Annotated in this window: 89 protein-coding genes; 45 read left to right on the forward strand and 44 right to left on the reverse strand. The window is 70.2% G+C overall.

All coding sequences use genetic code 11. The features are described 5' to 3' along the window. Positions 1 to 210 precede the first annotated feature (210 nt). The 6 genes from pstB to ABD256_RS36205 form a co-directional block, all read right to left on the reverse strand. Positions 211 to 987: a phosphate ABC transporter ATP-binding protein PstB gene (gene pstB / locus ABD256_RS36180; protein ID WP_344429463.1), complete on the reverse strand. Its 777-nt coding sequence runs from the start codon at positions 985 to 987 to the stop codon at positions 211 to 213. 3 nt (positions 988 to 990) lie between these two features. Continuing rightward, positions 991 to 1,908 carry a phosphate ABC transporter permease PstA gene (gene pstA, locus ABD256_RS36185; RefSeq protein ID WP_344429465.1) on the reverse strand — a complete coding sequence of 306 codons (918 nt, stop codon included), beginning with the start codon at positions 1,906 to 1,908 and terminating at the stop codon, positions 991 to 993. Continuing rightward, complete coding sequence (gene pstC, locus ABD256_RS36190; RefSeq protein ID WP_344429630.1) at positions 1,908 to 2,828, reverse strand: phosphate ABC transporter permease subunit PstC; 921 nt, start codon at positions 2,826 to 2,828, stop codon at positions 1,908 to 1,910. The genes pstA and pstC overlap by 1 nt, the downstream gene beginning before the upstream one ends. Before the next feature lie 164 nt (positions 2,829 to 2,992). Further along, a complete protein-coding gene (gene pstS, locus ABD256_RS36195) occupies positions 2,993 to 4,126 on the reverse strand; it encodes a phosphate ABC transporter substrate-binding protein PstS (protein ID WP_344429467.1) in 1,134 nt (377 codons plus the stop codon). 190 nt (positions 4,127 to 4,316) lie between these two features. Continuing rightward, positions 4,317 to 5,243: a mycothiol synthase gene (gene mshD, locus ABD256_RS36200; RefSeq protein ID WP_344429469.1), complete on the reverse strand. Its 927-nt coding sequence runs from the start codon at positions 5,241 to 5,243 to the stop codon at positions 4,317 to 4,319. A 26-nt stretch (positions 5,244 to 5,269) separates the two neighbouring features. Further along, positions 5,270 to 6,016 carry a winged helix-turn-helix transcriptional regulator gene (locus ABD256_RS36205; RefSeq protein WP_344429471.1) on the reverse strand — a complete coding sequence of 249 codons (747 nt, stop codon included), beginning with the start codon at positions 6,014 to 6,016 and terminating at the stop codon, positions 5,270 to 5,272. A gap of 167 nt (positions 6,017 to 6,183) precedes the next feature. On the opposite strand from ABD256_RS36205, the gene ABD256_RS36210 reads away from it, so the two are divergent. From ABD256_RS36210 to ABD256_RS36230, 5 genes are all read left to right on the forward strand, one after another. Beyond that, the gene (locus ABD256_RS36210) at positions 6,184 to 7,077 is read left to right on the forward strand and encodes an LmeA family phospholipid-binding protein (RefSeq protein WP_344429473.1); all 894 of its coding nucleotides are present in this window, start codon (positions 6,184 to 6,186) and stop codon (positions 7,075 to 7,077) included. Positions 7,078 to 7,083: 6 nt separating this feature from the next. After that, positions 7,084 to 7,530: a TlpA family protein disulfide reductase gene (locus ABD256_RS36215; RefSeq protein WP_344429475.1), complete on the forward strand. Its 447-nt coding sequence runs from the start codon at positions 7,084 to 7,086 to the stop codon at positions 7,528 to 7,530. A 227-nt stretch (positions 7,531 to 7,757) separates the two neighbouring features. After that, positions 7,758 to 8,192, forward strand: coding sequence for a DUF4395 domain-containing protein (locus tag ABD256_RS36220; RefSeq protein ID WP_344429477.1), 435 nt, complete (start codon positions 7,758 to 7,760; stop codon positions 8,190 to 8,192). Positions 8,193 to 8,230: 38 nt separating this feature from the next. Beyond that, on the forward strand, positions 8,231 to 9,067 hold the full coding sequence (locus ABD256_RS36225) for a sulfurtransferase (RefSeq protein ID WP_344429479.1): 837 nt from the start codon (positions 8,231 to 8,233) through the stop codon (positions 9,065 to 9,067). Beyond that, a complete protein-coding gene (locus ABD256_RS36230; RefSeq protein WP_344429481.1) occupies positions 9,067 to 9,378 on the forward strand; it encodes a DUF1416 domain-containing protein in 312 nt (103 codons plus the stop codon). The genes ABD256_RS36225 and ABD256_RS36230 overlap by 1 nt, the downstream gene beginning before the upstream one ends. Positions 9,379 to 9,463: 85 nt before the next feature. On the opposite strand, the gene ABD256_RS36235 is transcribed toward ABD256_RS36230, so the two are convergent. Together ABD256_RS36235 and ABD256_RS36240 are read right to left on the reverse strand one after the other, a co-directional pair. Next, on the reverse strand, positions 9,464 to 10,120 hold the full coding sequence (locus tag ABD256_RS36235; protein WP_344429483.1) for a DUF5753 domain-containing protein: 657 nt from the start codon (positions 10,118 to 10,120) through the stop codon (positions 9,464 to 9,466). 96 nt (positions 10,121 to 10,216) lie between these two features. Continuing rightward, complete coding sequence (locus ABD256_RS36240) at positions 10,217 to 11,092, reverse strand: helix-turn-helix domain-containing protein (protein ID WP_344429485.1); 876 nt, start codon at positions 11,090 to 11,092, stop codon at positions 10,217 to 10,219. 373 nt (positions 11,093 to 11,465) lie between these two features. Here ABD256_RS36240 and ABD256_RS36245 point away from each other — a divergent pair, with 373 nt between their 5' ends. After that, on the forward strand, positions 11,466 to 11,903 hold the full coding sequence (locus ABD256_RS36245; protein WP_344429487.1) for a VOC family protein: 438 nt from the start codon (positions 11,466 to 11,468) through the stop codon (positions 11,901 to 11,903). 7 nt (positions 11,904 to 11,910) lie between these two features. Here ABD256_RS36245 and ABD256_RS36250 read toward each other — a convergent pair whose 3' ends face one another. Further along, positions 11,911 to 12,312, reverse strand: a complete 402-nt coding sequence (locus ABD256_RS36250; protein ID WP_344429489.1) for a MerR family transcriptional regulator — start codon at positions 12,310 to 12,312, stop codon at positions 11,911 to 11,913. 45 nt (positions 12,313 to 12,357) lie between these two features. Between ABD256_RS36250 and ABD256_RS36255 the strand changes: the two genes are divergently transcribed. From ABD256_RS36255 to ABD256_RS36275, 5 genes are all read left to right on the forward strand, one after another. Further along, positions 12,358 to 13,728, forward strand: coding sequence for a DHA2 family efflux MFS transporter permease subunit (locus ABD256_RS36255; protein ID WP_344429491.1), 1,371 nt, complete (start codon positions 12,358 to 12,360; stop codon positions 13,726 to 13,728). A gap of 132 nt (positions 13,729 to 13,860) precedes the next feature. Next, positions 13,861 to 14,475, forward strand: coding sequence for a heme-binding beta-barrel domain-containing protein (locus tag ABD256_RS36260; protein WP_344429493.1), 615 nt, complete (start codon positions 13,861 to 13,863; stop codon positions 14,473 to 14,475). A gap of 5 nt (positions 14,476 to 14,480) precedes the next feature. Then, positions 14,481 to 15,086 (forward strand): 5-oxoprolinase subunit B family protein, encoded by a 606-nt coding sequence (locus ABD256_RS36265; protein WP_344429495.1) that lies wholly within the window; start codon positions 14,481 to 14,483, stop codon positions 15,084 to 15,086. Next, positions 15,083 to 15,958, forward strand: coding sequence for a 5-oxoprolinase subunit C family protein (locus ABD256_RS36270; RefSeq protein ID WP_344429497.1), 876 nt, complete (start codon positions 15,083 to 15,085; stop codon positions 15,956 to 15,958). Before ABD256_RS36265 ends, ABD256_RS36270 begins: the two co-directional genes overlap by 4 nt. Continuing rightward, positions 15,946 to 16,656: a hypothetical protein gene (locus tag ABD256_RS36275; RefSeq protein ID WP_344429499.1), complete on the forward strand. Its 711-nt coding sequence runs from the start codon at positions 15,946 to 15,948 to the stop codon at positions 16,654 to 16,656. The genes ABD256_RS36270 and ABD256_RS36275 overlap by 13 nt, the downstream gene beginning before the upstream one ends. A gap of 538 nt (positions 16,657 to 17,194) precedes the next feature. Here the strand turns inward: ABD256_RS36275 and ABD256_RS36280 are convergent. Then, complete coding sequence (locus tag ABD256_RS36280) at positions 17,195 to 18,043, reverse strand: aminodeoxychorismate lyase (RefSeq protein ID WP_344429501.1); 849 nt, start codon at positions 18,041 to 18,043, stop codon at positions 17,195 to 17,197. 23 nt (positions 18,044 to 18,066) lie between these two features. Here ABD256_RS36280 and ygfZ point away from each other — a divergent pair, with 23 nt between their 5' ends. From ygfZ to ABD256_RS36295, 3 genes are read left to right on the forward strand one after another with little or no spacing between them, the layout of a single operon-like run. Continuing rightward, complete coding sequence (gene ygfZ / locus ABD256_RS36285) at positions 18,067 to 19,191, forward strand: CAF17-like 4Fe-4S cluster assembly/insertion protein YgfZ (RefSeq protein WP_344429503.1); 1,125 nt, start codon at positions 18,067 to 18,069, stop codon at positions 19,189 to 19,191. 38 nt (positions 19,192 to 19,229) lie between these two features. Further along, positions 19,230 to 19,787 carry an RsiG family protein gene (locus ABD256_RS36290; protein ID WP_344429505.1) on the forward strand — a complete coding sequence of 186 codons (558 nt, stop codon included), beginning with the start codon at positions 19,230 to 19,232 and terminating at the stop codon, positions 19,785 to 19,787. Then, positions 19,784 to 20,737, forward strand: coding sequence for an asparaginase (locus ABD256_RS36295; protein ID WP_344429507.1), 954 nt, complete (start codon positions 19,784 to 19,786; stop codon positions 20,735 to 20,737). Before ABD256_RS36290 ends, ABD256_RS36295 begins: the two co-directional genes overlap by 4 nt. Before the next feature lie 11 nt (positions 20,738 to 20,748). Here ABD256_RS36295 and ABD256_RS36300 read toward each other — a convergent pair whose 3' ends face one another. Continuing rightward, positions 20,749 to 21,645 carry a DUF8083 family protein gene (locus ABD256_RS36300; protein WP_344429509.1) on the reverse strand — a complete coding sequence of 299 codons (897 nt, stop codon included), beginning with the start codon at positions 21,643 to 21,645 and terminating at the stop codon, positions 20,749 to 20,751. 251 nt (positions 21,646 to 21,896) lie between these two features. On the opposite strand from ABD256_RS36300, the gene ABD256_RS36305 reads away from it, so the two are divergent. The 6 genes from ABD256_RS36305 to ABD256_RS36330 all read left to right on the forward strand — a co-directional run bounded on the left by ABD256_RS36305 (position 21,897) and on the right by ABD256_RS36330 (position 25,890). Beyond that, entirely contained in the window at positions 21,897 to 22,082 is a 186-nt protein-coding gene (locus ABD256_RS36305; protein ID WP_215549020.1) for a DUF3073 domain-containing protein, read from the forward strand. A 100-nt stretch (positions 22,083 to 22,182) separates the two neighbouring features. Then, positions 22,183 to 23,040 (forward strand): 3-hydroxybutyryl-CoA dehydrogenase, encoded by an 858-nt coding sequence (locus ABD256_RS36310; protein WP_344429514.1) that lies wholly within the window; start codon positions 22,183 to 22,185, stop codon positions 23,038 to 23,040. A gap of 103 nt (positions 23,041 to 23,143) precedes the next feature. Next, a complete protein-coding gene (locus ABD256_RS36315; protein ID WP_344429516.1) occupies positions 23,144 to 24,031 on the forward strand; it encodes a Gfo/Idh/MocA family protein in 888 nt (295 codons plus the stop codon). A 29-nt stretch (positions 24,032 to 24,060) separates the two neighbouring features. Next, positions 24,061 to 24,240, forward strand: a complete 180-nt coding sequence (locus tag ABD256_RS36320) for a hypothetical protein (RefSeq protein ID WP_344429518.1) — start codon at positions 24,061 to 24,063, stop codon at positions 24,238 to 24,240. 125 nt (positions 24,241 to 24,365) lie between these two features. Continuing rightward, the gene (locus ABD256_RS36325; protein ID WP_344429520.1) at positions 24,366 to 25,184 is read left to right on the forward strand and encodes a VanZ family protein; all 819 of its coding nucleotides are present in this window, start codon (positions 24,366 to 24,368) and stop codon (positions 25,182 to 25,184) included. After that, positions 25,123 to 25,890 (forward strand): GNAT family N-acetyltransferase, encoded by a 768-nt coding sequence (locus tag ABD256_RS36330; RefSeq protein WP_344429522.1) that lies wholly within the window; start codon positions 25,123 to 25,125, stop codon positions 25,888 to 25,890. Before ABD256_RS36325 ends, ABD256_RS36330 begins: the two co-directional genes overlap by 62 nt. Positions 25,891 to 26,442: 552 nt before the next feature. On the opposite strand, the gene arfB is transcribed toward ABD256_RS36330, so the two are convergent. From arfB to ABD256_RS36360, 6 genes are all read right to left on the reverse strand, one after another. After that, entirely contained in the window at positions 26,443 to 26,868 is a 426-nt protein-coding gene (arfB, locus tag ABD256_RS36335) for an alternative ribosome rescue aminoacyl-tRNA hydrolase ArfB (RefSeq protein WP_344429523.1), read from the reverse strand. 11 nt (positions 26,869 to 26,879) lie between these two features. Continuing rightward, positions 26,880 to 27,950 (reverse strand): phosphoribosylformylglycinamidine cyclo-ligase, encoded by a 1,071-nt coding sequence (purM, locus tag ABD256_RS36340; protein WP_344429525.1) that lies wholly within the window; start codon positions 27,948 to 27,950, stop codon positions 26,880 to 26,882. Between the two features lie 47 nt (positions 27,951 to 27,997). Further along, entirely contained in the window at positions 27,998 to 29,536 is a 1,539-nt protein-coding gene (gene purF / locus ABD256_RS36345; RefSeq protein ID WP_344429527.1) for an amidophosphoribosyltransferase, read from the reverse strand. A 116-nt stretch (positions 29,537 to 29,652) separates the two neighbouring features. Continuing rightward, complete coding sequence (locus tag ABD256_RS36350; RefSeq protein ID WP_344429529.1) at positions 29,653 to 30,087, reverse strand: hypothetical protein; 435 nt, start codon at positions 30,085 to 30,087, stop codon at positions 29,653 to 29,655. Continuing rightward, positions 30,074 to 30,313 carry a DUF397 domain-containing protein gene (locus ABD256_RS36355; RefSeq protein ID WP_344429531.1) on the reverse strand — a complete coding sequence of 80 codons (240 nt, stop codon included), beginning with the start codon at positions 30,311 to 30,313 and terminating at the stop codon, positions 30,074 to 30,076. The genes ABD256_RS36350 and ABD256_RS36355 overlap by 14 nt, the downstream gene beginning before the upstream one ends. Positions 30,314 to 30,583: 270 nt before the next feature. Beyond that, entirely contained in the window at positions 30,584 to 31,462 is an 879-nt protein-coding gene (locus tag ABD256_RS36360) for a helix-turn-helix domain-containing protein (RefSeq protein ID WP_344429533.1), read from the reverse strand. 222 nt (positions 31,463 to 31,684) lie between these two features. On the opposite strand from ABD256_RS36360, the gene ABD256_RS36365 reads away from it, so the two are divergent. Continuing rightward, complete coding sequence (locus ABD256_RS36365) at positions 31,685 to 32,527, forward strand: SAM-dependent methyltransferase (protein WP_344429535.1); 843 nt, start codon at positions 31,685 to 31,687, stop codon at positions 32,525 to 32,527. 9 nt (positions 32,528 to 32,536) lie between these two features. Here the strand turns inward: ABD256_RS36365 and ABD256_RS36370 are convergent, their stop codons facing one another. Beyond that, on the reverse strand, positions 32,537 to 32,917 hold the full coding sequence (locus ABD256_RS36370; RefSeq protein ID WP_344429536.1) for a sterol carrier family protein: 381 nt from the start codon (positions 32,915 to 32,917) through the stop codon (positions 32,537 to 32,539). 60 nt (positions 32,918 to 32,977) lie between these two features. On the opposite strand from ABD256_RS36370, the gene ABD256_RS36375 reads away from it, so the two are divergent. From ABD256_RS36375 to ABD256_RS36410, 8 genes are all read left to right on the forward strand, one after another. Beyond that, entirely contained in the window at positions 32,978 to 33,607 is a 630-nt protein-coding gene (locus ABD256_RS36375) for a type VII secretion system-associated protein (RefSeq protein ID WP_344429538.1), read from the forward strand. Positions 33,608 to 33,861: 254 nt separating this feature from the next. After that, a complete protein-coding gene (locus ABD256_RS36380; RefSeq protein WP_425546579.1) occupies positions 33,862 to 34,680 on the forward strand; it encodes a GH25 family lysozyme in 819 nt (272 codons plus the stop codon). Between the two features lie 196 nt (positions 34,681 to 34,876). Beyond that, positions 34,877 to 35,758, forward strand: a complete 882-nt coding sequence (locus tag ABD256_RS36385) for a lysozyme (protein WP_344429540.1) — start codon at positions 34,877 to 34,879, stop codon at positions 35,756 to 35,758. 154 nt (positions 35,759 to 35,912) lie between these two features. Further along, positions 35,913 to 36,410, forward strand: coding sequence for a hypothetical protein (locus tag ABD256_RS36390; RefSeq protein ID WP_344429542.1), 498 nt, complete (start codon positions 35,913 to 35,915; stop codon positions 36,408 to 36,410). A 51-nt stretch (positions 36,411 to 36,461) separates the two neighbouring features. After that, on the forward strand, positions 36,462 to 37,067 hold the full coding sequence (locus ABD256_RS36395; RefSeq protein ID WP_344429544.1) for a hypothetical protein: 606 nt from the start codon (positions 36,462 to 36,464) through the stop codon (positions 37,065 to 37,067). Positions 37,068 to 37,096: 29 nt separating this feature from the next. Further along, complete coding sequence (locus ABD256_RS36400; RefSeq protein WP_344429546.1) at positions 37,097 to 37,672, forward strand: hypothetical protein; 576 nt, start codon at positions 37,097 to 37,099, stop codon at positions 37,670 to 37,672. A 13-nt stretch (positions 37,673 to 37,685) separates the two neighbouring features. Beyond that, positions 37,686 to 38,261: a hypothetical protein gene (locus tag ABD256_RS36405; RefSeq protein WP_344429548.1), complete on the forward strand. Its 576-nt coding sequence runs from the start codon at positions 37,686 to 37,688 to the stop codon at positions 38,259 to 38,261. Then, positions 38,258 to 39,307, forward strand: a complete 1,050-nt coding sequence (locus ABD256_RS36410; RefSeq protein WP_344429550.1) for a pentapeptide repeat-containing protein — start codon at positions 38,258 to 38,260, stop codon at positions 39,305 to 39,307. The genes ABD256_RS36405 and ABD256_RS36410 overlap by 4 nt, the downstream gene beginning before the upstream one ends. Here ABD256_RS36410 and purL read toward each other — a convergent pair. Then, complete coding sequence (gene purL / locus ABD256_RS36415) at positions 39,296 to 41,584, reverse strand: phosphoribosylformylglycinamidine synthase subunit PurL (RefSeq protein ID WP_344429552.1); 2,289 nt, start codon at positions 41,582 to 41,584, stop codon at positions 39,296 to 39,298. The two genes, ABD256_RS36410 and purL, sit on opposite strands and share 12 nt — an antisense overlap. 170 nt (positions 41,585 to 41,754) lie before the next feature. Between purL and ABD256_RS36420 the strand changes: the two genes are divergently transcribed. Then, the gene (locus ABD256_RS36420; protein WP_344429633.1) at positions 41,755 to 43,392 is read left to right on the forward strand and encodes an ABC transporter ATP-binding protein; all 1,638 of its coding nucleotides are present in this window, start codon (positions 41,755 to 41,757) and stop codon (positions 43,390 to 43,392) included. Beyond that, positions 43,392 to 45,131, forward strand: a complete 1,740-nt coding sequence (locus ABD256_RS36425) for an ABC transporter ATP-binding protein (protein WP_344429554.1) — start codon at positions 43,392 to 43,394, stop codon at positions 45,129 to 45,131. Before ABD256_RS36420 ends, ABD256_RS36425 begins: the two co-directional genes overlap by 1 nt. 561 nt (positions 45,132 to 45,692) lie before the next feature. Here ABD256_RS36425 and purQ read toward each other — a convergent pair. The 3 genes from purQ to ABD256_RS36440 form a co-directional block, all read right to left on the reverse strand. Then, positions 45,693 to 46,373, reverse strand: coding sequence for a phosphoribosylformylglycinamidine synthase subunit PurQ (purQ, locus tag ABD256_RS36430; RefSeq protein ID WP_344429556.1), 681 nt, complete (start codon positions 46,371 to 46,373; stop codon positions 45,693 to 45,695). Continuing rightward, positions 46,370 to 46,609, reverse strand: coding sequence for a phosphoribosylformylglycinamidine synthase subunit PurS (gene purS, locus ABD256_RS36435; RefSeq protein ID WP_344429558.1), 240 nt, complete (start codon positions 46,607 to 46,609; stop codon positions 46,370 to 46,372). Before purS ends, purQ begins: the two co-directional genes overlap by 4 nt. An 80-nt stretch (positions 46,610 to 46,689) precedes the next feature. After that, a complete protein-coding gene (locus tag ABD256_RS36440) occupies positions 46,690 to 47,133 on the reverse strand; it encodes a L,D-transpeptidase (RefSeq protein WP_344429560.1) in 444 nt (147 codons plus the stop codon). Positions 47,134 to 47,339: 206 nt separating this feature from the next. Here ABD256_RS36440 and ABD256_RS36445 point away from each other — a divergent pair, with 206 nt between their 5' ends. Together ABD256_RS36445 and ABD256_RS36450 are read left to right on the forward strand one after the other, a co-directional pair. Next, entirely contained in the window at positions 47,340 to 48,920 is a 1,581-nt protein-coding gene (locus ABD256_RS36445; protein ID WP_344429562.1) for a GMC family oxidoreductase, read from the forward strand. 133 nt (positions 48,921 to 49,053) lie between these two features. Next, positions 49,054 to 49,188, forward strand: a complete 135-nt coding sequence (locus tag ABD256_RS36450) for a hypothetical protein (protein ID WP_344429564.1) — start codon at positions 49,054 to 49,056, stop codon at positions 49,186 to 49,188. A 56-nt stretch (positions 49,189 to 49,244) separates the two neighbouring features. Here ABD256_RS36450 and ABD256_RS36455 read toward each other — a convergent pair whose 3' ends face one another. Next, a complete protein-coding gene (locus ABD256_RS36455) occupies positions 49,245 to 50,750 on the reverse strand; it encodes an aldehyde dehydrogenase family protein (protein ID WP_344429566.1) in 1,506 nt (501 codons plus the stop codon). A gap of 178 nt (positions 50,751 to 50,928) precedes the next feature. On the opposite strand from ABD256_RS36455, the gene ABD256_RS36460 reads away from it, so the two are divergent. After that, positions 50,929 to 51,564 (forward strand): MBL fold metallo-hydrolase, encoded by a 636-nt coding sequence (locus ABD256_RS36460; RefSeq protein ID WP_344429568.1) that lies wholly within the window; start codon positions 50,929 to 50,931, stop codon positions 51,562 to 51,564. Here the strand turns inward: ABD256_RS36460 and ABD256_RS36465 are convergent. Continuing rightward, complete coding sequence (locus ABD256_RS36465) at positions 51,527 to 52,240, reverse strand: DUF2334 domain-containing protein (protein WP_344429570.1); 714 nt, start codon at positions 52,238 to 52,240, stop codon at positions 51,527 to 51,529. The two genes, ABD256_RS36460 and ABD256_RS36465, sit on opposite strands and share 38 nt — an antisense overlap. 152 nt (positions 52,241 to 52,392) lie before the next feature. Further along, complete coding sequence (locus ABD256_RS36470) at positions 52,393 to 53,304, reverse strand: sulfite exporter TauE/SafE family protein (protein ID WP_344429572.1); 912 nt, start codon at positions 53,302 to 53,304, stop codon at positions 52,393 to 52,395. 100 nt (positions 53,305 to 53,404) lie between these two features. Between ABD256_RS36470 and ABD256_RS36475 the strand changes: the two genes are divergently transcribed. Then, entirely contained in the window at positions 53,405 to 54,199 is a 795-nt protein-coding gene (locus ABD256_RS36475) for an SAM hydrolase/SAM-dependent halogenase family protein (RefSeq protein WP_344429574.1), read from the forward strand. Here the strand turns inward: ABD256_RS36475 and ABD256_RS36480 are convergent. The 9 genes from ABD256_RS36480 to ABD256_RS36520 all read right to left on the reverse strand — a co-directional run bounded on the left by ABD256_RS36480 (position 54,082) and on the right by ABD256_RS36520 (position 61,721). Beyond that, the gene (locus ABD256_RS36480) at positions 54,082 to 54,972 is read right to left on the reverse strand and encodes an MOSC domain-containing protein (protein ID WP_344429576.1); all 891 of its coding nucleotides are present in this window, start codon (positions 54,970 to 54,972) and stop codon (positions 54,082 to 54,084) included. The genes ABD256_RS36475 and ABD256_RS36480 overlap by 118 nt on opposite strands. 20 nt (positions 54,973 to 54,992) lie before the next feature. Continuing rightward, positions 54,993 to 55,739, reverse strand: coding sequence for an amino acid ABC transporter ATP-binding protein (locus ABD256_RS36485; RefSeq protein WP_344429578.1), 747 nt, complete (start codon positions 55,737 to 55,739; stop codon positions 54,993 to 54,995). Beyond that, entirely contained in the window at positions 55,736 to 56,509 is a 774-nt protein-coding gene (locus ABD256_RS36490; protein WP_344429579.1) for an amino acid ABC transporter permease, read from the reverse strand. Before ABD256_RS36490 ends, ABD256_RS36485 begins: the two co-directional genes overlap by 4 nt. Then, entirely contained in the window at positions 56,509 to 57,279 is a 771-nt protein-coding gene (locus tag ABD256_RS36495; RefSeq protein ID WP_344429581.1) for an ABC transporter substrate-binding protein, read from the reverse strand. Before ABD256_RS36495 ends, ABD256_RS36490 begins: the two co-directional genes overlap by 1 nt. Positions 57,280 to 57,300: 21 nt before the next feature. Next, positions 57,301 to 58,134 (reverse strand): substrate-binding periplasmic protein, encoded by an 834-nt coding sequence (locus ABD256_RS36500; protein WP_344429583.1) that lies wholly within the window; start codon positions 58,132 to 58,134, stop codon positions 57,301 to 57,303. Between the two features lie 150 nt (positions 58,135 to 58,284). Further along, a complete protein-coding gene (gene purB / locus ABD256_RS36505; protein ID WP_344429585.1) occupies positions 58,285 to 59,712 on the reverse strand; it encodes an adenylosuccinate lyase in 1,428 nt (475 codons plus the stop codon). 17 nt (positions 59,713 to 59,729) lie between these two features. Then, positions 59,730 to 60,323: a TetR/AcrR family transcriptional regulator gene (locus ABD256_RS36510; RefSeq protein ID WP_344429587.1), complete on the reverse strand. Its 594-nt coding sequence runs from the start codon at positions 60,321 to 60,323 to the stop codon at positions 59,730 to 59,732. A gap of 167 nt (positions 60,324 to 60,490) precedes the next feature. Beyond that, positions 60,491 to 61,222 carry a hypothetical protein gene (locus tag ABD256_RS36515; RefSeq protein ID WP_344429589.1) on the reverse strand — a complete coding sequence of 244 codons (732 nt, stop codon included), beginning with the start codon at positions 61,220 to 61,222 and terminating at the stop codon, positions 60,491 to 60,493. After that, complete coding sequence (locus ABD256_RS36520) at positions 61,215 to 61,721, reverse strand: SigE family RNA polymerase sigma factor (RefSeq protein WP_344429591.1); 507 nt, start codon at positions 61,719 to 61,721, stop codon at positions 61,215 to 61,217. The genes ABD256_RS36515 and ABD256_RS36520 overlap by 8 nt, the downstream gene beginning before the upstream one ends. A gap of 112 nt (positions 61,722 to 61,833) precedes the next feature. On the opposite strand from ABD256_RS36520, the gene ABD256_RS36525 reads away from it, so the two are divergent. From ABD256_RS36525 to ABD256_RS36535, 3 genes are all read left to right on the forward strand, one after another. Further along, on the forward strand, positions 61,834 to 62,880 hold the full coding sequence (locus tag ABD256_RS36525) for a threonine aldolase family protein (RefSeq protein ID WP_425546580.1): 1,047 nt from the start codon (positions 61,834 to 61,836) through the stop codon (positions 62,878 to 62,880). Continuing rightward, positions 62,877 to 63,470 (forward strand): HAD family hydrolase, encoded by a 594-nt coding sequence (locus ABD256_RS36530; protein WP_344429593.1) that lies wholly within the window; start codon positions 62,877 to 62,879, stop codon positions 63,468 to 63,470. The genes ABD256_RS36525 and ABD256_RS36530 overlap by 4 nt, the downstream gene beginning before the upstream one ends. A gap of 90 nt (positions 63,471 to 63,560) precedes the next feature. Further along, entirely contained in the window at positions 63,561 to 64,400 is an 840-nt protein-coding gene (locus tag ABD256_RS36535) for an SAM-dependent methyltransferase (RefSeq protein WP_344429596.1), read from the forward strand. A gap of 2 nt (positions 64,401 to 64,402) precedes the next feature. On the opposite strand, the gene ABD256_RS36540 is transcribed toward ABD256_RS36535, so the two are convergent. Together ABD256_RS36540 and ABD256_RS36545 are read right to left on the reverse strand one after the other, a co-directional pair. After that, positions 64,403 to 64,576, reverse strand: coding sequence for a hypothetical protein (locus tag ABD256_RS36540; RefSeq protein WP_215548974.1), 174 nt, complete (start codon positions 64,574 to 64,576; stop codon positions 64,403 to 64,405). A 150-nt stretch (positions 64,577 to 64,726) separates the two neighbouring features. Then, on the reverse strand, positions 64,727 to 65,836 hold the full coding sequence (locus ABD256_RS36545) for a pyridoxal phosphate-dependent aminotransferase (protein ID WP_425546581.1): 1,110 nt from the start codon (positions 65,834 to 65,836) through the stop codon (positions 64,727 to 64,729). Between the two features lie 171 nt (positions 65,837 to 66,007). Between ABD256_RS36545 and ABD256_RS36550 the strand changes: the two genes are divergently transcribed. After that, positions 66,008 to 66,595, forward strand: a complete 588-nt coding sequence (locus ABD256_RS36550; RefSeq protein WP_344429601.1) for a L,D-transpeptidase — start codon at positions 66,008 to 66,010, stop codon at positions 66,593 to 66,595. A gap of 78 nt (positions 66,596 to 66,673) precedes the next feature. Here the strand turns inward: ABD256_RS36550 and ABD256_RS36555 are convergent, their stop codons facing one another. Then, complete coding sequence (locus ABD256_RS36555; RefSeq protein ID WP_344429603.1) at positions 66,674 to 67,726, reverse strand: transglycosylase SLT domain-containing protein; 1,053 nt, start codon at positions 67,724 to 67,726, stop codon at positions 66,674 to 66,676. A gap of 83 nt (positions 67,727 to 67,809) precedes the next feature. Continuing rightward, positions 67,810 to 68,160, reverse strand: a complete 351-nt coding sequence (locus ABD256_RS36560; protein WP_344429605.1) for a hypothetical protein — start codon at positions 68,158 to 68,160, stop codon at positions 67,810 to 67,812. A gap of 187 nt (positions 68,161 to 68,347) precedes the next feature. Here ABD256_RS36560 and ABD256_RS36565 point away from each other — a divergent pair, with 187 nt between their 5' ends. The 4 genes from ABD256_RS36565 to ABD256_RS36580 are packed head-to-tail and all read left to right on the forward strand — an operon-like array spanning position 68,348 to position 75,826. Then, a complete protein-coding gene (locus ABD256_RS36565) occupies positions 68,348 to 70,216 on the forward strand; it encodes a serine/threonine-protein kinase (protein ID WP_344429607.1) in 1,869 nt (622 codons plus the stop codon). 15 nt (positions 70,217 to 70,231) lie between these two features. After that, positions 70,232 to 72,109 (forward strand): serine/threonine-protein kinase, encoded by a 1,878-nt coding sequence (locus ABD256_RS36570; RefSeq protein ID WP_344429609.1) that lies wholly within the window; start codon positions 70,232 to 70,234, stop codon positions 72,107 to 72,109. Next, complete coding sequence (locus ABD256_RS36575; RefSeq protein WP_344429611.1) at positions 72,106 to 73,959, forward strand: serine/threonine-protein kinase; 1,854 nt, start codon at positions 72,106 to 72,108, stop codon at positions 73,957 to 73,959. Before ABD256_RS36570 ends, ABD256_RS36575 begins: the two co-directional genes overlap by 4 nt. Before the next feature lie 28 nt (positions 73,960 to 73,987). Next, on the forward strand, positions 73,988 to 75,826 hold the full coding sequence (locus tag ABD256_RS36580) for a serine/threonine-protein kinase (RefSeq protein WP_344429613.1): 1,839 nt from the start codon (positions 73,988 to 73,990) through the stop codon (positions 75,824 to 75,826). Positions 75,827 to 76,200: 374 nt separating this feature from the next. On the opposite strand, the gene ABD256_RS36585 is transcribed toward ABD256_RS36580, so the two are convergent. The 6 genes from ABD256_RS36585 to ABD256_RS36610 all read right to left on the reverse strand — a co-directional run bounded on the left by ABD256_RS36585 (position 76,201) and on the right by ABD256_RS36610 (position 81,962). Further along, a complete protein-coding gene (locus ABD256_RS36585; protein ID WP_344429615.1) occupies positions 76,201 to 76,974 on the reverse strand; it encodes an ESX secretion-associated protein EspG in 774 nt (257 codons plus the stop codon). Then, entirely contained in the window at positions 76,971 to 78,593 is a 1,623-nt protein-coding gene (locus ABD256_RS36590; RefSeq protein WP_344429618.1) for a hypothetical protein, read from the reverse strand. Before ABD256_RS36590 ends, ABD256_RS36585 begins: the two co-directional genes overlap by 4 nt. An 11-nt stretch (positions 78,594 to 78,604) precedes the next feature. After that, positions 78,605 to 79,201 (reverse strand): DUF3558 domain-containing protein, encoded by a 597-nt coding sequence (locus tag ABD256_RS36595; RefSeq protein ID WP_344429619.1) that lies wholly within the window; start codon positions 79,199 to 79,201, stop codon positions 78,605 to 78,607. Next, complete coding sequence (locus ABD256_RS36600) at positions 79,185 to 79,577, reverse strand: type VII secretion target (protein ID WP_344429620.1); 393 nt, start codon at positions 79,575 to 79,577, stop codon at positions 79,185 to 79,187. The genes ABD256_RS36595 and ABD256_RS36600 overlap by 17 nt, the downstream gene beginning before the upstream one ends. 82 nt (positions 79,578 to 79,659) lie before the next feature. Continuing rightward, on the reverse strand, positions 79,660 to 80,922 hold the full coding sequence (gene purD / locus ABD256_RS36605; RefSeq protein WP_344429622.1) for a phosphoribosylamine--glycine ligase: 1,263 nt from the start codon (positions 80,920 to 80,922) through the stop codon (positions 79,660 to 79,662). A 59-nt stretch (positions 80,923 to 80,981) separates the two neighbouring features. Beyond that, entirely contained in the window at positions 80,982 to 81,962 is a 981-nt protein-coding gene (locus ABD256_RS36610) for a TAXI family TRAP transporter solute-binding subunit (protein WP_344429624.1), read from the reverse strand. 371 nt (positions 81,963 to 82,333) lie between these two features. Between ABD256_RS36610 and ABD256_RS36615 the strand changes: the two genes are divergently transcribed. Next, complete coding sequence (locus ABD256_RS36615; RefSeq protein WP_344429626.1) at positions 82,334 to 83,464, forward strand: glycerophosphodiester phosphodiesterase; 1,131 nt, start codon at positions 82,334 to 82,336, stop codon at positions 83,462 to 83,464. Between the two features lie 918 nt (positions 83,465 to 84,382). Beyond that, positions 84,383 to 85,918 carry an amino acid permease gene (locus ABD256_RS36620; protein ID WP_344429628.1) on the forward strand — a complete coding sequence of 512 codons (1,536 nt, stop codon included), beginning with the start codon at positions 84,383 to 84,385 and terminating at the stop codon, positions 85,916 to 85,918. Positions 85,919 to 86,056: the final 138 nt, after the last annotated feature.

Genomic DNA, 86,056 nt, shown 5'->3' on the forward strand with positions numbered 1-86,056 from the left:
CCGAAGGCGCGGTCATGCAAAACCCAGCCACCCACCCGGCGACCCGGCGCGCCCCGCGCGCCGGGAGCGTGCAAGTCGGTCGCAGGGCCCCCCGGGCCCTCTGAATTTGCGATGGCAGGGCGCCAACGCACCCAACCGGCGGGTCGACCTGAGAGCCGCGCCCTGGCAGCGCAAATTCTGACGACCGATAAACAACACAGAGCGAAGGCGTCAGCCGAAGCGCCCCGAAATGTAGTCCTCAGTGGCCTTTTCGTCGGGGTTGGAGAAGATCTTCTCGGTGTCGTTCAGTTCGACGAGGCGGCCTGGCTGGCCGACGCCGTGCAGGTTGAAGAACGCGGTCTGGTCGGAGACGCGGGCGGCCTGCTGCATGTTGTGCGTGACGATGACGATCGTGTAGTCCTTCTTCAGCTCGCCGATGAGGTCCTCGATCGCGAGCGTGGAGATGGGGTCGAGCGCGGAGCAGGGCTCGTCCATCAGCAGGACGTCGGGCCGCACGGCGATGGCGCGGGCGATGCAGAGCCGTTGCTGCTGCCCGCCGGAGAGGCCGCCGCCCGGTTTGTTGAGCCGGTCCTTGACCTCGTTCCAGAGGTTCGCGCCGCGCAGCGCGCGCTCGGCGATCGTCTCGAGTTCCTTCTTGTTGTTGCTGCCTGCCAGTTTCAGGCCGGCGACCACGTTGTCCTTGATGGACATCGTGGGGAACGGGTTCGGCCGCTGGAACACCATGCCGATGGTGCGGCGGACCTGTACCGGGTCCACAGTGGACGAATAGATGTCCTCGCCGTCGAGCAGCACTTCACCGTCGACCCGCGCGCCGGGGATCACCTCGTGCATCCGGTTCAGGGTGCGCAGCACGGTGGACTTGCCACAACCCGACGGCCCGATGAACGCGGTGACGTTGCGCGGGGGCACCGACAGCGTCACGCTGTCCACGGCGTGGAACTTGCCGTAGTAGATGTCCACGTCCTTGACGTCGATTCGCTTAGCCATGACTCACTTCTTCTTCGGGGCGACCAGGCGGGAGAGCACCGTGGCGGCGAGGTTGATGATGGCGATGATGAGCACCAGTGTGAGGGCCGCTCCCCAGATCCGGTCGAAGCCGACGCTGCCGGGGACCATCGAGTTGGTGGCGCGCTCGTTGTTCATCAGCAGGGGCAGCGAAGCCTGCGGGCCGCTGAACAGGTTCCAGTTGGTGTACTGCGAATAGCCGACCAGCACGAGCAGCGGGGCCGTCTCGCCCATCACGCGGGCGAGCGCCATCATGATGCCGCCGATGATGCCGGACAGCGCCGTCGGGAGTACGACCTTCACGATCGTCTTCCACTTGGGCACGCCGAGGGCGTACGAGGCTTCGCGCAGGTCGTCCGGCACGATCCGGAGCATCTCCTCCGAGGACCGCACGACCACCGGGACCATCAGCAGCACCAGCGCCAGCGACACCGCGAAACCGTTGCGGGGCAGGCCGAGCGTGGTCACCCACAGCGCGTAGACGAACAGCGCGGCCACGATCGACGGGACACCGGAGAGGATGTCCACCATGAACGTGGTGGCCTTCGCGAGCCTGGTGCCGCGCCCGTACTCGACGAGGTAGATCGCCACGGACAGGCCGAGCGGCACGGCGATGACCGCGCACACCAGGCCCTGTTCCAGGGTGCCGACGATGGCGTGCAGCACGCCGCCGCCGACCTCGTCGGAGAGCACGTTGCCGAAGTCCTGGCCCCACCAGTTGCTGAACGGGATCCGCTTCACCCCGTTGACGATCACGGTGTAGAGCACCCACACCAGTGGCACCACGGCGATCAGGAACGACAGCCACACCAGCCCGGTGGCGATCCCGTTCTTGACCTTGCGGCCGAGGGAGACCTGCTGGAACGCGGGCGTGGTCGCCGGTTCCGTCAAGGTCGACGTCATCACGCCTCCTTTTTGTCGCCGATGATGGCCCGCGCCGCGATGTTGACCAGGAAGGTCAGCAGGAACAGCACGAGACCGGCCGCGATGTAGGCACCGGCCGAGGTCGGGTTGTTGAACTCGGCGTAGTTCGACGCGATCTTCGAGGCGAACGTGGCGCCACCGTCGAAGATGCTCCAGTCGAAGTTCAGGCTGGGCTGCAACAGGATCACCGAAAGCGCGATCGTCTCGCCGAGCGCGCGGCCGAGGCCGAGCATCGACGCGCCGATGTAGCCGGCCTTGCCGAACGGCAGCACCGTGGTGCGGATGACCTCCCAGCGGGTGGCGCCCAGCGCCAGCGCGCCTTCGAGGTGCGGGGTCGGGGTCCGCTGGAACACCTCGCGGGTGAGCGAGGTGATGATCGGCAGCAGCATCACGGCGAGCACGACACCGGCGGTGAAGATGGTGCCCGCGAAGTTCCCGCCGAGGTTGCCGTCGGCGAAGATCGGGATCCAGCCGAACGTTTCGTTGAGCCACCGCGCCACCGGCACGAGTTGCGGGGCGAGCACGAGGATGCCCCACAGGCCGAAGATGATCGACGGCACCGCGGCGAGCAGGTCGATCACGTAGGCGAACGGTCTCGCCAGCTTCGGCGGCGCGTACTGGGTCAGGAACAGCGCGATGCCGAGCGACACCGGCATCGCGATGACGAGCGCGACCAGCGAGGTCGCGATGGTGACCAGCAGCAGATCCAGGATGCCGAACATCAGGTTGTTCGGGTCGCCGGTCGCCCACACCCTGGCGGTGAGGAAGTTCGCCTTGTTCGCCTGCAGCGCGGGGATCGCCTGGATCAGCAGGAAGATGCCGATCAGCCCGATCAGCGCGACGATGAAGACGCCGGCACCGGTGGTCAGGTTCTTGAAGACGCGGTCACCGGGCCGCACCTTCGCCTTCGTCTTGCCCGCGAGCGGCGGGCCTGGTCGGTCCGAAATCGGGCCCTCCGGAGGGTGTTTACCGCACGACGAACGCCCACCGGTGTCGCCGGTGGGCGTTCGTCGTGCGGATTTCACTCATGGACTGTGGGTTGTCCTGCCTGGTCAGCGAAGCGTCAGGCGATCGCCTTGATGGCGGTCAGCACCTTGTCCTGCAGGCTCTGCGGGATCGGCACGTAACCCTTCTCCGACAACGGCTTCTGGCCGTCGGTGGCCGCCACCGTCAGGAACGCCTTGACCGCCTTGGACACCTGCGCGTCGGAGTACTTCGAGCAGACGACCTCGTAGGTGGTCAGCAGCAGCGGGTAGGCGCCGGGCACGTTGCTGGCGTAGATGCCGTCGAGGTCGAGCTGCAGGTCGTTGGTGCCCTGCTTCTTGAACTTCGCCGCGTCGAGCGCCTTCGCGACGTTCTCGGAGCTGAGCTCGACGCCGCCGGAACCGCTGTCGAGCAGCGCGGTCTTCAGGCCGTCCTTGGCGAACGAGGCCTCGACGTAGGTGATGGCGCCGTCGGCGTTCTTCACCGTGGACGCGACACCGTTGGACTTCTCCGCGCCGTTGCCGACACCGCCCTTGAACTGCTTGCCGTCACCCTGGGTCCAGGCGCCCTTGGACGCGGCCTTCAGGTACTTCTGGAAGTTGTCGGTGGTGCCGGACTCGTCGGAGCGGAACACGACCTGGATCGGCTTGTCCGGCAGGGCAAGGCTTTCGTTGCCCTTGACCGCCTTGATCGCCGGGTCGTTCCACTTCTTGAGCTGGCCGTTGAAGATCTTCGCGGTGACCTCGGGGGTCAGGTTCAGCTTGTCGACACCGGCGACGTTGTAGGCGACCGCGACCGGGCCGACCACCAGCGGGAGGTTCCAGGCTTCGCTGCCGCAGCGGGTCTTCGCGGCGTCGGCCTCGGCGCCGTCCTTCAGCGGGGAGTCCGAGCCGGCGAAGTCGACCTGGTTGCCGTTGAACTGCTTGATACCCGCACCGGAACCGCTTGGCTGGTAGGTGAGCTGCTGCCCGGAGCACTTCTGGGAGTACTTCTGCACGAAGATGTCGATCGCGGTCTTCTGCGCGGACGAGCCTTCCGCGTTGAGCGAGGGCTTGCCGCCGCAGTCCACCTGCGCGGTGCCGGTGGCCGCGGGCGCGCCGGAGTTCTGGCCACTGCCGCTGTTGTTCGCGGCGGGGTCGGAGCCACACGCGGCGAGCACGAGAGCGGCGCTCGCCACGATGCCGGCGGGCACGAGAGGCCGCAGAATCTTCACTGGTTTTCCTCCGGGGATAACAGACCATTCGGGTTTCGTCGAACCCGGACAGTAGGGAGCCACGGTGGACGGACGGCCGTCAGAAGGTGAACGAAGGGTGAACAAGGCCGCCATTGTGAGGAGCGCTACGTGTCCGTGTCCTGCCCGTGACCTGCTGATTGGCGCTGGGTGACGGCCAAGTGGCCGAACGTCAGCGCCCGTACTGGACGTCGACTTCGGACCGTGAGAACCCGAGCCGCTCGTACACCGCGACCGCGGCCGCGTTGTCCCCTTCGACGTACAAGATCACCTGACCGAGGCCGCGCGCGGCGAGATGGCGCAGACCGGCCGTGGTCAGCGCCTTGCCGAGCCCGCCGCCCTGCGCGCCGGGAGCCACGCCGACGACGTACACCTCACCGACCGGCTCGCCACCGAACCGGCGCGGGTTCGGCGGATGCACCTTCGTCCAGTGGAAGCCGAGCACGGTGCCTTCGACGTCCTCCGCGAGGAAGAAGCCCGCTGGGTCGAACCAGTCCTCGCCCTCGGTTTCGCGAACCTCGGCGACGGTCAGCGCGCCCTGTTCGGGGTGCCAGTCGAAGGCGCGCGCGTTGACCGCGACCATCGCCTCCTCGTCCTGGCCGGGCACGAACGCGCGCAGGCGGACGCCGTCGGGGAGCACGGGCTCCGGCCAGCCCGCCGACGGCACGTCGACGTGCATCACCAGCAGTTCGCGGGCACGCGCGAACCCGGTGCGCTCCGCCAGCTTCGCCGCGCCGGGATGATCGCCGTGCGACCACACGCGCAGCGTGTCCGGGTTCTCGCGGACGCCCGCGCGCGCCACGACGGCTTCGGTCAGCTCGGCGCCGAGGCCGCGGCGGCGGTGATCGGGGCGCACGATCAGCTCGGCGACCGTGCGCCCGAAGCTGTCGCCACCGAGGTCGAGGTGCGCGTAACCGACGAGATCCGGCTCGCCGTCAACCCGCGCAAGCAGGTGCGCGCCGCCGGTGAACTCGCCGGGCAGCGCCCCGTTCGACGGCAGTTCGGGCCTGCCGTCGACCTCGTTCGCCGCCGTGAGCAGTTCCAGCACCTCGGCCGCTTCGGACCCGGACAGCTCCTCCGACCACACCGCGTTCAGCACCGGTCCAGCCTATCCGGCGCACGGGGTCAGGACCGGGAGAAGGCGTCCAGCGCGGAGGTGTCCGCCGGCAGGTCGGTGAGCGCGGGCTTGCCGCCCTTGACCGGGCGCTCGAACTTGTAGCCGACGTTGCGCACGGTGCCGATCATCTGCTCGTGCTCGGGGCCGAGCTTCGCGCGCAGCCGCCGGACGTGCACGTCGACCGTGCGGGTGCCGCCGAAGAAGTCGTAGCCCCACACCTCCTGCAGCAGCTGGGCGCGCGTGAAAACGCGGCCGGCGTGCTGCGCGAGGTACTTGAGCAGCTCGAACTCCTTGTAGGTCAGTTCGAGCGTGCGCTTGCGCAGGCGCGCGGTGTAGGTCGCCTCGTCGATGACGAGATCGCCGACGCGCAGCTCCGCGTCCGCGTGGCTCTGCGCGCCGTCGCGAGTGGTCGCCAACCGCAGCCGGGCGTCCACCTCGGCGGGCCCCGCGGTGGGCAGCAGGATGTCATCGGTGCGCCATTCCGCGCTCACCGCGACCAGCCCGCCCTCACCGACGACCGCGATGATCGGTGTCGTCGCCTCGTCTTCACCGGTGCCCTTGAGCAGGCGGCAGAGGCTCTTCGCGGAGGCGAGATCGGTGCGCGCGTCGAGAAGGATGACGTCGCGGTGGCCCGCGTCGAGGAGAGCTGTCACTTCGGGAGCGCGGACGCGTACCGTGTGCGGCAACAGGTCGAGCGCGGGCAACACCGAGGTGGCCTCGGGTTCTGGGGTCAGCACCAGCAGGTCCAGGCTCATCGCCACACCGCCTCGTTCCATGGTCGCCTCGGATACGGCCTTCGGTCGGTGCTGAGTGAGAATAGCGGGTGAACCCGCCGAACACCTATCCCTGACGGCCGCATCACAGTCCGGGTACCAGGGTGACGACCAGCGGCAACAGATCGGAAGTGATGGTGAGCAGGCCCGTGACGCAGTACGACCGGCCCCCGAATCAGCCGCAGCAGCCGCGGCGCAGCCGGGGCGGCAGGCGCGCCAAGAAGCTGTTCATCATTCTCGGAATCCTGGTGCTGGTGCTGGTGGGGGCCGATTTCGGGCTCGCGGCCATCGCCGAGCACACGGTGTCGCAGAAAGCGCGGGAACAGCTGAAGCTGCCCGACGACCCGTCGGTCACCATTCACGGCTTCCCGTTCAGCACCCAGGCGATCGGCGGTGACTACGGCCACATCTCCGTGCAGGCCTCCGGGGTGAAGTTCGAGAACAAACTTCGTGACGTCGCGATCAGCGCGGAGTTGCGCGACGTGACCGCGCCGCTGTCGGACCTGATCAACGGCAACACCAACGCGATCAAGATCGGCACGCTCGAGGGCCAGATCAAGATCAAGGGCAGCGATATCGCCAGGATCGACCCGCTGACCCAGATCAAGGACTTCCGGATCGACAAGGCGAGCGAGCAGATGGTGAAGTCCGGCGAGGAGACGAAGCCGGACGAGACGACCACGACGCCGGACAAGTCGACGACGCAGTCCTCGGCCGGGGTGAAGATCTCGGGCAACCTCAACTTCGGTGGCAACAAGTTCGAGCTCACCTGCTACGCGATGATCGAAATCGACGGCACCAAGATCCACATCACCCCGGAGCGCGTCGAACTGGGGAATGACGCGGTGCCCAACATCGTTGGAAAGGCCGTGTCGAAGCTGCTCGTCGGCAGCTTGAAGACGACCGTCGACACCGGCACGCTGCCGTTCCAGGTCAAACCGACCTCGGTGAAGGTCGAAGAAGGCGGCGTGACCCTGACCGGTGAGGCGAAGGGCGTGACCTTCGCGGGAGTGAAGGGCACCGGCGAAACCACGGGAAGGTGATGGCAGGTGGCGGGGCTGTGGGTGGTGCTGGGCGTGCTGGTCGCCGGCTCGGCCGCCGGGCTGCTCCTGCGGCGGCGGGAGGGCCGGGTCAAGACGACCGGAAAGGCCCCCGGAACCGTCCCTGACCTCCCGGCCGCGGTCACCGGGGTGCTCGACCCCGAGCGCGTCACCCTGGTCCAGATCTCGACCACGTTCTGCGCCCCGTGCCGCCACGCCCGCGCCGTGCTCACCACCCTCGCCGACGGCACGGACGGCCTCCGCCACGTCGACCTCGACGTCACGCAGCGTCCCGAGGTGGCGCAGCAGCTCGGCGTGCTCCGCACCCCGACCACGCTCGCGCTCGCACCCGACGGCCGCGAGCTGCTGCGCGTCGGGGGCGTCCCGAAGGCGGGCTCCCTGCTCGACGCCTTGCGCCCGCATCTCCCGAATGCCGGGATGCGTCCCGGAGGGTGAGAGAGGTTCCCACTCTGAGGGACCGTAGGTACCCTGGGCGCTGTGTACGGGCTGCCCCTTGATCGTCCGACGCGGTGCTACCTCACCCAGCGCCGCGCGGTCGACCTGTGCCGTGTTCGCAGCAGCCTCTGTCCGGCCTGACCGGGTCGATCGCGACCCGAACCGCCGGTAGTACCCGGCGCGCCCCCTTTCGGCGCCCCTCCTCCGGATCCCATTCGGGAGTTGACATGTCAGCAGGACCAGCCGTGGACCCCCGCGGCCCGCGTTTCGCGGCCATCCTCACCACGATCGTGCTCGCGGTCGTGCTCGTCACCGGGTGGTGGCCGCTGCTCGCCGCGCAGACGGTGGTGTTCGCGATCGGCGCGTTCATCGGGTTGAAGCCCGCGCCGTACTCCCTGCTCTACCGGTACCTGGTCGCGCCGAGGCTCGGCCAGGCGACCGAACGCGAAGACGCGGCGCCACTGCGGTTCGCCCAGGCCGTCGGATTCGTGTTCGCGCTCGTCGGCACCATCGGCTACGCGACGGAAGTCACCGCGCTCGGTGTGGTGGCGACCGCGTTCGCCTTGTTCGCGGCATTCCTCAACGCGGCGTTCAACTTCTGCCTCGGGTGCGAGATGTACCTCCTGATCCGCCGGTTCACGCCGAGCGGCCAGCCCTCCTGAAGATCCCTTCCCGAACAAAGAAAGCGAGTACCGCCTCCATGAGCCGTGAAGACGTCCTGGTCACCACCCAGTGGGCCGAGGACAACCTGGACACCCCCGGTGTCGTGTTCGCCGAGGTCGACGAGGACACCACCGCCTACGACGGCGGCCACATCCGCGGCGCGGTGAAACTCGACTGGCGCACCGACCTGCAGGACCCGGTCCGCCGCGACTTCGTCGACAAGGCGTCGTTCGAGAAGCTGCTGTCGGACAAGGGCATTTCGAACGGCGACCGCGTGGTCCTCTACGGCGGCAACAACAACTGGTTCGCGGCCTACGCGTACTGGTACTTCAAGCTGTACGGCCACGAGAACGTCCAGCTCCTCGACGGCGGCCGCAAGAAGTGGGAGCTCGACGGCCGCGAGCTGAACGCGGACGAGGTCAAGCGCGAGGCGACCGACTACAAGGCCAAGGAGCCGGACACCTCGATTCGCGCCTTCCGCGACGAGGTCGTCCAGTCCATCGGCAGCAAGAACTACATCGACGTCCGTTCGCCGGACGAGTTCGCCGGCAAGCTGCTCGCGCCCGCGCACCTCCCGCAGGAGGTCGCGCAGGTGCCGGGCCACATCCCCGGCGCGCTGAACGTGCCGTGGGCGAAGGTCGCCAACGAGGACGGCACCTTCAAGTCCTCCGACGAGATCAAGGAGCTCTACGCGGAGGCCGGACTCGACGCGTCGAAGCCGACCATCGCCTACTGCCGCATCGGCGAGCGCTCGTCGATCGCCTGGTTCGCGCTGCACGAGCTGCTCGGCCAGACCGATGTGAAGAACTACGACGGATCGTGGACCGAATACGGCTCGCTGGTCGGCGTGCCGGTGGAACTGGGAGCGAAGTGATGACGGCGAACGACGGGTGCGGCGCACCGGTGCAGACGGCCACCGACACGCGGGAGGACACCAAGGGACAGGTCGTGCTGGCCGGGAAGGTGACCGGTTCCGAGGGCCCGGTCGGCGGCGCGTTCGTGCGGCTGCTCGACTCCGGCGGCGACTTCACCGGCGAGGTCGTCACCTCGCCGGAGGGCGACTTCCGCTTCTACGCGGCACCGGGCACCTGGACGGTGCGCGCGCTGCACCGCACCGGCAACGGTGAAGCCTCGGTCAGCGCGGACGGGCCCGGCGTGCACCAGCTCGCCGTCGCGGTCGCGTAGGCGTTTTCCAGCACTGGAGGCCATCCACGGCTCGTGGATGGCCTCCAGTGCTTTCAGGCGCGTGGGGCGCCCTGTTTTCCGGCGGTCAGGCGTCGGCGAGGCGGGCGAGCAGCGTCCTGGTCACCTCGGGGCTCAGCGCGCGATCGCGCAGCCGCTCCAGCACCTTCCGGTAGAGCGCCACCTGGTGCGGTTCGTCGACGAAGACGCCACCGCTCATGCTCTCGGCGTAGATGGCGGAGGGCTGTGCGGGGTATTCGTAGAGGCTGAAGGAATCCATCACCGCGAACGAGCGGACCGCGCGCGGCACCACCCGCACCACGCACTCGCCGTGCGCGGCGGCGAGGAACAGGTGCATGCTCTGCTCCTGCATCACCCTGCTGTCGCCGACCATGTTGCGCAGGGCCCGTTCGTGCACGAAGAACTCCGCGTGCGGCCGGCCGCTCTTGTGCAGCAGTTCCTGCCGGGAGAGCCGGTAGGCGACCCGCACCTCCTGTTGCTCCGGTGTGAACAGGCTGCAGCGAAACAGTTCGCGCGCATAGGCCGCCGACTGCAGAAGACCAGGTATCACCAGCGGTTCGTAGCTCGATATCGAGCGCGCCGTGGTTTCCGCGGCGACGACGGATCGCGGTGTGGCTGGGCTTCCTGGGACGCCTGCCCGCAGCCAGAAACCCGTATCGGGCTCCGCGGCGAGCGTGCCGGCTCTTTCCCCAGTGGCGGATTCGTACCGTGTTGTTCCGGTCATGCGTGGCACGCTAAACCTCCGAGCGCGTCCAGGGGCAGTATCTCGGAACCGTTTCACCACAAGGAACGAGCGATGGTGCGCACGTGCACCGGCGTTTCAGTGGCCATTCGCGGCGCGTTCGTAGGAACTGGCCAGGTCAAGCAGCCAGGCCCGCGACTCCTCCCGATTCAGCGCGGCGTTCTCGAGCCGTGAGAAATATCCTCGGTACCGCACGATGTCGGCTGGCCGTTCCAGGAACACCCCGGCCGAACTTCCTTCCGTGTAGGCGACCGTCGGGCACTCGTCGAAGTCCATCAACCGGAAACCGCCGCCCAGCGCGCGGAACGGGCCGGCCGAGTTGGGCACCACCCGCACCGGGCACAGCCCCTCGGACGAAGCGAGCACCAGGAACAGGATCTGCTCGTACATGGTCCTGGCGTCGCCGAGTTTCATCCGCAACGCGCTCTCCTGCACGAAGAACGTCCGGTCGGGTCCGCCGCGCGCGTGCAGCATCTCCTGCCGCTGCAGGCCCGCCAGCACCCTCGCCTCCTGTTGGGACGGCGGCAACGGCGTGCTCCAGCCGACGAGCGCCCGCACGTAGTCCTCGGTCTGCAGCGGACCGGGGACGACCAGTGGTTCGTAAGCGGTGACCTCGCGCGCCGCGTTCTCCTGCACGAGCAGGGATCGGAACCGGGCGGGCAGCTCCGGATCGTGCGGGCAGGCCCGGTATCCGGTGTCCGGCTCCTTCGCCATCGAGCGCAACCGTTCGTACTCCTCGGGAATCAACGGCCCGCAGCTCGCCAGCCACGCGGCGACCTCGGCCTCGGTTATCGGCCTCCTCCCGTTCTCGATGAAGGAGAGCTTGCCATGGGGCCACGACAGTTTCTGGCTCAGCGCGCGCCCGGTCAGGTTCGCGCGCTGCCTGGCGAGTTTCAGCGCGTGCCCGAGCTCTCTCGCTCGCACGGAGGAGTCCTGCTGTCCGGTGTCCTTCATACGGCACACGCTAGAGCGACCGGCCCGTCCGAGGAGAGCGCGGCACAACCGTTTCACCGGAACGGGAACCCTGATTCTTTTCCGCAACGCGCGCGAAAGATCACGACAGATCTTTCGCGCTCTTTCGCAGCTGTAGAGCCTTTTCGATCTAGGCGTTCCGCGAAGCGCTTCTCAGCGAAACAACGTCTTATGAAAGGCCCGTGTGGTGCGAACTCGTACCAGCACACCCCCATTCGGCCGAACACCCACACACCCGATAAAGTCCACAAAGGACTTCTTCGGCCACGGGTCGGCGAACCGCGCGGCGGCCGAAGACCGGGAACTGTCGGACCACGGCGGTACGGTCCTCCCACTTCGATCCGAAGGGGAGAGCATGGCCACGAACTGGACGTTGACGGTGGACTGCGCGGAACCCGGGAAGCTGGCGCGGTTCTGGGCACTCGCGCTCGGCTACGTCGAGCGGCCATCGCCCGAGGGGTTCGCGACCTGGGAGCACTGGTTCGCGCACCACGACGTGCCCGAAGCGGAGTGGGACGACGGCGCCTTCCTGTCCGACCCGGACGGTGTCGCGCCCGCGATCTCGTTCCTGAAGGTGCCGGAGGGGAAGGTGGCGAAGAACCGGCTGCACATCGACGTGCGGGCGGGCGGCGGGCGGCAGACGCCGTGGGAGGTCCGGTGGCCGCGTGCGGAGCGGGCCGCCGAACGGCTCGTCGCGGCGGGCGCGACGATCGTGCACCGGTACGAGTCGCGGGGACGGCCGGATCACTTCTGGATGGCCGACCCGGAAGGGAACGAGTTCTGCCTGCTGTGAACCGGCGCTACCCGGCCTCGTCGTCGCGCAGTGCGCGGTCGGTGTAGTCACGCATCCGCGGGCACTGGACGATCGGTTTCTCGCTGGGACAGCGCAGGAAGTGCTCCAGGAACCCCTCGGCGGCGGCGAGGCGCTCCCGCTGCGCCCTGATCTCCGCGAGCCGCGACTTCATCGCGGCCCGCCAGTCACCGCGCGACCGGCCGCCCACGATCGCCGCGATCTCGTCGAGGCTCATCATCCCGGTGTCCTGCAACAGCTTCACCGCGGCGAGGCGGTGCATCTCCTCGTCGCCGTACCAGCGCGCGCCCGCTTTGCGCCCGGCGGGCGCGACCAGCCCGCGTTCGTCCCAGTACCGCAGTGCCGACACCGCGACACCGACCTTCGCGGCCGCCTCCCCGATCTGCCACATGGATCCAGTTGACCTCAAGCCGACTTGAGACCGCAACCTGTACTCGTGACCCAATCGAAAACCGTTACCGAAAAGCGGCGCGAGGTGGCACTGCTGGCCACGCTCTTCCTCGGCACCTTCATGGCGCTGCTCGACGTCAGCATCGTCACCATCGCGCTGCCGAGCATGCAGCGCTCGCTCGGCGCGCCCCTGTCCCAGCTGCAATGGATCGTCGACGGTTACGTCATCGCGCTCGCCGCGAGCATGCTCACCGGGGGCGCGCTCGCCGACCGTCACGGCCGCAAGCGCGTGTTCCTGCTCGGGCTCGTCGTGTTCACGCTGGCCTCGGCCGCCTGCGCGTTCGCGGGCGGCGCCGGCTGGCTGATCGCCGCCAGGGTGGTGCAGGGCGCCGCCGCCTCCGTGATCACACCCGGCGCGATGGCGCTGCTGGCGCTCGCCTACCCCGAACCGGCGCGCCGCGCCCGCGTGTTCGGCCTGTGGAGCACCGTCGCGTCGCTCGCGTTCATCGCCGGGCCGCTCGTCGGCGGCCCGCTCACCGAGTACCTCGGCTGGCAGAGCGTGTTCCTGATCAACCTGCCGCTCGGCGCGGTCGCGATCGCGCTCGGCAGGCGGGCGCTGTCCGAGTCCGCCGATCCGGCGCACGCCTCGGTCGATCCGGCGGGCCAGCTCCTCGCGGTCTGCTGGATCGGCGCCCTCAGCTTCGGGTGCATCGAAGCCGGGCACCTCGGCTGGACGGCTCCGGTGGTGCTGACCGCGCTGACCGCGGCGGTGGTGGCGTTCGGCGCCTTCGTCGCGGTCGAGCTGCGCAGGCCACGGCCGATGCTGCCGATCCGGCTGTTCGCCCGTCCCGAGTTCGGCATGGTCAACCTCAGCTCGTTCGCGATCGGCTTCGGCACGTTCGGCAGCTTCTTCCTGCTCTCGCTCTACCTCCAGACCGCGCGCGGCGCGGGCCCGACCGAGGCCGGGCTCCAGTTCCTGCCGTACGTGCTGGCCAGCAGCCTCTCGGCGAACATCACCGGCAGGGTGGTCGCCAGGCACGGGCCCCGCGTGCCCATGCTCACCGGCTGCGCGGCGCTCGCCGCCACCCTGCTGGCACTGACCGCGCTGGGCCCCGGCACGCCGTACTTCGTGGTGGCGATCCTGTTCGCGGTGCTCGGCGCCGCGCTGATGCTCGCGGGCCTGCCGGTCAACACGATGGCCATGCACGTGGTGCCGAAGGAGCGCAGCGGCATGGCCTCGGCCACCGTCAACGCGACGCGGCAGACCGGCACCGCGCTCGGCGTCGCACTGCTGGGCTCGCTGGTGGCCACCGCGCCCGGCTTCACCACCGGCCTGCACCGAGGGCTGGTCGTGGCCGGGGCGGTGACCGCGGTGGTGACGGCCCTCACCGCGGTGACCCTGCGGAAGGCCAGGTGAGCGACCCGGGACTATCCTCGTGCGGGTGGAGATCCTGTTTACGACACTGCTGGTGCTCGCGGGCATCGCCGTCACCTGGTTCGCGGTCTACGTCGTCTACCGGTTGTACTCCGACCAGCGCTGAGCGAACCGATGACGACGAGCGGCGACGAAGCCATCCAGGCCGCGGAGCGACGTGCCGAGAGCACGCGCGAAAAGAACCTGCCCCAGTTCACGGACCTGCCCATTCCGGCGGACACCGCGAACCTCCGCGAGGGCCCGAACCTGAACGAGGCGTGCCTCGCGCTGCTCCCGCTCGTCGGGGTGTGGCGCGGCGAGGGTGAGATCAACTACCCCACGATCGACGGCCCGCGGAAGTTCGCGCAGCAGCTCACCGTCGCCCACGACGGCAGGCCGTTCCTCTACCACGAGGCGCGGTCGTGGCTGCTCGACGACGACGGCAACGTCATCCGGCCCGCCGCGCGCGAGACCGGGTTCTGGCGGCCGCAGGCGGACGACACGATCGAGCTGCTGCTGGCCCATTCCAGCGGCATCATCGAGCTGTTCTACGGCAAGCCGCAAAGCCAGACCTCGTGGGAGCTCGGCACCGACGCCGTGGTCCGCACCGCGACCGCGAAGGACGTGACGGGCGCGCAGCGCCTCTACGGCCTCGTCAACGGCGACCTCGGCTACGTCGAGGAACGCGCGATGGTCGGCGAACCGATGCAGCCGCACGCCTCGGCGCTGCTGCGTCGCGTCGTGGGCTGAGGCCGTTGCGCTGGCGGCGCTGCGGCGAGCACGGCGTGCTGGCCGAGTGCGCCTCCCTCACCGAGGCGATGGCGGTCCGCGCGACGATCGCGGAGGCCGGGTTGCCCGGTGTCACCGAAATCGTCCCCGGCGCGCGCAGCGTGCTGGTCGTAGCGGAACGAAGTGCGCTGGACCCGGTACGGCGGCTCGTCGAAGCCGCCGACCTCCAGCACCCGCCCGAGGGCTCGCCCCGGGAAATCGTGCTCGACGTGCGCTACGACGGCGAGGACCTCGACCTGGTCGCCCGCACCGCCGGGATCGGCGCCGACGACGTGATCCGCCTGCACACCGGAGCCGAGTACACCGTCGCCTTCACCGGTTTCGCGCCCGGTTTCGGCTATCTCACCGGCCTTCCCGAACCGTTGCGGCAACCCCGGCTGGAGACCCCGCGGACCAGGGTGCCGCCGGGTTCGCTCGGGGTCGCGGGCGAGTTCACCGGGGTGTACCCGCGCTCGTCGCCGGGGGGCTGGCGGCTGATCGGCAACGTCGGCACGACCCTGTTCGACCCGAAGGCCACGCGGCCCGCGCTGCTCGCGCCCGGCGACAAAGTGCGGTTCCGGAGCGTGTCGTGAGAGCCGTCGAGATCCTCGCGACCGGGCCGTCCGCGCTGGTGCAGGACCTCGGCAGGCCGGGGAACGCCCACCTCGGCGTGCCGCCGTCCGGCGCACTGGACGCACCGGCGCTGCGGCTGGCGAACCGGCTGGCCGGCAACCCGGAGCAGGCGGCCGGGATCGAGTCGGTGCTGGGCGGCCTGCGGTTGCGCGCGCTCACGTCGTGCACCGCCGCGGTCACCGGCCCGGCGGTCGCGGTCACCGCGGGCGGGCGCGGGCGCGGCACCCACGTGCCCGTCCACCTCGCCGCCGGTGACGTGCTGGAACTGGGCACGCCCGCCACCGGTCTGCGGTGCTACGTGGCGCTTTCCGGCGGGATACTGGCCGAACCGGAGCTGGGCAGCATGGCCACCGACGTGCTGTCCGGGATCGGCCCGCCGCCGCTTTCCGCGGGCGAAACGCTGCGGCTCGGCGACCCCAGCGGCATCCCCGTCGGCGAAGACGCGCTCTCCCCGTCCACCCCACCGTCCACTTTGGACGTCGAACTGCTGCTCGGCCCGCGTGACGACTGGTTCGGCGAACCCGTGTCGCAGCTCGCGCGCGCCTGGACCGTCACGCCGGAGTCGAACCGCGTCGGCGTCCGCCTCGACGGGCCCCCGCTGCGACGTGCCGAGGGCTTCGCCGACGCCGAGCTGCCGAGCGAAGGGATCGTCACCGGCGCGGTGCAGGTGCCGCCGGACGGCCTGCCGGTGGTGTTCCTCGCCGATCACCCGACCACCGGCGGTTATCCGGTGCTCGGCGTGGTGCGCGCGGCGGCACTTCCCTCACTCGCACAGGCGAGGCCGGGAACCTCGGTGCGCTTCCGCCCGTCAAGCACGGTGTGGAGCGAGTAGCGATCAGCGACGGCACCGGCACGATCGACATCCGTGGCGGGAGCCCGTACGGCTGGGCGGTGGAAAGCCTGCTGTACCTCGGCGGCGTGGCGGCGGTGCTGGACAGCACGGCCTACGAGGGGTCGATCGGCAGGCTGGTCGCCCGCGCGCCGAGCCTGCCGGCGCGGCCGGACCTGGTCGCCTCGCTGCGGATCGCGCTGGCGACCGGTCAGCTCCGGCGCCCGCTGAGCGCGACGCTCGCGCCGCTGCTCGGCCTGCTCGCGAACGGCACCTACGAGCTGACCGGCCCGGAAAAGCTGGCCGAGGCGGACCCCTGGTACGTGCTCGCGCCCGAGCCGGACCAGCCGCACTGGCTGTACGAGGAGCGCGACGACCGGTACCTGGTGCCGACCGAGAGCTGGCCGCCCGCCGACACCGACCGCATCGGCTACTACCGGGCCGCGATCCGCACCGGCCACCGCCCGGCCGCGGTGTTGCTGCACGTCGCGAGCGAACGGCGCTACAGTGGCTACCTGCTCGACGGCCACCACAAGATCGCCGCCTACGAAGCGGAAGAGGTGCTGCCGACCGTGGTGCGGATCGCCAGGGTCGACCCGCCCGCGCTCACCGCGGCCGACCTCCGCGAAGGGTTCTCGCCGCCGGCACGGGAAAACAGGGACTTCCGGCGCCTCGTCGCCACCCTGCCGAACCCGGCCTGACCACCCGCCCGGGGTGCCTGCCTGCGCCCTGGCTTGAAAATAAGCAGCTTCGCCGGGCACAGCGAGATCGCCCCTCCAGCGGAGGCGCGCGCCCCTGTTTTCACCCCTGGCAGGACGTCCCCGCCAGGGGACACAGACGACTGAAGGTGTCCCTCGGGGCATGGGCGCGGAGCCTGCCGAGGCAGATGCCCCGAAGGTGACCTTCGGGGCATCATCAGCGCGGGAGCGGAAAGGAGCGGAGAAGGCGCGCGGGAGCGCAGAAAGCTCGTGAGGGTCGCATTCGCGGCGTTGAGGTCCCTGAAGGTGACCTTCAGGGCCTGCGGCCCGAGCAGAGGCCCGGAGTGCCGTTCCGGCGCCCGGAAATGTCGGTGGCGCACGGTAATGTTGACCATGGGGGTCCCCAAGGCGAACGAAGGGGCATTCTCGTGTTGCCGCGAAGGGCGTGCCGTGGTCGGCGTGCCGTGGTCGAGCCGCGGGTGGCCGTGAGTCCGCGCCCTGGCCGCGGACGGCGAAAGGCGTTCCTCCCGGGGAACCGGGCTCAGGCGTATTCGGCCTCGTAGGCCGCCGCCAGCTCCGCGTGCACCTTCGACGAATCCGGCAGCGCGGTCCCGTCCAGCGTGTGCACCCTGGTGACCTTCCGCACCGACGACGCCAGGAACACGCCGTCGGCGTCCAGCAGGTCCGGCACCCGCAGCGACTCCACCTTGACCGACCAGCCCGCCTTCTCGGCCCCGCGGAACAGCCCCGCCTGCGTGGTGCCCGGCAGGATGCCGATGTTCGCGGGCGGCGTGTACAGCGTGCGGTCCTTCGCGACGACGACCGTCGACGTCGGGCCTTCCAGCACCGAGCCATCGCTGGCGGTGAACACGACGTCGCTGGCGCCACGGCGGCCCGCTTCGCGGATGGCGGCCATGTTGATGCCGTACGAGAGCGACTTCGCGCCGAGCAGCAGCCACGGCGCGCGCTCGGCGAGGGCGGGGTCGATCCCGCGGTCGAGGGTGATCGCGGCGACGCCCTCGGCGCGCGCCTTGATCACCTTCTGGTCGATTTCCAGGCCGAGCGCGAACCCGGTCGGCCCGGCTTCCGGATCGCCTTCGACGCCCCTGGTGCAGACCAGCTTGAGGGCGATCTCGTCACCGCCGTCCCAGTTCTCGAGCACCAGCCCGGCCGCGCGCTCCCAGGCCGCCCGGTCCGGCTCCGGCAGGTCCATCTTGGCCGCGGACCTGGCCAGCCGGTCGAGGTGCGGACCGAACTCGCGGGGCTTGCCACCGACGACGAGGATGGTCTCGAAGATGCCGTCACCCCGCAGCAGGCCCAGATCGTCGACGCGGATGTGGGCCGCGTCGGGGTCGGCGAGGGTTCCGTCCAGGAAAGCGAGCACGCGCATGCGAAAAGGGTACCGTCGGCACCATGTCCTACCAGTCGCCCTTGCTCGAAACGCACGGATCGATCGCGCCGCCGGACGGTCACGCCGAACCCGGGGTGCCGTGGCACTGGGGTGACCCGTTCGCCGAGCAACGGACCGCGGCGCGCACCGTCGCCGTGGTCGACCGCTCGCACCGCGAGGTGCTGACGGTCCGCGGCGACGACCGGCTTTCCTGGCTGCACCTGGTGATCTCGCAGCACATGACCGAACTCCCCGACGAGATGGGCACCGAGGCGCTGGTGCTCGACAGCCACGGCCGCATCGACACCCACATGGTGCTGGCGCACGTCGGCGGCACGGTGTGGCTCGACACCGATCCGGGGCCGGTGGCCACCAGCGCGCTGCCGAAGGGCGGCGAAAAGCAGACGCTGCTCGACTACTTCGAAGCGATGAAGTTCTGGTCCAAAGTAGACATCGCGCGCAGCGAGCACGCCGTGCTCACGGTACTGGGCCCCGAAGCCGACGCGCTGCTCACGAAACTGGACATCCAGCTCGGCACCGAGCCGTACGCGGTCGCCGCGATCCCCGGCGGGGTCGCCAGGCGCATGCCGTGGCCGGGACGGTCCAGTGTGGACTTGCTCGTGCCGAGGGCGGAGCTGGCGGACTGGTGGCAGCGCGTCACCGATGCGGGCGCGCGCCCCGCGGGCACCTGGGCCTTCGACGCCCTGCGCGTGGAGTCGCTCCGGCCGCGGCTCGGCGTCGACACCGACGAGCGCGCGATCCCGCACGAGGTCAACTGGATCGGCTCCGCCGCGCACGTGGCGAAGGGCTGCTACCGCGGCCAGGAGACCGTGGCGAAGGTGCACAACGTGGGCCGCCCGCCCCGGCAGATGGTGCTCCTGCACCTCGACGGGTCACCCGAGATCGCGCCGGAGCCCGGCGAACCGGTGCGGCTCGGCGAGCGCGTGGTCGGCCGCGTCGGCAGCGTCGCCCAGCACCACGAACTCGGACCGGTGGCGCTCGCACTGGTCAAACGGTCCGTCCCGGTGGACGCCGAACTCCTCGCGGGCGAGGAGGACCACGTGGTCCAAGCGGCCATCGACCCGGACTCGATGCCGGCCGAGCACGCCGCCCCCGGGCGCGAAGCCGCCCAGCGGCTGCGCGGCTGAAGCTGGCGTGCGACGGTGACTTACGTAAGGATGTCCGCGTGATCGAAGTCCGGCCCGGTGGGCGCCGACGTATCGACCGGGTACTCGACGGGGAATACGTGCGCGGGCTCGGCGGGCTGACGCTGACCGTGCTGCGCGAGCGTCGAGACGAAGCGGCGCAGGAGGAAACCGACCTTTCCTACCTGCGCAGGCTCCTGCACGCCCGGATCGACATCGTGCGCGCCGAGCAGCAGCGCCGCAGCTCGGGCGGGGAGAGCATCGTCGACCGGCTCGCCAGCATCCTGTCCGATTCCGCGCTCGGCAGCTCCGGCCGCCACCAGCAGCTCGAACCGTCACGCGCGGGCGAGCACCGCCGCCAGGCCGAAGCGCTCGTCGGGAACTCGGACCTCACCGACGTCGGCGCGCTGACCGGGGAAAAGCTCGCCGAGACGTTGCGCACCTACACCGACGAAGAGATGTCGGTGTCGACGCGGCGGCGCGAGGTGCAGGCCGTCGTCGACACGATCAACGCGGAGATCGCGGCGCGCTACGCCGAGGGGAAGGCCTCGGTGGACGAACTGCTGGACACCGAGCGGGGGCGGAAGGCCGCCGAGTGACCAACCCGGTGCTCGTGGAGGTCACCCGCTCGGGCTTCGTCGAAAGCGTGCACCGCGGCGCGGTCGTGGTACTGGACCCGGACGGCCGCCCGATCTTGTCGGCCGGTGACGTGACGAGCCCGATCTACCCGCGTTCGTCGAGCAAGCCGCTGCAGGCGCTGGCGATGCTGCGGCACGGCCTCGGCCTCGACGGCGAGGGCCTGGCGCTGGCCTGCGCGTCGCACAGCGGCGAACCGCGGCACGTGCGCGGAGTGCTGAGCCTGCTGGAGCGGTACGGGCTCGGCGAAGACGACCTGCGCTGCCCCAAGGCCCTCCCGAGGCACCAGCCGAGCATGCTTGCCGCACCGTCGCCGCGGCGCGTGGCGATGAACTGCTCCGGCAAGCACACGGCGATGCTCGTGACCTGCGTCGAAGCTGGCTGGGACCGGCCAGGCTACCTCGATCCGGAGCACGAGCTGCAGCGCGCGATCAAGGCCACGCTCGGCGAGGCGACCGGCGAGCCGATCGGGCGCACCGGCGTCGACGGCTGCGGCGCGCCGCTGTTCGCCTACTCGCTGACCGGGCTGGCGCGGGCGTTCGGACGGCTGGTCACCGGTGACGCCCAGTGCACCCGGATCGCCGGCACCATGCGCGCGCACCCGTGGCTCGTCGCGGGCACCGGCCGGGAGGACACCGCGCTCATGCGCGGCGTCGGCGGGCTGCTCTCCAAGGAAGGCGCCGAGGGCGTGCACGCGGTCGCACTGGCCGACGGCACCTCGATCGCGCTCAAGATCGACGACGGTGCCGCGCGCGCCAGGATGCCGGTGATCGTCGCCGTGCTCGACCGGCTCGGCGCGCTGCCATCGGATCCGGCCGCCGCGGCCGTGCTCACCGGCCTCGCCCGCGGCCCCGTTCTCGGCGGCGGCCTGCCGGTGGGCGAGTTCCGCGTCCCCGGCGCGCTCCTCGGCTGATCCGGCCCTGGTCAGTTGTGGTGTTCCTGGCTCGCCAGGGTCGACCAGTACTCGCGGAGCTTGCCGAACAGGCCACCGAGCCGCTCCACGTTTCCGGTGCGCAGCGCGTCGAGGATGTCGTGCACGTCTTCGGCGGAGTGGTCCGAGGTGAGCGTCTCGTCGTCGAGGAGCTGCACGAGGCCGCCGTAGTCGAGTTCGATCACGGCGTCGTCGTCGAAGTTGTCCAGCCACTGGCCGGTCTCGGCGAGGATCCGCGCCGGGCCGGACTCGCCGAGGGTGTTCTCCACCAGGTCCTGCGCCTCGGCGACCCGGATCACCGCGTCCGACATGGCGACCCGCCACGACAGCTCGCGCGCCGGGTCCTGCCTGCCCGTGCCCAGTACCAGCTTGCGCTCCTCGGGTTCGACGATCGCGAACCACGGAAGCGGCACCGTCCAGGTCGTCGACAGCACGTGGACGGCGGGCCGGAGCAGCTCGCCGAGCGCCGAGGTGGTGCGGCTGCGCACCGTCTCGGCGGTCACGCCGCCCGCCGAGAGGATCGAGGCGCGCAGCGTGGGGTGAGCGTCGCCGAGGAAGTTCACGAGCGCGGCGGCCGACCTCGCCCGCAGCTCCAGCGGGCACACGTACGGCTCGCTCGCCGCGCCGCCGCTGGGCACGTCGGCCGGGTCGAGCACCAGCACGTCGGTGCGGGTGCTCGGCGCGGCCTTGCCGTCGGCCAGCTCGGCCGGGAGCAGGCGCACCGGTGCCGCGGTTTGTGATTTGAGCCACATCTGTTGTTCGCGCTCGCCGACGGTCCCCCTGGTCAGGTTGGCCGCCTTGACCGCGTCGAGCAGCGGCCTGCCGGGGGGTTCACCGAAGGCCGACAGCGGTTCGTAGACCCGCAAGTACGCCACGAAGGGACGGAGCACCCCTGAATCGTGGCACGGAGACCCGGCCGGAACACCACCGACCGGCGCAACGACCGTCACGGACCGTCGCGATGCGAACCGGGGCCGCGCTCGATCCAGCGTCCGGAGAGGACTGTCACGACCGGCACACGGTGCCACGTCGCACGGGACCCCTGCGACACGGTACGGTGTGCACAGGAAATAATTGTCGAGACGATGCGGGGCCGCCGTTTTCCCCCGGCCGCCCCGCCCCTGTGCGAGGGGGTCGAGCCATGGGGCGCGGCCGGGCTAAGGCCAAGCAGACGAAAGTGGCGCGAGAGCTCAAGTACAGCACTCACGACACGGATTTCGATGCTTTGCAGCGCGAGCTGTCCAGTAGTTCCTCTGACGACAGGCACGAGGACGACAAGCGGTATGACGAGGACCCGTACGACGGGTACGACGAATACCGCCGCTGAGGCGAGTTGACCACGAGGGTGGGAACCGGGCACCACGCCCGGACCCACCCTCGTGTCTCGCCCTGTCCTTCTTTCGTCATGACCAAGTAGGGAGCCAGCGATGCCGGGTATCGAACGGGTGGGCGTCGTCGGTGCCGGGCTGATGGGCTCCGGTATCGCCGAGGTGCACGCCAAGGCCGGACTGGACGTCACGGTCACCGAGGTGAGCCAGCCGGCGCTCGACGCCGGCCGCGCACGCATCGAGAAGTCGCTGCAACGCGGCGTGAAGCACAACAAGATCAGCGAGGCCGACGCCTCCGCCGCGCTCGCCAGGCTCACCTTCACCACCGATCTCGAATCCTTCGCCGACCGCGATCTCGTGGTCGAGGCGATCCTCGAGCAGGAGCAGGCCAAGCTCGACGTGTTCGCCAGGCTCGACAAGATCGTCACCAGCGAGCACGCGATCTTCGCGTCGAACACCTCGTCGATCCCGATCATGAAGCTCGGCATGGCCACCCAGCGGCCGGCGCAGGTCGTGGGCATCCACTTCTTCAACCCGGTGCCGGTGCTGCCGCTCGTCGAACTGGTGCCCTCGCTGCTGACCGGCGAGGAGACCATCGCCCGCGCCGACGCGCACGCCACCGGGACGCTGCACAAGACCGTGATCCGCTCGCAGGACCGCGCGGGCTTCATCGTGAACTCGCTGCTGGTGCCGTACCTGCTTTCCGCGATCCGGATGATCGAGTCCGGGTTCGCCTCGGCCGAGGACATCGACCGCGGCATGGAACTGGGCACCGCGCACCCGATGGGCCCGCTGCGCCTGTCCGACCTGATCGGCCTCGACACCGTGAAGGCCATCGCCGACTCGATGTACACCGAGTTCAAGGAGCCCCTGTACTCCTCGCCCCCGCTCCTGCTCCGCATGGTCGACGCCGGCCTGCTGGGCAAGAAGTCGGGTCGCGGCTTCTACTCGTATTGACATCGGTCGTCAAAATCCGCGACCCGGCTTGAACGCGAGTCGCGCTCAGGAGCAGGCGGGCGTGTTGGGTCACCCGTGTTCGGGTGAGGCAGGATGGGGCGCCATGGATGAGCCACTTCGTGTCGGCCTCGTGGGCGCCGGTCCCTGGGCGACCTCGACCCATGCGCCCGGTCTGGCCGATCACCCCGGTACGACGCTGACCACGGTCTGGGCTCGCCGAGAGGAAGCCGCGCGACCGCTCGCCGAGCAGTACGGCGCGAGCGTGGCGGCCGGTTTCGGCGAACTGCTGGACCAGGTCGACGCGGTGGCGTTCGCGGTGCCGCCGTCGGTGCAGGCCGAGCTGGGCGTGCTCGCCGCCGAACGGGGCAAGCACCTGATCCTGGAGAAGCCGATCGCGCCGGACCTCGCCGCGGCCACGCGGCTCGCGGACGCGGTCGACGGCGCCGGGGTGGCCGCGCTCGTGCTGCTCACGCTCCGCTACACGATGGCCGCCCAGGAGTGGCTGGCCGGGCTGGCCACCGCGGGCGGCTGGCGGGGCGGCGCGGCGCGCTGGCTCTCCGGTGCCCTGCTCGGCGACACCTACGGCGGCTCGTCGTGGCGCCACCAGGACGGCGCGCTGGCCGACGTCGGGCCGCACGCGCTGGACTTCCTCGACGCCGCGCTCGGCCCGATCGACCGCGTGCTGGCCGCTAACCGCACTCCGGAGGACCTCTGGCACCTGATGCTCGAGCACGACGGCGGCGCGGTCAGCACGGCGACGCTCACGCTCAACCTCCCCGTGCAGCCGACCGTCGTCGAGGTCGCCGTGTACGGGGAGCACGGGTACCGGTCGCTCGGCCGCAAACCGGGCACGCGCGAGGAGTCCTACACCGCGTTGCTCGACGACTTCGCCGCGATGATCGCGAGCGGCACCACCGGGCACCCGTGCGACGTGCACCGCGGCGTGCACCTGCAGCGCCTCCTCGACGAAGCCCGCGCGCTGGCCCGCTGACCGCGCCGACGACCGCGCAAGAATCCACTGTGGACACCGGCCGCCCGGTGACCACGGGCTGGCGGACCGCGAACCTCGTCCAACGGACGATGCGCGACCACTCGGACGGGTTATCCGCCACCGCATGCGCCATCGAACCGGGCACCGAGGTTCGCCTGCGCTACGACGGTTTCGGGCGGATGAAACCGCAATACCACTGGTGCGACTGACAAAAACCCGCGACACGCGAAACACAGCCAAGATCACCGAAAAGGTACCGCCGCTGACCGCGCCGATTCCGGCGCGCGATGCGAGGGTGATCTTCGGGAGTCGTGTTTTCCGGGGAGGCACCACCATGGATGCTCTGCTGCGCGGATTCGGGGTGATGATCCCGATTTCGCTGACAGCACTGCCACTCGCCATGTTCGCGTGGCCGTTCGTCACCATGCTGCGCAGGCGAAGACATCCCTTGCGCACAGCCAGCCTGACCGCGGCCGCGGACGTGGTGATCGCGCTGGCCGCCGGGCTGGCGCTCGCACTGGTGACGGTGCCCGTCGGGGATTCGCGGCGCAGCGTGCTTCACCTCGTCCCCGGCGCCGACATCCGCGACGCCCTCGGCGGCGGTTCGCTGTGGCAGGTCGCCGGGAACGTGCTGCTGCTCGCACCGATCGGGTTACTGCTCCCGTTGCGCCTGGGACGGGCGCGGTCGCTGCCGCTGGTCGCGGGCTGCGCGCTCCTGCTTTCCGTGCTGGTCGAGTCGCTGCAGTTCCTGATCCACGCCGGTCGCGTGACCTCCGCCGACGACGTGCTGCTCAACACCATCGGGGCGGCGGCGGGCGCGGCCACCAGCAGACCGTGGTGGCGGCCGAGGGCGCGGCACGCCGCCGCGGCCATCCCGCTGCCGCGGCGGCCGATGCCGTCGGCGGTCCCTTGCCCGCCGGTCCGGCCCGTGAGAAGCTGTGCGCGGCCGATCTGGCCACCCACTTCGAGCACGAGGAACGTCCTATGGCTGCCGCCCGCACCGGCGCGGCCCGGTAGTACCGGCTCCGCCGTACGCCGCACCACCACGTACGTACTTTCCTCGTCCGGTGCTCGAAAGGTTTCCGCACACCGTGTCCTTCCCCCAGGCAGCCCTGCAGTCGTCCCTTCGCCGCGCCGCGGCGGCGGGCCGTGACACCGAGCGGATCGGCCCGTTCCTGGCCACCTTCTCACCGCATTCGAACCACCACACGCACAACTACGCGGTGCCCGACGACGGCGCCGTGCCGACACCGTCCGATGTGGACGAACTCACCGCCGCGTACCGGCGGCGGGATCTGCTGCCACGGCTCGAATACCTCACCGCGACGGCCCCGGCAGCGGAAGCCGTGCTCGCCGCGGGCGGGTACTCGGTGGAGCGGCGGATCCCGCTGATGGCCTGCGCCGAGGCGGATGCCGTGCCACCGCGCGCCATCGACGGCATCGCCCTGCGGGTGCCCGGCACCGACGCCGAGTTCGGACAGATGTACGCCGCGCAGAACGAAGCGTTCGGCGGTGCGCGGGAAGCCACCTCCGACGACATCGTCCGGTTGCGGAAACTCTTGGCGGACGGGGGTTTCGCGATACTCGCCGCCGACCGCGAGACCGGCGAGATCGTCGGCGGCGGGCAGGCGAGCGTCCCCGGCGACGGGATGACCGAACTGCTCGGGCTCGCCGTGCGCGAACCGTACCGGCGGCGCGGCATCTGCGTGGCGATGACCGCGGCCCTCACCCGGTTCGCGCTCGACGCCGGTGCGCACACCCCGTTCCTCACGCCGTTCGGGGAACGGGAAGGCCGCATCTACGCCAAGGCCGGCTACCGGCAGCACACCGAAATGCTGCACCTGATCCGCGAAAGCTGACACGGCGCTCACGCTGCCCCAGCGGAAGTTCCGCATGCCCCGAAGGTGACCTTCCGGGCATGCGATGCCGTGAAGGGGCCCTTCAGGGCATGGGCGTCATCGTGTCGTATGCCGCGAGGGGCGAGATCGCGGCGTCAGATTCCCCCAAAGCCACCCTCAGCGCACCTACTAGGATTTCACCCCTCGCGCCCCTTGCCCACGTCCGCGCTCATACCCCGAAAAGGGGCTTCATAGGCGCGAACGCCACGAATGCGGCCTCCGCGGACCCGCTCCGCTCACGCCCCGAAGGCGCCCTTCAGTCATCTGTGTCCCCTCACGGGGACGTCCTGCCAGGGGCGAAAATACGGGCGCGCGCCTCCGCTGGAGGCGCGATCCTGCTGTGCCCGGCGAATCTGCTTGTTTGCGAGCCAGAGCATCAGCATCACCAAGCCGCGAGGGGCGAGATCGCGGCGTCAGATTCCCCCAAAGCCACCCTCGGGTCATGAACAGCCCGGCCGCGCACCCGCGAAAGTGGCGTCAGAGTCCCTGGACCAGCGAACCGGGCCGGAGGCCCTAGTCGTCGGAGGCGGTGCGGCGGGAGCGTTTCACGTCGCCGCGCCGTTTCTTCGCGGCGATCCGGCGTTCCTTCGAGCCGCGCGTCGGCTTGGTGGCGCGACGCGGCGGTGGCGGCGGGGCGATCGCGTCGCGCAGGGTGTTGACCAGGCGCGCCCGCGCCGCTTCCCGGTTCATCAGCTGCGCGCGGTGCTCGCTGGCGACGATCGTCAGCACGCCGTCCACCAGCCTGCCCTCGAGCCGTTCGAGGAGCCGGGCTCGCAGCCGGTCCGGCACGGACGGCGAGTTCGCCACGTCGAACGACAGCTCGACGCGCGAATCCGTGGTGTTCACCCCTTGCCCGCCGGGACCGGACGACCGCGAAAACCGCTCGCGCAACTCGCCGTCCGGCACCCGGAACGACGAGCTCACCACCAGATCGTCCATCGGCTAACGCATCAGAAGCGGGGGTGGTCGCCGGAGAGCGTGGCGCGGGGGCCGTCGACGTCGTCGGCGGGCCGCACATCACCGAGCACCCAGGCGGGCACGTGGCGCGCGGTCAGCACGGCGAGCGCGCGGTCGACGTCCTCCGGCCCGACCACCGCGACCATGCCGACGCCCAGGTTGAACGTCTTCTCCATCTCGGCGCGCTCGACCTTGCCGCGCTGCGCGATCAGGGCGAACACCGGCGCCGGCGTCCAGCTTCCCCGTTCGAGCGCGGCGGTCAGCCCGCGCGGCATCACCCTGGCGAGGTTCGCCGCCAGCCCACCGCCGGTGATGTGCGCGAACGTGCGCACCTCGGCCTCGGCGGCGAGCGCGAGGCAGTCCTTCGCGTAGATCTTGGTCGGTTCGAGCAGTTCCTCGCCGAGCGTGCGGCCGAACTCCTCGACGTGCCCGCCCAGCGGCATCCTGGCGATCTCCAGCAGCACGTGCCTCGCCAGCGAGTAGCCGTTGGAGTGCAGTCCCGACGAGCCGAACCCGATCACCACGTCACCGGGGCGCACGCGTTCCGGCGAGAGCAGGTCCGCCGCCTCGACGACGCCGACCCCGGTGGCCGACACGTCGTAGTCGTGCTCGCCCATCATCCCGGGGTGCTCGGCCGTCTCGCCGCCGAGCAGCGCGCAGCCGGCCTGGACGCAGCCCTCGGCGATCCCGCCGACGATCGACGCGATCTTCTCCGGGTGCACCTTGCCGACCGCGATGTAGTCCTGCAGGAACAGCGGCTCGGCGCCGGTGACCACGAGATCGTCGACCACCATCGCGACCAGGTCGATGCCGATCGTGTCGTGCTTGTCGAGTGCCTGCGCGACCGCGATCTTGGTGCCGACGCCGTCGGTCGACGAGGCGAGCACCGGCTCCTTCCAGCGGTCGAGCTTCAGCGAGAAGAGCCCGGCGAACCCGCCGACCCCACCGAGCACCTCGGGCCTGCTCGCCCGCTGTGCGTGCGGTTTGAGCAGCTCGACGGCTTGGTCACCGGCGTCGATGCTGACCCCGGCGGCGGCGTAGGTGGCGCTCGTGGACTCGCTCACGGCAAGCGCACTCCATCCTGGAAGTTCGAAGGGTTGAGCGGAAGATGCTACGGACGCCGGACGGCGTCTTCGGCACCGTACCCGGCGGGAGTGACCGGCTGGCCCGCCCCGTCGGCCGCCTCCAGGCTCTCCAGCAGGTGCTTTCCGATGAGGGCGTCCTCCGGCAGCGCGATCGGGTACTCACCGCTGAAGCACGCCGTGCACAGCCTCGTGCGCGGCTGCTCCGAGGCGGCGACCAGGCCGTCCAGCGAGACGTACCCGAGCGAGTCGGCCCCGATGGACCGGCGGATCCCGTCCGCGTCCACCCCGTTCGCGACCAGTTCGGCGCGCGAGGCGAAGTCGATGCCGTAGAAGCACGGCCAGCGCACCGGCGGCGACGCGATCCGCACGTGCACCTCCAGCGCGCCCGCCTCGCGAAGCATCCGCACGAGCGCGCGCTGGGTGTTGCCGCGCACGATCGAGTCGTCCACCACGACGAGGCGCTTGCCGCGGATGACCTCGCGCAGCGGGTTGAGCTTGAGCCGGATGCCGAGCTGGCGGATGGTCTGCGACGGCTGGATGAACGTGCGCCCCACGTAGGCGTTCTTCACCAGGCCGGAGCCGTACGGGATGCCGGAGCCCTGCGCGTACCCGATGGCCGCGGGCGTGCCGGATTCCGGCACCGGGATCACCAGGTCGCCGTCGGCGGGGTGCTCGATGGCCAGCCGCCTGCCGATGTCGACGCGGGTGGCGTGCACGCTGCGCCCGGCGATCGTGGTGTCGGGCCGCGCGAGGTAGACGTACTCGAACACGCAGCCCTTCGGCTCCGGGTTCGCGAACCGCGAGGACCGCAGGCCCTCCGCGTCGATCGCGATCAGCTCGCCCGGCTCGACCTCGCGGACGAACGAGGCGCCGACGATGTCGAGCGCGGCGGTTTCGCTCGCGACCACCCAGCCGCGTTCGAGCCTGCCCAGCACGAGCGGGTGCACGCCGTGCGGGTCGCGCGCCGCGTACAGCGTGGACTCGTCGGCGAAGACGAGGCAAAAGGCGCCGCGCAGGGTCGGCAGCAGGTCGAGCGCGGCGGCCTCGATGCCCTTGTCCGCCGCGTTCGCCGCGAGCAGGCCGCAGATGAGGTCCGAGTCGCTCGACGAACCGGTGAGCCCGAGATGCGGCTTGAGCCCGGCTTCGAGCGTGCGCTGGCGCAGTTCGGCGGTGTTGACCAGGTTCCCGTTGTGCGCGAAGGAAAGCCCGCTGCCGGTCTCGGTGGTGCGGAAGATCGGCTGCGCGTTCTCCCAGATGGTGGAGCCGGTGGTCGAGTAGCGGCAGTGGCCGACCGCGATGTGCCCCTGGAGCGACTGCAGGATCTGCTCGTCGAACACCTGGCTGACGAGCCCGAGGTCCTTGAACACGACGATCTGCGAGCCATCGGACACCGAGATGCCCGCGGCCTCCTGCCCGCGGTGCTGAAGCGCGTACAGGCCGTAGTAGGTCAGCTTCGCGACTTCTTCGCCCGGAGCCCAGACGCCGAAGACACCGCACTCCTCGCGGGGCTCGGGGTCGGGCTGGTCGGTGAGGGCAGGTCCAGTGGGTGACTGGTCGGAAAGCACCGAAGAGCTCCTGAGAACGAGGGCTGGCTGCGCCACCAGTGTAAACGGTGACGGTGTGGATCAGGCCCCGTACGCAGTGGCTCTGACCACTCCGTACGGGGCCTACCCCTCAGCATTCAGGACGCCTGAAGCCATTTCGCGCGACCGGGAGAACCCGGGACCCAGCAGCCGGTGACCGGCGCGTCGCTGTCCGCGTCGTAGTCCACGCCGGGGACGTGGTCCTCCGGGAGCGACAGCACCTGCTCCAGGACCGCCTGCACGGACCCGGTCGCCTTCCACAGCACCGTCGTCGGCTCGAGGATGTCCTCACCGGCGGGGATGCGGGTGGCGAGCACCTCGTTCTCGGCGTGCAACCGCACCACGTCGACCACGCCGTCGTGCACCCGGACACCGACGACGGCGAGCACTTCGCCGTTCGCGTCACGGGGGTGCACGAACTGGTAACCGCGTTCGATCAGGTGCTGCAGCCCGGTTTCCAGATCGACTATTTCCGGGCTCGGCACCGGCGCGGGAAAAGCGCTGCGCGGGAAAACGGTACTACTGGAGGACATAGTCGAATTCACCGTCCTTGGCGCCACCGAGGAACGCCTCCATCTCGGCGCGGGTGTAAACCAGCGCGGGCCCTTCCGGGAAACGCGAGTTCCGCACCGCGATCTCTCCGGAGTCCAGTGTCGCCACCTCGACGCAGTTGCCGAGTGCGCCGCTGCGCCTGCTCTTGCGCCAGGTGACCCCGGCGAGCAACTCGGACGACATGCCGTTCGTGAACCGTTCCGCCATGATCCCCACCTTTCCCGACGTGATACCCGGGGGATGCATCTGCACGTGCATTTGCCTGTGATCGAAAAGGTAGCACGCGTACCTGCAGGCGTAAATGCACGTGCACCAAGAATCCGAAAACTTCTCGCACAGTGAGGAATCGCTTGATCGACAATCCACGTACGAGTGAATGCCGGAGAATTCGCGCCGACGAAGACTACGAATAGTGACCAAGAATGGCTACGGTTCGTGAGCGCGGTCGTCGCTGTCCGCAGCGACGATCCTCCGGCGTCAGAGTTCGGCGCGCAGCTTCGACAGCGTCTGGCGGCTGCGTTCCGGCGTCTCGGCGTCCACCGCGAGCCGGTCCAGCGCGCGGCTGTAGATCTCGATCTCGTCCGGTTTCTCCTGGTAGAGCGCGCCGCTCAGGAACTCCAGGTACACGATGTCCGGCAGCTCCTCCTCGAGGAAGCGCAGCAGCGTGAACGCGCCTTCGGCCGAGTAGCCGCTCAGCCGGTAGGGCACCACCTGGAGCGAGATGTTCGGCAGCGTCGTCATCTCCAGGAGCTGCCCGATCTGGGCGCGCATCGCCCTGGTGCCCCCGATCGGCCGGTGCAGCACCGACTCGTCGACCACCGCCCACAGCCGCGGCGCGTTCGGCCTCGCCAGGAGCTTCTGCCGCCGCATCCGCAGCGCGACCCGGCGCTCGACCTCGTCGTCAGCCACGTCGGGGCGGCCGTGGCTGGCGACCGCTCGCGCGTAGTCCTCGGTCTGCAGCAGGCCGGGCACGAACTGAAGCTCGTAGGTCTGGATCCGCGAAGCCGCCTCTTCGAGGCCGACGTAGTCGTCGAACCAGCGCGGCATCAGGTCGTTGTAGCGGTGCCACCAGCCCGGCTGGTTCGACTGCTTCACCAGCTCCAGGAACTGGTCCCGCTCGTCGGAGTCCTCGACGCCGTACATGGTCAGCAGGTCGACCACGTCGCGTTCCTTGAACCCGACGCGACCGAGTTCGAGCCTGCTGATCTTCGACTCCGAGCCGCGGATGTTGTACCCGGCTTCGGCACGGGTGACACCGGCGCGCTCGCGCAGGCGGCGCAGCTGGGTCCCGAGCACCATCCGTCGCGCGGTAGGACCGGTGCCCTGGTCTGCGGCGGGTGGGTTGACCGAGGTCATGGCCGGTTGTTCTCCGTTCGAGGCGTGCTGGCTGGGCTCCCCATGACCCGATCGTAGGCGCGACACGCCACGCCGACCACGAGATTCGGCCCAGTCATCGAACGTACACGCCCCGACCGTGCCGTCAAGGCCACGCCCGCGTTTACGCGGGCGGTCCACACCCCTACCCTACGTGTGGTCCGAGATATTCGACACACTCGAAGTGAACCCTGAGAGGCTGCGATGGCTGCGCCCGAGTCCGAGGCACCCGTCTACATCGACACGACCAAGGCGAGCATCGCGCGCGTGTACGACGCTTTCCTCAACGGCAAGGACAACTACGAGGTCGACCGCGAGGTCCTGCACAAGGTCCAGCAGGCCGCACCGGAGGCGCAGGACCTCGCCACCGAGAACCGCGGCTTCCTGATCCGCGCCTGCCGCTTCCTGGCCGGGCAGACCGGGATCACCCAGTACCTCGACTGCGGGTCCGGGCTGCCGACCGCCGAGAACACCCACCACGTCGTCCAGCGGATCAACCCCGAATCGACCGTGGTCTACGTCGACAACGACCCGGTGGTGCTCGCGCACGGGCGCGCGCTGCTGGAGGAAAACGACCGGACCCACTTCGTCGCGGACGACATCTTCGAGCCCGAGGCGCTGCTGGCGAACGACACCGTCCGCAAGTACCTCGACTTCACCCAGCCGATCGCGCTCCTGCAGCTCGGCACCCTGCACCACTTCAAGGGCCCGCACGAACGGCCTGCCGAGATCATGCGCGAGTTCATCGACAAGCTGCCCGCGGGCTCCTACGTCGCGATCTCGCACTTCCTCGACCCGGAGGACGAGCTGTCCGCGACCGCGCGGCGGATGGAGGACTTCTTCGTGCACAGCCCGATGGGCTCCGGCACGTTCCGCACCACGGCCGAGATCCAGGAGCTGTTCGGGGACCTGGAACTGGTGCCGTCCGGCGGGCACGGCGAGGCGGGCGTCGTCCGCTGCGTCGACTGGTGGCCGGACGGCCCTCGGCTGAAGGAGCTCAACGCGGCGCAGCGCACGATCGCCGGTGGTATCGGCAAGAAGCGGTAGCGCCGCCGGTCACCCGCGCACGATCGGCAGCAGGCGCGTGAGGTCGGCGCGTGTCCCGGACGCGGACACGCGGCCGTCCTCCAGCGCGTCGGCCCACCGCAGGCGGCCGGTCGCGAGCTCGAGCCAGGTCCGCGGGTCCGTCTCGACGACGTTCGGCGGGTTCCCCCTGGTGTGCCGCGGGCCGTCGACGCACTGCACGGCGGCGAACGGCGGGACCCTGACCTCGACGCTGCGGCCCGGCGCGTCGGCGGCGAGCGTCCGCAGGCTCAGCCGGACCGCCTTGGCGAGCTCGGGGCGCGCCGGATCCGGTGCCGCGCGGTCCAGCCAAGGGGAAACGGCCAGTACCGCGGCACGTAACTCAGCGGGGTCGACCGAACGCGGAGACGTCATACCTCAACAGTAGAGTGAGCGCACCTTTCGTTGACACGCAGCGGGAACCGAGGGACGCACATGGCGAAACGGGACGAGGCCGACCGGCTGGTACCCCCATCCCCGAACTCACCACGCCAGGGGAAACCGAAGATCACCGACGAGATGCGCCGCAACGCGCGGGCGAACCCCAACAGCTGGTTGTACGTGATCGACGAAGCCTTCGACCCGAACGGCCCGGTGCCGTCGTGGGCCGTCGTCGGCGCGTACCCGGTGAACTCCGCGGGCGACGTCGTCGAGGACTTCCACCCGAACGACCGGTACCGCCCCTCCCCGAAGGCGCTCGGCTTCCCCGAGCCCGGCAACGACCTGGAGCGCCTGCTGCAGCTCGTCCGCACGAACCACCGGCCGGCCGAGGACCTGCCGAAGGTCATCCTCGACGCCACGCTGTTCGTGTACGCGCTCGCGCCCATGCAGCGCACGGTGATCGGGTTCCACAACACCGACGGCAGGGTCATGGTGCCCGCGTACACGTCGAAGTCGCTGGTGCCGAAGGAGTGGCCGCACGCCCGCGCCGTGCTGGGCAGGGACATGGTCGCCCTGCTCGGCGGGCAGCCGGTGGCGATCAACCCGCACGACCTGGTCACCGCCGTCGTCCCGGCGGAGCACCTGGTCAAGGCCCTTGACGAGGAGAACCGCGAGCAGCGCTAGGCGACACGCCGCCTGCACCAGGGAAGATCACTCCACAGGGTTACACCCGGTTCGCGCATGGGGCTCCATCGAGGCATCGTGACGCACGGAAGACTTGTCTCCGCGCGGAATCGGGAGTCGACGTGAACGAGCCCCAAGAACCGGTTTCCCCCGTCGAGCGTGCGATGCCGAAGGTGATCCCCGCTCGCGAGACCGCTCGCCCTCAAGCGCCCCAGCCGCCACGTGGGCGACACCCGCTCGTGAAGGTGGCCGCCGTGACGGTGGCCGCGGGTGCGCTCGCGGCGGGGCTGGTCGCGCTCGGCGGATCCGGCGGCGAACGGCCGGCCGCAAGCTACCGGCCCGCCGACTACTCGAAGGCGGCCGACACGGGCATGGGCTCGCAGATCGCGGCGCACGAGGGCGTGCACGGCAGCCCGGCCGCGGCGAAGGCGAGGCTCGCGCTGTCCGACCAGACCCTCGGCCACGACGTGAGCGGGCACCAGGGCGCGGTCGACTGGAAGAAGGCGGCCGCGACCGGGGCGAAGTTCGCCTACGTCAAGGCGACCGAGGGCACCGGGTTCATCAGCGGCCAGTACCGCCAGCAGTACGACGGCGCGCACTCCGCCGGGATCATCAGGGGCGCCTACCACTTCGCGCGGCCCGACGTGTCCGGCGGCGCCGCGCAGGCGAACTACTTCATCAACAACGGCGGCGGCTGGCGCAAGGACGGCAAGACGCTGCCCGGCGCGCTCGACGTGGAGTACAACCCCTACGGCGACGCCTGCTACGGCATGAGCCCGGCCGCGATGACCGCGTGGATCAAGGACTTCACGAAGACCTACCTCGCGCGCACCGGGCGCAGCTCGCTGATCTACACCAGCACGAGCTGGTGGCAGCGCTGCACGGGCAACAACGGCGGCTTCGGCAACACCAACCCGCTCTGGCTCGCCAGGTACGCGCCTGCGATCGGGCCGCTGCCCGCGGGCTGGGACAAGCAGAGCATCTGGCAGTTCGCGAACGCGGGCAGCCTGCCCGGCGACCAGAACTACTACAACGGCCCGATCGGACGCGTGGAAGCCCTGGCCAGGGGCTGATTTCGTCCGCAGCGCCCGATATGTCCACTGTGATTAGATCACCGAGAGTGAGCCGTTCGCACCCGTAAATCACCCACTTGCCACGGTTAAATCACGGAATTCAGTGACAGAGGCCACTTTTTTGGATAACAATCAACGCTCGGACGGCCACCTGCTAGGCCGTCCTTCGCGAGGGTATTTGTGAAGGGATTCCGTGATGTCCACTGTTCGAAGAAGCTGGCGGCGCGCTCTCGGCGCTGTCGCGGCCGCTTCGGCCGGCGTGCTCCTGCTCGGCACGCTGACCCCGGCCGGCGCCACTCCCACCCCGCCCGATCAGGCGGCCGGTCTGAACACACCACTCGGTGAAGCGACGCTCGGTTCGCAGATCCGCCGGGTGGAGGGCGGCGACAAGTCGACACCCGAATCGCAACAGCAGGCCATGCGCCCGCAGGGCCTGAACTCCGACGGCTTCGAGGCGCAGGCCACGGTCGCCGGCATCGACGTCGCCAGCCACCAGGGCAACGTCGACTGGAACAACTGGTGGGGCCAGGGCAAGCGGTTCGTCTGGACCAAGGCGACCGAGGGCACCTACTACACCAACCCGTACTTCGCCCAGCAGTACAACGGTTCCTACAACGTCGGCATGATCCGCGGGGCCTACCACTTCGCCACCCCGAACACCACGAGCGGCGCGGCGCAGGCCAACTACTTCGTCGACCACGGCGGCGGCTGGTCGCGTGACGGCAAGACCCTGCCCGGCGCACTGGACATGGAGTACAACCCGTACGGCGCGACCTGCTACGGGCTGAGCCAGGCCGGGATGGGGGCGTGGGTGCGCGACTTCCACGACACCTACCACGCGAGGACCGGCCGCTGGCCGGTCATCTACACGTCGACGAGCTGGTGGAACCAGTGCGTCGGCAGCTCGCAGACGTTCGGGAACACCGTGCCGCTCTGGGTCGCGCGGTACAGCTCGTCGGTCGGCGCGCTGCCGATCGGCTGGGGTTTCCACACCGTCTGGCAGTACAGCTCGTCCCCGATCGACCAGGACTCGTTCAACGGCGCCTACGACCGCCTGCAGGCACTCGCGAACGGCTGAGCACGTAAGAACGCGCCCGGCGCCCTCGTCCGGTTCCCGCCGGCGGGGGCGTCGGCCGCTTCGCCTCCGATCGAAACCAGACCCAAACCCGCATAACGGGCAAAAGGCCCCTAGAATGCCTGAGTAGCGGCTGCTGAACAGGTTGGGGGCGATCGTGGCGAACGGTGAAGCCCCCGCTCTCCGTCAGGGCAGGCTCATGCTGTGGCTCGCCGTCGCCACCGCGCTCGCGGCCGTCGCCGCGCTCGTCGTCACCGGGTTCTTCGTCCCCGGCTTCCTGCTCGCCGACGGCGACTCCGACACCACCCCCGAAACGCTCGCGATGTCGTTCACCAGGGCGTTGAAGGAGCACGACCCGGAGCGCGCCGAGGCGATGCTGTGCGAAAGCGCGGCGACACCCGCGCACCAGACCGTCATCACGCTCGCCGGGCGGACCACCCCGCTGACGCTCGCCGGGGTGCCCCAGCGCCTCGACGACGGCACGTACGTCGCCGCGATCAGCTCGCCGGAGTCCAGCCACGACGCCGTGCTCGCGGACCAGACGCACCGCTGGTGCGTCGCCGACCTGCTGCCGGTGTCCCAGCAGGCGGTACCCGGGTCGGCGACATCGACGGGTACGGGCGCGCGAGAGGACAGTGCGACCGCGCGCAGGTAGGTTCTCCCCGGCGCGAGAGGCGCCGAGACGAACTGGGGAGAGGAACCACTGATGACGTACCCACCTCGCCAGGGACCGCCACCCGGCCCGCCGTACCCTGGCCGGCAGGGCCCGGCGTTCCCCGGGCAGCAGTTCCCCGGCCAGCAGCCGTTTCCCGCGCAGCAGCCCTTTCCTGGCCAGCAGTTCCCCGGTTACCCGCCGGGGCCGCGCAAGAGCAAGAAGGGGCTCGTCATCGGGCTCTCGCTCGCGGTGGTGATCCTGCTCGCCGGCGCGTTCGCGATCACCGCCTGGGTCGCGCCGGGGTTCCTGTTGAACAAGCGCGCGAAGGTCGCGGCGGTACCGGACAACCCCGAAGAGGCCAAGGCGACCGCCGCGAAGTTCTTCGACGCGGTCAGGGCCGGTGACGCGCAGGGCGCGAACACCTTGCTGTGCGCCTCGGCGCAGGCTCAGCTGGAGCGAAACATCAAGGACATGATCGCCAAGTCGGTCGACCTGCGGGTGACCGGCGTGTCCGGAGTGCCGTACGCGCCGATCGTCGACCTGTCCGGCAGGTACGACGGCGGGAAGCCGGGGCAGGCGACCGTCATGATGGCGCACCCGTCCGACGGGCGACCGGGGTACTGCCTGTCCGGCATGACAACCGCCATGATGTTCTGAGCAGTCGCATCGGCTTCAGGGGAGGATCGATGACGTACCCGCCACCGCAGGGCGGACCCGGCCAGTGGGGACCGGGCCAGGGACAGGGCGGCCATGGGCAGTACGGCCCGCCGCCGCAGCAGGGCTATCCGCCGCCAGGGTACGGGCCGCCGCAGTACGGTCCGCCACCGAAGAAGAGCAAGACGGGCCTGGTCGTCGGGCTCGTGCTCGGGATCGTGGTGGTGCTCGGCGGGGTCGTCGCCATCCTCGGCTTCGTCGCACCCGGCTTCTTCCTCAGCAAGGACGTGCCCATCAACGCGCCGAACATCTCCGATCCGGCGGTCGTGGTGGGCACGCTGGCGGACAAGCTCAACCGCAAGGACAGGTCGGCGACCGACCTGATGTGCCAGTCCAGCAGCACGGACGCGCGGGGCAAGGTCACCCAGCTGATGAGCGGCAACGTGAGCGCCGGCCACGACTTCCGGCCCAAGGGCGGCCCGCTCGACAACGCGGACACGGTCACCGCGCACCTGCTGTACAAGGACAAGTTCCCCGGCGACCACGTCGCGTCGGTGCAGCTGCGCAAGGGGCCCGACGGGTTCTGCGTGTTCAGCGTGGTCAAGTGAGAAGGCGGTCGAAATGAGCTATCCGCCGCAGGGCGGCCCGTACCCGCAGCAGCCAGGGTTCACGCCCCAGCAACCGGGCTTCCCGCAGCCGGGTTTCCCACCGCAGCAACAGTTTCCGCCGCAGTTCCCGCAGGGGCCTGCCGGGCCGAAGCCGCGCAAGGAGCGGAAGCGGGCGATGTTCGGGATCGTGTTCGGCGTGCTCGTGCTCGTCGCGGGGCTGGTGGTGCTGTTCGGTTTCGTCGGGCCGGGCTACTTCCTGGACAAGGACTACCCGAAGGGCGCGCCGCACACCCTGAGCGCCGACGACCTGATGTCGCAGTTCCTGCAGAAGCTCGACGCGCACGACCAGGAGGGGGCGGCGGCCTTCGCGTGCCAGTCGAGCCCGGAGGTGGTGCCGTCGATCAAGAAGTTCGCGGAGGACCCCACCCGGACCGCGAACAAGCTCGGCCGCTTCGAGGGCGCCGACAAGCTCCACGTCAACTGGACGTACACCCAGCTCGGCTCGCCGGGTACCGAAGGGCACGGCGCCGCGATCTTGCGCAAGGGCGGCGAAGGCGGTTACTGCCTCTTCTCGATCTACGGCGCATGAGGCTCCGTTCGCCGCTGGTGCCCGTGATCGCGCTGGCCGCGGTGCTGCTGGCCGCGGTCACGCTCTGGCTGCTGACCGATCCGTCGACGAGCCGTGCCGACGCGCTGAAGACCGGCGGGCTCGCCGCGGGTTCGGTGGTCGCGCTGTACGCGCTGTGGCTCAACGACCGGCGCCGCCGCGTCGAGGAAAGCCGCCACGCGCTGGACACGAAGCGGTACGACCGCGACAAGGAGCGGGTGTCGGACGAGCGGTTCGCGAAGGCCGTCGAACTGCTCGGCAGCGATGCCGACCAGGTGCGCGTCGGCGCGCTGCACGTGCTCGTCGGCCTGGCCCGTGCCCGCCCGGACTACACGCAGACCGTGCTCGACGTCCTGTGCTCCTACCTGCGCATGCCCTTCGACCACCCGGAACTGCCCGGTTACGAAGGCACCGCGGAGGACCTCTTCGGCGCCGAGCGGGAGCTTCAGGTGCGGCGCTCGGTGGAACGGCAGCTCCGGCTGCTGCTGCCGAAGGCGGCGGACACCGAGGCGCCGAACTACGACCTGCACCTCACCGGAGCGACCCTGGACCGGCTGAACCTCGACGACCGCAAGGTGGAGTGGCTCGGGCTGAACCGGGCGCGGCTGCTCTACGACGTGAAGCTGAACCGGCTCGTCGTCCACGGCCACCTGGGGTTCACCGGCGCGCGGGTGCTCGGCAACCTGCTGCTCTCCGGCGTGGAGGTGCACGGCAACGCCGAGTTCCGGCGGATCGAGGTCACCGGCACCACGAACTGGCGCGGCGCGCTCTTTCACGGCCGCGTCACCGCCGAGCACGCGGTGTTCCACGACAGCGCGAGTCTTGAGGGCGCGCGCTTCACGAAGTCGCTGGACCTCCGCTGGGCCCGCTTCGAAAGCTCCGCCGACCTGCGGTTCGCGGCGACACCGGAACTCGTGTCGCTTGAGGACACCCGCGTCGACCCCGCCGTGGAGACGCACCTGCCGAAGCCCTGGCAGGTGGCGCATTCCGCCGACGGGCAGGCCCGGATCGCCGTACTAGCCGAATAGTGCCGGGAGCGTGCTTTCCCACGCCTCGCGGAGTTCTTCGCTGCCGAAGGTGGCCACGCCCTGGATCTCCAGGCCGGGTGACTCCGGGTCCACCACGCCCGCCTTGCGCCACGGCAGGCCGCGCGCGGTGCACATCTCGGTGAACCGCAGCTCCTCGGTCCTCGGCACCGCGACCAGCACCCGGCCCGCGGACTCGGAGAACAGCTGCACGAACGGGTCCTGCTCGTCGTCGAGGATCGCCCGCGCGCCGCACTGTCCGATGAGGACGGTCTCGACGAGCGCCTGCGCGAGCCCGCCGTCGGAAAGGTCGTGCGCCGCGGAGATCATGCCGTCCCGCGAACCCGCCACGAGGATCTCGCCCAGCAGGCGCTCGCGTTCGAGGTCGACCGCGGGCGGGCGGCCGCCGAGGTGCCCGTGCACGAGGTGCGCCCAGGTCGAGCCGCCGAACTCGTCCTTGGTCTCGCCGAGCAGCAGCAGCGTCTCGCCCGCTTCCGCGCCGATGCCGGTGGGGATGCGGCGGCGGACGTCGTCGATGACGCCGAGCACCGCGATCACCGGCGTCGGCAGGATCGCGGTGTCGCCGGTCTGGTTGAAGAAGCTGACGTTGCCGCCGGTGACCGGGATGCCGAGCTGCGCGCAGCCGTCGGCGAGGCCGTGCACCGCGCGCTCGAACTGCCACATCACGCCGGGATCGGTCGGGGCGCCGAAGTTGAGGCAGTTGCTGACCGCGATCGGGGTGGCGCCGCTCGTCGCGACGTTGCGGTACGCCTCGGCGAGGGCGAGCTGCGCGCCCTGGTACGGGTCGAGGTAGACGAACCGGCTGTTGCAGTCGGTCGACACGGCGACACCGCGCCCCGTCGACTCGTCGATCCGGATCACCCCGGAGTCCGACGGCTGCGCGAGCACCGTGTTGCCCCGCACGTACCGGTCGTACTGGCTGGTCACCCACTCCTTCGACGCCAGGTCCGGCGACGAGATCAGCTTCAGCAGGGTCTCCCGCAGCTCGTCCGGTGTGGACGGACGGCGCAGGGTGTCCGGCAGGTCGGCCTCGACGGCGTCCTGAGTGGACGGACGGGCGAGCGGCCGGTCGTAGACCGGCCCCTGGTGCGCCACGGTGCGCGGCGGCACGTCGACCACGGTCTCACCGTGCCAGGTGATCACGAGGTGCTCGCCGTCGGTGACCTCGCCGATGTCGGTGGCGATCACGTCCCACTTCGCGCACACCGCCATGAAGGCGTCCACATTGGACGGCTCGACGACGGCGCACATCCGCTCCTGCGACTCGCTGGAGAGGATCTCGGCCGGGGTCATTCCCTTGGCGCGCAACGGGACCCGGTCCAGCTCGATGTGCATGCCGCCGTCACCGGCCGCGGCCAGCTCGGAGGTCGCGCAGGACAGCCCGGCACCGCCGAGGTCTTGGATGCCGACCACCAGGTCCTGCTGGAACAGGTCGAGGCAGCACTCGATGAGCACCTTCTCGGTGAACGGGTCGCCGACCTGGACGCTCGGCAGCTTCTTGCGGCCGGTGCCCTCGTTGAAGCTGTCGCTGGCCAGCACGGAAACGCCGCCGATGCCGTCGAGGCCGGTGCGCGCGCCGAACAGGATGATCTTGTTGCCGGTGCCGGAGGCGAACGCGAGGTGCAGGTCCTCCACCCGCATCGCGCCCACGCACAGGGCGTTCACCAGCGGGTTGCCCGCGTAGCTGGCGTCGAACACCAGCTCGCCGCCGACGTTCGGCAGGCCGAGGCAGTTGCCGTAGCCCGCGACGCCCGCGACCACGCCGGGCAGCACCCGGCGGGTGTCCGGCGCGTCGGCGGGGCCGAAGCGCAGCGCGTCGGCGACGGCCAGCGGGCGCGCGCCCATCGCCATGATGTCGCGCACGATGCCGCCGACGCCGGTCGCCGCGCCCTGGTAGGGCTCCACATAGGACGGATGGTTGTGGCTCTCGACCTTGAACGTGACCGCCCAGCCGTCGCCGACGTCGACCACGCCCGCGTTCTCACCGATGCCGGCGAGCAGCTTCTCGCGCATCTGGTCGGTGGTGGTCTCGCCGAAGTACCGCAGGTGCTTCTTCGACGACTTGTACGAGCAGTGCTCGCTCCACATCACCGAGTACATGGCCAGTTCGGCGTCGGTGGGGCGCCTGCCGAGGATCTCGCGGATGCGCGCGTACTCGTCCTCGGCGAGGCCGAGTTCGAGGTAGGGCTGCGCGGTGCCGGGGGTTTCCCCGGCACGGGCGGTGGTGTCGGTGACGGTGGTTACGTCTGAGGTCGGCACGGCTAGAAGGGTAACCGGGCTGGTGAGCGGGGTCGCGGGGCGGGCGGTGCGAGCGGCGCTTCGCGGCGGCGGAAATTCGTTCGCGTGCGGACAGTGACCGCGCCTACCGTTGCGGTATGAGCACTCGACCCGATTATTGACTCCTGTCTTCGCGACGCCGCGAAGGCGGCCTGCGCCCCTACCCGGTACCGGAAGTCCGGCTGCCGGCCGAGCTCACCCCGATCCGCCTGCTGCTCGCGATCCTGCGGGCGCGGCCGTGGTTGGCCGCGGGCGCCGCGGTGCTCGGCGCCCTGTGGCTGGTGCCCTCGGCGCTGCTCCCGTTCGTGGTCGGCAGGGCCATCGACGCCGGGATCGCCGGTGCCGACACCGCCGCGCTGATCGCGTACGCGTCGGTGATCGTCGCGATCGGCGTCGCGCAGATGGTGTGCGGCGGGCTGCTCGACTACCTGACCCACGGCATGTGGATGCACGCCGCGTCGGCGCTGCAGCGCACGGTCGTCAACCACACCACCAGGCTGGGCGCGTCGCTGCGGTCGCAGGCGGGCACGGGTGAGGTGATGGCGGTGACCTCGTCGGACCTGAACCACGTCGGCAACGCGTTCGAGGTGTTCGGCAGGCTGGCCGGTGCGGTGGTGGCGTTCCTCACCGTCGGCATCGTGCTGCTGGGCTCGTCGCCGCTGCTCGGCACGGTGGCGCTGATCGGCGTGCCGCTCGCGGTGGCCGGTCTCGGGCCGCTGCTGGCGCCGCTGCAACGGCGGAAGGACGCCCAGCGCGACCAGCTTTCCGAGGTCAACGCACTCGGCGCGGATATCGTGTCCGGCCTGCGGATCCTGCGCGGTGTCGGCGGGGAGCGGCAGTTCCACCGCCGGTTCCGCGCGGCGAGCCAGCGCGTCCGGCGCGCCGGTGTCGAGGTCGCGCGCAGCGAGTCGTGGCTCGCCGCGGCCGAGATCCTGCTGCCGGGGCTGGTGACCATCGTGATCACCTGGCTCGGCGCCAGGCTCGCCGTCGGCGGCGAGCTGAGCGTCGGCGAGCTGGTCGCGTTCTACGGCGCTTCGGCGTTCCTGATCATCCCGGTGACCACGGCCACCGAGGCGGCGGACGGGTTCGCGGGCGCGGTCGTGTCCGCGAAGAAGGCGTGCGGGCTGCTGAAGCTCCGCCAGGAGCTGGACGACCCCGCGTCGCCGGTGCCGCTGCCCGAAGGTGCGCTCGAACTGCACGACACAGCGACCGGGTTCACCGCGGTCGCCGGGAAGCTCACGGTCGTCGACGCCGGGCGGAACGCGGAGGCGCTCGCGTCCCGGCTCGCGCGGTTCACCGACGCGGGCGACGGGCAGCGCGTGCTCGTCGCCGGGGTGCCCGCCGCCCAGGTCGCGCTGGCCGACCTGCGCAGCCGCGTCGTCTACGCGCACAACCAGGACGTCTGGTTCTCGGGGATCCTGCGCGACCAGGTGGCCTCGTCGCGCGAAGGGCGTGTCGGCGTCGAGGAGGCGCTGCGCGCCGCGGACGCCGACGACATCGTGGCCGCGCTGCCGAACGGGCTCGACGAGCTGATCGGCGAGCGGGGCCGCGAGGTCTCCGGCGGGCAGCGGCAGCGGCTCAGCCTGGCCAGGGCGCTGGCCGTCGACGCCGACGTGCTGTTGCTCGACGAGCCGACGTCCGCGGTCGACGCGCACACCGAGGCCCGCATCACCGAGCGGGTCACCGAGCTGCGCCGCGGCCGCACCACCGTGGTGTTCAGCCAGAGTCCACTGTGGAAGGTCGTGGCGGACGAGGTCGTGCGGTACCCGAACCGGCAGGAGGTGTTGTGATGCAACGGAAACTGCCATTGGCGACCCCCGCGGAGGCCAGGCGGTGGGCGCGCGGGATGCTGCGCGCCCACCGCGGCACCTTCCTGCTGGTGCTCGGGCTGTTCGTCGCGGCGAGCGTGGCGGGGCTGGCCGGGCCGCAGATCCTCGGCGCGCTCGTCGACGGCGTCACCGGCGGCATCACGACCGGCGGGATCGACCTGCTGGCGCTGGCGTTCGTCGCCATGCTGATCGTGCAGGGCGGGCTGAAGCGGTTCGCGCGGCTGCGCATGGGCATGCTCGGCGAGAAGGTGCTCGCCGAGAACCGGGAGCGGCTCGTCGGCGAGTCGCTGGCGCTGCCGCTCAGCACCGTGGAGGCGGCCGGAACCGGTGAGCTGCTGAGCCGGGCGACCTCGGACGTGGACCGGATCGACTTCGCCACCCGGCACGCGGTGCCGGAGATCCTGGTGGCCGCGCTGACCGTGGTGCTCACGATCGGCGCGATGGTGGTCACCTCGCCGCTGCTGTCGCTGGCGCTGCTGGTCGCGGTGCCGGTGCTGTGGATCTCGACGCGGTGGATCTGGCGGCGGGTCGGCGCGGCGATGGAGCGCATGCTCGACGGCTGGGCCGTGCTGCAGTCGGCCACGCACGAGACCGCGGAAGGCGCGCGCACGATCGAAGCGCTCAGCCTCACCGAACGCCGCGTCGCGCACGGCGACCGCGGTCTCGCGGCGGCGCTCGACGGCGAGCGCGGCCTGCGGTCGCTGCACGTGCGCTGGGTGCCGTGGCTGGAGCTGTCGCACGCGCTACCGGTCGCGGCGATGGTGCTGATCGGCGGCTGGGCGTACTTCGCCGGGCACGCCGACCTCGGCACGATCACCACGATGGTGCTGTACGCGCAGGCGCTGGCCGCGCCGATGGACGAGTCGCTGTGGTGGGTCGAGGACCTGCTGGTCAGCGGCACCGCGTTGCGGCGCGTGCTGGGCGTGCGCGGCACTACCGACGACGGCGTGCCGACCGCACCCGTCGACCAGGACATCGAGGTCGCGGACGTGCGGTTCGGCTACTCGGCGGGTCGCACCGTGCTGCACGGCATCGACCTGCGGGTGCCGCCGGGTGAACGGCTCGCGATCGTCGGGCCGTCCGGTGCGGGCAAGTCGACACTGGGCAGGCTGCTCGCCGGGATCGCGGCGCCGTCCGCGGGCTCGGTGCGGATCGGCGGCCAGGAGGTCTCGGCGCTGGCCGACGACGTGCTGCGCGGCGAGGTGCTGCTGCTGACCCAGGAGCACCACGTCTTCGCGGGCACGCTGCGGGAGAACCTGACGCTGCCGACCCGTCCCGGCGGCGGCGACTGGCCGGACGCCGAACTGCTGGCGGCGCTGGACGCGGTCGGCGCCAAGGAATGGGTGCTCGACCTGCCGGACGGCCTCGGCACGAAGGTCGGTTCGGGCGCGCGGACCGTGCCCGCCGCGGTGGCGCAGCAGCTCGCGCTGGCGCGGGTGGTGCTGGCCGACCCGCACACCGTGGTGCTCGACGAGGCGACCTCGCTGCTGGACACGTCCTCGGCGCGCGACCTCGAACGCTCGCTGAACGGCGTGCTCGAAGGCCGCACGGTGATCGCGATCGCGCACCGGCTGCACACCGCGGCCGCGGCCGACCGGGTCGCCGTGCTCGAAGACGGCCGGATCACCGAGCTGGGCAGCCACGAAAAGCTGCTCGCCGCGGGTGGCCCGTACGCCCGCCTCGTGGCGGCGGCGAGCTGAACCTCGCGGGTGGTCCCGGAATGCCGGGGCCGCCCGCGGAGTTGGCTCTTGCCGCGTGGGCCCCTGAAGGGGTCCTTCGGGGCATGTGACGCCGCGATCTCGCCCTTCGCGGTGCGGAGTGGGGTGATGCTGATGCCGTGAAGGCCCCCATCGCGGCACCAGATTCCCTCAAGGGCCCCATCAGGGCATGCGCGCGAGTTCAAGAATCCGCGCGGGTTCAGGGAATGCGCCGAGTTCAGGGCACCCGGGTTCGGGGAATCGGCGCGAGTTCAAGACAGGTGCGCGGATTCGGGGAATCGGCGCGAGTTCAAGACAGGTGCGCGGATTCGGGGAATCGGCGCGGGTTCAAGACAGGTGCGCGGGTTCAGGGCAGGTACCCGGGAGCGGAGAAGCCTCGCAAGGGCCGCATCCGCGGCGTTCACGCCCCTGAAGGGGCCCTTCAGGGAATCTGACGCCGCGAACTCGCCCTTCGCAAGGTGGCGGCTCCACCCGCAGATGCCCTGAAGGTGCCCTTCGGGGCATCTGAGTCCCCCAAGGGCGCCTTCAGGGCGCCAACGCGGGTCAGACGGCGAGCTTCAGGGCGTCCACGGCGCTGTAGAACATGCCGAGGCCGTCGTCGGAGGGGCCGGTGAGCGCGTCGATGGCGTGCTCCGGGTGCGGCATCAGGCCGACCACCCTGCCGTCGGCGCTGCGGATCCCCGCGATGTCGTTGCGCGAGCCGTTGGGGTTCCCGCCGACGTAGCGGAACACGACCCTGCCCTCGGCCTCCAGTTCGTCCAAAGTGGACTTCTCGGCGACGAAGCAGCCGTCGATGTTCTTCATCGGGATGAGGATTTCGGCGCCCTGCTCGTACCGCGTGGTCCACGCGGTCTCCGTGTTCTCCACGCGGAGCCACTGGTCGCGGCAGAGGAAGTGCAGGCCCTCGTTGCGGATCATCGCGCCGGGCAGCAGGCCCGCCTCGCACAGGATCTGGAACCCGTTGCAGATGCCGAGCACCGGCATGCCGCCGTGCGCGGCCTTGATCACCGACTCCATCACCGGCGCGAAGCGCGCGATCACGCCGGCGCGCAGGTAGTCGCCGTAGGAGAACCCGCCCGGCACGACCACCGCGTCGACGCCGTGCAGGTCGTCGTCGGCGTGCCACAGCGCCACGGACTCGGCGCCGGCGTAGGTGACCGCACGGGCCGCGTCACCGTCGTCGAGGGTGCCGGGGAAGGTGATTACCCCGATGCGCGCGCTCACTTCTCCACCCGCCGGATGGTCCACTCCTCGATCACCGGGTTCGCGAGGAAGCCCTCGGCGATCTTCCCGAGCGTCTCGTCGTCGACGGAGTCGTCGACCTCGAGCTCGAAGTGCTTGCCCTGGCGGACCTCGGTCACGCCGGTGAAGCCGAGGCGGGACAGCGCCCCGGCCGCGGCCTGTCCTTGCGGGTCCAGGATCTCGGGCTTGGGCATGACGTCGACGACGACTCGGGCCACGGCTGGCTGCTCCCTCGTTTACGCAGGTCGGCGGTACCGAGAAAGCGTAACCGAGCCGTGCCCCGGGCCTGGCGGGCGCCTCACTTCACGACTTGGACGACGTCACCGGGCTGCAGCGTCTCGAAGTACTTCACCGCCGCCGCGTGCGAAAGGTGGATGCAGCCGTGCGACTGCACCTTGAGGCTGCCCTGGTGGAAGGCGATGCCGTTCGTGGTGAAGAAGACCGAGTAGGGCATCGGGCCGTTGAACTGCTTCGAGTAGTGGTCGATGTCCTTGTACTGGACCTGGAAGGTGCCGGTCGGCGTGCGGTGCCCTGCCTTCCCGGAGGTGATCGGGACACCGCCGTAGGTGATGTTCCCGTTGTCCATCAGCCAGGTGGTGTTCGTGCTCAGCTGGATGCAGGCCTTCGCCTGCGGGCCGCACGGTGCTCCGGCGGCGGATGCTGCCGGAGCGGCCACGACCACCGTGGCTCCGGCAGCCGCGACACCGGCGAGGACTCCAGCGATCTTGCGCAGCGCACTCATGACGGGTCTCCCATCCGCCCTCGGTGCCGAGGGCCGTTTTCCTGGAAGTACCCAGTCGAGGGACGATTTCCACGTCTAGTCGCTTATTTTCCAACTATTGGCCTAGCGTGACCAAAGATACCCTTCCCGGGCGGCTTCCCTGGGTGCCTGGTGCGCGCCATGCTGGGACCGCGTCATTGACGATTCGCCAATACTCGGGAGGCAGCGTGGCCGGGTCAGAGTCCTTCGACTACGTCATCGTCGGCGCGGGCAGCGCGGGATGCGTGCTCGCGAACCGGCTGACCGAGGACCCGGCGGCGAAGGTGCTCCTGCTCGAAGCCGGCGGCGAGGACGACGCCGACGAGATCAAGATCCCGGCCGCGTTCGCGTCGCTGTTCAAGACCCACCGCGACTGGAACTACGAAACCGTCGAGCAGAAGCACACCGGGAAACCCGCCTTCTGGCCGCGGGGCAAGATGCTCGGCGGGTGCTCCTCGATGAACGCGATGATCTACATCCGCGGAAACCGCGCCGACTACGACGGCTGGCGCGATCGGCACGGCGCCACCGGGTGGGGCTACGACGACGTGCTGCCGTACTTCGTCAAGGCGGAGGGCAACACGCGCCTCGGCGGGCCGCTGCACGGCACCGACGGTCCGCTGCGCGTCGAGGACCGCGTGTTCACGCACGAGCTTTCGCGGGCGTGGGTGGATTCGGCGGTGGCCTGGGGCATCAAGCGCACCGACGACTTCAACGGCGCCGCGCAGGAAGGGGCCGGGCCCTACCAGGTGACCTGCCGGAAGGGCCGCCGCTGGTCGTGCGCCGACGCGTACCTGCGCCCGGCGATGACCAGGCCCAACCTGACCGTCCGCACGAACGCGCCGGTCACCTCGGTGGTCACCGAGGGCACGCGCGCCGTCGGTGTGTCCTATTTGGACAACGGTGTGCCGGTGACCGTGCGCGCCGAGCGCGAGGTGCTGCTGTCCGGCGGCGCGATCAACTCGCCGCAGCTGTTGATGCTGTCGGGGATCGGACCGGCCGAGCACCTGCGCGAACACGGTATCGACGTGGTCGCCGCGCTCCCCGGCGTCGGGCAGAACCTGCACGACCACCCCGCGGCGCCGATCATCTGGGCCACCCGCGGCACCTCCGACGTCGCCGACTCGGCCACCCCGGCGGGGCTGGTGCGGTGGCAGCTCACCAAACGCGGCCCGCTGGCTTCCAACATCGGCGAGGCAGGGGCGTTCTACTCCACTGTGGACGGTCTGGACGCGCCGAACATGCAGGTGCACGTGGCGCCAACCCTGTTCTACGACAACGGTTTGCGTGAGCCGGCCGTGGCCGGGTTCACCTCCGCGGCGACCCTCGTCGACGTCGCGAGCCGCGGCAGGCTGCGGCTGCGGTCGGCGAACCCGCAGTGGAAACCGGAAATCGACCCCGCCTACTACGCCGAATCCGCCGACTTCGACGCGATCCAATCGGCGTTGCGCTCGCTCATCGAAATCGGCCGCTCCGGCCCGCTCGCGAAGTTCCTCGACAAGCCGTTCCTGCCCGGCAGCCACGACCTCGACGACGACGCGCTGGCCGAGCACGCGCGGCAGCACACGCAGACGCTGTACCACCCCGTCGGCACCTGCGCGATGGGCGGCGGCGACCACGCCGTCGTGGACCCGGAGCTGAAGGTGCGCGGGATCGACGGGCTGCGGGTGGTCGACGCCTCCGTGATGCCGGTGGTGCCGCGCGGGAACACCAACGCCCCCACCATCATGATCGCCGAAAAAGCCGCCGACCTGATCCGCCAATCCTGACCCCGTCGAGCGAATTTCCCTGACGGGTAAGGAAAACCCCCACCCGACCCAGGGGGGCGACCCCGCTCCAGTCTACCCGGACCCGAGAAGCCGGAGGGAGTTGTCCACAGGTTCGTTCGTTTGTGGAGTGATTGTGGATAACTTGCCGCCCAGCCGGAACCCGTGCCACTACGCCATGATGCACCTGCCGCCGGACCACACGATCGACGGCGTGTCATGCATCGTCCAAGACGACAAGATCTACCTGTACATCTCGCATATCGACTGAACGCCGCGGCGCCAGGGGGTTTCCCGGCCTTCGAGCCGGGGAGCCCCTGCCCGGTACTACCGCTTCCCGTGCAGCACCGTGATCAGCTTCGCGACCAGGGCATCGGTCTTTTCCTTGCGGGTGAACGTGGTGAGCGCGATCGGCGCCGTGTAGCGCTGGCGCGCGATCGCCTTCGAGCGGGCGAATTCCCGCAGGCCTTCGGGGCCGTGGATGCGGCCGAAACCCGAGTCGCCGACGCCGCCGAAGGGCAGTGACGCGATCCCGGTGAACGAAAGCGGGGCGTTGATCGCGGTCATCCCCGTCCGCAGCCGCTGCGCGAGTTCGACACCGCGACGCTTCGAGAAGACCGTCGATCCGAGCCCGTAACGGGTGGCGTTCGCCTTGTCGACGGCCTCGTCCATGTCCCGCACCTTCGCGATGGTCACGGTCGGCCCGAAGGTTTCTTCCCGCACCGCTTCGGAATCCTCCGGCACGTCGACCAGCACGGTCGGCTGGGCGAACCGGTCGCCGACCGCGTCCACGCCACCGATCAGCGCCTTCCCGCCGCGCGCGAGCGCGTCGGTGATGTGCCGCCGCACCACCGCGAGCTGCGACGGCATGGTCATCGGCCCGTATTGGGCGGCCGCGTCCGAGCCACCGCGCACGTCCTTGCTCTTCTCCACGACCTTCGCGACGAACTCGTCGTGCACCCGCTCGTGCACGTAAACCCGTTCGACGCCGACGCAGGTCTGACCCGAGTTGGAGAACGCGCCCCACACCGTCGCATCCGCCGCCGCATCGAGGTCCGCGTCCGCGTCGACGAGCACCGGGTCCTTGCCGCCCGCCTCGATCACCACCGGCGTGAGCGTTTCGGCCGCGGCGGCCATGATCTTCTTGCCGGTGGCGGTGGACCCGGTGAACGCGATCTTGTCGACGCCCGCCTTCGTCAGCGCGGCGCCGGTCTCCCCGAAGCCGGTGATCAGCTGCAGCACCGGCGCCTCCGGCACCACCTGCTCGAACGCCTCGACCAGCCATTTGCCGACGCCGGGGGTGTACTCGCTCGGCTTGAACACGACCGCGTTGCCCGCGGCGAGCGCGTAGGTGATCGAGCCAAGCGGCGTGAACACCGGGTAGTTCCACGGCCCGATCACGCCGACCACGCCGAGCGGCTGGTATTCGACGGTCGCCGCCTGGTTCGCCATCAGCAGGCCGGACGCCCGGCGCTGCTTGCCGAGCACCTTCCGCGCGTGCTTGCCCGCCCACGCGATGTGCTCGATGCCGAGGACGCTTTCGAGCTGGGCGTCCGCGACGGGCTTGCCGGTCTCGTCCCGCACGACGGTGCACAGCTGTGCGAGCCGCCTGGTCAGCACGCCCTTCCACCGGCGAAGGCGCTCAGCACGGCCGTCGAAGCCGAGCGAAGCCCACCACCGCGCCGCCTCCCGCGCGCGCTCCACCGCGGCCTCGACCTCTTCGCGGGTGTGCACGGGGTAGGTGCCGACGACCTCGTCGGTGGCCGGGTTCAGGGAGTCGAAGGTCTCGCCTGCCGTTTCGGGCGCTTCGGCGGCGGGCTGTGTCGCGGTCATGGCGTCTCCGGATCCGGTCGGGTGTGACCCAGGCTACGAGCTTGCTGACATCCTGCCAATACCTCTCCGGCGCGGCGGGAAGGGCGCTGCCCAGCATCGCACAGCGCGCGAGCGGATTCACTGGCCGCGAACGTGGTCCCGGTCGTAGGGTTGCGTCAGAACCCCAAGGGAGAGATCGATGCAATTCGTCCATTATGGACATTCATGCGTGCTGGTCGAGACCGAGAACGCCAGGATCCTGCTGGATCCCGGCGCCTTCTCCGGCGAGTTCGAGAAGGAACGCGAACTCGACGCCATCCTCATCACGCACCAGCACTTCGACCATGTCGACGCCGAGCGGCTGCCCGGACTGCTCGAAGCGAATCCCGGCGCGAAGCTGGTCACCGACCCCGGTTCGGCGGAAACCGTGGAAAAGCTGGGGCTGCCTGCCGAGACCGTCCGGCCTGGCGACTCCTTCCGGGCAGGTGGCACCACGATCGACGTGGTCGGCGGGCAGCACGCGGTCATCCACGAGGACATCCCGGTGATCCCGAACGTCGGCTTCATCATCGACGGCGGCGCCTTCTACCACCCCGGCGACTCGTTCTTCGTGCCGGAGCAGAAGATCGACATCCTCGGCCTGCCGTCCGGCGCGCCCTGGCTCAAAGCGGGCGAAGCCGTCGACTACCTGCGCGCCGTCGCGCCGAGGCTGGCCGTGCCGATCCACGAGATGACGCTCGCGAACCCCGCGATGCACTACGGCCTGTTCACCAACCTGGCGCCCGAGGGCACCGAGGTCAAAGTGCTGGAGAAGGCCGAAGCGACGAAGTTGTGAGCTTGGCGTAGGTCCCGCCGAAGGCCCGGTTTTCCAGCGCGACGTCCACCGCGTCGAGGAAGGCCCGCCGGAGCCCCGGGCGGGCCAGGTCCTTCGCGTCGGCGCCGAGGCGCACGAGCCCGCCTCGGCGTGCGGCGCGGGCGGCGCCGAGGACGAACGCGAAGCAGCGCACGGTTTCGGTTCGCTGCGACTGGCTCGCGAAGTACTGCACACGAGCGCGCGTGACTTCGCCGGAGCGCAGGTCGCGGACGGCGGCGAGATCCGCGCACAGCGAGAAACCGTGTGCGCGCAAGGCATCGAGGGTGCCGCGCGAGGCGAGCCAGCGCGGCGGCGCGAAGCCGTCCGCGACGAGCCCGGCGCGGTCCAGCGCCGCCGACGCGGCGATCAGCCGCAGCTTCGCCTCGTGCGCGGGGAGCGCGGCGAACTCGGCCTTCTTGCCGAGGCTGACCGCGCGGTGCGTCGGCGTGACGCGGAGGTCGTAGCCGTGCAGGAGCAGGCCGTCACCGCGCCGCGTGCGGGCGCGGACCCAGTCGTCCACCGGCCCGTCGCCGGTACCGGGCGTGTAGAGCACCGACAGCGGGACGCCACGGCCGTCGAGCTCGGCCGCGAGGTCGGCGCAGCGGTGCAGGGTTCGCGTGCTGATACCGGAAAGGGAAACGAGCAGCGTAGCGTCCACGTTTCCCAGTGGAACCCACCGAACTGACACCGGACTGACAGGCGGGTGAATCTCACGCACCGGTCAAGCGAAGTCGCGCGGCGCGCCCGCGTACTCGGGGCGCGGAAGAGCACCGCGGAGGCTTCCCGAGATCAGGAGTAGCCGCACTCCGCCTACTCCGCCACCGCCACGGACTCGCGGACGTCCTCGCCCGCGGCGGCGTTGACGCGCTTCTCCGCTTTGATCGAGCGGATCGCCGCGACGATCCCGGCCACCCACAGCACCACGATCGCCGCGTAGACGGCCACGGTCACGCCGGTGCCCGCGTCCTTGAGCAGCGTTCGCGCGTTCGTGAACACGATGAGCCCGCCCGCGGCCGCGCCGAGCAGCCTCGGCGGCATGCGCCGGACCAGCCACGCGGCGACCGGCGCGGCGAGCACACCGCCCGCCATCAGTCCGAGCACCACGGTGTAGTTCAGGTTGTGCTCGCTGGAAAGCGAGAAGAAGAACCCGATGCTGGCGGCGAGCGCCACGATGAACTCGGAGGTGTCGACGGAGCCGACGACCTTCCTCGGTTCGAGCCTGCCGGAGGACAGCAGCGTCGTGGTGGCCACCGGGCCCCAGCCGCCGCCACCGGTCGCGTCGACGAACCCGGCGACGAGCCCGAGCGGCCCGAGGAACCGCGCGCCGGGCCGCTTGTCCGTGATCAGCTTGCCCAGCTTCAGGAACGCGAACCGGATCAGCACGTAGAGCCCGAGCAGCAGCAGGATCGTGGTGATCCACACCTCGGCGAACTCGGTGGACAGCGAGGTCAGCACGTACGCGCCGAGCACGGCGCCGATCGCGCCCGGCACGGCGAGGATGCCGACGGTGCGCCAGTCGATGTTGCGGAAGCGCCAGTGCGAGACGCCCGAAGCGAGCGAGGTGCCGACCTCCGCGAGGTGCACCGCGGCCGACGCGACGGCCGGGGTCGTGCCCAGCGCGACGAGCGTGGTCGTCGACGTGACGCCGAAGGCCATCCCGAGGGTGCCGTCCACGAGCTGCGCCAGGAACCCGGCCAGCCCGAAGAGAACCAGGACGCGCATTGCCTCACCTCGAACCCCGTCGCGCTCGACCTTTCCGATCGATGGTGACGGCGGTCCACCAGGTGACTCAACCCTTCCCAGATGCTGGATGATGCTCGGTATGGGCAGCGCGTGGATCTCGTTCACCACCGACTACGGACTCGACGACGGTTTCGTCGCCGCCTGTCACGGCGTGATCGCCCGGATCGCACCGCGGGTGCGCGTGATCGACGTCACGCACGCGGTGCCCGCGCAGCGCATCCGCCACGGCGCGAGCGTGCTCGCGCAGACGGTGCCGTACCTGCCGGAGGCCGTGCACGTCGCCGTGGTGGACCCCGGGGTCGGCACCGCGCGGCGCGGTGTCGTCGTGGTCGCCGAGCGGGGGCTGCTGGCCGGGCCCGACAACGGCCTGCTCGTCCCCGCCGCCGAAGCGCTCGGCGGCGTCGTCGCGGCGTACGAACTGGTGGCACCGGAGTACCGGCTGCCCGCGGTGTCGGCGACCTTCCACGGTCGCGACGTCTTCGCGCCCGCGGCGGCCCACCTGAGCCTGGGGGTCACCCCGCCCGAGTTCGGGCCACCGGTGACCGAGCTGGTGCGGCTGCCGGAGCCGGTGGTGCGGGTGCGGCCTGGCGAGCTGGTGTCCGAGGTGCTGGTGATCGACCGGTTCGGCAACGTCCAGCTCGCCGCCACCAGCGCGGACCTGCACGCGGCCGGGATCGGGGACAGGGCGGCGGTGGAGGGCATGGACGTGCCGCTCGGCCGCACCTTCGGCGACGTGCGCGCGGGCGAGGCGCTGCTCTACACCGATTCCGGCGGACGGCTCGCGGTCGCCGTCAACGGCGGCTCCGCGGCGGCCGCCCTGGCGCTCTCCGAGGACCAGGAGGTCACCATCACCTCGTCGCCCTTCGCGAGCTGACCCGGCCGGAGCACCGCGGCCTTGATGCCGAACGACACCCCGCCGTCCGGTTCGCGGCGGTACCCGGCGAGCGTGCGGATCGGCTCCTTGCCCGCCTTGCGGCCGGTGGCCTGGTCCACCATCGGCACCGGGCACCGGATGGCCACCTTGGCGTAGGCCAGTTCCGCGCTGCCGGCCGCCATGCGGCGGATCCGGTCCTCGAAGTGCGGCTCGTCCACATTGGACAGCACGATGTTGGGCCGGAACCGGTCGATCGGCACCGGCGTCCCGCCGTCCGAGGCGATCCTGGAGTTCAGGTGGTCCAAAGAGGACTCAGAAGCGACGTGCAGTGCGTGCGCGTCGGCGAACCCCGTGGTGCCAGGCGTTTCGCCGCTGGTGACGCGGCTGTGCTCCGGCGGCACTCGAACCAGCCTCGACGGCGCGCCGAGCACGGTCGAGAACCATTCGGCTGCCTCGTCGCCCTGGTCGACACCGGCACCGTCCCAGGTGAACACCGACACCGGCAGCCGCGGCCCGTCGAACCGCACCGGGAGCCGGAGCGGTTCGACACCGGGTGCGGACAACGCGAGCATCCGCCCGTCATCGGCGAGCACCGGGCGGACGACGGCGAGCACCGGGTGCCGTCGCTGGCTGCGGAACACCCCGTCCTCGCCGACCGCCATGAACGTGCGATCGTGCTCGACCCCGGCCGGGGTCACCACGGCCTCGCGCAGTTCGGTGCCCGCGCACCCCTTGACCGGGTACCGGAACAGCCGCGCGATCAAGGGGGTCACGTCCGCATCCTACGGCCGCGCTAGAGCACCTGGGAAAGGAATTGCTGGAGGCGCGGGCTTTGCGGCTTGTCGAAGACGGCGTCCGGGGTGCCGTACTCGACGATCTTGCCGCGGTCCATGAAGGCGACCTTGTCCGCGACGCTGCGCGCGAACCCCATCTCGTGCGTGACCACGATGAGCGTGAGCCCGCGCTCGGCGAGCCCCGCCATCAGGTCGAGCACGCCCTTCACGAGTTCGGGGTCGAGCGCGCTGGTGGCCTCGTCGAACAGCATGACCTCGGGTTCCATCGCGAGCGCACGCGCGATCGCGACCCGCTGCTGCTGCCCGCCGGACAGCGCGGCGGGGCGGTACGGCGCCTTGTCCGCGAGCCCGACGTCGGCCAGCCGCGCCAGCGCGACCTCCTCGGCCGCGGCCTTGTCCAGCCTCTTCACGCTGCGCAGCGGCAACGTGATGTTGTCCAGCACGCTGCGGTGCCCGAACAGGTTGAAGTGCTGGAACACCATGCCGACGCGCTGGCGCAGCCGGTCGGGATCGGCCTTGATCACGCTTTCGCCGTCGAAGAGCAGGTCGCCGGAATCGGGCTCCTGCAAGCGGTTCACGCACCGCAGCAGCGTCGACTTGCCCGAACCGGACGGCCCGATCACGCACACCGTCTCGCCGCGGGGGACGGTGAGGTCCACCCCGCGCAGCACTTCGAGGGTGCCGAACGAGACGTGGATGTCGCGCAGTTCCACGCTCGCCGACTGGGTTTTCGCCTCGGTGGTCATCTGCTCCCCGTACCCCCCGCGCTCCCCGGTACACCCGCCGCGACGATGGCCATCTCGTCGGGGTCGGTGGTGACCTTCCGCCCGGTGCGCAGCTTCTTGTCGATGAAGTTCACCAGGTGCGTCAGCGGCACCGTGATCACCAGGTACAGCACGCCTGCCGCGACGAGCGGCGAGAGGTTCCCGGTGTTGGCCGCGAGGTCCTGGCCGATCCGGAACAGGTCGCGCTGCTCGGCGACGAACCCGAGGAAGTACACCAGGCTCGAATCCTTCACCAGCGAGATGAACTGGTTCACCAGCGCGGGCAGCACCCGCCGCACCCCCTGCGGGATGATCACCAGCAGCATCGCCTTGCCGTAGCTCATGCCGAGCGCGCGGCTGGCCTCCAGCTGTCCTTTTTCGACACTCTGGATACCGGCCCGGAAGATCTCGCCGATGTAGGCGGCGGCGATCAGGCTCAGCGCCAGTATCCCGAGCGGATACGGGTTCGTGCCGACGATGTCGCGCGCGAGGATGCCAAGGCCCTGCCCGATCACCAGGATCACCAGGATCGCGGGCAGACCGCGGAAGATGTCGGTGTAGATCCGCGCGGGCCAGCGCAGCCAGCGCTTCGTGGACAGCCCCATCACGGCGAGCACCAAGCCGAGCACCGCGCCGATCAGCGAGGAGATGACCGCGAGGATCAGCGTGTTCGGCAGGCCGGTCTTGAGCAGGTCGGGGAAGACTTCCTTGATGTAGTCCCAGTTCAGGAACGTCTCGACGAACTGGTCCATTACCGCTTACCCGAGAACTGCGGCGCCACCGGGGCGTTCGGCATGAACTGCTGGTGCAGCCTGAGCCACGTCCCGTCCGCGATCGCCTGCTTGATCCCGTCGTTGAGCTTGCCGAGCAGCTCGGAGTTGCCGTGCTTCACCGCGTAGCCGTGCGGTGTTTCGGTGGTGAACGACTTGGTGATCTTCAGCTTCTCGTTCGGGTTGTCCTTCTGGTACGACTCCGCGGTCGCCTGGTCGAACACCGATCCGTCGACGGCGGCGGTCTTCAGCGCGCTCAGCGCGGCCGCGTCGTTGGGGAACCGCACGATCTGCGCGGCCGGGACGGTCGCGGTCAGCCAGGCGTCCGACGCGGTGCCCTGCACGACGCTGATCCGCTTGCCGGACAAGGACTTCTCGTCCGTGATCGACGAGCCGTCCTTGACCTCGATGGACAGCGACTGGAAGTTGTACGGGTCGGAGAAGTCGACGGTCTTCTTCCGCTCCGGGGTCTGCGCGATCGCCGAGGAGCCGATGTCGAACTGTCCACTCGCGACTTTCCCGAGCAGCGCGGAGAAGTCGGTGCCGACGAACTCGATCTTCAGCCCCTCCTTCTGCGCGATCGCCGACAGCAGCTCGTTGTCGAACCCGGTGAACTTCCCGTTCTCCTGGTAGATGTTCGGCGGCGAGTCCGGCAGCGTGCCGACCCGCAGCGTGCTCGTATCGGCACCGCCGCAGGCGGCGAGCGCGGCGAGCAGCACAGCCGCCGCGGTCGCGCCCAGCAACTTCTTCATCACTGTTCCCTTCACCGGCCGCTACGCGCCCGGGTTGGTCACCGGCAGGCCGGGGCCGCCCGGTTCCAGTTCCTTCGGCAGCGGCTCTGCCTTGAAGAACTGCTCGTGCAGCCGTTTCACGGTGCCGTCCGCGATGAGCTTGGCGATCCCGTCGTTGAGCTTCGCCAGCAGCTCCTTGTTGTCCTTGCGGACCGCGAACGCGGACGGGGTGTCCTTGCTCTCCACCTGGTAGCCGACCTCGAGCTGCGCGTCGGCGTTCTGCTCGATGTACTTCTTGCCGATGTCCGCCGGCACCACCCAGCCGTCGAGGCCGCCGGTGCGCAGCTGCGCGAACCCGGCGTTGTAGTCGGGGAAGCGCGCCACGTTCGCGCCGGGGAGCCGCTTCGTCGCGAAGTCGTCCTGCACCGAGGCCTGCACGACGCCGACGCGCTTGCCGCCGAACGCCGCCGGGTCCTTGAGGTTCGCGCCCTTCTTGGTCACGATCACGGTGAACTCGGTGTTGTACCCGTTGCTGAAGGCGACCGTCTTCTTGCGCGCCTCGGTGGTCGAGATGGTGGAGCTGCCGATGTCGAAGTTGCGGTTCGCGACGCTGGCGAGCAGGCCGGAGAAGTCCGTCCCGACGAACTTCACCTCGAAGTTCTCGCGCTTGCCGATCTCGCGGAGCAGCTCGTTGTCGTAGCCGGTGTACTGGCCGTTCTCGAAGTAGATGGACGGCGGGGCGTCGGGCAGCGTGCCCACCCGCAGTGCGGCGTTCGGGTCACTGGCCGACGTGCCGCACGCGGCGAGCGCGAGGGTGACCGTTCCGGTCGCGGCAACGGTGACAGCGGCGATGGCCTTCCACAGCGTGGATCTCATGCTTCTCTTCTTCGGCTCTGGCGGGTTTCCGCGATGAGAGAGAGCGCCAGGGTACGGGTTCGTCCCCCGGCGCTCGTCGGTTCGGCGCCCACCCTATGAAAACCACCCGAACGAGTAACTTCATCCCATTCTGTGAGCGCGTGCCCGAGTTCACAGAATGGGCTGGGGCACATACTCCGCCGCTTCGGGGAACCGCGCCAGCACTTCCTCGACCCGCTTCGCGATGGTCTGGACCTGGCTGGTCGCCACGCCGGTGAAACCGATCGGGTCGGCCAGCAGCGCGTCCAGTTCGGACCGCGCCAGCGGCAGCCGGTCGTCCGCGGCGAACCGGTCGAGCAGGTCGTTTCCCGCCTGGCCCTCCCGCATCGCGAGCGCGACGGCCACCGCGTTCTCCTTGATCGCCTCGTGCGCGCTCTCCCTGCCGACCCCGCCGCGCACCGCGGCCATCAGCACCTTGGTGGTGGCCAGGAACGGCAGGTACCGGTCCAGCTCGCGCGCGACCACCGCGGGGAACGCGCCGAACTCGTTCAGCACGGTGAGGAAGGTCTCCAGCAGCCCGTCGATCGCGAAGAACGCGTCGGGCAGCGCGACCCGGCGCACCACGGAATCCGAGACGTCGCCCTCGTTCCACTGGTCACCCGCCAGCTCGCCGATCATCGACAGGTACCCGCGCAGCACGACGGCGAGCCCGTTGACCCGTTCGCACGAGCGCGTGTTCATCTTGTGCGGCATGGCGGACGAGCCGACCTGGCCCGGCTGGAAGCCCTCGGTGACCAGCTCGTGGCCCGCCATCAGCCGGATCGTCTTGGCGAGGCTCGACGGCGCGGCGGCGATCTGCACCACCGCGGACAGCACGTCGAAGTCGAGCGAACGCGGGTAGACCTGGCCGACGCTGGTGAACCGGCGGTCGAAGCCGAGGTGCCCGGCGACCCTGTCCTCCAGCTCGTCCAAAGTGGACTGGTCGCCGAGCAGGTCGAGCATGTCCTGCGCGGTGCCGACCGGGCCCTTGATCCCGCGCAGCGGGTAGCGCGCGATCAGCTCGTCGACCCGCTCGAAGGCGACCAGCAGTTCGTCGGCGGCGGTCGCGAAGCGCTTGCCCAGCGTCGTGGCCTGCGCCGCCACGTTGTGCGAGCGGCCCGCCAGCACCAGGTCTTCGTGTTCCACGGCGAGCGAAGCGAGCTTGGCCAGCACCGCGGCGGCCCTGCTGCGCACCAGTTCCAGCGAGCGCCGGAGCTGGAGCTGCTCGACGTTCTCGGTGAGGTCGCGCGAGGTCATGCCCTTGTGGATGTGCTCGTGCCCGGCGAGCGCGTTGAACTCCTCGATCCGCGCCTTCACGTCGTGCCGCGTGACCCGCTCGCGCGCCGCGATGGACTCCAGGTCGACCTGGTCCAGCACCCGCGCGTAGTCCTCGATGACACCGTCGCCGACCTCGACGCCCAGCTCGTGCTGCGCGCGGAGCACGGCGAGCCACAGCTCGCGCTCCAGCCTGACCTTCTGCTCCGGTGACCACAGCGACACCAGCTCCGGCGAGGCGTAGCGGCTGGCAAGGACATTCGGGATGCGGGGCTTGTCCGTCACGGCGATAGGTTAACGGCTCAGCTCAGCGCGCCGCGCAGCATGCGCGCGGCGGCCGCCCTCGGCTCGGGGTCGACCGCGACCAGCGCGTTCACCACCGCCCCGTCGATGAGCGCGATGAGCCGGTACAGCTCGTCCTCGGTCATCGGGGAGCCGGAGCGCTCGAAGATCTCCAGCATCAGGCTGCGCAGCTCGACGTTCAGCTCGCTCATCAGCGGGCGGAGGTACTTGCGGCGGCCGGTCACCACCAGGCGTTCGTACCGCAGGAGCACCGCCTCGGCGTCGGCCTCGCGGTCCCGCTGCTCGGGGCCGAGGAGGAGTTCGAGCACCAGGTCGGCCTGCGCGTCGACGTCGCGGTCCCGCGTCGCGAGGTCTTCGAGGCACCGGCGGCCCTGTGCCAGCTCGACCCGCGAATGGTGCTCGACCGCGGCCGTGACGAGGTCTTCGAGCGAATCGAAGTAGTAGGTGGTCGATGCCAGCGGCAGCCCGGCGCGCTCCGCGACCGCCCGGTGCCGTATCGCGTCGAACCCGCCCTCGACCAGCAGCTCGGCGGCGGCCTCGACCAGCGCGGCACGACGCCGCTCACCTTTTGGCGTGCTCGCGGCTGCGGTCATGCTGTCCCATCTTGCCAGCCGAACCCGCAGGCCAGCCGGTGTGCCCGGCGGGCTCATCCAGGGCGTCACGGAAGCACGGAGCCGCCAGGAGGGGCTGCCAGGAGGGGCTGCCCCTGAAGGGCACCTTCGGGAGGTGCGCGCACACGGCGCCCGAACTCACGGACGGGTCAGAAGCGCTTGGCCAGTGCGGTGGCGACGCGCTGGACGTCGTTCGGGAAGGGGGCCGCCGAGCCTGGTTGCGGCGTGCTCAGCACCACCAGGGTGCCGCCCGCCGCGGTCCGCTGTTCGGCGAGCGCGGCGCCCGGCGGCAGCGCCGGCCTGGGAACGGACACGCCGGGCGGGTAGAGCGCCACGGAGTAGGTGCCCGCGCTGGCGCCGTCGGCGACCGGGAACCCGGCGGACCGCGCCGCCGTCGAACAAGCGCGGCCCGGCGACGGCTGGGCGCCGGCGGTGACCGGGATCTCGCCAGCGAGGGCGGTGGCGAGATCCCGGTCGACCTGGTCGCACCCGAGGGTGCTCCCGGCCCGAGGGCCGGTCTCCCCTGACCCTTCACCCCCCTGCTCGGGATTAGGAGTCGGGGAAGTCTGGGTGTTCGCATTCGGAGGACGTGCGGGGGTGGGCAGGGGTTGCCCCTGCACGCTGAATTGCGGCGCGGACTTGCCCGTCGCGGGCGCACTCGCGGTGTTGTTCTCCGGCTGGGACCTCGCCGAGAAGAGGTACCCGGCGACCGCGAACCCGGCGATGAGCAGCACCACGGACGCCACCGCCGAGGTCAGCACGGTGCGGCGGCGCGCGGTCGCCCTCGCCGACGAGGCGCGCACGTCGCCGATCGAGAAGGACGCGGGTGGCGGTTCGCCCGCCGCGTCGGAGAACAGGGTCTCCAGCTTCTGGTCATCCACGCGTGTCCACCTCCTCCAGCACGCCGCGCAGGTTCGCCAGCCCTCTCGCGGTCTGGCTCTTCACGTTCCCTTCGCTGCAGCCGAGCGCCTTCGCGACGCCCGCCACGTCGAGCCCTTCGAAGTACCTCAGTACGAGCACCGCCCGCTGCTTCGGCGGCACCTTGCGGAGCCCGGAGAGCAGGTCCTCCCGCGTCGCCACCTGGTCGTCGACGCGGACGGGCGCCTGCTCCGGCTCGGGCATCTCGTCCACATACCGTTCCCTCCGCCACGGCCTCCTCGACTCGTCGATCGAGGCCCTGACGAGCGTCTTGCGCAGGTAGGCGTCCGTCGCGGCCCGGTCGCGGATCTTGTGCCACCGCCGGTGCAGCGCGACGAACGCGGTCTGCGCCAGGTCGTCCGCGCGATGCCAGTCACCGCACAGCATGTACGCGGTACGCCGCACGGAGTCCCGCCGTGCGGCGAAGTACTCCGCGAACTCCTGCTCGTCGCGCTCGTTCACGCGGCTGGCTCTCCGCTTCGTCGTGCGTTCAGGGGGATAGACGGATCGGGCGGCGTCCACCGTTGCACGCCCACCCGAACGAGGCCACCCAGACATGTGATGTGATCCAACCGTGACCTTCGCAGCGACACGAGCGATCGATTTCCGCTCCGACACTGTCACCCGACCGGATGAAACGATGCGGCGCGCGATGGCGGCCGCCGAGGTCGGCGACAACGTGTACGGCACCGACCCGACGGTGCGCGCGCTGGAAGAGAGAGCCGCGGCCCTGCTCGGGATGCCCGCGGCGCTGTGGACCCCGACCGGCACGATGGCCAACCTGATCGCGCTGACCGTGCACCTCGAACGCGGCGACCGGTTCCTCGCGCCCCGCGACGCGCACGTGCTGGCCAACGAACTCGGCTCGGCCGCGTGGCTCGCGGGCGGTATGCCGGAGGCGCTCGAACACGACGCCGGGCCAGGCCGCCCGACGCCGAGCGCGCTGTCCTCGGCGATCGGCCCGCGGAACGCGCCGTACTACGCGCTGCGCACCACGCTCCTCTGCCTGGAGAACACGCACAACGCCGCGGGCGGCGCGGTCACGCCGCCGCACGAGCACGCACGCCTGCTCGCCACGGCGAAGCAGGCCGGGCTGACCGTCCACCTCGACGGCGCCCGTATCTGGAACGCCGCGGTCGCGCTCGGCCTGCCGCCCGCGGCGCTGACCGTCGGCGTCGACAGCGTCTCGGCCTGCTTCAGCAAGGGGCTCGGCGCACCCGCCGGATCGGTCCTCGCCGGCGGCGAAGACCTCGTCGACCAGGCACGCCGCGTCCGGCACCTGCTCGGCGGCGGGATGCGCCAGGTCGGCGTGCTGGCCGCGGCCGGGCTCGCCGGGCTGGACCACCTCGGTGAGCTCGAACGGGACCACCGGAAGGCGCGGCGGCTGGCCACCGGGCTTTCGGAGTTCGGCTGGGAGGTCACCGAGCCGCAGACGAACATCGTGCTCGCCGACGTCGCCGACGTGAACGTCGCGCTCGACACACTGGCGGCGGCCGGGGTGCACGCGCTGCCGATGGCCGGGAAGGTGCGGTTCGTGCTGCACCGCGACCTCTCCGACGACGACATCGACGAGGCGCTGCTCCGGATCGAGAGCCGCCTGACGAACGGGGGAAGCCAGTGAGCCGTCACTGGATCGTGTTCGACTACGGCGAGGTGCTGTGTTCGCGCACCACGGCCGTGCCGGAGATGGCGGCCGCGCTCGGCGTCGGCGTCGCCGAGTTCGAGCCCGCGTACTGGGGGCTCCGCGACGCGTATGACCGCGGCTCGGCCGATATCGAGTACTGGCGGTCGATCGGGGCCGTGGTCGGCGCCGAGGTGGACGAGGCGATGTCGGCGACGCTGACCGAACTGGACATCGAAGGCTGGTCCTGCCTCGAACCCGCCGCGCTGGAACTGGTCGCGGCGCTGTCCGAGGCCGGCGCTTCGCTGGCGCTGCTGTCCAACGCGCCGTCGTCGTTCGGCCGCTGGGTCGAGCAGCAGGAGTTCTCGAAGCTGTTCGAGGTCCTGTTGTTCTCCGGTGACGTCAGACTGGCCAAACCGGATGCCGAAATCTACCGCGAGCTGCTGTCGCGACTGGACGCCGCACCGGGCGACTGCCTGTTCCTCGACGATCGTCAATCCAATGTGGACGGAGCGAACGCGGTCGGCGTCCGCGCGCACCGCTGGCTCGGCGCGGCCGAGGCGCGGTCATGGCTGGAGCCGGAAAAGTAACCCTGACGGCCCATCCATCTACACGGGGCCGAGGCGGTAGCTTAGTGTGGGTCACGACAAGCCCACAGAGCGTCAAATTTTGGGGTTCTCATGCCCGCAGCGAAACAACGGTCCGGCGACGGGCCCGTCCTGGTGCGGATCGATCCGTCCGCGCCGAGCATCGCGCGGGTTTACGACGCCCTCGTCGGCGGGCACGACCACTACGAGTCCGATCGCGCGGTGCTGCGCAAGATCCTCGAAATCGCGCCGGAAGCCCAGCTCATGGCGAAGGAACTGCGCCAGTGGCTGGTCAGGACCGTGCGGCTGCTGGCGAACCGGCTGGAAATCGACCAGTTCCTCGACCTCGGGTCCGGTTTTCCCACCGCCGAGAACACGCACCAGATCGTGCAGCGCTACCGCCCCGAGGCGCACGTCGTCTACGTCGACAACGACCCGGTGGTCCAGGCGCACGGCCGCGCGCTGCTGGAGGAGAACGAGTACACGCACGTGTCCGGCGCGGACATCACCCGTCCGGCCGAAGCGCTCGCCGACCCGGAAATCACCAAGTACCTGGACTTCAAGCGCCCGGTGGGCGTCATCATGTGCGGGATCATCCACCACATCAAGGACCTCGACGAGGCCCGCGCGGTGGTGAAGGCCTACGTCGACGCGGTGGCCCCCGGCTCGTACCTGGTGCTCGCGCACCAGTTCAACCCCGGTGACGGCAGCGAGGCCGCGCACGTCGCCGATTCACTGGACGACCGGTTCAGTGGCACCGGGCTCGACACGCTGTACCGCGGCCGCGAGGACATCGAGTCCCTGTTCAGCGGTCTCGAACTGGTCGAACCCGGCCTCACCTACCCCCATCTGTGGTGGCCGGACGGGCCCCGGCTGCACCGGCTCTCCCCGTCCAACTTCACCACCCTCGGCGGCGTGGCCCGCAAACCCTGAGGTCAGGGGTTGAGCCGCTTCGAGTCACCCCTGCCCTTGATGGCGCCGTAGGCCGCGGTTCCGAGGAAGAGCACGCCACCGATCACCGCGAGCCAGAACAGCCCCTTGACGACGAAGCCGAGCACGGTGAACGCCAGCCACACGACGATCAGCGTTCCGACGATCTTCCAGAACATTTCTTTCCTCCGGTTGCCTTTCGCAGACCACCCGGCCCGCTGCTTGAAGACTCCCACGTCCCGGCCGGAAAAGCTTGTGCCAAGCCCAACGTTCAGGGACATATCGGGGTTCCCACCTACCCCCTACCCCGCCTACCCCGCCTAACCCGCCTAACCCGCAGCCAGCCAGTCCCCGATGCGGCGCACCCCCTCGTCGAGGTCTTCGCGGGCGCCCGCGAACGACAGGCGCACGAACCGGCCGCCGTCGACGGGGTCGAAGTCGACACCCGGCGTGATCGCCACCCCGGTGTCCGCCAGCAACCGCTGGCACCAGCTGAGGCTGTCCGAGGTGAACTCCGAGACGTCGACGTAGGCGTAGAAGGCGCCGTCGACCGGTGCGACCTTGTCCAGCCCGATCTCGCGCAGCCCGCCGAGCAGCGCGTCCCGGTTCTTCCGGTAGTGCTCGACGTGCGCGTCGGCCTCCGCGTAGGACTCGGGCGTGAACGCCGCGACGGCGGCGCGCTGGGCCAGCGCGGGAGGGCAGATGGTGAAGTTGCCGGTCAGCACGTCGATCGCCCGGTGCAGCCGTCGCGGCGCGAGCAGCCAGCCGAGCCGCCAGCCCGTCATCGCGAAGTACTTCGAGAACGACCCCAGCACGAGCGCTTCGGACGAGCTCTGCCAGGCGCAACCGACCTCCGCGCCGTAGGAGATGCCGTGGTAGATCTCGTCGCTGACCAGCTGCACCCCGTGCGATGAGCACCAGCCCGCGATCGCGGCCAGCTCGCCGGGCGGCAGCACGGTGCCGGTCGGGTTGCTGGGGCTCGCCACCACCAGCCCGGTGATCGGGCCCAGCTCGTCGAGCAGCTCGACCGTCGGCTGGAAGCGGGTGCGCTCGTCGGTGGCGAACTCGACCACCTCGCAGCCCAGCACGGACAGCAGGTTCCGGTACGCGGGGTAGCCGGGGCGCGCCATCGCCACCCGGTCACCCGGTTCGAAGGCGGAGAGGAAGGACAGCAGGAAGCCGCCGGACGAGCCGGTCGTCATGATCACCTCGTCCGGGCTCACGTCCAGGCCGTACCGGGTGGCGTAGTGGCCGGCGACCGCCTCCCGCAGCTCCGGGATGCCGAGCTGGACGGTGTAGCCGAGATCGCCGTCGGCCAGCGCTCGCTGCGCCGCCTCGCGCACGGGTGCCGGCGCGCCCGCGGTGGGCTGCCCGGCGGCGAGCAGGACGACGTCACCGTGCGTGCGCTGCCGGGCCTGCGCGGCCGAGAGGACGTCCATCACGTGGAACGGCGGCACGTTCGCGCGCTGGGCGGGACCGGGGAAGGAGGGGTGCTCAGTCACCCGCCCAGGGTAGGCGTTCGCCCGTTCGTGACCTTCCGGCCGCAACCTGGGTGGATCAAGCGCGTCTAGAAGGGTGAAAAGGCCACAAAGGACTACCGGGGGTTATTCGTGGGTATCAAGAAGATCGTCGTCGGAATCGCCGCGCTGGCCGCGACCGCCGTGCTGGCCGCCTGCTCCGGTGGCAGCATCGACAGTGCGCCCGCCGCCGGTGGCGCGCAGCCCGGCGCGGCTTCGGTTCCCGCTTCGGCACCGGCCTCGACGCCGTCATCGGAAGCCCCGGTCCCTCCCGCGAAGCCCGCGGCGAAGCCGATCGCCGAGAAGCCGAAGCCAGCGCCGGCGGCCGGAATCCCGTGCGCGAACGTCGTCACCGGCGCGTGCGTCGACATCTCCAGCAAGCAGTCCTGGCTCGTGCAGGACGGCAAGGTCGTCTACGGCCCGGTGCCGATGACCTCGGGCCGCAAGGGCCACGCGACCCCGACCGGCACGTTCCACGTGCTGTCGAAGGAGAAGATGCACCTCAGCAAGCAGTTCGACATGGCGCCGATGCCGAACTCGGTGTTCTTCTACCCCGGCGACGCGTTCCACACCGGCAGCCTCAAGGTGCCGTCGCACGGCTGCATCCACCTGTCGAAGGCGGCGTCGCAGAAGTTCTTCTCGACGCTCAACATCGGCGACACCGTGCAGGTCGTGTCCTGACAGTTCTTCAAAGAACCGGTGCCCGCCCCCGCTAGGAGGCGGGCACCGGTTTTTGTCCAGTAGCCCTCTAGTAGCCCTCTAGTAGCCCTGGTAGCCGCCGCCGTGGGCCATCGCCTTCAGGCCGGGGTGCCCGTCGAAGCCGCCGTAGCGGGAGAACGTGTAGCGGACACCGGCGATGATGTTGTCCACCGGGTTGTAGATGTCGTCGTGCCCCGCCAGCTTGTGCGACTGGAACGTCGGGTCGATGCACTGCATGAGCCCCTTGGACGGGGTGCCCTTCGCCGCGTTCGAGTCCCAGTTGTTGATCGCGTGCGGGTTGCCGCCGGACTCCTTCTCGATGATCGTCCAGATCTTCTGGATGTCCGCGTCGGTCACCGGGATCCCGTTGGCCTGCAGGATCTTGATCGCCTCGCGGATCCACGAGTCCACATTGCCCGGCGGCGGCCCACCCGGCGGCGGCCCACCACTGGAGCCGAGGCCACCACCGCCGCCCCCGCCCCCTCCGCCGCCCCCACTGGACCGCGAAGCGTGCGTACCGCCGCCTTTGTGACCGGGCGGCTTGACCTTCGAATACCCAGCACTGATGTCCTGCTGCGCCTTGGTCTTGGCCTCGTTGAGAGCCGTGGTCGCGGCGCTCAAGTTGGTATTTATCGCCTCGACATTCGGACCGACCAAAGCATTGAGCTTGACTCGGGCATCGTCAATTATCTTGTCCGGAGAGTCACCCGGGGGCGCTGGCTTGTTCTCTCGCACGGCCTGATCCAGGGCATTTTGGCGGGTCGTCGCAGCATTGTTCGCGTCGGTGACGATTTTTTGTATCTCGCCATCCTTGCCGCGCGCGGTGTTTATGTTGTTGCGGGCAGTCACCAACTGCCCCTGCAGAGTGCTCAGCTCTCCCGCAACCTCATCGAGCCGGTCACTGAACTGCTCGCCATTCTTGGCCAGATCTTTGACGTAGGCAAAGAACCCGTCGGCAGCCGGGCCGACCCAGGTCCCATTCGTCAGATTCGCGTTGGCGGCATTGAGCGCCTGCACATGGTCGCGCGAATTAGCAGAGGCATCGCGAAACTTTCGGGAAACCTCATCGATGCTTTCTGGCTTGATCTTGTCGATCTGCTTGGACGCTTCCATCGCACTCGTCCACTCAGGCGGAACCACCAGTTGAGCTACCACGTTTCCCCCTTATTCCTGGCCCACATCGCGCACCACAGCGGTCATCCCTTTGCCGTCTTCTTGATCGCATCGCCGGAGGCGTTGTCCTGCTCCTGCATCATCCTGGCGGCATCGCGGAGGAACTGGCTCGTGGCAGCCATGTGCTTGGCCCCGGCTTCGAACTCGCCCTGGCTGCCCTTCGAGAACGAGTGGTAGGCATTCGCGGTCTCGTCCGAGGGCGAAGGTTTGACCGGTGGTTTCGCGGGATCGTGGTCGTCGGGGTGCCGAAGGGTGCCGAACGGGTGCTCACCCTCTTCGGGGGCCACCTTGTCCTTGGACTTCTTGAACTCTTCGTGGAGCTGGTCGACCTTCCCGGCCACGTAGTTCAGAGCATCGAAGTCGTACTTCGGCACGGTTCGTCTCCCCTTCGCGATGTCGCTTCCGCCGGGTCTGACGCGTCGGCCACCGCGGCGGTTCCAGAGCACACTGTAGGACCTCCGCTGCAGGCCGTGTGCGGTTTGGCGGAACTCCCACCCGGCGGCGCGCGTCGCATCGCCGCCGTGCACGCTTTGTAGCATCACGCTGGGAGGGAAGAGTGACATGAAGCCGTTGAACCCGGGCGAGGCCTGGCAAGTCGGGCGCTACCGGTTGCTCGCTTCGCTCGGCGAGGGCGGCATGGGCCGGGTCCTGCTCGGCGCCTCTCCCGATGGCCGTTTGGTCGCGTTGAAGCAGGTTCATCCCGGTTTCGCGCACGACGAAGGCTTCCGTTCGCGGTTCCGTCGCGAGGTCGAAACCTCGCGCATGGTGTCCGGCGCCTACACCGCCGCCGTCATGGACGCCGACCCCGACGCGGAGATCCCCTGGCTGGCGTCGGTCTACGTACCCGGCCCGTCGCTCAAGGAAGCGGTCGACGCGGCGGGGCCACTGCCCCTCGAATCGATCCGCTACCTGGCGACCGGCCTCGCGTCGGCACTCACCGAAATTCACCGGGCCGGGTTAATCCACCGGGACCTCAAACCGTCCAACGTGCTGCTCACCGACGACGGCCCCCGCGTGATCGACTTCGGCATCGCCCGCGCCGCCGAGGGCAACAACGACCTCACCCACACCGGCTCGGTCATCGGCTCACCCGGGTTCATGTCACCCGAACAAGCCGAAGGCAAGTCGCTCACCCCCGCCAGTGACATGTTCTCCCTCGGCGCGCTGTTGGTCATGGCCGCCACCGGGCAGAGCCCCTTCGCCGGGAACTCCACCCCGCAAACCCTCTACAACGTCGTCCACACCCACCCGAACCTGACTACGCTGCCGCCGCCCGTCCGCCAGCTCGCCGAGCCCTGTCTCGCCAAGGATCCCGCGCACCGGCCGACACCGGCCCAGCTCCTCGACCACCTCGGTGCCGTGCGCTACGCCAGCATGCCGTGGCCGCCGCCCGTGCACGCGCGGATCGCGCACCACAAGGAAGAAGTCGGTCACTTCCTCGCGAAGCCCCCGCCGCCACCGGCCAAGCCGAGTGCGGGCAACAAGCGGAAACGGGTCCTGATCACCGCGGGCGCCATCGTGGCAACGCTGATTCTGGCGGGCGGCACCGTTTTCGCCGTCTCGAAGCTGACCGGCGATTCGACGCACACCGCGAACCGGCCGCCCCGCAACCCTGACCCGTTGAGCCTGGACCGCCTCCGGCTGGTGGACGCCTGCAAAGTGCTCGATCCCAACGCGTTGCCGGTCTTCGGCAAGACCACGGTCTCCGAAAACGACGGCTTCGGCACCTGCGACTACACGATCCCCGCTGGCGGCAAAGTAGCGCTCAACCTCGGCGATTCCATCGGTGGAGACCCGCTTCCGCGCACCTCGTACATCGGCGACATACCGACCCGCGAGATGAAGTACACCGAGCAGGACCTACCGGCCTGCAAGCACACGGCTCAGCCCCCGGATCGAAAAAGCCCCGCGGTGGGAGTGAACGTCCAGTCGAAGTCGGGTGACATCTGCAAAGCCGCGCAGGAAATCCTGGTCGCGGCAATGGGATCGCTCAAGCGGAACCCGGTCGAACTGAGCCTGGCGGAAGACAGCGTGCTGCCACTGGATCCGTGCACGCTGATGGACCCTGCGACTCCACCCCAGCTTCTCCCCGGAAAGCTCAAGACGGAGCTGAGCAATATCCACACCTGCGAGTGGAGCACGGACGACGGGCGGCTCTCCGTGAGCGCGTACGGCGGGAAGAAGTCCGACGATGCGCCGAACGAGACGGTCAAGATCGATGACATCGAAGTGCACCAGAAGAAGTACGAGTTCGACTCCGGGGCAAGCTGCCACGTGGACTGGCCACATGCCGAAATAAACTCGGCGAACGACGAGTACGTCCAAGTCGAGATACTTCCTTATTCGGACAAGAACAAGAGCGCCGACATCTGTGGCATGGCGCAACGGGCTGCGAAGTCCGTGCTCACCAAGGCGCCGGTGAAAGAATAGGGTGACGAATTCACGATGAAGCCGTTGAGTGCTGGGGATGCTGGTCGCATCGGGCGGTACCAGTTGGTGGCCTCGCTCGGTGAGGGCGGAATGGGGCGGGTGCTGCTGGGGGTGGCATCCGACGGGCGGCTGGTCGCGGTCAAGCAGGTGCATCCCGGTTTCGCGCACGACGACGGGTTCCGGTCCCGGTTCAAGCGCGAGGTCGAGGCGTCCCGCATGGTGTCCGGGGCCTACACGGCGGCGGTCATGGACGCCGATCCCGACGCGCGGATTCCTTGGCTGGCTTCGGTTTACGTGCCCGGGCCATCGCTGAAGGAGACCGTCGACGCGGTCGGGCCGTTGCCGCCGGAGTCCATTCACTACCTGGCGACCGGGCTTGCCACCGCGCTGGAGGAGATCCACCGGGTCGGGTTGATCCACCGTGACCTCAAACCGTCCAATGTGCTCCTCACCGACGACGGGCCCCGCGTCATCGACTTCGGGATCGCCCGCGCGGCCGAAGGCGACACCGATCTCACGCACACCGGGTCGGTGATCGGGTCGCCCGGGTTCATGTCACCGGAGCAGGCCGAGGGAAAGGCGCTCACCCCGGCGAGCGACGTGTTTTCACTCGGCGCGCTGCTTGTCATGGCAGCAACGGGAAGCAGTCCCTTCGCGGGCAACTCCACGCCGCAGACGCTCTACAACGTGGTGCACAGCCAGCCCGATCTCACCACGCTGCCGCCGCACATCCGCCAGCTCGCCGAACCCTGCCTGGCCAAGGACCCCGCGCACCGCCCGACACCGAGCCAGCTTCTCGACTTCCTCGGCGCGGTGACGCCGAGTGCGACGCCGTGGCCCGCCACGGTGCACCAGGAAATCGCGCGCCAGAAGGGCGAAGTCGAAGTCGCGCTCGGGGCTCCCCGTCCGGAACCCGCGCCTGAGCCGAAACCGAAGCGCACCGGGCTCATCGCGGGGATCGCGGCGGCGGCCGTCGTCATCGTCGCGGCGGGGGTCACGACCGCGATCGTCGCGAGCGGCGGCTCCGGCGAGCCCGGCGCCGCACCGGCCTCCGCCGCGCAGCCCGCGGCACCGCCACCACCCGATCCGCTGCGCCCCGACAACCTGCGCACGGTCGACCCGTGCCAGCTACTCGACGGCAAAACCCTGCCCAGTACCGGAAAACTCACCGGCGACAACAGCCTCCAGGTCGAATACAGCCAGTGCTCGTACGGGTCGGGGGACAACGTCGCGCTGGCGAACATCGACGTCGGCGACAGCGCCTCCAGCTCCGGCAAGGACGCGACCTTCGAAGGACTCCCCGGAAAGCTCGACGACAGCGGCAGCTCTTGCCGCGCAAGCGTGGCAAACCCGGTCGCCGAGAAAATGGGGATCTCCGCGTTTTCCTCGACCACCAAGGGCGACCGCTGCAAGATCGTGCGGGAGATCCTGACCGAGACGATCAAAGCCCTGCGCGGCACCCCTCCGCGCTACCCGCAGGACAAGGGCAGCCTCATCCCGGTCGACGTCTGCGGCACGGTCGCGAAGGACGCGATCGAGAAGATCCTCGGCGGCGTCGAGGAGAACGAGGTGACCGGGCTGCACAAGTGCACCTGGCGCGGCGCCAAGTGGATCAGCGCGAGCGTCGGTGACGCGGTCACCGAGCGCGCGGCCTACGAGTCGCCGGAGAACGTCCAAATAGGAGGGTTCAAGGTGTGGGTGACCCGCGAGGACACCGCGACGAGCCATTCCTGCGAGCTGGCGTGGAACCACAAGCCCAGCAGGGAAGGAAACTCCCAGCGGGTCACCGCGTCCATGAGCGACAGTGGTGACGCGAAGCTGCCCACCGAGGAGATCTGCCAGAAGGTCGAGGACTTCGCGGGCGCGATGATCCCGGGGCTGCCGAAGCCGTGAAACCACTCGACCGCGACGACGCGCGCCAGATCGGGCGCTACCGGCCACTCGCCCTGCTCGGCGAGGGCGGCATGGGCCGCGTACTGCTCGCCACGGGCCCGGACGGGCGGCTCGTCGCCGTCAAGCAGGTGCATCCGGGTTTCGCGCACGACAACGGTTTCCGCTCCCGGTTCCGGCGCGAGGTGGAGGCCTCCCGCATGGTGTCCGGGGCCTACACCGCCGCGGTCATGGACGCCGATCCGAACGCGCCGACGCCGTGGCTCGCGTCGGTCTATGTCGCCGGGCCGTCGTTGCAGGAGGCCGTCGACGGTGCCGGACGCCTGCCGCCCGGCTCGGTGCGGCACCTCGCGGCGGGCCTCGCGAGCGCACTCCTCGAAATCCACCGCGTCGGGCTCGTGCACCGGGATCTCAAGCCCAGCAACGTGATCCTGACCGGAGACGGTCCGCGCGTGATCGACTTCGGGATCGCGCGCGCCGCCCAGGGCGGCACCGAGCTGACGCACACCGGCTCCATCATCGGCTCGCCCGCGTTCATGTCGCCGGAACAGGCCGAGGGCAAGCAGGTGACGGCGGCCAGCGACGTGTTCTCCCTCGGCGCGCTGCTCGTGATGGCGTCGAGCGGTCAGGCGCCGTTCAGCGGCGCTTCCACCCCGCAGACGCTCTACAACGTCGTGCACGCCCATCCCGACCTGCGGTTCCTGCCGCCCGAGGTGCGCCGGATCGCCGAGCCGTGCCTCGCGAAGGACCCCGCGCACCGCCCGGCGCCGGCGCAGCTGCTGCAGCTCATCGGACCGCTGGCGCCGGTGCCGCAGCCGTGGCCCGCCAGCGTGCACGCGCTGATCGGCGAGCACGAACAGGCCGCGCGCCGGGCGCTGAAGTCGCCGCCGCGCAAACGCGCGGCCAAGATCGCGCTGGCCGCGGCGGGTGCGGCGGCGGTGCTCGCCGCGGGCACGGTCGTCGCGGTGAATTCGACCGGCGGCGAACCGCCCGCGGCCGCCCCGGCCAGCAGCGCGGCCGCCCCGCCCACGGCCGCGACCCCGGTCAACAATGACCCGCTCGGGCCGCCGAAGGTGCGCGGCATCGCCCCGTGCCCGGTGCTCGACGGGCAGCAGGCGCCCGGTCTCGGCAAGCTCAAGGCGCTGAAGACGATCAGTTTCCTCGACTGCCTCTACCAGGCCGGTGACCAGCAGATCAGCCTGCGGATCGGCGGGGCGAAGCGCGCCGGGGCGACGCAGCAGGGCGATCTCGGCGGGGTGCCGGTGCTCGTCGACCGGACCAGCACGATCTGCTACGCCGCGATACCGCTCACCGGCGCTCCCGACCTGACCGTCGAGGTGAACCTCAACGGCACCGGCCAGCCGGTGGAGACGACCTGCGCCGCGGCCAAGACGGTGCTCGGCACCGCGGTGACCAGGATCAAGGCCGCGACACCCGCGAGCACCGGGTTGTCCACTGTGGATCCCTGCGAGCTGGTGGACCGGACCGCCGCGCAGGGCATCATCGGCCCGATCGGCGGCGTGCGGGCCGAGGACCTGCACACCTGTGTGTGGGAGGTCTCGGGCTCGGTCAAGGTCTCCCTGCAGCGCTACTACCCGCCGAGGAAGAGCACCGAGCCGACGGCGGAGGAGGTCGACCTCGGCGGGGTGAAGGCGTTCTCGGTGACCTCGCGGAACAACCCGGCGAGCGCGGACTGCACCCTGGCCTGGGTGCACAAGCCACTGTCCGAAGAGGAGTCCGAGAACGTCGAGGTCCAGTTCAGGACGATGGCGAACCCGCTGCCGGAGGCGGAGATCTGCCGTCAGGCGCGGGAGTTCGCCAAGGCGCTGCTCCCGAAGCTGCCGAAAGCCTGACGGGCGGGCCGGACTCTAGACTCACCGGGTGCACGCGTTACATCCGAACGAACCACGTCACATCGGCGGCTACCGGCTCATCGCCTCGCTCGGCGAAGGCGGGATGGGCCGGGTCGCGCTCGCCGCCGCTCCCGACGGCAGGCTCGTCGCGCTCAAGCAGGTCCACGCGTCCTTCGCGAAGGACCCCGCGTTCCGTGCGCGGTTCCGCCGCGAGGTGCAGGCGTCGCGGCTCGTCTCCGGCGCGTACACGGCGGCGGTGATCGACGCCGATCCCGAAGCCGATACGCCGTGGCTCGCTTCGGTCTACGTGGCCGGGCCGTCACTGCGCGAAGCGGTGGACGCGGCGGGGCCGCTGCCGGAACCGTCGATCCGGCTGCTGGCCGCGGGGCTCGCCGCAGCGCTCGGCGAAGTCCACCGCGCCGGGCTCGTGCACCGCGATCTCAAGCCCAGCAACGTGTTGCTGACCTCGGACGGGCCACGGGTGATCGACTTCGGGATCGCCCGCGCCACCGAGGGCAGCACCGAGCTCACCGGAACCGGCGCGGTGATCGGCTCGCCCGCGTTCATGTCGCCGGAGCAGGCGGAAAGCAGGCCGCTGACCCCGGCCAGCGACGTGTTCTCCCTCGGCGCGCTGCTGGTGATGGCGGCGACCGGGCGCGGGCCGTTCGCCGGTGACTCCACGCCGCAGACGCTGTACCAGGTCGTGCACCACCAGCCGGATCTCAGCGGGGTGCCGCCCGAGGTGCGGCGGCTGGCGGAACCGTGCCTCGCGAAGGACCCGGCGTACCGGCCGACGCCGGCGCAGATCCTGGACTTCCTCGGCCACGGCGGCCCGGTGGCGCCGGTCGCGCAGCCTTGGCCACCGTCGGTGCGGGCGCAGATCGGCGCGCAGGAGGCCGGTGTCCGCGCCGCGCTGTCGTGGCCGGTGCCGCCGCCACCGAAGCGCAAGAGGCGGTGGGTTCCCGTCGCGGCGGCGATCGGCGGGGTGGCGGTGCTGGCGGCGGGCACGATCGTCGCGATCGGACTGTCCGATTTGGACGACCGGCCCGCGGCGGCGCCGCTGAACCAGAACCCGCTCGACCTCACCGTGCTGCGGCGCACCGACCCGTGCAAGGTGCTGCCGGGCATGTCGATCGCGCCGTACGGGGAGTTCCAGCCGGAAGAACGGCTGGCGTACGTGAACCGGTGCTCGTACCGGGCGGAGTCGGGGCCGACGCTGAAGCTGAAGCTCGGCGACAGGGTGTACCGGGACGGTGCCGCGCCGAGCGCCCCGATCAACGGCCAGCCGGTGCTGATCAACCACCTCAGTGGCTGCGAGGCGACGATCGCGGTACCGGGCAACGAGGGCTTCGGCGTGTCGGTGGAAAACGAAGAGTCCACACCGGAGGGATGCGACGAGGCGCGGACCGCGCTGGGTCAGGCGCTGGAACGGATCAGGGCGGGCGGCGTCGACCACGTCCTGCCGCGGGGGAGCGTGCTGCCGCTCGACCCGTGCGCGGTACCGGACCCGGCCGCGGTCACCAAGCTGCTCGGCGCGCCGGTCACCGGGAAGCTGCAGACCACGGTGCACGTCTGCGAGTTCACCCAGCCGGACTCGGTGACCGTGGACTTCGGCCGCGGCGCGCTGGACACCGACGGGACGACACCGGTCGATCTCGGCGGCGTGCCCGCGGTCATGAAGTCGTCACCCGATCCGAAGAGCGTGTTCTGCACGATCAGCTGGTCGCCGCTGCGGGTCTCCGACGAGAAGGCCGACACCGTGCGAGTGTTCTATTCGGACCTCGATGAGAAGGGCGACCCGGACGAGGCTTGCGCGAAGACCAGGGAATTCGCCACCTCCGTCGCCGCGAAGCTGCCGAAGCCCTGAGCAGTGCGCGAAGGGTGGATCTGGGGCGCTCAAGTCCCCGAAGGTCACCTTCAGGGCATGCGCGCGCTCACCTGCCGCACCCTGTTGCCACGAGGGCCGAGTTCACGGCGCTGAACGCGGTGAAGGCTCCCTTCAGGGAGCACCAACGCAGCGACCCACCCCATAAGGCGCCACACCACCCGCGCGAAGGGTGGATCTGGGGCGCTCAAGTCCCCGAAGGTCACCTTCGGGGCATCCGTGCGGCACTCGCAGAGCCCTCGCTATCAGCGAAGGCCGAGATCGTGGCGTCAGATTCCCTGAAGGCTCCCTCCAGGGACGGCTCACCCTGGCACGACGGCAACTGCGGGGGTTGATCAGGCCACTGTGGACGGTGCTCAGAACTCGTCCAGCAGTTCGTGGATTCGCTGCTCCAGCACGAGGTTGTCGGCGGGGGTGACGGTCGCCCAGTCCCGGCCGTTCGCGTCCCTGCTCAGCTGGAACAGGTACCGGCCGGAGTCGGTGTCGTGGAACGCGACCACGCGGGGCGCCCGCCGCACCAGGCCGTCGCGCCCGCGCCGCTCGGTGCCGAACTGTCCTCTTGCGACGGTGCCCATCAGCATTCCGGCCAGCTCTTGGCTTTCCTCCAAGGGAAGGCGCCGGTCTTCGAGCGCGGTCACGAGTGCCTTCGCGTCGCCGCGTGCTTCGATGTCGGCAGCGGTGAGCACGTCGTGCGGCACGTTCACCGAGCGGCCGACGCCCGGTTCCAGCTCACCGGCGACGGACACCGCGGCTTCCGGCAGGCGGTCCGCGTCGGTCGGGATGAGCCACACCTCGCCCGCGTCGATGACCGCGAGCACCGCGGCGCCGCCGATCCGCGCGGCGAGGCCCTTGATCTCGCGTTCCGCCCACACCCACGCGTCGAGCGCGAGCTGCGGCGCGGCCAGGATGTTGAACAGGTCCGCGACCTCACCGGTGGCCCGCGCGCCGCGGACGAGACCGCGCCCGCGCAACCCGGTCAGCGCCTCTTCGACGAGCTGGCGGCGCTCGGTGTAGGTGATGCCGGGGCTGATCACCTGGAGCGCCGGATGCCGTTCGGGCAGGCGCTCCGCCTCCCACAGGGCGTCGAACTCGAGAACGGAAAGAACGACCGTACCGGTCGATGAGCTCATCCTCGGGACTCGTCCCCGTCGGCGATCGTGCGCGGCGGCACCTCACGCTGGTCGGTGAACAGGTCCTTGTCGTCGACGCCGTACCGGCGGACCTGCTTGCCGTCCTCGGCATCGCGCTCCGCCGCGCGCTCCAGCAGCCCGCGCTTCGCGGGCGCCGGTTCGACGCCGTGCCCGGACTTGCGCAGCACTTTCGCCTCTTCTTCCGGCAGGTCGTCCATCGGGATCTGCTTGGCCGCCTTCGCCGATCTGGACGGCGCGCTCCTCGCGAAGCCCTTTCCTTGGCGGTCGGGCTCGCCGCTGACCGCGCCACCGGCACCGGCCGCGCCGAGCGCCGTGAGGCCCGCACCCAGTTCGGCGCCGCCGAACGCGGCCCTCGGCACCGTGCTGAACGGCACCCCGCTGCTCAACGCGGTCACCGGGGCGGGCAGCGCGGACCCGACGACCCTGCCCTTCGCCAGCGCGGGCTCACCCGAGGCCGCGTGACCGGAAGGCGCGTCACCGCCACCGGGCGTGCCACCGCTCTGCGGCGTGCCACCACCGGCGCCGCCACCCGGCCCGCCGGTCCGGCCGGACGGTCCCGACGAGGGCCGCGGCGCGGCGACACCGCCACGCGACTCCGGCCCGCCGGTGGCCGCCGGACCGGTGAACAGCCCGCCGGAGAATCCCGGCCGCGCGGGCGAAGCGACGGGCGGCCGCACCTGCCCGCGACCGTCCGGAATGGGCGCGCGGGCCACCGGGCCGCTGCCGGAAAACGCTCCGGACGGCGGCTCCTGACCTGGCCGGGGCGCGGGCGGCAGCCTGCCGCCGCTCGGCCGCGTGGTCTGCTCCGGCGCGACGGGCGGCAGGCCGATCGGCGCGATCGCCTGGCCACCGCCGTGCGGGGCCGGGCTTCCCGGTGACGGTGGCGGCACCGGGCCGCCACCGGCCGGGGCGCCACCGCCGCCCTGCGGGAGAACGGGGTCGTCCCCGGAACCGGAACCGGAATCAGGATCGGCGGCGACGAGGTTCGTGAACGGGCCGCCACTGCCGGTCAGCCCGATGCTCTCCGGCCTGCCGATCGCCTCGGTCGACGCCAGGTTCTCGCCGCTGGAGCGCGCGTACTCGTTCAACGCGTCGACGGCCTGCTGGCGCGCCTCGTTCGCCTGGCGGACCGCGGCGGAGTGGTCGGTTTCGAACCCGAACAGCCCGGCCACCGAATCGCCGAACGAGCGGCCCTCGCTGCCGGCGCCGGTGCGCAGCGCCGCGGTCTCCGGCAGCCGGTGCAGCGTCCTGCTGAACGCCTCGCCCTGCGCGAAGATCATCTCCGCCGCGTGGTTGACCTTCGTGGTCGCGTCGCTGGAAAACCCGGCGTGCCCGGCGAGCACCACGCCCGCCTGGCCGCCCGCGGTGCTCGTCCACACCACGCCGAGCTTGCCGAGCTGGTCGCGCAGGGTCCCGTCGGTTTCGTCGAGCGCGCCCGCGACCGCCTTGAGCGCGTCGACCGCGGACGAGATGCCGCCGATTCCGTCGCCGTTGCGGAACGCCTGCACCTCGTCGGCGAGCATGTTGTACGAGTAGCCGTCGAAGCGGTGGTCCCTGATCCTGGACACCAGCGCCCCGACGTCGATCCCGTCACTCATCTCCGCCGTCCTCACTGCCGTGCGGCCAAGGTCTGCACCGCCATCTTCGCCACGGTCGTGGCCATGTCACACATCCGCGCCAGCGTGAACGAGTCGTCCAGCGGCGCCATCTGCACCCGCAGCGTCTGCCCCGGCGCCACCCCGACGAGCGTCTCGCAGTCCAGCGGGTGCGCGGTGTCCCGGAAGTTCTTCAACGCGGGGAAACCCGGCACGTCGACCGGTTCCTTGGTCAGGCTCGACTTCCTGTGCTTGCCGGTCAGCCAGTCCTGGAGATCCGCGCTGGTGACCGTTTCGACCGCGTAGCTGTAGAACGGCTGGGTCAGGTCGACGCGGAACATGCAGGTCGGCCCGTCGCGCCGGTCACCGGGCGCGGTCTGCGACGGCAGGCCGTTGACCTTCAGCTCGTCGAGCTGGGCCTCGGTGAGCAGTTTGCACGGGTCGGCGCCGGTCAGCGGCACGTCCTTGACCCGCTGCGGCAAGGACGATCCGCCCGCGGAAGGCGGTACCTGCGGCGCGGGCACCGCCACGCCCGGTTCCACGCTGCTACAGCCCGCGAGCACGGTGAGGGCACCGGCCGCGGCGAGCAGCGCGCTAGTTCGGCTGGACACGCCTGTCCCGCAGGCTTTCGGCCTTCTCCTCGTCGCTCGCCACGTACCGGTGGCTCGCCTCCCGAAGCTGCCCGGCGAGATCGCGCAGGTTCTGCACGTACTCGCGGACCCGCCTCGCGTACGAGGCGTCCCCGTCGGCGACGAGGTCGTTCCACGCGGACACCGCGGCACCGGAGACGACGTCCCGCGCGGGCGGGTCGATGTGCAGCGCGTCGAGGTGGACGGAAAGCCGCGCCTGCAACGCGTTGGCCTGGTCTTCGACGATCTTCGCGACCTCGAGCACGCGATCCGGCTCGACGTCGATATCGGTCATTCCCGGTACCGCCGGTACCGCGGTGCCCAGCGGATTCCCCGGTGCGCCCTGGTCACCTGGCACTTCCCCACCTCACAGGAACGGACGGTAGCCGGTCATATCCACCGGGAAAGGCTACCAACGCTGAGGTGAAACGCGCAGGAGTTCAGCGAGACGGGATCGCGACGCCGGTTTCGGCCGCGCGCAGCGCGATGTCCGTGCGGTGGTGGGAGCCGGGCAGGTGCACCTTCGCGACCCGGCGGTACGCCTCGTCGCGCGCACCGGCGAGATCCGCGCCGACACCGACCACGGACAGCACCCGGCCGCCGTGGGACACGACGGCGCCGTCTTCGCGGCGGCGCGTACCGGCGTGGAGCACGCCGTCCGCCTCGCCGCCGGTGATCACGTCGCCCGCCCTCGGCACGCCCGGGTAGCCGTCGGCCGCGATGACGACCGTGACGGCGGCGCCGTCGTGCCAGCGCAGCGGCGGCTGGCCGGCGAGCGCGCCGGTCGCGGTCGCGTGCAGGAGCCCGCCGAGCGGGGTTTCCAGCAGCGCCAGCACGACCTGGGTCTCCGGGTCGCCGAAGCGGCAGTTGAACTCGATCACCTGCGGGCCGTCGGCGGTCAGCACGAGGCCCGCGTAGAGCAGGCCGGAGAACGGGGTGCCCCGCTCGGCGAGTTCGTCGACGACCGGCTGCACGACGTTCGCGACGATCTCGTCGACGAGGCCGGGCGCGGCCCACGGCAGCGGGGCGTAGGCGCCCATGCCACCGGTGTTGGGCCCGGTGTCGCCGTCGCCGACGCGCTTGAAGTCCTGCGCGGGCAGCAGCGGCACCACCGTGCGGCCGTCCACCAGGCAGAACAGGGACGCCTCCGGGCCGTCGAGGAAGGTCTCCAGCAGCACCGGGTGGCCGCCGTCGAGCAACGTCATCGCGTGCTTGCGGGCCAGCTCGTAGTCGGCGGTCACCACCACGCCCTTGCCCGCGGCGAGCCCGTCGTCCTTGACCACCCAGGTCGGGCCGAAGCGCGCGAGCGCCGCGTCGAGGTGGGCGGGGTTGTCGACGATCTCGCTGTGCGCCGTCGGCACCTTCGCGGCGGCCATGACGTCCTTCGCGAACGCCTTGGAGCCTTCGATGCGGGCGGCGGCGGCGGACGGGCCGAAGCACGCGATCCCGGCGGCGCGGACCGCGTCGGCGACACCGGCCACCAGCGGCACCTCGGGGCCGACCACCACGAGATCGGCCCGCCAGCTCCCGGCGAGCGCGGTCACCGAGGCCGGGTCCGCGGCGTCGACGCCGAGTTGCTCGGCGAGCGCGGCGGTGCCCGCGTTCCCCGGCGCGCACGCCAGGGCGGTCACCGCCGGATCGTGTGCGGCAGCGAGGACAAGGGCATGTTCGCGGGCACCGGACCCGACAACCAGGACACGCACGTGTGAAGGGTAACCGGCCGCCTTCGCGGCTGCCCCGCGGCGCCGTCCAACGACGGCGGTCAGCCGCCGAGCGCCTGCTTCGCGCCGGGGTGCAGCGGCACCGGCTGGGTGAGCTTCGCGACGCCGGGGTCGATCTGCTCCGCCGACGGGTGCGCCTGCGCGAGGTCGTTCTTCTTTTCGAACAGCAGCTTGGTGATCGCGCACGCTTCCGGTGCGGGGAAGTCGCTGCGCACCAACAGGAAGTTCGGCACCACGATGGTGGGGACGGCGGCCTGCTGCGCGTAGGTCGCGACCGGGATCTCGCCGGTGTCGTACACCGGGTTGATCTTGCGCATGGCGCCGAGCAGCGGCGTGATGTCGAGGAACTTCACCTGGCCCTTGAGCGAGGTGATGATGTCGGAAAGCTGCGCGGTCGGCAGCCCGCCGGACCAGACGAGCCCGTCGATGGTGCCGGCCTTGACACCCTCCGCGGTCGCGGCGAGGTCGAGCCGCTGCGCCTGGATGTCGGTGTTCGGGTTGAGGCCGGCGGCTTCGAGCAGCCTGGTCGCGATGATCTCGGTACCGGACTGCGGCGAGCCGATGGAGATCCGCTTGCCGCGCATGTCGGTGATGCTGTTGATCCCGGAACCGTTGCGCACCAGCACCTGCGTCGAGTTCGGGTAGAGCCGCGCGAGCGCCTGGATCCGCTGCGGGCGCCCGGCGAACACCCCGGTGCCGTTCACCGCGTCCGCCGCGGTGTCGGCGAGCGCGAACGCGACGTCGTAGCGGCCGTCGGCGAGCTGCTGGATGTTCTGCACCGAGGCGCCGGTGCTCTCGGCCGTCGCCTTCAGCTTCGTGTTGGCGCCGATCACCTGCGCCAGCCCGCCGCCGAGCGCGTAGTACACGCCGCCGGGGTTGCCGGTCGCGATCTTGACGGCACCCTCGCCCGCCGTGCAGGATCCGGCCGGGGCGGCGTCGTTCGCGGTACCGCCCGTGCAGCCGGTGGCGGCGAGCACGAGCACGACGGCCATCAGCCGGGCCGACCGAGCCTTCGCGCGCATGCTCCACTCCTTGTCGTCTCGAGCCACTGTGCTCACGCCGCCGTGCCGTCCGGGGATTCCGGCACGAGGTGAGACGTGATCGCGACCGCACGGAAACCAAAAATCCGCGTCTTCGGCGGCACCGCATAGTAGAAGATCGCCGAGCCGTCCCCGACGCGGGCGCGACTGACCACAGTGGACGAAAACGGCCACGGTCCGTGTCGGATCGTTCGCGCAGCTCACACGGTACGGTGTGGCCCGTCACAACCGCGCCGGGGGCCACCGGCCGTTTACCCGCTCGTCAGGGGCCGTCCCCGCGCTCGTCGGCAGCCGGTCGCCGCGGGGGACCAGTGTCCCGACGGATATCCCGGGAGTTCCAAGAGAGGGCACTCATGATGCGAAAGCGACTCGGCCTGCTGACCCTGTCCGCACTGGCCGTGCTCGGCGCCACGGGTCTCGCGGCAGGCCCCGCGAGCGCCACCGGTGGCGCGGATGCGGCCGCCGCGAGCCGGGGGCACGATGGTCCGGTGATCGTCGGCCACCGCGGCGCGCCAGGCTACCGCCCAGAACACACGCTCGCGTCCTACGAGCTGGCCTACCGCCAAGGCGTGGACTTCGTCGACGTCGACCTGGTGCCGACGAAGGACGGCCGGCTCGTCGCCAGGCACGAGCCGGAGATCGGCGGCACCACCGACGTGGCGAAGCACCCCGAGTTCGCCGCGAGGAAGACCACGAAGGTCATCGACGGTGCCCCGCTGACCGGCTGGTTCACCGAGGACTTCACCCTCGCCGAGCTGAAGACGCTGTACGCGGCCGAGCGGATCCCCGACATCCGGCCCGACAACACGATCTACCACGGGCGCTACCGGATCGCGACCTACCAGGAGGTGCTCGACCTGACCAGGCGCCTCGGCCGCGAGCTGCACCGGACGCTCGGGACGTACCCGGAGGTCAAGCACTCGACCTACTTCGCGTCGATCAAGAACCCGATCGAGCCGAAGCTGGTGGAGCTTCTCGATCGGAACCACCTGAACCGCCGGGGCGCGCCGGTGGCCATCCAGTCGTTCGAGGTGTCGAACCTGATCGCGCTGCACCGCCAGGTCCGGGTGCCGCTGCTGCAGCTCACGCAGGCCACCGGGGCGCCTGCCGATTTCGTCGCGAAGGGCGACAAGCGCACCTACGCGGATCTCGTGACGCCCGCCGGGCTGCGGGAAATCGCGAAGTACGCGGACTACCTCGGGCCGGAGAAGGCGCAGATCATCCCGCTCGACAAGGCGGGCAACCTGACGAAGCCGACCTCGCTGGTCCCCGACGCCCACGCGGCCGGGCTGAAGGTGCAGCCCTACACCTTCCGCAACGAGAACAACTTCCTGCCCGCGAACCTGCGCTCGTCGGCGAACCCGCAGGCCTACGGCGACATCTTCGCCGAGGAGTCGGCCTTCCTGAAGGCGGGCGTCGACGGGTTCTTCGCCGACCAGCCGGACACCGCACTGGAATCCGTCAAGGCGTTCACGGGGCACTGACGTTTCCCGGCGGCCTTCGAAGTCCCCGAAGGTCACCTCGACGGCGTCCAGTGCCGTGAAGGTGACCTTCGGGGCATCCAGGTCCCCGAAGGACGCCTTCGCGGCATTGGCGTCGATTTCGGTGAGATCAGGTGGCGGAAGCGTGGAGCCGCCGGGAGGGACCTGGTCCCCGAAGGACGCCTTCGGGGAATCCGACGCCGTGATCCGGCCCCTCACGGCACGCGACACGACAACGCTGATGCCCCGAAGGACGCCTTCGCGGCGTCAGATTCCCCGGAGGCTCCCTTCAGGGCATGCACAGCGAACCGCGGCCTCGACCTCTACCGGAGCATCCTTCACGGCATGACCAGCCCGCCCCACACGCCCGCAAGAACAAGAGAAAGGGCGCCACATTCCCAGAAAGCCACCGCCTCAGAAAGCCACCGCGATGATGCGGACGCGCCGATTCCAGTGCGATCACCGGCGAAAACGCGGAGCCACAAGTCCCTGAAGGTCGCCTTCGGGGCATCTGACGCCCCAATCTCGCCCCTCGCGGCGCGAGGCATGATGAAGCTGATGCCCTGAAGGTCGCCTTCGCGGCATCAGATTCCCCCAAGGGCCCCTTCAGTCATCTGTGTCCCTGGTGGGGACGTCCTGCCAGGGGTGAAAACAGGGGCGCGCGCCTCTGCTGGAGGGGCTATCTTGCTGTGCCCGGCGAATCTGCTTATTTACACGCCAGGGCAGGTGGCCTGAGCAGAGCACGCCCGCGAAGGCGGCGCCCAGTGCCGCCAAGGCCATCACGGCCTTCGGTCCCGGCGGATTGCCCGCCGTTGGGCCGGCCGGGCTAGAACCTTGACGAATTCTTGACACGCCGGGCGGGCGCGGGCACAGTATGCGGATCTCAATGGTCTGTCCGTATACCTTTCGAGGTGGGTGCCCATGGCCGAGGTAAGCAACCAGCCCGAGGAGCAGGACGCCGACGCCGCGAGGCTGCACGCGCTCGGCTACGCCCAGGAGCTGAAGCGGACGATGTCCGGCTTCTCCAACTTCGCGGTGTCCTTCACGATCATCTCTATCCTCTCCGGCTGCCTCACGCTCTACGGCTTCGGCATGACCACGGGCGGACCCGCGGCGATGATCTGGGGCTGGCCGCTGGTCGGCGTGTTCGTGATCCTCGTCGGCCTCGGCATGGCGGAGGTGTGCTCCAGCTTCCCGACCGCGGGCGGGCTGTACTACTGGGCGGCGAAGCTCGCGCCCCGCAACGGCGCCGCGTGGTCGTGGTTCACCGGCTGGTTCAACCTCATCGGCCAGGTCGCGGTCACCGCGGGCATCGACTTCGGGGCCGCGCTCTTCCTCAACGCCTTCCTCGACCTGCAGTTCGGCTTCGCCGCGACGCCGGGGCACACGATCCTGCTGCTGGCGATCATCCTGGTAGTGCACGGCGCGCTGAACACCTTCGGCGTGCGGATCGTCGCGGTGCTCAACAGCGTCAGCGTGTGGTGGCACCTGATCGGCGTGCTGGTCATCGTGGGCGCGCTCGTCTTCGTGCCGGACCACCACCAGTCGGCTTCGTTCGTGTTCGGGCACTTCGTGAACGGCACCGGCTGGGGTTCCTCGGTGTACGTGTTCGCGCTGGGTCTTCTCGTCGCGCAGTACACGCTCACCGGGTACGACGCGTCGGCGCACATGACCGAGGAGACGAAGAACGCGTCGGTCGCCGGGCCGCGCGGGATCGTCAACTCGATCCTGGTTTCCCTTGTCGCGGGCTGGGTTCTGCTGATCGGGCTGACCTTCGCCATCCAGGACTACGACGGCGCGGTGAACTCGTCGACCGGGGTGCCGCCCGCGCAGATCTTCCTCGACGCCACCGGCGCGGCCACCGGGAAGTTCCTGCTGCTGATCTGCATCGGCGCGCAGTTGTTCTGCGGCATGGCATCGGTGACCGCGAACTCGCGCATGATCTACGCGTTCGCGCGCGACGGCGCGGTGCCCGGCTCGAAGATCTGGCACCGCATCAACAAGCGCACGCAGACGCCGACGAACGCGGTGTGGCTCGCGGCGGGCGGCGCGATGGTGCTCGCGCTGCCGTACCTGTGGAGCAAGACGGCCTACGCCGCGGTGACTTCGATCGCGACGGTCGGGCTGTACGTGGCGTACGTGATCCCGGTTTTCCTGCGGCTGCGCCGGGGCGACGACTTCGAACGCGGCCCGTGGCACCTCGGCCGGTGGAGCCGTCCCGTCGGGATCGTCGCCTGCCTGTGGGTGCTGGTGATCTTCGTGCTGTTCATGCTGCCGCAGGTTTCGCCGATCACCGCGGACACCTTCAACTACACCCCGGTCGCCTTCCTGGTCGTGCTCGGCGGCGCGGGCGTGTGGTGGCTCGCCTCGGCGCGGAAGTGGTTCACCGGGCCGAAGGTGCAGGGCAGCGCGGAAGAACTGGCCGCCGTCGAACAGGAGTTGAAGGAAATCGGCTGAGCGGGGACCGGGATCGCGGCGCTCGGGTGCCCCGAAGGACGGGCGGATTCATGCGGTGGTCGCAACATGCTCTATTTAGGACAGTAGCATGGTGAGTTTTTCTTTGGGGGTGAGCCAGTTGAGGGTTTTGCGGGGGCG

This window comes from Amycolatopsis minnesotensis (assembly GCF_039529815.1).
Classification (GTDB): Bacteria; Actinomycetota; Actinomycetes; order Mycobacteriales; family Pseudonocardiaceae; genus Amycolatopsis; species Amycolatopsis minnesotensis.

Excerpts from the sequence above, each read along its gene's own strand:
- pstB (WP_344429463.1), bottom strand. The coding sequence starts at position 987 with ATGGCTAAGCGAATCGACGTCAAGGACGTGGACATCTACTACGGCAAG.
- pstA (WP_344429465.1), bottom strand. The coding sequence starts at position 1,908 with ATGACGTCGACCTTGACGGAACCGGCGACCACGCCCGCGTTCCAGCAG.
- ABD256_RS36205 (WP_344429471.1), bottom strand. The coding sequence starts at position 6,016 with ATGAGCCTGGACCTGCTGGTGCTGACCCCAGAACCCGAGGCCACCTCG.
- ABD256_RS36220 (WP_344429477.1), top strand. The coding sequence starts at position 7,758 with ATGTCAGCAGGACCAGCCGTGGACCCCCGCGGCCCGCGTTTCGCGGCC.
- ABD256_RS36225 (WP_344429479.1), top strand. The coding sequence starts at position 8,231 with ATGAGCCGTGAAGACGTCCTGGTCACCACCCAGTGGGCCGAGGACAAC.
- ABD256_RS36230 (WP_344429481.1), top strand. The coding sequence starts at position 9,067 with ATGACGGCGAACGACGGGTGCGGCGCACCGGTGCAGACGGCCACCGAC.
- ABD256_RS36235 (WP_344429483.1), bottom strand. The coding sequence starts at position 10,120 with ATGACCGGAACAACACGGTACGAATCCGCCACTGGGGAAAGAGCCGGC.
- ABD256_RS36240 (WP_344429485.1), bottom strand. The coding sequence starts at position 11,092 with ATGAAGGACACCGGACAGCAGGACTCCTCCGTGCGAGCGAGAGAGCTC.
- ABD256_RS36245 (WP_344429487.1), top strand. The coding sequence starts at position 11,466 with ATGGCCACGAACTGGACGTTGACGGTGGACTGCGCGGAACCCGGGAAG.
- ABD256_RS36250 (WP_344429489.1), bottom strand. The coding sequence starts at position 12,312 with ATGTGGCAGATCGGGGAGGCGGCCGCGAAGGTCGGTGTCGCGGTGTCG.
- ABD256_RS36260 (WP_344429493.1), top strand. The coding sequence starts at position 13,861 with ATGACGACGAGCGGCGACGAAGCCATCCAGGCCGCGGAGCGACGTGCC.
- ABD256_RS36280 (WP_344429501.1), bottom strand. The coding sequence starts at position 18,043 with ATGCGCGTGCTCGCTTTCCTGGACGGAACCCTCGCCGACCCCGACGCG.
- ygfZ (WP_344429503.1), top strand. The coding sequence starts at position 18,067 with ATGTCCTACCAGTCGCCCTTGCTCGAAACGCACGGATCGATCGCGCCG.
- ABD256_RS36305 (WP_215549020.1), top strand. The coding sequence starts at position 21,897 with ATGGGGCGCGGCCGGGCTAAGGCCAAGCAGACGAAAGTGGCGCGAGAG.
- ABD256_RS36310 (WP_344429514.1), top strand. The coding sequence starts at position 22,183 with ATGCCGGGTATCGAACGGGTGGGCGTCGTCGGTGCCGGGCTGATGGGC.
- ABD256_RS36315 (WP_344429516.1), top strand. The coding sequence starts at position 23,144 with ATGGATGAGCCACTTCGTGTCGGCCTCGTGGGCGCCGGTCCCTGGGCG.
- ABD256_RS36325 (WP_344429520.1), top strand. The coding sequence starts at position 24,366 with ATGGATGCTCTGCTGCGCGGATTCGGGGTGATGATCCCGATTTCGCTG.
- arfB (WP_344429523.1), bottom strand. The coding sequence starts at position 26,868 with ATGGACGATCTGGTGGTGAGCTCGTCGTTCCGGGTGCCGGACGGCGAG.
- ABD256_RS36350 (WP_344429529.1), bottom strand. The coding sequence starts at position 30,087 with ATGTCCTCCAGTAGTACCGTTTTCCCGCGCAGCGCTTTTCCCGCGCCG.
- ABD256_RS36355 (WP_344429531.1), bottom strand. The coding sequence starts at position 30,313 with ATGGCGGAACGGTTCACGAACGGCATGTCGTCCGAGTTGCTCGCCGGG.
- ABD256_RS36360 (WP_344429533.1), bottom strand. The coding sequence starts at position 31,462 with ATGACCTCGGTCAACCCACCCGCCGCAGACCAGGGCACCGGTCCTACC.
- ABD256_RS36365 (WP_344429535.1), top strand. The coding sequence starts at position 31,685 with ATGGCTGCGCCCGAGTCCGAGGCACCCGTCTACATCGACACGACCAAG.
- ABD256_RS36370 (WP_344429536.1), bottom strand. The coding sequence starts at position 32,917 with ATGACGTCTCCGCGTTCGGTCGACCCCGCTGAGTTACGTGCCGCGGTA.
- ABD256_RS36375 (WP_344429538.1), top strand. The coding sequence starts at position 32,978 with ATGGCGAAACGGGACGAGGCCGACCGGCTGGTACCCCCATCCCCGAAC.
- ABD256_RS36385 (WP_344429540.1), top strand. The coding sequence starts at position 34,877 with ATGTCCACTGTTCGAAGAAGCTGGCGGCGCGCTCTCGGCGCTGTCGCG.
- ABD256_RS36395 (WP_344429544.1), top strand. The coding sequence starts at position 36,462 with ATGACGTACCCACCTCGCCAGGGACCGCCACCCGGCCCGCCGTACCCT.
- ABD256_RS36400 (WP_344429546.1), top strand. The coding sequence starts at position 37,097 with ATGACGTACCCGCCACCGCAGGGCGGACCCGGCCAGTGGGGACCGGGC.
- ABD256_RS36405 (WP_344429548.1), top strand. The coding sequence starts at position 37,686 with ATGAGCTATCCGCCGCAGGGCGGCCCGTACCCGCAGCAGCCAGGGTTC.
- ABD256_RS36410 (WP_344429550.1), top strand. The coding sequence starts at position 38,258 with ATGAGGCTCCGTTCGCCGCTGGTGCCCGTGATCGCGCTGGCCGCGGTG.
- ABD256_RS36425 (WP_344429554.1), top strand. The coding sequence starts at position 43,392 with ATGCAACGGAAACTGCCATTGGCGACCCCCGCGGAGGCCAGGCGGTGG.
- ABD256_RS36440 (WP_344429560.1), bottom strand. The coding sequence starts at position 47,133 with ATGAGTGCGCTGCGCAAGATCGCTGGAGTCCTCGCCGGTGTCGCGGCT.
- ABD256_RS36455 (WP_344429566.1), bottom strand. The coding sequence starts at position 50,750 with ATGACCGCGACACAGCCCGCCGCCGAAGCGCCCGAAACGGCAGGCGAG.
- ABD256_RS36460 (WP_344429568.1), top strand. The coding sequence starts at position 50,929 with ATGCAATTCGTCCATTATGGACATTCATGCGTGCTGGTCGAGACCGAG.
- ABD256_RS36470 (WP_344429572.1), bottom strand. The coding sequence starts at position 53,304 with ATGCGCGTCCTGGTTCTCTTCGGGCTGGCCGGGTTCCTGGCGCAGCTC.
- ABD256_RS36475 (WP_344429574.1), top strand. The coding sequence starts at position 53,405 with ATGGGCAGCGCGTGGATCTCGTTCACCACCGACTACGGACTCGACGAC.
- ABD256_RS36485 (WP_344429578.1), bottom strand. The coding sequence starts at position 55,739 with ATGACCACCGAGGCGAAAACCCAGTCGGCGAGCGTGGAACTGCGCGAC.
- ABD256_RS36490 (WP_344429579.1), bottom strand. The coding sequence starts at position 56,509 with ATGGACCAGTTCGTCGAGACGTTCCTGAACTGGGACTACATCAAGGAA.
- ABD256_RS36495 (WP_344429581.1), bottom strand. The coding sequence starts at position 57,279 with ATGAAGAAGTTGCTGGGCGCGACCGCGGCGGCTGTGCTGCTCGCCGCG.
- ABD256_RS36500 (WP_344429583.1), bottom strand. The coding sequence starts at position 58,134 with ATGAGATCCACGCTGTGGAAGGCCATCGCCGCTGTCACCGTTGCCGCG.
- ABD256_RS36510 (WP_344429587.1), bottom strand. The coding sequence starts at position 60,323 with ATGACCGCAGCCGCGAGCACGCCAAAAGGTGAGCGGCGTCGTGCCGCG.
- ABD256_RS36535 (WP_344429596.1), top strand. The coding sequence starts at position 63,561 with ATGCCCGCAGCGAAACAACGGTCCGGCGACGGGCCCGTCCTGGTGCGG.
- ABD256_RS36540 (WP_215548974.1), bottom strand. The coding sequence starts at position 64,576 with ATGTTCTGGAAGATCGTCGGAACGCTGATCGTCGTGTGGCTGGCGTTC.
- ABD256_RS36545 (WP_425546581.1), bottom strand. The coding sequence starts at position 65,836 with ATGGACGTCCTCTCGGCCGCGCAGGCCCGGCAGCGCACGCACGGTGAC.
- ABD256_RS36555 (WP_344429603.1), bottom strand. The coding sequence starts at position 67,726 with ATGGAAGCGTCCAAGCAGATCGACAAGATCAAGCCAGAAAGCATCGAT.
- ABD256_RS36565 (WP_344429607.1), top strand. The coding sequence starts at position 68,348 with ATGAAGCCGTTGAACCCGGGCGAGGCCTGGCAAGTCGGGCGCTACCGG.
- ABD256_RS36570 (WP_344429609.1), top strand. The coding sequence starts at position 70,232 with ATGAAGCCGTTGAGTGCTGGGGATGCTGGTCGCATCGGGCGGTACCAG.
- ABD256_RS36585 (WP_344429615.1), bottom strand. The coding sequence starts at position 76,974 with ATGAGCTCATCGACCGGTACGGTCGTTCTTTCCGTTCTCGAGTTCGAC.
- ABD256_RS36590 (WP_344429618.1), bottom strand. The coding sequence starts at position 78,593 with ATGAGTGACGGGATCGACGTCGGGGCGCTGGTGTCCAGGATCAGGGAC.
- ABD256_RS36610 (WP_344429624.1), bottom strand. The coding sequence starts at position 81,962 with ATGCGCGCGAAGGCTCGGTCGGCCCGGCTGATGGCCGTCGTGCTCGTG.
- ABD256_RS36615 (WP_344429626.1), top strand. The coding sequence starts at position 82,334 with ATGATGCGAAAGCGACTCGGCCTGCTGACCCTGTCCGCACTGGCCGTG.
- ABD256_RS36620 (WP_344429628.1), top strand. The coding sequence starts at position 84,383 with ATGGCCGAGGTAAGCAACCAGCCCGAGGAGCAGGACGCCGACGCCGCG.